The organism is Heyndrickxia shackletonii (assembly GCF_001420715.1).
GTDB classification, from domain to species: Bacteria; Bacillota; Bacilli; order Bacillales; family Bacillaceae_C; genus Margalitia; species Margalitia shackletonii.
This window is the reverse complement of record NZ_LJJC01000006.1, coordinates 515476-607478: the sequence shown is the minus strand read 5'-3', so window position 1 is coordinate 607478 and position 92003 is coordinate 515476. Positions and strand designations below refer to the sequence as shown.

The 92003-nt window shown below is 37.7% G+C and carries 81 protein-coding genes, 1 riboswitch and 1 other annotated feature; of the genes, 19 read left to right on the top strand and 62 right to left on the bottom strand.

What is annotated here, in order from left to right; all coding sequences use genetic code 11:
• Positions 1–299: 299 nt before the first annotated feature.
• Positions 300–1058, bottom strand: coding sequence for an SDR family NAD(P)-dependent oxidoreductase (locus AN964_RS21180; RefSeq protein WP_055741785.1), 759 nt, complete (start codon positions 1056–1058; stop codon positions 300–302).
• Between the two features lie 153 nt (positions 1059–1211).
• Between AN964_RS21180 and AN964_RS21175 the strand changes: the two genes are divergently transcribed.
• Positions 1212–2438, top strand: a complete 1227-nt coding sequence (locus tag AN964_RS21175; RefSeq protein ID WP_055741784.1) for a helix-turn-helix domain-containing protein — start codon at positions 1212–1214, stop codon at positions 2436–2438.
• Positions 2439–2518: 80 nt separating this feature from the next.
• Here the strand turns inward: AN964_RS21175 and AN964_RS21170 are convergent, their stop codons facing one another.
• The 3 genes from AN964_RS21170 to AN964_RS21160 form a co-directional block, all read right to left on the bottom strand.
• Positions 2519–3493 (bottom strand): quinone oxidoreductase family protein, encoded by a 975-nt coding sequence (locus AN964_RS21170; RefSeq protein ID WP_055741783.1) that lies wholly within the window; start codon positions 3491–3493, stop codon positions 2519–2521.
• A 230-nt stretch (positions 3494–3723) separates the two neighbouring features.
• Entirely contained in the window at positions 3724–7896 is a 4173-nt protein-coding gene (locus AN964_RS21165) for a S8 family serine peptidase (RefSeq protein ID WP_055741782.1), read from the bottom strand.
• 193 nt (positions 7897–8089) lie between these two features.
• Complete coding sequence (locus AN964_RS21160) at positions 8090–9370, bottom strand: hypothetical protein (protein ID WP_152982441.1); 1281 nt, start codon at positions 9368–9370, stop codon at positions 8090–8092.
• A 354-nt stretch (positions 9371–9724) separates the two neighbouring features.
• Between AN964_RS21160 and AN964_RS21155 the strand changes: the two genes are divergently transcribed.
• A complete protein-coding gene (locus AN964_RS21155) occupies positions 9725–10123 on the top strand; it encodes an acyl-CoA thioesterase (protein ID WP_055741780.1) in 399 nt (132 codons plus the stop codon).
• Between the two features lie 37 nt (positions 10124–10160).
• Here the strand turns inward: AN964_RS21155 and AN964_RS21150 are convergent, their stop codons facing one another.
• The gene (locus tag AN964_RS21150) at positions 10161–10481 is read right to left on the bottom strand and encodes a hypothetical protein (RefSeq protein WP_055741779.1); all 321 of its coding nucleotides are present in this window, start codon (positions 10479–10481) and stop codon (positions 10161–10163) included.
• An 86-nt stretch (positions 10482–10567) separates the two neighbouring features.
• Here AN964_RS21150 and AN964_RS21145 point away from each other — a divergent pair, with 86 nt between their 5' ends.
• The gene (locus AN964_RS21145) at positions 10568–10924 is read left to right on the top strand and encodes a MerR family transcriptional regulator (protein WP_055741778.1); all 357 of its coding nucleotides are present in this window, start codon (positions 10568–10570) and stop codon (positions 10922–10924) included.
• Positions 10925–11052: 128 nt separating this feature from the next.
• Positions 11053–11910: a Cof-type HAD-IIB family hydrolase gene (locus AN964_RS21140; RefSeq protein WP_055741777.1), complete on the top strand. Its 858-nt coding sequence runs from the start codon at positions 11053–11055 to the stop codon at positions 11908–11910.
• Positions 11911–12658: 748 nt separating this feature from the next.
• Here AN964_RS21140 and lacD read toward each other — a convergent pair.
• The 3 genes from lacD to pfkB are packed head-to-tail and all read right to left on the bottom strand — an operon-like array spanning position 12659 to position 16456.
• Positions 12659–13630 carry a tagatose-bisphosphate aldolase gene (lacD, locus tag AN964_RS21135; RefSeq protein ID WP_055741776.1) on the bottom strand — a complete coding sequence of 324 codons (972 nt, stop codon included), beginning with the start codon at positions 13628–13630 and terminating at the stop codon, positions 12659–12661.
• Positions 13631–13645: 15 nt separating this feature from the next.
• The gene (locus AN964_RS21130; protein ID WP_055741775.1) at positions 13646–15532 is read right to left on the bottom strand and encodes a fructose-specific PTS transporter subunit EIIC; all 1887 of its coding nucleotides are present in this window, start codon (positions 15530–15532) and stop codon (positions 13646–13648) included.
• Positions 15533–16456, bottom strand: coding sequence for a 1-phosphofructokinase (pfkB, locus tag AN964_RS21125; RefSeq protein ID WP_055741774.1), 924 nt, complete (start codon positions 16454–16456; stop codon positions 15533–15535). It lies immediately after the preceding gene.
• A gap of 130 nt (positions 16457–16586) precedes the next feature.
• On the opposite strand from pfkB, the gene AN964_RS21120 reads away from it, so the two are divergent.
• Complete coding sequence (locus tag AN964_RS21120) at positions 16587–17375, top strand: MurR/RpiR family transcriptional regulator (protein WP_244885897.1); 789 nt, start codon at positions 16587–16589, stop codon at positions 17373–17375.
• Between the two features lie 84 nt (positions 17376–17459).
• Here the strand turns inward: AN964_RS21120 and proP are convergent, their stop codons facing one another.
• Complete coding sequence (gene proP / locus AN964_RS21115; RefSeq protein ID WP_055741773.1) at positions 17460–18947, bottom strand: glycine betaine/L-proline transporter ProP; 1488 nt, start codon at positions 18945–18947, stop codon at positions 17460–17462.
• 238 nt (positions 18948–19185) lie between these two features.
• Between proP and AN964_RS21110 the strand changes: the two genes are divergently transcribed.
• Genes AN964_RS21110 through AN964_RS21100 form a run of 3 tightly spaced genes read left to right on the top strand, consistent with a single transcriptional unit; the run spans position 19186 to position 20431 of the window.
• Entirely contained in the window at positions 19186–19734 is a 549-nt protein-coding gene (locus AN964_RS21110) for a TetR/AcrR family transcriptional regulator (protein ID WP_055741772.1), read from the top strand.
• On the top strand, positions 19734–20060 hold the full coding sequence (locus AN964_RS21105; RefSeq protein WP_055741771.1) for a DMT family transporter: 327 nt from the start codon (positions 19734–19736) through the stop codon (positions 20058–20060). Before AN964_RS21110 ends, AN964_RS21105 begins: the two co-directional genes overlap by 1 nt.
• A 23-nt stretch (positions 20061–20083) precedes the next feature.
• The gene (locus AN964_RS21100; protein WP_055741770.1) at positions 20084–20431 is read left to right on the top strand and encodes a DMT family transporter; all 348 of its coding nucleotides are present in this window, start codon (positions 20084–20086) and stop codon (positions 20429–20431) included.
• 52 nt (positions 20432–20483) lie between these two features.
• Here AN964_RS21100 and AN964_RS21095 read toward each other — a convergent pair whose 3' ends face one another.
• The 6 genes from AN964_RS21095 to rlmD all read right to left on the bottom strand — a co-directional run bounded on the left by AN964_RS21095 (position 20484) and on the right by rlmD (position 26459).
• Complete coding sequence (locus tag AN964_RS21095; RefSeq protein WP_055741769.1) at positions 20484–20816, bottom strand: hypothetical protein; 333 nt, start codon at positions 20814–20816, stop codon at positions 20484–20486.
• A 237-nt stretch (positions 20817–21053) separates the two neighbouring features.
• On the bottom strand, positions 21054–21557 hold the full coding sequence (locus AN964_RS21090; RefSeq protein ID WP_055741768.1) for a universal stress protein: 504 nt from the start codon (positions 21555–21557) through the stop codon (positions 21054–21056).
• 233 nt (positions 21558–21790) lie between these two features.
• Positions 21791–22549 carry a MerR family transcriptional regulator gene (locus AN964_RS21085; protein WP_055741891.1) on the bottom strand — a complete coding sequence of 253 codons (759 nt, stop codon included), beginning with the start codon at positions 22547–22549 and terminating at the stop codon, positions 21791–21793.
• A 116-nt stretch (positions 22550–22665) separates the two neighbouring features.
• Complete coding sequence (locus AN964_RS21080; protein ID WP_055741767.1) at positions 22666–23922, bottom strand: MFS transporter; 1257 nt, start codon at positions 23920–23922, stop codon at positions 22666–22668.
• A 291-nt stretch (positions 23923–24213) separates the two neighbouring features.
• Positions 24214–25065, bottom strand: a complete 852-nt coding sequence (locus tag AN964_RS21075) for an MBL fold metallo-hydrolase (RefSeq protein WP_055741766.1) — start codon at positions 25063–25065, stop codon at positions 24214–24216.
• 11 nt (positions 25066–25076) lie between these two features.
• Positions 25077–26459: a 23S rRNA (uracil(1939)-C(5))-methyltransferase RlmD gene (rlmD, locus tag AN964_RS21070; protein ID WP_055741765.1), complete on the bottom strand. Its 1383-nt coding sequence runs from the start codon at positions 26457–26459 to the stop codon at positions 25077–25079.
• Between the two features lie 263 nt (positions 26460–26722).
• Here rlmD and nagZ point away from each other — a divergent pair, with 263 nt between their 5' ends.
• Entirely contained in the window at positions 26723–28351 is a 1629-nt protein-coding gene (gene nagZ, locus AN964_RS21065; protein WP_083489492.1) for a beta-N-acetylhexosaminidase, read from the top strand.
• An 87-nt stretch (positions 28352–28438) separates the two neighbouring features.
• Here the strand turns inward: nagZ and thrS are convergent, their stop codons facing one another.
• Together thrS and AN964_RS21055 are read right to left on the bottom strand one after the other, a co-directional pair.
• On the bottom strand, positions 28439–29647 hold the full coding sequence (gene thrS, locus AN964_RS21060) for a threonine--tRNA ligase (RefSeq protein WP_055741764.1): 1209 nt from the start codon (positions 29645–29647) through the stop codon (positions 28439–28441).
• 686 nt (positions 29648–30333) lie between these two features.
• Positions 30334–31341: a DUF3231 family protein gene (locus tag AN964_RS21055; protein ID WP_055741763.1), complete on the bottom strand. Its 1008-nt coding sequence runs from the start codon at positions 31339–31341 to the stop codon at positions 30334–30336.
• A 274-nt stretch (positions 31342–31615) separates the two neighbouring features.
• On the opposite strand from AN964_RS21055, the gene putP reads away from it, so the two are divergent.
• Positions 31616–33094 (top strand): sodium/proline symporter PutP, encoded by a 1479-nt coding sequence (putP, locus tag AN964_RS21050; RefSeq protein WP_055741762.1) that lies wholly within the window; start codon positions 31616–31618, stop codon positions 33092–33094.
• A gap of 204 nt (positions 33095–33298) precedes the next feature.
• On the opposite strand, the gene AN964_RS21045 is transcribed toward putP, so the two are convergent.
• From AN964_RS21045 to AN964_RS21025, 5 genes are all read right to left on the bottom strand, one after another.
• Positions 33299–34216 carry a diacylglycerol kinase gene (locus AN964_RS21045; RefSeq protein WP_055741761.1) on the bottom strand — a complete coding sequence of 306 codons (918 nt, stop codon included), beginning with the start codon at positions 34214–34216 and terminating at the stop codon, positions 33299–33301.
• Positions 34217–34482: 266 nt separating this feature from the next.
• The gene (locus tag AN964_RS21040) at positions 34483–35394 is read right to left on the bottom strand and encodes a LiaF transmembrane domain-containing protein (protein ID WP_055741760.1); all 912 of its coding nucleotides are present in this window, start codon (positions 35392–35394) and stop codon (positions 34483–34485) included.
• A complete protein-coding gene (locus AN964_RS21035; RefSeq protein ID WP_055741759.1) occupies positions 35391–36467 on the bottom strand; it encodes a hypothetical protein in 1077 nt (358 codons plus the stop codon). Before AN964_RS21035 ends, AN964_RS21040 begins: the two co-directional genes overlap by 4 nt.
• Positions 36467–36922: an anti-sigma factor family protein gene (locus AN964_RS21030; protein ID WP_055741758.1), complete on the bottom strand. Its 456-nt coding sequence runs from the start codon at positions 36920–36922 to the stop codon at positions 36467–36469. The genes AN964_RS21035 and AN964_RS21030 overlap by 1 nt, the downstream gene beginning before the upstream one ends.
• On the bottom strand, positions 36919–37464 hold the full coding sequence (locus AN964_RS21025; RefSeq protein ID WP_055741757.1) for a sigma-70 family RNA polymerase sigma factor: 546 nt from the start codon (positions 37462–37464) through the stop codon (positions 36919–36921). The genes AN964_RS21030 and AN964_RS21025 overlap by 4 nt, the downstream gene beginning before the upstream one ends.
• A 190-nt stretch (positions 37465–37654) precedes the next feature.
• Between AN964_RS21025 and AN964_RS21020 the strand changes: the two genes are divergently transcribed.
• Genes AN964_RS21020 through AN964_RS21010 form a run of 3 tightly spaced genes read left to right on the top strand, consistent with a single transcriptional unit; the run spans position 37655 to position 40785 of the window.
• Positions 37655–38212 carry a biotin transporter BioY gene (locus AN964_RS21020; protein ID WP_055741756.1) on the top strand — a complete coding sequence of 186 codons (558 nt, stop codon included), beginning with the start codon at positions 37655–37657 and terminating at the stop codon, positions 38210–38212.
• A 21-nt stretch (positions 38213–38233) separates the two neighbouring features.
• Entirely contained in the window at positions 38234–39694 is a 1461-nt protein-coding gene (locus AN964_RS21015) for an AMP-binding protein (RefSeq protein WP_055741755.1), read from the top strand.
• Positions 39691–40785, top strand: a complete 1095-nt coding sequence (locus AN964_RS21010) for an acetyl-CoA C-acyltransferase (protein ID WP_055741754.1) — start codon at positions 39691–39693, stop codon at positions 40783–40785. The genes AN964_RS21015 and AN964_RS21010 overlap by 4 nt, the downstream gene beginning before the upstream one ends.
• On the opposite strand, the gene AN964_RS21005 is transcribed toward AN964_RS21010, so the two are convergent.
• The 8 genes from AN964_RS21005 to AN964_RS20965 all read right to left on the bottom strand — a co-directional run bounded on the left by AN964_RS21005 (position 40782) and on the right by AN964_RS20965 (position 48627).
• The gene (locus tag AN964_RS21005; protein ID WP_055741753.1) at positions 40782–41300 is read right to left on the bottom strand and encodes a GrpB family protein; all 519 of its coding nucleotides are present in this window, start codon (positions 41298–41300) and stop codon (positions 40782–40784) included. The two genes, AN964_RS21010 and AN964_RS21005, sit on opposite strands and share 4 nt — an antisense overlap.
• Positions 41288–41812 (bottom strand): DUF402 domain-containing protein, encoded by a 525-nt coding sequence (locus AN964_RS21000; RefSeq protein ID WP_055741752.1) that lies wholly within the window; start codon positions 41810–41812, stop codon positions 41288–41290. Before AN964_RS21000 ends, AN964_RS21005 begins: the two co-directional genes overlap by 13 nt.
• Complete coding sequence (locus AN964_RS20995; RefSeq protein ID WP_235950744.1) at positions 41812–42615, bottom strand: arylamine N-acetyltransferase; 804 nt, start codon at positions 42613–42615, stop codon at positions 41812–41814. The genes AN964_RS21000 and AN964_RS20995 overlap by 1 nt, the downstream gene beginning before the upstream one ends.
• Positions 42616–42901: 286 nt before the next feature.
• A complete protein-coding gene (locus AN964_RS20990) occupies positions 42902–43465 on the bottom strand; it encodes a thioredoxin family protein (protein ID WP_055741750.1) in 564 nt (187 codons plus the stop codon).
• A gap of 450 nt (positions 43466–43915) precedes the next feature.
• Complete coding sequence (gene gatB / locus AN964_RS20980; protein WP_055741748.1) at positions 43916–45346, bottom strand: Asp-tRNA(Asn)/Glu-tRNA(Gln) amidotransferase subunit GatB; 1431 nt, start codon at positions 45344–45346, stop codon at positions 43916–43918.
• Positions 45347–45358: 12 nt separating this feature from the next.
• Positions 45359–46816, bottom strand: coding sequence for an Asp-tRNA(Asn)/Glu-tRNA(Gln) amidotransferase subunit GatA (gene gatA, locus AN964_RS20975; RefSeq protein WP_055741747.1), 1458 nt, complete (start codon positions 46814–46816; stop codon positions 45359–45361).
• Between the two features lie 13 nt (positions 46817–46829).
• Positions 46830–47120: an Asp-tRNA(Asn)/Glu-tRNA(Gln) amidotransferase subunit GatC gene (gatC, locus tag AN964_RS20970; RefSeq protein WP_055741746.1), complete on the bottom strand. Its 291-nt coding sequence runs from the start codon at positions 47118–47120 to the stop codon at positions 46830–46832.
• A gap of 301 nt (positions 47121–47421) precedes the next feature.
• The gene (locus tag AN964_RS20965; RefSeq protein WP_055741745.1) at positions 47422–48627 is read right to left on the bottom strand and encodes an MFS transporter; all 1206 of its coding nucleotides are present in this window, start codon (positions 48625–48627) and stop codon (positions 47422–47424) included.
• A 336-nt stretch (positions 48628–48963) separates the two neighbouring features.
• Positions 48964–49306, top strand: a binding site (T-box leader).
• 107 nt (positions 49307–49413) lie between these two features.
• Here AN964_RS20965 and brnQ point away from each other — a divergent pair.
• Positions 49414–50751: a branched-chain amino acid transport system II carrier protein gene (gene brnQ, locus AN964_RS20960; RefSeq protein ID WP_055741744.1), complete on the top strand. Its 1338-nt coding sequence runs from the start codon at positions 49414–49416 to the stop codon at positions 50749–50751.
• Positions 50752–51028: 277 nt separating this feature from the next.
• Here brnQ and AN964_RS20955 read toward each other — a convergent pair whose 3' ends face one another.
• The 7 genes from AN964_RS20955 to pcrB form a co-directional block, all read right to left on the bottom strand.
• Entirely contained in the window at positions 51029–51655 is a 627-nt protein-coding gene (locus tag AN964_RS20955) for a Rok-like winged helix domain-containing protein (protein WP_055741743.1), read from the bottom strand.
• Between the two features lie 161 nt (positions 51656–51816).
• On the bottom strand, positions 51817–53094 hold the full coding sequence (gene aceA, locus AN964_RS20950) for an isocitrate lyase (RefSeq protein ID WP_055741742.1): 1278 nt from the start codon (positions 53092–53094) through the stop codon (positions 51817–51819).
• Between the two features lie 15 nt (positions 53095–53109).
• Positions 53110–54702, bottom strand: a complete 1593-nt coding sequence (gene aceB, locus AN964_RS20945) for a malate synthase A (RefSeq protein WP_055741741.1) — start codon at positions 54700–54702, stop codon at positions 53110–53112.
• A 303-nt stretch (positions 54703–55005) separates the two neighbouring features.
• On the bottom strand, positions 55006–56154 hold the full coding sequence (locus AN964_RS20940; protein ID WP_055741740.1) for a CamS family sex pheromone protein: 1149 nt from the start codon (positions 56152–56154) through the stop codon (positions 55006–55008).
• A 233-nt stretch (positions 56155–56387) separates the two neighbouring features.
• The gene (gene ligA, locus AN964_RS20935; protein ID WP_055741739.1) at positions 56388–58394 is read right to left on the bottom strand and encodes an NAD-dependent DNA ligase LigA; all 2007 of its coding nucleotides are present in this window, start codon (positions 58392–58394) and stop codon (positions 56388–56390) included.
• A 29-nt stretch (positions 58395–58423) separates the two neighbouring features.
• A complete protein-coding gene (gene pcrA, locus AN964_RS20930) occupies positions 58424–60637 on the bottom strand; it encodes a DNA helicase PcrA (RefSeq protein ID WP_055741738.1) in 2214 nt (737 codons plus the stop codon).
• 57 nt (positions 60638–60694) lie between these two features.
• On the bottom strand, positions 60695–61384 hold the full coding sequence (gene pcrB, locus AN964_RS20925) for a heptaprenylglyceryl phosphate synthase (RefSeq protein WP_055741737.1): 690 nt from the start codon (positions 61382–61384) through the stop codon (positions 60695–60697).
• Positions 61385–61731: 347 nt separating this feature from the next.
• Between pcrB and AN964_RS27355 the strand changes: the two genes are divergently transcribed.
• From AN964_RS27355 to AN964_RS20915, 3 genes are all read left to right on the top strand, one after another.
• Positions 61732–61857 carry a hypothetical protein gene (locus AN964_RS27355; protein WP_268888408.1) on the top strand — a complete coding sequence of 42 codons (126 nt, stop codon included), beginning with the start codon at positions 61732–61734 and terminating at the stop codon, positions 61855–61857.
• 177 nt (positions 61858–62034) lie between these two features.
• The gene (locus AN964_RS20920) at positions 62035–63300 is read left to right on the top strand and encodes a helix-turn-helix domain-containing protein (RefSeq protein ID WP_055741736.1); all 1266 of its coding nucleotides are present in this window, start codon (positions 62035–62037) and stop codon (positions 63298–63300) included.
• A gap of 11 nt (positions 63301–63311) precedes the next feature.
• The gene (locus AN964_RS20915; RefSeq protein WP_055741735.1) at positions 63312–63494 is read left to right on the top strand and encodes a hypothetical protein; all 183 of its coding nucleotides are present in this window, start codon (positions 63312–63314) and stop codon (positions 63492–63494) included.
• 25 nt (positions 63495–63519) lie between these two features.
• On the opposite strand, the gene AN964_RS20910 is transcribed toward AN964_RS20915, so the two are convergent.
• Genes AN964_RS20910 through AN964_RS20895 form a run of 4 tightly spaced genes read right to left on the bottom strand, consistent with a single transcriptional unit; the run spans position 63520 to position 65963 of the window.
• Positions 63520–63924, bottom strand: a complete 405-nt coding sequence (locus AN964_RS20910) for a hypothetical protein (protein WP_055741734.1) — start codon at positions 63922–63924, stop codon at positions 63520–63522.
• Positions 63925–63935: 11 nt separating this feature from the next.
• Complete coding sequence (locus AN964_RS20905) at positions 63936–64541, bottom strand: GNAT family N-acetyltransferase (protein WP_055741733.1); 606 nt, start codon at positions 64539–64541, stop codon at positions 63936–63938.
• Positions 64541–65398 carry an aminoglycoside phosphotransferase family protein gene (locus tag AN964_RS20900; RefSeq protein WP_055741732.1) on the bottom strand — a complete coding sequence of 286 codons (858 nt, stop codon included), beginning with the start codon at positions 65396–65398 and terminating at the stop codon, positions 64541–64543. Before AN964_RS20900 ends, AN964_RS20905 begins: the two co-directional genes overlap by 1 nt.
• 1 nt (position 65399) lies before the next feature.
• Positions 65400–65963, bottom strand: coding sequence for a 2-phosphosulfolactate phosphatase (locus tag AN964_RS20895; RefSeq protein WP_055741731.1), 564 nt, complete (start codon positions 65961–65963; stop codon positions 65400–65402).
• Between the two features lie 362 nt (positions 65964–66325).
• Here AN964_RS20895 and katA point away from each other — a divergent pair, with 362 nt between their 5' ends.
• Positions 66326–67777, top strand: coding sequence for a catalase KatA (gene katA / locus AN964_RS20890; protein WP_055741730.1), 1452 nt, complete (start codon positions 66326–66328; stop codon positions 67775–67777).
• A gap of 660 nt (positions 67778–68437) precedes the next feature.
• Here the strand turns inward: katA and AN964_RS20885 are convergent.
• From AN964_RS20885 to AN964_RS20855, 7 genes are all read right to left on the bottom strand, one after another.
• Positions 68438–69385 (bottom strand): siderophore ABC transporter substrate-binding protein, encoded by a 948-nt coding sequence (locus tag AN964_RS20885; protein WP_055741729.1) that lies wholly within the window; start codon positions 69383–69385, stop codon positions 68438–68440.
• Between the two features lie 177 nt (positions 69386–69562).
• Complete coding sequence (locus AN964_RS20880) at positions 69563–70321, bottom strand: iron ABC transporter ATP-binding protein (protein WP_055741728.1); 759 nt, start codon at positions 70319–70321, stop codon at positions 69563–69565.
• Positions 70318–71265, bottom strand: coding sequence for an iron chelate uptake ABC transporter family permease subunit (locus AN964_RS20875; protein ID WP_055741727.1), 948 nt, complete (start codon positions 71263–71265; stop codon positions 70318–70320). The genes AN964_RS20880 and AN964_RS20875 overlap by 4 nt, the downstream gene beginning before the upstream one ends.
• Entirely contained in the window at positions 71258–72208 is a 951-nt protein-coding gene (locus tag AN964_RS20870; RefSeq protein WP_055741726.1) for an ABC transporter permease, read from the bottom strand. The genes AN964_RS20875 and AN964_RS20870 overlap by 8 nt, the downstream gene beginning before the upstream one ends.
• 326 nt (positions 72209–72534) lie before the next feature.
• The gene (locus AN964_RS20865; protein ID WP_055741725.1) at positions 72535–72846 is read right to left on the bottom strand and encodes a YerC/YecD family TrpR-related protein; all 312 of its coding nucleotides are present in this window, start codon (positions 72844–72846) and stop codon (positions 72535–72537) included.
• Between the two features lie 21 nt (positions 72847–72867).
• Positions 72868–73905, bottom strand: a complete 1038-nt coding sequence (locus AN964_RS20860) for a DUF3048 domain-containing protein (RefSeq protein WP_055741724.1) — start codon at positions 73903–73905, stop codon at positions 72868–72870.
• Positions 73906–74094: 189 nt separating this feature from the next.
• The gene (locus AN964_RS20855) at positions 74095–75837 is read right to left on the bottom strand and encodes an adenine deaminase C-terminal domain-containing protein (RefSeq protein ID WP_055741723.1); all 1743 of its coding nucleotides are present in this window, start codon (positions 75835–75837) and stop codon (positions 74095–74097) included.
• A gap of 115 nt (positions 75838–75952) precedes the next feature.
• Here AN964_RS20855 and AN964_RS27560 point away from each other — a divergent pair, with 115 nt between their 5' ends.
• Complete coding sequence (locus AN964_RS27560) at positions 75953–76291, top strand: YgaP family membrane protein (RefSeq protein WP_437177122.1); 339 nt, start codon at positions 75953–75955, stop codon at positions 76289–76291.
• Between the two features lie 56 nt (positions 76292–76347).
• Here the strand turns inward: AN964_RS27560 and AN964_RS20845 are convergent, their stop codons facing one another.
• The 14 genes from AN964_RS20845 to AN964_RS20780 all read right to left on the bottom strand — a co-directional run bounded on the left by AN964_RS20845 (position 76348) and on the right by AN964_RS20780 (position 91659).
• A complete protein-coding gene (locus AN964_RS20845; protein ID WP_055741721.1) occupies positions 76348–77595 on the bottom strand; it encodes an ATP-binding protein in 1248 nt (415 codons plus the stop codon).
• A 390-nt stretch (positions 77596–77985) separates the two neighbouring features.
• Positions 77986–79242, bottom strand: a complete 1257-nt coding sequence (gene purD / locus AN964_RS20840) for a phosphoribosylamine--glycine ligase (protein ID WP_055741720.1) — start codon at positions 79240–79242, stop codon at positions 77986–77988.
• Between the two features lie 280 nt (positions 79243–79522).
• Entirely contained in the window at positions 79523–81052 is a 1530-nt protein-coding gene (gene purH, locus AN964_RS20835) for a bifunctional phosphoribosylaminoimidazolecarboxamide formyltransferase/IMP cyclohydrolase (protein WP_055741719.1), read from the bottom strand.
• A complete protein-coding gene (gene purN, locus AN964_RS20830; protein ID WP_055741718.1) occupies positions 81033–81632 on the bottom strand; it encodes a phosphoribosylglycinamide formyltransferase in 600 nt (199 codons plus the stop codon). The genes purH and purN overlap by 20 nt, the downstream gene beginning before the upstream one ends.
• On the bottom strand, positions 81632–82672 hold the full coding sequence (gene purM, locus AN964_RS20825) for a phosphoribosylformylglycinamidine cyclo-ligase (RefSeq protein WP_055741717.1): 1041 nt from the start codon (positions 82670–82672) through the stop codon (positions 81632–81634). The genes purN and purM overlap by 1 nt, the downstream gene beginning before the upstream one ends.
• A 12-nt stretch (positions 82673–82684) precedes the next feature.
• Positions 82685–84106, bottom strand: coding sequence for an amidophosphoribosyltransferase (purF, locus tag AN964_RS20820; RefSeq protein WP_055741716.1), 1422 nt, complete (start codon positions 84104–84106; stop codon positions 82685–82687).
• Complete coding sequence (gene purL, locus AN964_RS20815) at positions 84091–86313, bottom strand: phosphoribosylformylglycinamidine synthase subunit PurL (protein WP_055741715.1); 2223 nt, start codon at positions 86311–86313, stop codon at positions 84091–84093. The genes purF and purL overlap by 16 nt, the downstream gene beginning before the upstream one ends.
• Positions 86297–86980, bottom strand: coding sequence for a phosphoribosylformylglycinamidine synthase subunit PurQ (purQ, locus tag AN964_RS20810; RefSeq protein ID WP_055741714.1), 684 nt, complete (start codon positions 86978–86980; stop codon positions 86297–86299). The genes purL and purQ overlap by 17 nt, the downstream gene beginning before the upstream one ends.
• Positions 86977–87231, bottom strand: a complete 255-nt coding sequence (purS, locus tag AN964_RS20805) for a phosphoribosylformylglycinamidine synthase subunit PurS (protein ID WP_055741713.1) — start codon at positions 87229–87231, stop codon at positions 86977–86979. The genes purQ and purS overlap by 4 nt, the downstream gene beginning before the upstream one ends.
• Positions 87224–87946, bottom strand: coding sequence for a phosphoribosylaminoimidazolesuccinocarboxamide synthase (purC, locus tag AN964_RS20800; RefSeq protein WP_055741712.1), 723 nt, complete (start codon positions 87944–87946; stop codon positions 87224–87226). Before purC ends, purS begins: the two co-directional genes overlap by 8 nt.
• A 278-nt stretch (positions 87947–88224) precedes the next feature.
• Complete coding sequence (gene purB / locus AN964_RS20795; protein ID WP_055741711.1) at positions 88225–89520, bottom strand: adenylosuccinate lyase; 1296 nt, start codon at positions 89518–89520, stop codon at positions 88225–88227.
• Positions 89521–89538: 18 nt separating this feature from the next.
• Positions 89539–90663: a 5-(carboxyamino)imidazole ribonucleotide synthase gene (gene purK / locus AN964_RS20790; protein ID WP_055741710.1), complete on the bottom strand. Its 1125-nt coding sequence runs from the start codon at positions 90661–90663 to the stop codon at positions 89539–89541.
• On the bottom strand, positions 90656–91144 hold the full coding sequence (gene purE / locus AN964_RS20785) for a 5-(carboxyamino)imidazole ribonucleotide mutase (protein WP_055741709.1): 489 nt from the start codon (positions 91142–91144) through the stop codon (positions 90656–90658). Before purE ends, purK begins: the two co-directional genes overlap by 8 nt.
• A 130-nt stretch (positions 91145–91274) precedes the next feature.
• A riboswitch (purine riboswitch) is annotated at positions 91275–91375 on the bottom strand.
• An 86-nt stretch (positions 91376–91461) separates the two neighbouring features.
• Complete coding sequence (locus tag AN964_RS20780; protein ID WP_055741708.1) at positions 91462–91659, bottom strand: NETI motif-containing protein; 198 nt, start codon at positions 91657–91659, stop codon at positions 91462–91464.
• Between the last annotated feature and the right edge of the window lie 344 nt (positions 91660–92003).

The window sequence follows — 92003 nt, the reverse complement described above, 5'->3', positions numbered from 1 at the left end:
TCCATCTATCTGCTTCATTTACTTTGTATCACCTTCGGCAGAAAGGACTTTGTTTTGTATTGCAAACTCATCCAATGATACCTAGCCTTGTATGAAGTTCGTGTTCCTCAGACCGGAAGTTTGCCGCTCGCTTCCTTCAGATTCCGCGTCACCACGGACACCCTTGCGTTAAGCTAACTGCTACTTCTGCCTTCACAGTTCGGGACTTTCACCCTAGAGACTACACCCATGCCGGGCGCACAATAAAGAAAGGATGGAATTCGAAAATTCCATCCTTTTATTTTTTATAAAGTTGATGATTATAAAGTTAATCCGCCGTCTACAACGACAACAGAACCAGTCATATAGCTAGCTTTATCGGAAGCCAAAAATGCAACCATTTCTGCAAGCTCTTCTGGCTGTGCATAACGTCCCATTCTCATGTTTGGTATTTCTTCTGGTACATAACCAGATTGAACAAACATTTGTTCAACGCTATTTGTTAAAGCGGTCTTCACTCCACCAGGGCAGATCGCATTCACACGAATGCCTTTTTTCACATATTCTAGAGAAGCGGATTTTGTAAGCCCTATTACTGCATGTTTGCTTGCAGAGTATACAGAAGTACTATGTTCACTTCGAACGCCTGCTGTAGAAGCTGTATTAATAATCGAACCGCATCCTTGATTTTCCATAACCTTTAATACATATTTCAAGCCTAGGAATACACCTTTAACGTTTACAGACATGATCCGATCGAATTCCGTTTCCTCAACCTCTGTAAGCGGAGCAAACTTCTGAATAATTCCTGCATTATTAAAGAACACATCAATGCGTCCAAATGTATCTACCGCTGTTTGAACATATCTTTGAACATCCTCGTCTTTCGATACATCCGCTTGTACGAAGACACCTTCTCCGCCTTGTTCTTTCACCATTTTTAATGTTTCTTCGCCTGTTTCTTGATTAAAATCCACCAGTACAACTTTTGCACCTTGTTTTGCCATCAGCAAGCTGCTTGCTCGACCAATTCCGCTTCCAGCACCAGTTATTAAGGCAATTTTATCTTTTAAATCCATCGTTCATTCCTCCTTGAACTTTGAGTTTCCATCCTTATTTTATTGCTTGTTCAAGTGTATTTATTGTACTATTCTACGGTAAATAGTACTTTTTTATCTTATTAAAATAAAAGTTGAATACGCTCTCAATTTTCTTTTAAGGGAGGCCATGGCATGAATGGTAGGATAGAAAATATTCATTACATATGTCAATTAATTTTTGAAGCTCACCATCTATCCGTTTTTTACATCAATCAATACGGAGAATTTGAATTCGAATGTTCTCCAAGTCAATTTCAAACAAGTCCCTATTACGATTCTTTGAAATTCCGTATGATGGAATATACAGCTCAACAGGAAACAATAGAAATACCCATTTTCTTTTCTTATTCCAATTTGCAATTCTTCTCTATTCATTTGAACCAAACATCTGGAGTAATCATTGTAGGTCCTTGCATTCATACAGAAATAACCGAAGAAAAAATGAATGCAATCATGGATTCATATAAAGAATTGCCTCATAAAAGAGCGCTTTTCGATTTTTATCAAGCACTCCCTGTAATAACTAGTGAACAATTTCTTACGATTGGATTGTTAACATTCTCTTTGTTCTATGAGCAGTTATTAGATAAATCGTATGTATTGAAAAAAAACAAAGAACTGGATTCCACCTTAAAATTGTCGGATCACCCTGATTTGGAGCTATCCAAGGGAAGACGGAATTTTTCCTTCTATTCGAATCTTTCCCATGAGCGTGTCTTACTTCATTATGTAAAAAACGGACAAATAGAAAAATTATCGGATATCGTCAATTATTCCATCTTTTCCGAAGACGAACTTGGTGTTTTATCTAAACGAAGTCGTATTAGAAGTGAGAAAAATTTGATGATAACAGGAGTTGCCCTTATTTGCAGGGCCGCCGTAGAAGGTGGATTAAATGAAGAAACAGCATTTACGTTAAGTGATTTCTATATTCAGCAGCTGGAGGAGCAAGATAATCTCAAAGCAATCCAAGCCATTATGTCGGAAGTTCTTTATGATTTCACCAATCGGGTACATCAAGCAAAAGAAAATAAATACTCTAGAACCATTACATCGTGTCTGCACTATATTTATAATCATCTTTACGAAGACATTACATTAGAGATGTTGGCAGAGCTTACACATTTAAGTCCTAATTACCTATCCAGCCTCTTTAAAAAAGAAATGGGGACATCTATAAGTCATTACATTCAAAGCCAGCGCATTGAAGAAGCGAAAAAATTACTATCCTTAACGAAATATCCAATCTCAGATATCGGCTCTTGGCTTAATTTTAACGATCAAAGTTATTTCATTAGAGTATTTAAAAAGCATACGGGAATGACTCCGAAAAAATATCGGGATAGTTTTCAAGAATAGGTCAAAGATATATATTTATTCAAAAAGCTTTATCTTAGGGCAACTCAAATATGAAAGTTGCCCCATTACATTGAAGAAAGTTACTGAACATTTAATACTATTTTCCCCTTATTTAATCTTTTTTCCATTAGATCATGGGCCTTTGCAGCATCACAAAGAGAATATTCATGTCCGATTTTTATTTCCAACTGCTTATTAACTAGATACGGAAAGACTTGTTGAGCTGTTTCCTTTAATAATTCCGGTCTCAATTTCCGCGTCGTTCCAAGGCTAAAACCTAAAACAGCTCTGCAGCTTGAATGTAAATCGACCGTTTTTATGTTTCCGTCCGCACCGCTTGAATTACCAAAGTGCACTAGCCTCCCATAAGGTGCTAAGCAATTTAAACTATTCTCTGTGACGGAGCCGGAAACGGAATCCAGAATAATGTCTACACCATTACCATTTGTTATTTCATTTACTTGTTCTGCAAAGTTTTCCTCTTCATAACAAATGACGTAATCGGCTCCACTTTCTTTAGCTGTTTTCATTTTTTCTTTACTGCCAACTGTTCCGATTACTTTACCAGCCCCCATAATTTTCGCTAATTGGATAGCCGTAGTCCCTACTCCTCCGGCTGCTGCATGAACTAATACTGATTCACCTTCCTGAATCCTTGCAACATTTTGGAGTAATCGATGGGATAGGAAGGAAACAACGGGACAAGCTGCAGCTGTTTGAAAGTCTAGTTCATCCGGTATCGGAAACACTAATTTTTCTGATGCAACAACGTATTGCGCGTATGATCCGTTTTTAGGAAATGCGATGACTCTTTGTCCTTCTTTTAAACTGGTAACTTGCGAACCTATTTTTTCAATATATCCTGCAGCATCTAAACCAGGTATAAACGGTATCTTTCCGCCTTTTTTTCCATATCTCGATTTAATATCTGCAAAATTCACACTCGTTTTAACGACTCTTATTAACACCTCATCCATTTCAATAGTTGGGATCTCAACATCCTCATATTGTAAAAACTCGGTGCCGCCAAATTGAGTAACCAATACTGCTTTCATTGTTCTACCACCCCTTTTACTTAATACTATGATAGAGCGTAGGAAAAGAATAGATTTAAAAATTTATATAATGCAATAAGAAATACTTATATGAATAAAAGTAATAGAGGGTGAATTTGGACACCCTCTATTTCTTCATTTCTTCTTATAAGTACCTTAACAGTGAATGGTTCCAGCTTTTTATCCGAAAAAAAGAGCAACAGCCCTATTTGGCGTTGCTCTCTTTGTTATTATTGCATCCCCACCTCGTGAAGAATGTCATTTAATGCTTTCCCTTTGTATTTCGTTTCTGGTTTTGGAGCTTTATCCAACATCCATGGATTTTGCATTAAAAAGTTGTTTACTACATATTGCATGTCTTTTTCATCTACCACTCCATCAAAATTGATATCCGCTTCACGTTTGTTTGTTTTCCAATTGGATTGAATATAAAGCGCATCTTTAATATCGATAACATTATCCTTGTTCACATCTCCTGCAGGTGAATGTTCGTAATAAAGTGCTTTCGAGTAAGGTTTAACCTCTCCATTTTCTTTCAACCCGATCGTAAAGGTTTTCTTTACAATGAAATGTCCCGGCATATCTACTTCTAATGTAAATGGTTTATCCGTCAGCGGTAGGTAAGATGATAGATGCCAAGAAAACGATGAATCACCGCCCAACGTGGTTGAATATTCTTTTCCTGTATCATCTGTCACTTTGACTTTTGCGCCTGCCTTTACATAATCCAAATCCGAAGATGGTTCATCAAGATATGGCAGCATAAATGCCTCTGCATAGACATACGATTTCATAAAAGAGTATGTTCGTTCTACTTGAAATGGAATACTAATACCAAATGCGGATTTCGCCATGCCATCCGTACTTGTATATGATACATTGAATTGTGGTAAAGATAGGGTTCCACTATTAGAATCACTTTTCACTTTATATGTGATATCTACCATTGGAACTTTTCCAGATACTCCGTTTTTTGCTGTATCACCAGTCAATGTTGCAGTAATTTTCGTTACCAAGCTTGGCTCGGTTCCTTCTTTCTGTATTTTAAGATCCTCTTTGCCGTCCAATGTCGCATGAGGCTTAATACTCACCACATCAACATTCTTCGCTTCTATATAGGAAAACTGAGCTTCTTTCATGCTTGTCATATTATTCATGGAAAGAGTAACCGTCACTGTATCGCCTGCTTTTACTGTCTGTTTATCGGCAATAGCTGCTCCATACGGAGTTCCTTGTTTCACATAGTAGAGAAATTTATTACTATAATAGTTCCTTACTGTCGCCTTATTTTCTGCATATATTTGCACTTTGAACGGTTGTATATTCGGATTCAACGGGATTTGTGCAGTGAATTTACCGTTAGAGTCTACTGGAACCGATACGCTCTTTGTTCCTCCACCAAGTCCGCCGCCGCTTCCCGGTACTGTATAGACAACTTTATTATCAGCTTGAGAGACATTCATGCCGCCAGCCTTCATCTCAGCGACACCAGGATCATAGACAGAACCTGTTAACGATACGTTTTGTTGATCCGGGCTATATTCATATACTCCAGATTCCGCACTGAGATTGAGTGTTGGCTGCGTAACGCTATAGTACACCGGAGCATCTGCACTAAAGGTTTTGCCCTGATCATTTGTCCCTACTAGCCTGATTTTGTACAACCCTGGTTTGGTTTGTTCATGATCATAGGCAATCGGGTGATCCGAATTTCCTGTTAAAGGATAATAATACCCTTCGTTCATCAAGCCTCTTAGATAGTATTCAATATTTTCATCTGCACCAGTGCCGTCCAATGTACCAAGGAATCCTATTTCTTGGTTCGTTTTCGGGTCTACAAGGAACAGATCCATCGTGCGCATATGAGATTTCAATTGGAAAAGAAGACCAACTGACCATCTTATGCCATTATATCCTGCCTCAACCGCCGTCGTAAATGCAGGTGGATCTACTGCGATATGATCGATTCCTTCTTTCACTGTATGAATCGCAAACGGAACTTGGTATGTTTCTTCTTGGTTATCCTTGTTTGTGTACGTGATATACCCTTCATACGTGCCTAATGCAGCCGTTTTCGGAACATCAATAAAAACATTGGTATTCTGTTTCGAATTTGCTTTTACTGTAATTTCCTTATCCTCTGAGATTTGAACACCATTTACAGTTGCATCCTTAGAACCTCTTCGGTCGGTCTGGAACTGAACGTCCACTTTAAATGTTTTTTCCTGCTCACTATTGTTATAGATAACTAGAGTGCGCTTATCTTTCACATTTTTGCCGTTAGGCGCAATAGTACCAAAGCTAAGTGCACCGGTATTGTTTTTAATCGTTTTAATTCCTTTACTAGCCAGAGTAGTAATGTCATCTGTATTTCCTGAGGTTTTGCCCAGTGTTTCCGTCCTATCTTCCACTTGGATCTCGGTTTGGGTGTGAACTGCCTCGTATGGGTTGACACGCCCTGCCCCTACCTCGAATACGCTATAATCACCATTTAATGGATCTGCCGTGTTCATGAGTGTTGTTTTGATATCAGCAGGTGTCATCTTTGGATGAGCTTGCTTTAAAAGTGCTGCTACTCCCGAAACATTTGGAGTCGCCATAGATGTGCCTGATAAGCGTTCATATGCATATTGATATTTCCCGACTTGGTCCTGGCCATGCATATAGGAAGGCACTGTTGAGAAGATTGAAACCCCTGGTGCGGTTACTTCCGGTTTAATATCATAAAGGACACGAGATGGGCCGCGAGAACTGAAATCTGCCAGCTTATCTCCTTGGGTTACCTCTTGGCTCATATCATCAAAAGAGAAGGTTGCGTTTCCAGAAGCTAGCTTTTCCTTCATCACATTCCCTTGTTCATTACTTAAAGAAAATATCGGAATATAGTTAAACCCTTCTCCTAAATATACATCCTGTAATGGCGGGTTTGTATTGTATAAAAGAACTGCCTTTGCTCCATTTTGTTTTGCTGTATTCATAATATTGTTAATGTCGAGAGTTCCTCGAGCCACAAGGACAAGTTTTCCCTTTACATCTTTGTTTTTATAAAAAGTTGCACCACCAGGTCCCACATCTATGATTGGCAAGTTTTGTCCCTTAAAATCCTCTATTTTATCACTAAACCCACTGGATACCAGTTTCAAATCAGTTGATACATCCGAGTCTGCATGCAAAGTCCCTTTATATGTCGGAACCGTGACAGGTGTATCGCTTGCTCCGACAGTGATTGCTAACGGAGAAGTGCCTGGAGCACCTAGTGTATACATGTTATTACCTGAGTTTCCTGCAGCAACAACCGTTGTAACTCCTGCTAGTACGGCATTATTAACGGCAATGCTTGTCACATACAACGGATCGTTATAATTAGCGCCAAGAGACATACTAATTATGTCCATACCGTCCGTAACTGCTTTATCAATCCCTGCTAAAATAGCGGATGATGAACCGGAGCCATATGGACCTAACACCCGATAGGAATAGATATCGGCATCCGGTGCAATTCCTTCTACTGCATAATCGGTATTATTTTTTCCTTGACCGGCAATAATTCCAGCCACATGTGTCCCATGCTCGGTATAGTAAGTTTCACCGTTAGCTATTTCCAGCTGCCCAGACTTCAACCAATCATCATATGTCGTTTCCATCGGATCATTATCATTATCAACGAAATCATATCCCCCTTTATAAGCTCCTTGTAAATCTGGATGATTGTAGTCGATTCCTGTATCAAGAATACCAATCTTTACACCTTTTCCGGTGAATCCCTCTTGATGAAGTTTTTCGATGCCAGGAAAGGTTACCATCGTATGAGTCTCTGCCTGGTTCTTTGATTCCTGCTCCGTAACTGGCGGTTCTATCTGTACTTGCATGTCACTCCATACAGTCTTTACTACTTTGGATTGAAGCAATGCCTTTGCCTTGTTAGCGGGAAGTGTCATAGCAACACCATTAAATGCATGCTTGTATTCTCGCCTAATCGTGTAAGGGTTCTTCTTTACTTTCAACTCATTTTTGAAAATCGTTTTTAAATTGTTTTGAAATGTTTCATGTGCTGTATCTACTCTCTGCTTTGCCTTAGCAGAAGAAAGAGTTTTGCCTTCTGCTTGGGCTTCTAACACTGCGGTTATTTCGGGCTTGTCCTTAAATTCTACAATGACGGAAACGGGAGCATCACTTTTTAGATTAATCTCAGGAGATAATTGAAGGCCTCCTTGGTCGCTCGTTTTAAGTTGTTTAATAGCTTCTCTTTGAGCAGGCGTTAAGTTTGATAATACTTGTTCAATTGATGGTGATGATTTTGCTAGTACTGAAGAATGGATGCTGATATTTGGTAAAGTGCCACCAAACAGAACTCCTGTGCTAAGCGCAAATATAGCCGTACTCTTTAAAAACTTCCTCCTCATATCTATTTCCCCTCTTCCTGTGTTAGTTACATCCTCATTTTATATAAGGTTGATGGAATTTTATTTTTTGAAAAATTCTATCAACACTATTTTTTTAAGTAAACAGGAATTTTAAATGGAGTTAATCTATGACACATATAATTCTTGCCTTCTTTAATAGAACCTATTTATAAGCGCAGCAAAATACACCGTGTCACTTTGTAAGTTTATTTGGAAGTATTTCATTAAACTCATCTATACTTAATAATTTTTTATATCTTTCCGCATGTTCAACTGTCGCAAAAAATCTGTATTCCCAATAGATAAGAAGACATTGTTTAAATCTTTCTGTAATACCGATTTCCTTTGCGGCATAAGCTACATCCAACACCTCGTCCAACCCTTCCGAATACCTTTTGCAGGCAAAATAGTACATGGCATAGGCATAACGAAAACGTAGGTACATTTGCTTCTGATGGGGATGATTATTTGCGGCCCAGTCTTTGATAATCTCTTGAAATCTATCCAACAATTGCTCAACATCCTCTAATCTATGCAGATGGACATATGCCTCCAACACTCGCGGTAAACCGGCAAACATATCATCCCTGCCTTCTAACCAGCTTAAATACTTATCAGCATAGTCGAAATGACCAAAATCTAAAAAAGCACAAAATCGATTTCCTATAGCGGCATCTGCATAATATTCACTAACTTTCTCATATCGTTTTATTAGATTTAATACTTCTTCTAATGTTCCTCCAAGGCGTGGCAATGCAAGGCTCTGATACACAAGGGCTCTTCCATAATGTTCTCCTTCTTTAGCCATTTTTTCTAATTTACGAGCATAGTAGAAAGTCTTTTTCCATTCCTGCTGCAGATAAAACGTAGCAGTAATCCAAACATAGGATAATATCTGAAATTCCTCTGGCATATAAGCTATATGCTCTAACAAATGCCCTAGGGCGTATTGTCCTTCTTCGGTTAAACGAACTATATAAAACCTTCTAAAATAACAAATTGCTACTTCTTGCGAAAAGTGATCAGGCATGTTCTCTATGATAAATTCATACAGTGACAATGCCTGTTCTTCCATTCCTTCTACAAAAAGCTGCTCTGCCACAGAAAAAATGCGAACGAAGTTTTTGTTTCGGATCGTTTTTGATCTCTCCTCCAATACTGCATCCAAAATAAAGTGAAGTTGTTCTCTATACCCCATAACAGCACATTTATATAAGAATTGCTCACTTTTTCGTTTATCCAAATTTCTGCTTTCATTAAAGCATTCCTCAACATAATAAGGATATAAAGCACCTTCATTAAGTCTTAATGCAAGAGTGATTTTGTCCAAATTGTGCAAGGAAAGTGACTGTTTATGATGGAAAATACGACTTAATTCACTTATATGGATATTCGATTCTTTTGCTAGTTGAGTCATATTCCTGTTTTGCTCCTGCATATGGTGCAAAATATTATGTAACAAAGTTATATTCAATTTACATACCTTCTTTTTTCTTAGATTAAATAGAGGGAAAATCCTATCAATACATAGGAGAATGCTAGAAAGAAAAGATTGATCCGTATTTATTATCTACTTTTCTTTTGAATATAATTTTTAAATATTCTGCCATCAAGAGTACATTGTAGTATATCTGACTTACGCGCTTAATTTTAGGAAATTCTTTATATAGAGAAAATAAACAATGTAATTGCGATCGCAAAAGAAATTTATTACATGTGCTATAATTCTCGGCACTTAATAACCAGATTACTAACGCTTTAAGAGAAGCACTGGTCAATCAAATTATGCTATGATAGGAATAAAAGACAAGAATAGGTGAACACGACAATGGAAGATGTACTGGAAATCATCGTCCGCTCTACTGAAATCGATGTGAACGGACATGTGAACAATGCTAAGTATTTAGAATATCTTGAATGGGGCCGTGAAAATTGGTATGAGAATGCCGGTCTTCCGTATGATCGGTTTCTTGAAATGGGAATCCAAACGGTAACGGTGAACATTAACATCAATTACCGGAAAGAATGCAGACAAAATGATAGGCTTTCGATTCATACGAAGCCTGAAAAGATCGGCGGAAGCAGTTATGTATTACGTCAGGAAATTTACAATCAACATGGTGAAAAGTGTGCCGATGCACTTGTAACAAGCGTAGCTATGGATGCAGCAACACGAAAAAGCAGGGAAGTTCCGGATGAATTACGGTCATTATTTGTAAAGCCATAAAAGAATTTGGCACCCTTTCTATAAGGGTGTCAAACTTTTAAACGATATATAATAGGACAATAACAAGTGAAAACAGTAATCTGATTATATGATGTTTTATATTTATTTTTCCGTAAAGATGATTTCCATTTGCGATAGATAATATATGCAGCAGGACAAAACAAAAGATTAGTATAATAATTGAATTTGGAATAATATTTACAAATATTGAACTAACCATAACGATTATACCTACGATTGTCATTCCAATCGCCGACCATGTTGGAATATTTCTTTTTCGACATTGCAAGGAGCCGGCTAATGTGGATAATGCACCATATCCAAAAGTTAACACCTTTGCTATCCATAACAAAATCATACTCACATACCCCCTATCTTTTTACATTTTCATTAAAATATGCGGGGTTAACCCCATGTCAACAACCTTTTTAGGATGTGATAAAAATGAGAATTGGAGAATTTATTGCTTATTTAAATACAACAAAAGATACTGTGAGACATTATGAAGATTTGCAGTTACTGACCCCAAAATGGAAAGGCAGCATGAAAGATTATGGAGAAAAAGAAATTCAAGATTATCAGGTTATTAAGGAGTTTAAAAGCTTGGGGTTGAGTCTTAAAGAAATTCAATTGTTATTCAAGTTGAAACATTCATTTGGATGTGGAGATTCCCAGTTTATTAACGAAGTTGTCATACAGTTAACGAACCATTTAGAAGTACTTCGTCAGGAAGAAGAAGAAATTAAAAACAGAAGAATTCAGCTAGAAAAACAGTTGGATGAAATAAAGGAATTATTATAAATATTAAAGTATAATGTGCAAATTGAATTTGTTTAATAAAAATTCATACCAATGCTGAAATTTATAAACACTAACAAAATATATCAATCATTGCAGATACTGTTTGCTTCAAGTTAGGAGGATTTAAAATGAAATTAATCGCTATTGATTTGGACGGAACTTTGTTATCAGAGGACGGGACTATTAGCTCTACAAATGCCGAGGCCATTCGTGATGTTCAAAAACAGGGGGACATCATAACCATTTGTTCAGGAAGGTCTCTTCATGATACGCAAGCGATTCTTGAAAATGCTGGTATTGATTGCCCTGTTATTACCGGAAATGGCGCGATTGCTTATCATGGAAATGAGATTATCCGAAAACTGATTATACCTGATAATGTTATATTAGAGCTTATTCCTTTTTTAGAATCAGAAGGCTTTTACTTTGAGTTATATACAAACCAAGGAATTCATCTTTTAACAAAAGGAAAAGAACAGTTGGATGAAGAAATTCGCTCACTACTCGAAAAAGATGCGAATTTTCCTTTCGAGTGGGCAAACAAAGAAAGAGATATTCAATTTCAGCAATTCGGTTTACACTACATAAATGATTACAAGGATATCAATATTCCCGAATTAGAAGTATATAAAATTTTTGTGTTGTCTTTTAATCGAGAAAAACTAGTACAACTTGAAAATAATTTAAGAAACCGCCAAGATATATCCCTTACTTCTTCTGGTAGCACTAAGTTAGAAATTGCTCACGCAGAGGTAAGCAAAGGAAATGCATTAACCTATATGGCAAACTTTTTAAACATCCCTCTAAAAGATACAGTGGCAATAGGTGACAATTTAAACGATATTTCTATGTTCAAGGTTGCAGGAATGAGCATTGCCATGGGAAATGCCGTTGAAGAGGCGAAAAAGATTAGCACCTATACTACTAAGAAATTTAATGAAGACGGAGTAGCCTACGCTTTGCGGAATTATGTAATGGAAACTTAAGTAGGAAAAGTAACGGAGATTTTACTAAGGTTTTTTTTCTGGAGGACAAAAAACTAAAATAACATTTGAAATCACAATAAATTTGCAAAGAAAAAAACTGCAGTTTTTATAAAAATCGCAGTTTTTTTCTTTATTTATCAACTGTTTACCGTGTGATTATTAAACACCAACTATTCGGAAAAGCTGAATAGTTCAACCCTAAATAGGTTGAATATCTGGTAGAAATATCTTTTAATATGGTTCTGTTATAACTAAAATATAGATTTTACCTTGTTTGAAAAATAAACGGAAAAATTCCGTTTAAATTTGGAAATACTCCTATTTCCTTAAAAATAAGAGGAGGTTTTCCGTTTATCTTATCGAAATCCTTAGATTTTGTCCTATTTAGAGCAGTTAATCGGAATATTTCCGCTTATATCTACTTCTTTAGCCTCCCTTATATACAATAGCCGGAAAATCTCCGCCTATCAATTCTCATACCTTAACGAAAATCAACAATGAAAAATAATAGAGACTCTGATATAAAAAATGAACATAAAATCAGTAATCAAAATCGCAGAAAAATAGCATTGTACAACAGTTAATGTACAAGGTGTAATTCAATGCTAAATCGGGTACGATTTTAATAATAAATGGCTTAGCATTAACAAAAAAACACCTACTCAAACAATACGAGTAAGTGTACGATTTACTTATTTTGTTCCCTTCAAGAGAACCCGTTATGATTTTACCGTTGCCTTATTCATCTTTATTTTATTTTTTCAAAACAGGAAGATGCGCTTGCTTGAATAACTTTATTTAATGCATCAATATTTGCTTTCCCTTGTGTTTGCAACCATTCTCTAGCTTTTTCTACACCCTCATTGGCGTAAACCTGCACTCCATCCTTCCAGGTAGCTCTGCCACATAGAACTCCATTAAAATCGGAACCTGCTTCATTAGCAAAACGTAATGTTTCTTGGAACATTTCCGCACTTACTCCGGCACTTAGGAAGATAAATGGTAAATCCGTTGATTCACTTTGCTTTTTGAAATATTGCTGTGCTTCTTCCTTTGTGTATACTGCTTCTGTTCCGTAACCTTCCACATAGTCCATATTGACAGGCACTTCTACCTTTAATACATCTACATTATATTTTGGTTTAGAGAATTCTACCATCATATCATTTACTTTATGAGGTTTCACTTTTGCATACTCTTTGATTTTTACATCCTCGATTTTACTGTCATAGGACACTAATTCCAAAAAGAATGGGATGTCTTCCGCTGCACATTCAGAACCAATCCTTTCAACAAATGCATGCTTTTGGTCATTAATTTCCGCTGGTTCGTCGATATCGTAGTAAAGTAAGAATTTCACAGCGTCTGCTCCCTCTTCTTTGATTCTTCGAGCAGACCAAATTGGTAAAAGATCAGGGAATCTTCCCGGTTTTGTTGCATCGTAGCCAGTTTTTTCATATGCGATGAGCAATCCTGCATTCGCATCCCGCTTTTTCGCTGCAGGTAAACCATATTCCGGATCTAATAGAATGGAAGATGCATAGGGTGTTAAAATTTCCGATACAAGCTCTTTAAATTCTTCCATTGCTGCTTGTGTTCCTTTTTCCCCCATCATTTTCTTTAACGCACCTCGTTGATCAATAGCAAGAGCACTGATGATTCCTTGATCGTTCATTAAATTTTGCAAAGCTTTTCTTTTATTCTCGCTAACTATTCTCATTTTCTAGCTCTCCTTTTATTGCAATTTTTCTGTAAACATTTGATAGATTTCTTCAGAACTGTTAGCCTGATGTAATTGATCGATAAATTCTTGATGAATTAATAGCTTTGAAACCTCTGATAAATAGCGTAAGTGATCATTGCCTTTGCCCTTAGGAATAAACATGGCAATGACGATATTCGTTGGATGACCATCAAGAGCATTCCAATCAACGCCTTCATTTAATTTCAAAATCACAATGCTCGCTTTCCGAATACTATCAAGCTCGGTATGCGGAATAGCAATACCTTGCTCCATCCCGGTTGTGCTTAATTTTTCTCTTGCCATGAATCCTTCTACAACTGCTTTTGAATCACTGCTGATATGATTTGCCACAGAGATTTCTGCTAATTTTTCAAACACTTCATGTTGAGATACTGCTTGAACATTACAATGAATATTTCGAATTTCTAGTACAGAATCTAAGCTCTTCGATTCATTTACTTCTTGTGTTACTTGATCAGATTGCTTATCTTTTGCCACTGTTCTTTTTTGATCCCAAGCCATTAAGAGTCCACTTACGAGAGAACCAATTAAAATAGCTAGAACCCATAGGAACGCATGAGTAACGATTGGTAATACGATAAATCCGCCATGCGGTGCAGGAACTTGCACTTTAAAAAGATAAGTTAAGATAGCTGCAATCGAAGAACCTAGCATAAGGATTGGGATTACTTTAATAGGTTTCTTTGCCGCAAATGGAATGGCTCCTTCTGTAATATGAGTAGAACCAAGAAGGAAATTCACATATCCTGCACTGCGGTCACTTGCTGAATAGGCTTTTCCGCCAAATAGGACTGCAAAACCAGTAGCTAATGGTGGTGCAATACATGCTGCTGAAACACCAGCCATAAAGAAGTAATTTCCTTGCGCTAACAAAGCTGTACCTGTAACATATGCTGCTTTATTAACAGGACCACCCATATCAAATGCACTCATACAGCCAACAATTAATCCTAATAGGATTGGGCTTGAATTTTGAAAACCACTTAAGAAGGACATCATTCCTTTATTTATTGCTTCCATTGGAGAGGATAGGAACCACATGGCAAAGCCGGCAATAAAGATTCCCAACACCGGGAAAAGGAAAATGGCTTTTAAACCATCCAGTTGCTTAGGCAATCCTTTGAGGACATGCGCTAACCCAAGCATGATATACCCAGTTAGAAAACCTCCGACAATACCGCCCAAAAATCCAGTACCATTCATATAGGCAATCATTCCGACAATAAAACCGATAATAAGACCCGGTCTTTTCGCAATAGATTCCGCAATATACGCACATAGAATAGGTACCATTAAATTCATGGAAACCCCGCCGATTGTTTTTAAGTAATAGGCGAATTGGTTATATTCAGGACTTTTCGGGTCTGCAGAATTAATTCCGAACATAAAAGATATAGCTACCATAACACCTCCGGCTACTACAAGAGGAAGCATATGGGATACACCGTTCATAAGAGAAACATAGAGGCTATGCCAAAGTGATGTTTTTTGGCTGCCTTGCCCCGATTGATTCTGAGTTCTAGCTTGACCATCTTTATATTTTGGAACATTACCAGATAAAATTTCGTCAATTAATTTATCAGGCTCTTTAATTCCTTTACTTACAGAAACATTGATTACAGGCTTGCCAATAAATCGATCTGCATGGACATCTTTATCGGCTGCAATAATGACTCCATCAGCATCCTCTATCTCCGCATCTGTTAACGCATTTTTTATTCCTTCTTGACCATGTGTTTCTACTTTAATCGTTATGCCTCTTTTTTTCGCAGCTTCTTCTAATGCCTCTTGTGCCATATAAGTGTGAGCAATTCCTGTAGGACATCCCGTAGCGGCGATAATCTTATATGTTTTCATTTATACAACCTCCTTTTTTAATTGAATTTGCTCTTTTAGCAGTGGTATATCTTCCAAATTGCTTAAACCTGCTGTAAAAGCGGTAGAGGATCCGGCAGCTGTGGCGCTAATTAATGCATCCTCTAAATCACCGGTTTGTAACATCTTCCCTACAAATACGGCAAGCATTGTATCCCCGGCACAAGCGGTATTCACCACTTTTCCACGTGGTGCCGTAGTAAATAAAACATTCTCTTTATCAACATACAAAGCACCTTTTTCACCGCGAGAAACCAATACTCTCATAGCTCCTTTATCTAAGAGTTTTTGTGCGGCATTCACAAGCTCCTGTTCTGTTTCTAGCTTTGGAACTCCTAATAAATGAGCTAATTCTTCATCATTCGGTTTGATTAAATATGGATGGTACGGTAAACAATCTATTAATCTATCGGAACTGATATCCAGAATTAAGGAAAAACCCTGTTCCTGAGAGAGTTTTGCGATCGTTACAAAAATTTCATCCTTTATTCCTTTAGGCAGGCTTCCAGAAACGAATAGCATGTCTTCACTCGTGAAAGTTTTTATATATTGAAGCAGCTCTTCCTGTGCTTTTAGGCTAATTTCAGGGCCCTTATTGACTGCTTTATATTCCAATTCCCCTGACCTAATAAAGGTGTTTATTCTCGTGATTCCATCTACTTTAATAAAATTTACATCAATAGAATGTTTGATTAGTTCCTGTTCGATATATTTTCCGGTGAACCCGCCTAAAAATCCAGTGGCAGTACTATCAATATTCAACTTTTTTAACATAAAAGAAATATTAATTGCCTTCCCATTCGCTTGATAATCTTCGAATTTACTGCGATTTACTACAAAGGGAGAAAACTGTTCAAACTCTGTAAATAAATCAATGGCTGGGTTCATCGTACAAGTATAAATCATGTCTGTTCCCTTCTTTCCTTGCTGCCCTAATGATTCACTTTATACTCTAATTGTGGCACAATAAGTTATGTAAATGTTTACAATATTAAACGTTTTCATTGTAAAACTTTTCATTATGGAGATGGTAGCTGTGTCACAGACATTTTTAAATAGAGCGAAGAACCAATACAACACTCTAAGTGAAACCGAACGATATTTAGTCGATTATATTAAGCAGCATTTAGATACCATTCCACAAATCTCCATTGTAAAACTAAGCGAACAGGCAAATGTGTCAACCGCTACGATTGTTCGTACGATGCAAAAATTAGGGTATAGCGGTTTTACTGCCTTTAAAATACATTTAAAGGATGATTTTGATTCTAGTACGGAGTTTTCCATTGTGGAAAAGATCGATAAAAAGATTCAAGAAGCTATATTAAAAAATGAACAAGAAGTTGTAAAAACGATTCAGTTACTGGATAGCGGAACCATTGAGGATGCTCTTCAAAAGATCATTCATTCTAGGAAAATAATCCTTTTTGCCCGCGGCTTCTCGGAGTTGATTGCAAAGGAAATGATGGTGAAATTTCAGCTCCTGGGTAAAAGCTGTGAGCTGCATGATGATCCGAATATTATAAGAACAATCAGCAAGAAAATCGATAAAAAAGATATTGTTATTTTTGTTTCACTAAATGGAAAAACAGAGGAATTGGTAGAGGCTGCCCGTAACTGTCAAGAAAATGGTGTAAGCACCCTTCTTCTAACATGTAATCAAAACAGTCCTTTATATGAGCTTTGTGAAATCTCTCTCGTTGGCTTTAAGTCGGAGATCTCCTACTTTCCGGAATATGAGGTGCGATCACGTTTACCTATTCAAGTAATGGCCCGTATCATTTTAGATGCTTATGCGATTCGGACAGAGGGAAAGATTAGCTAAAGGAATGATGTTTCCACTCAAAAAAGCAACTTCCAACATAATGGTTAGTTGCTTTTTTTCAGAAAGTTTAACGTCCAAACTAAGCTATTTTTCATTTTCGTTTTCCGACTCAGCCATTTTCTCTTCAATATTTACCTTTTCTTCTTTCCACCAAATTGCCTCATGAGGATTCTCTAAAATCTCTGCAATTTCATGTTTTTCCTCGACTGCCGGTGCCGAGCCCCGCAGCGCTTTTCCGGTAGTTTCCTTCACAAAAAACATGGTGACTAAACCAATTAGGCAAGCAGCCATAATATAATATGCTGGAACCATCTTGTTATCTGTCACTTTAATAAGCCACGCCAAAACCAATGGGGTTGTTCCACCAAATAAAGAAACGGAAATATTAAACGTAATGGCCAGTGCAACATATCTTACTTGTGTAAAAAACAAAGAAGGCAGCATGGACGGCATTGTTGCTTCAAAGGTAGCTAATAGAATAGCCAAAATCATCAGGCCCAAAAAAACTGTCAAATTACTTCCACTTTCAATCATCTTAAACGATGGAATGGACAGAAGAATTACCCCTATCAAACCTCCTAAAATAATGCGCTTATTTCCAATCCGATCACTAAAATAACCCATAAGTAAAACAATCGGAATCATAATAAACATAACAATTAGAATCAACAAAAGACCCTTTGTTTCTTCATAACCGAGGACTACATTTAAATAAGATGGCATATACGATAACAACATATAGTCCACAACATTAAAAAATAAAACTAATACCATTCCTTTAAGCAGCTGCGGCCAATGAAAAACAAACACTTTTTTTATTAACCCTTTTTCATTTTCTTTGTTTTTTTCTTCATTCATTGCTTCGAAGACAGGAGTCTCCTCCAAGTTATTTCTCAAATATAGACCAATAAGACCTATCGGTGCCGCAATGAAAAACGGAATACGCCATCCCCAATCCAGCATTTTATCCGGTCCAAGCAAAAAACTCAGAAGCGTCACCACGGCGGAACCCGCAATATATCCAACTAATGTTCCCACTTCTAACCCGCTCGATAAAAAACCTCTTTTCTTGTCGGGTGAAGATTCCGCGATAAACGTCATGGCACCAGAATATTCACCGCCTGCGGAAAATCCCTGAACTAATCTGGCTAAAAGCAAGAGGATAGGAGCCAGATTTCCAATCTTTGCATAGCTCGGAATCAATCCTATACATAATGTAGCTAAAGACATTAACACTAATGTGATGGTTAATATTTTTTTCCGACCTAATTTATCACCCAACATACCAAAAAACATTCCGCCTAGAGGACGAACGATAAACGCCACGGCAAAAGTAGCAAACGAATAAACTATTTGGAGTGGCCCAGTCACACCTGAAAAGAACACCTTTCCTATCGTTACAGCCAAATAAGAGTAAATTCCAAAATCAAACCACTCCATTGTATTTCCAAGTGCTGTTGCTATTACTGCCTTTTTTGCTGCATCTGTATCTACAATGGTAATATCATCTTTTTTTAATCTTCTTTTTGACTTTTTTCTAGATCCCGGCCATTTTTCCACATTATCAACCAATTGTCTCACCTAAATTCCTTTTGAAAATCAAATCATAATGTTATTTTGAGCTGGCTTCACCATTGCTATTCAGAAAAGAAATCTTCATCATGTTTTTTAATTTAAGCTAATACTTCTTTACCTTTTCCTATATTGATTAAGTCAGGAACTGTTATACCCTGATTAAATCTATTGATTTAAAAACCGTCCAGACGGTACAATAAAATAAAAAGTGTTCATTTTATCTGGAGGGTTTCAGGTGGATTCCAAAGCAGAATTGAAGCGTCAACTTATTTTAGACACTGCCAAACAAATTATTCTTGATCACGACTTTCACGCTTTAACATTAGATGCTGTTGCAAAACAAGCTGGTATTAGCAAAGGCGGATTGCTATATCATTTTCCCAATAAAGATGCCTTAATAAAGGGGTTGGCTGCATATATTTTTGAGGAGGTTTGCGTGAACTTCCATAAATATGCTGAGAACGATTCAAATAAAAAGGGAAAATGGACTCGTGCATTTATCGAAGCCTCAAAACATGACTTAGAGCATAATGCTGCATTAAATATCGGCGTTTTTGCTGCTTCATTATTAGACCCTGAAGTATCTAAAAATATATCCGACGGCTACCAATCCATCCTTGCTAGACTGGAACAAGATGGCATCAATCCTTTAACTGCGACTATTATTCGCTTGGCATTAGATGGACTTTATTACTCACAAATGTTACATATAGCTCCTTTGGATAAAGAGCGGCAAAATGAAGTAATTCAGCAATTAGTTCGTATGACAAGGGAGGATTCATGATGTATGCTTATGGACTTTTGCTCCTGGCGATTCTAAGTGAAGTATTCGGAAGCTCTATGCTGAAAGCAACAAATGGTTTTAAAAAACTTTTACCTTCTATAGGAGTTGTATTAGGATATGGAATTGCATTTTTCACTTTATCTTTAAGTCTAAAATCATTGCCGCTTGGAACGGCTTATGCTATTTGGGCTGGAGTAGGAACAGCATTAACGGCAATAGTAGGTACAGTCGTGTATAAAGAAAGATTTAATCTAAAAAAAGTATTTGGGCTGCTATTCATTATCTCTGGAGTTGTTTTATTAAATTTCAGCGGTGCCCATTCATAATAAATGAAAAGGAGAAATCTCAGATGAATGGTTATATTACTTTGGCTATTTCTATTATCAGTGAAGTATTTGCCACCACCATGCTCAAAATGTCTGATGGATTTACCATATTATTACCCTCAATAGGAGTAATTGTCGGGTATGCACTTTCATTTTATTCGATAAGTATTTCCCTTAAAACGATTCCACTAAGTTTGGCTTATGCCATTTGGTCAGGAGTAGGAACAGCACTAACTGCATTAATTGGGGTATTAATATGGGGTGAACTTTTTAACACGCTTATGCTATCTGGAATTATCTTAATTATTGGTGGCGTTATACTATTGAATACCTCTAACAAAACGGAAACAGCAAAAGAAACTTCTAAGTAATGGGTTCCTTGCTGTTTCCCTTTTCTAAATAAACATTGTATATAGTATCGTCCTACCCTATGAAAACAACTGCATCCTTTCGCTGAAATGCCTGTGGGAGTTTTTCTTGTATTCCCTGTATTCTTTCTAACATTTTTTCTCTTGCTTCCTTGTCTACTAAATTTATTTCCGCCCATCTTTTTATTTGCATAAGTTCCTCCACGATAGTAGAGACATCCTCCTCTTCAACCTCAACACCTACTACAAAGAGGTCTGTCCATTGTAAGCCTAGTGATTCTATAGCAGGTATCCAAAATTCTTTAAAAAAGGACTCTGTTGCAACTGGAATGTAAAAATACTTTTCAACATCATTTTGTGGCTCAAGTATAAATGCACCAATCGTCATAATCTAATTTCCTCCGAATCATATAACAGATTCATTTTACATACATGTATTACTTTTTTTCCTGAGCAACCTTCCAGCCATTCAATCGAATCCAATCTAAACGGTACGTTGGCTCATTCAGTTCAGTCATATTGTACATAAATTTTACCATAAGAATTTTTTATTAAGAAAAATATCCCTTAATAATAGACAGATTACTCGCTTACTATTAGGGATATTTCGAATAAACCACGGCAATTATTTTACGACGAGAACATCCATCTCCGCATTTTTCATGATCGTTTCACTTACACTGCCTACCAAAAGTTTTTTCAAAAGACCTTTTCCACTGTTCCCAACAATAATTAAGTCAACATGCTGCTCTAAGGCAAAATCACATATATCTGTACTAGGCTTGCCATCTAGTGTTTTAAATTCCGCTGGAACACCCTGATGATTTAAAAAAGACCTCGCGTGATTCATAATTTCCTCAGTGGAATCATATATAATCTCCTCTGTATTTTGGGAAAGCTCATCCTCCCGGAACATAATTCGAGCAGGATAAACACCTCCGTCTGGTCTAGGACCAATCGGATAATTTAAATGATAATGATCAAAACTTAGTTCATTTGTATATTCTTGAATGACATGCGCTACCGTAATCTTACAGTCAGAATCCATGGAATAAATTTGTGCAGCTCTTTCTAATGCTTTCATACTGTCCTTAGAATCATCAAAACCAATAAGGATATGCTTATACATTTTTATCTCCCTTTCATTTTCTGACTTTCTAACTTTATACCCGTATTTCTTGTATAAAAACATAATAGAATCGAACTAGTATTTGTAAGTATCATTCGACCGGAATACATTACTGGAGCAGGAAATTAGGTAAGTTCCCAAAAATAAAAAGAGATCGAATCCCAAAAATAGGACCCGATCATCACGAGCTTAGCAATTCTTTTATTCATCCAAAATGGATGTTCTTTTCTTTTTTATTTGTTTCGATTTTCTGTTGCAAGTGCCTCAGCAGCAATGCAAAGATAATAGGATAACCCCTTTTGCTGTTGCTCGAGCATAGTCCGATGAAAGTCATCCGCTAGAAAAAAGCGGGCTTGCTCCGCAAAAATGGAGGTATCCATTTTATGACCATGATGATTTAAAAAATCTAGATGCTGCAAAATAAGCTGTTGCACCTTCTTATCATCAAACCTTAACCCTTCCCTGAGTGCGCTCGCCATGTTATCCATAAAATACTTTGCTTCAATTGCTGATTCATTCATATCATTCACATCTATTGAATTTCCCTCAAGGACATCATAGTTGTATTTTTCCTTAAGATACTCCCTTTGTTCTAATAAAGCATTTTCCCATTCTTTTTCAGTGTTAAACCCTTTAAACATTTCTTGCTGGTCCATTGCTTCTCCTTTCCTGGCATGTGCAATCGATTGATCAAGTGTTTGCATGAGCTCTTCTAATCTTTCTTTGCGAGCAGCAATTAATTGTCTTTGCTCAAACAAGATCGATAATCGATCAGGCTCATCGTCCAATATTTGCTTTATTTTTTTGAGAGGAAAATCCAGTTCACGATAAAATAGAATTTGCTGCAATCTTTCCAGTTCTTTCATCCCATAAAGGCGATAGCCGGCTTCACTCACCTCACATGGTAATAAAAGTCCTATCTTGTGATAATAGTGCAGTGTTTTGATTGTCACTTTTGCCAAATCTGATAATTCTTTTACCGTGTACATTATATCCACCTCACTTATAACTTTAAGGGCTCCTCTTTGAGGAGGGTCAATAGTATTTTGTAACTTTTTACGTTATTTTCGAGAAACTGAAAGAAGTAGATCCCTGTCTATTTTTTTCCTTAATTAAAAGTCCTAATTCCTTTATTAAAAAGTACTAATATCGCAATGAAAACAATGGCGGAACTAAAGGCAATTAATGTTGTAATTTCCCCAATGCCTTCCGCTACCCAGCCTGTTAACAGATAACCAGCCGGCAACAATGCAACGGTACCTAACATATCCAAACTTGCGACTCTACCAAATTTCTCTTCCGGAACAAGTTCCTGAAGACTTGTTTCCCAAATGAGACCGCCAAGCATATTGCAGGCTCCAATTAAAAACATCAGCAGCATGAGAAAAGGAACACTTGCAAAAACAGGTAAAAGCAGAAGAGATAGACCGCTTATCGCGACACTGGAATAGGTAAGAACCCCTCTTTTATTCCACTTTTTGCGCAATCCAAACATGATCCCACAGACAATCGCCCCAGCCCCAGATGCTGAAATCACCAGCCCAAACACAGTAGGCTCAAATTTGTAATGGACATTGATCAACCATGGAAGTAAAACCTTCATAATGCCACCCCAAAAAATGTTAATCAAAGAAAAAACAAGAATAGAGATCCACAGCCATGTCTGTTGCTTTACCACTTCAATTCCTTCAAAAAAGTCTTTTTTTAATGAACTTTTAGCAGTCGGTTGAATCACATCACTTTGAAAACTTAACCTTCTCAGCGTTAATAAAAAAAGGAATGAAATAATGTAAGTAACTGCATCTATTCCAAATCCCCAGGCTGCAGAGAATGCAGAAACGATAATTCCTCCGAGGATGGGACCAAATATTTTCAATCCTTGCATCATTACTTGAGTCAGGGAATTTGCCGCATTGCGGATTTCTTTTGTAAAAACCTTTGCCCTTACCCCTGAATAGGAAGGCTGAAAAAAACTCTCCATGACTCCCATAAAAAACATGATGATAAATAAAGACATCATATTTAATTGATTCAAAAACGTAATAATGGAAAGAGTCAGCATTAAAGCGAATCTTACAAAGTCTACAATAAGCATCACTTTCACTTTATTCATTTTATCAACCAATACACCCGAAATTGGCAAGAGCAAAATAATTGGCACCATATAAATGGCCATGACCGTTCCCATCATGGCCGCAGATTTTGATTCCCGTAAGACCACAATTGGCAATATTACATTCGTAATGGAACTCCCTAACAATGAAAAAATTTGTCCAAATAACAAGGCGGTAAACTGTGGCGACTGTTGAAAAAGTTGAAAAAATGTTACTTTTCTATTCCTTTGCTGCACTTTAACAAACCCCATCCTACCCTCTCCTTCCGCTTTAAAATGACAATGTACCGGCCGGTTACTAAAATATAGAATATTTTTTAAATTAAATATAGACTTATAATATTTTTTCATTTATACTATTAATATGAAAAATAAGGTATTTACCTTTTTTATTTACAGAACGCATAAAGAGAACATATGTTCTATATAAAAAAGACGCTCTAAAAAAAGAGCGTCTTTTTTGATAAAAGTACAACTTCGGATTTTTCTCAGGTTTAACATACTGTCATTTATACACTTTAAATAACCAATCTTACATGAAACTTACTTATATCCATTAACGAAGTATCCAATCGTTTCGAGCTCTTCCTCGTTTAAACATCTTTGCAACTGTACAGACATGTCATCAGCAATCGCTTCCCCGTCACCCTTATACTTTCCTGTAAGAAGAGCCGTGTTTTTGAGAAATTGGAGGTGTAATTGAAATTCTTCTTTCGTTAATGGGGCATTATGATGGGATAAGAAAATAAACTCCGCGTCGTCATATTTTTCAATGCTATCAACAAGCTGAAGGGTTTTCTCCATGGTATAATTCCATTCATCCGCATATAAATTTGCATACAAACAATCCCCTAAAAATAGAACCTTTTCTTCGGGAATATAGATAATGCTAGAATCATCGGCATGGTCTCCGCCTACATGTTCGATGGTACAAGTCACTCCGCCTAAATGGATTGTCATTCGATGATGGAATGTAAGATCAGGAAGAGGAAGAACGATATCCCGCTGATTCCCAAGCTCTTTCTTCATCGCATTGGCACAAAATGGAATTTCTGTTCCTTCTTTTACACGTTTATCAAGATCTCTATCCTCCCAAGATAGAGTTTGTAATTCTTTAATTTTGTTATATGTTTCTTCATGGCAAATCTTCGGCATATGCATTTCGCGCATTCCAAATACATGATCCCAGTGCCAATGTGTGAGGACAAGCCAGTCTCCCCTCATCTGATATTCCTCTAGTTGTTCAAGAAACAACCTGGCATGAGTGGAGGAGTTTCCTGCATCAATAAGAAGTGTTTTCTCATCTCCCTTTACAGCAAGTAGAATGGGACGATCTGTTTCCTGGTAAGGTGGTAGATATACAAGGCGATTTGAAATTCGTATTAATTTCTGCAAATCTTTGTCTCCTAACTCGAGTGTTTTTCTCTAACTAAAAGCGCAACTGCCTCACAGTGCATCGTCTGCGGAAACATGTCCACTGGCTGCACTTCAACTGTTGTATATCCTCCATCCTCCAATATCCTTAAATCCCTTGCCAATGTAGCAGGATTACAAGATACATAAACGACCTTTTCCGGCTTCATTTCCATGATGGTTTGGAGCAATGTTTCGTCACAGCCTTTTCGTGGCGGGTCGACCACAAGAACGTCTGCTATTACTCCATCCTCGTACCATTTTGGAATGACTTTTTCAGCTTCCCCAACTGCAAATTCCACATTTTCAATTCCGTTTAGTTTGGCATTTCGCTTTGCATCTTCAATTGCCTCTGGTACGATTTCAACTCCGTATACTTTCTTGGCTTTTTGAGCTAAGAAAAGGGATATAGTACCGATTCCGCAATACGCATCAATGACGGTTTCTTCCCCATTTAATCCTGCATATTTTAGTGCTTGATCGTAAAGGACCTTTGTTTGCTCAGGATTAACCTGGTAAAAAGAGCGGGCTGAGATGGCAAACTTTATGTTACCAATATAATCGTAGATGAATTCGTCTCCCCAAAGGACTTTTGTTTCATCTCCAAAAATTACATTTGTTCTCTTTGGATTGATATTTTGAACAATTGATTTTATATCGGGATTAGAATCGATTATTTCTTGTATTAATTGGTTTTGATTTGGGAGATTAGGGGTACGAGTAATCAGTACAACCATGATTTCACCTGTTTTGATCCCGTAACGTGCCATGATATGACGTAAAGTCCCTTTGTGAGTTTGTTCATTGTATGCTTGAACCCCATACTTTTCACAAATACGTTTGACACTTTGAATGACTTTATCATTTTTTTCCTGCTGAATGAGGCAGGCTTCCATATCAATAATATCGTGGCTTCGTTTTTGATAAAATCCTGCGATTAATCCGCCCTCTCGTTCACCGACTGGAACTTGTGCTTTATTCCGATATTTCCAAGGATCTTCCATTCCCAGGACAGGATGAACAACGACATTTTCCAGTTTTCCGATACGAGTCAGCACTTCCTTGACTTGTTTATGCTTTGCTTTTAGCTGGCCGGGATAGCTTAAATGTTGAAGCTGGCAGCCACCGCATTCCTTATAGATTGGACAATCAGGTTCTACACGATCCGGACTTTTTTCATATAGATCTATGAGGCGGCCAAAACCATAGCCTTTATTTACTTTCACTACTTTAATTTTTGCTTTTTCACCGGGTAAGCAATTGGGAACAAAGAGCGGATATCCGTCTACCTTTGCTACTCCATTTCCTTCGTGGGTTAAATCTTCAAACTTTACATCTATATATTCGTTTTTTTGAACTGGAACTTGATTGGTCATAGATTGTCTTCCTTTAATTTTTGATGAAATGATTGTACCATAACAAAGAGTTCATTGCTAAATTGAGAAGTTTTTGGTATCTTTTCTACCTATCTCATCGTTTCACTTAAAATAAATTATATAGACAGTTTGCAAAACTTTAGATTCTACATATACTAATGGATTGCAACAGGAATAATGTATAACCTAATCCCAAACTAGAAAATATAAGTATTTTAAATCAAATTCCTTTAAATCAACTATTCAATGAAAGGGAATATAACATGAAAACTTATTTAACGAAAATTTTAGTAATAGTAAGCACTCTTTTTCTAATAACAGGGTGTGGAATGAAAAACGAAAAACCAATAAAAAATAATGCAGATCCCGTTCAAGAAGAACTTAATAGATTGTCTTTATCTGAAAAGATTGGACAGATGATTATTGGCGGATTTGAGGGGACTAGCGTAACGACTGATGCTGCCGATCTCATAAAAGAATACAAATTAGGTGGGCTAATCCTTTTTGGTACAAATATAAAAAGCGAGACCCAATTGGTGAACTTAACAAATGCGCTGAAAACAGCTAATTCCAATAATAAGGTACCTCTTTTTATCTCCACTGACCAGGAAGGCGGGAGAGTTAACCGTATGCCTGCATCAATAATAAACACCCCACGCGCAAGATCAATCGGAGAAACAAATAATGAAAAATATGCGTATAATATCGGAAACGTAATTGCAAATGAGTTAACATCTTTTGGGTTCAACGTCGATTTTGCTCCTGTGCTAGACATACAGAGTAATCCTAAAAACACCGTAATTGGCGATCGTTCATTTGGTTCCAATTCAAATATTGTCTCTAAACAGGGAGCAGCTATGATGAAGGGAATTCGTTCTGGAAACATCATTCCGGTAGTCAAGCATTTTCCCGGACACGGAGATACTTCTATTGACTCTCATTTAGCGCTTCCAGTAGTGAATAAAGATTTAGCTAGTTTAAATAAATTGGAACTAATACCGTTCCGAAATGCCTTTAAAAACAATGCAGATATGGTAATGGTTGCCCATATATTGATGAAAAAATTAGATTCTAAGTATCCAGCTTCTATGTCTAAAACGGTTATTACAGGGCTTTTACGAAAGCAACTAGGTTTCGATGGAGTTGTTATAACAGACGACATGACAATGGGAGCGATTGCTAAACACTATAATCTAAAAGATGCAGCTGTGAAGGCAGTAAATGCCGGAAGTGATATGATTCTAGTTGGACACGGAAAAGAAAATGTTAGTACTGTATACAACAGTCTATACAAAGCGGCCAAAAATCACACCATTTCCGAAAGCACCATTAATAAGAGTGTCTACAGGATTTTATCCCTTAAGCGAAAATATAAACTTACGAATAATAAAGTTCCATCTGTCAATATAACGAAGCTGAATGCACAAATTAAGAAAGCTATTTCAACTGGTTCCTCTACAACTGGTTCAACAAAAAATATTCTTCTCCATGATATTGCTTCGAAAGCGAAAAAGAGAGAAATCATAAATGCTGAGTTTCACCTTGGAAGCACAATAGATACCGTTAGAAAAGAATGGGGAGAAGAGGAAAAACGCGATTATGTAGCAGCAGCTAAAGGGACGTACAGCACTTACAGCAAAAAACATGTAGTCGTTGCATATAATAAAGAGCGACTATTATTTGAAATCCGGTCCTTTGATCCCAAGTTGAAAAATTTAACCCTTATTGATATAAAAAATTACTTTGGTTCACCAATCTCAGATGTTACAACTGAAAATAGCGAAGAAATACTCAGCTATTCGCATGGTGCTTATGCGTTGAAATTTGTCTTTTCTATTAACAGTCAAAACGCAGTATTAGATCACTACTCTGTTTACAGTCCGCCTAAATAGCGTAAAACATCGAATGACTTACAGCCATAAAATAGAGACGAATTCATCTGGAATTTGTCTCTATTTGTACTGTTTTTTAATCAATTGTTATTGCTTCATAATCTCCTGTTTCAAATAATAAAATGCCTCCTCTGCACTCATAGAGCTTTGGCTCTTGTCTATTCGATTTCTGATGGCGACTGATTGATTTTCAACCTCTTTGTCTCCTACCACAAGCATATAAGGGATTTTTTGTTTTTCGGCTTCCCTTATTTTTAAGCCTATTTTTTCATCCCTTTCGTCAACGTCTACTCGTACACCCGCTAATTCCAGCATTGATTTAATGGAATAAGCGTAGTCCTTATGAGGTTCAGCGATTGGAAGTACTTTCACTTGAACTGGTGCAAGCCAGAGCGGGAAATCACCTGCAAAGTGTTCTATCAAAATGGCCATAAACCGCTCAATGGAGCCATAGATCGCTCGATGGATCAATACAGGACGATGCAGTTTGCCATCTTCCCCGACATAGGAACAATTAAATTTTTCCGGCATTTGAAAATCTAGCTGTACTGTTCCGCATTGCCAGCTTCGTCCAAGTGAATCTAATATATGGAAGTCAATTTTCGGGCCATAAAAGGCACCATCCCCTGGATTAACTTGATAGTTTAGTTCTTTTTCTTTTAAAACAGACTCCAATGCCAGTTCTGCTTGATCCCACATCTCTATAGAGCCCATAAACTCATCCGGACGAGTAGAAAGCTCTATTTTATACTCAAAACCAAAATGGGAGTATATCTCATCAATTAAATCTAAAACCTTTCCAATTTCCGCTTCGATTTGATTGTTTCTAACAAAGATATGGGCGTCATCCTGAGTAAAGGACCGAACTCTTAGCAAACCATTTAATGAACCAGATAATTCATGACGGTGAACCAAACCTAATTCTGCGTAACGGATAGGCAGTTCACGGTAGCTTCTTTTTTTATGATTAAAAATTAAAATAGCCCCCGGACAGTTCATCGGTTTTATAGCATAGCGCTGCTGGTCTACATCGGAAAAATACATATTTTCATGATAATGATCCCAATGACCTGACTGCTCCCAGAGCTCCTGCTTCATCATAATCGGTGTTTTGATTTCTTGATAGCCAGCTTTTTGATGCTTTTTCCTCCAATAATTTTCTAACTCGTTGCGAAGTACCATCCCGTTTGGTAAAAGAAATGGCATTCCCGGAGCCTCTTCCATGGATGCAAACAGTTCTAACTCTTGACCTAATTTGCGATGATTTCTCTTTTCCACTTCAATCTGCATTGACATTTTCATTCCTCCTAAAAGTTTATATAAAAAAAAACACACTTCATCCTCTAAAGGGACGAGTGTGTCGTGGTTCCACCCTAATTCCATAAAACACATTAAATATGCTTTATGCTTAAGTAAAAATAACGGTTCTCCCGATGATGGTTATTCTGCTCCCCGCATTTCCCCATCATTGCTCCAAGGTGGTAAATCATCCTCTTTTCTTCGGGGCTTTCAGCCGGTGACCCCGTTCTCTTGTAAAGAAACATTAAGAATGATTCATGTCCTCTTCTTCGCATAAACTATATTAAATAAAAAACGCACCCATCCCCTACAAGGGACGAGTGCGGTCGTGATTCCACCCTAATTCCATATGCCCAAAATTGTACATATGCTCAAATAAATAACGGTTTCTCCGATGATGGATATTCTGCTTTTCACATTTCCCCATCATTGCTCCAAGGTGGTAAACCATTCTCTTTCTTACAGGGCTTTCAGCCGGTGGCCCTGTTCTCTTGTAAAGAAATTTTATGAATGATTCATGTCCTCTTCATTGCGTAAAATTATGTTATTGTTAATTGAAATGTATCTTAGCACAAGGATCCATAATATGCAAGAGTCAATTCTCAAAAAATTTATTCTTTTATATTTTTTATTGACGAAATTATATTTTAATCAAACGTTTGAATAAAAAATTTTTCTATCTGCTAATGTTTCGCCAGTCGGTTCCGATCATCGGAAAGCGGAGGTTCTTCCAGCCACCCGTTTTTAATCATTAATTTTGCCCCGTCTTCGGCATAGGTCCCGATTTCTGCAGAAAGCCTTACATAATGCAGCGACAAATCCTTCCTGAAGGATGTTGCCATACTAGTCGCATAAAATCCTATGCTTAATCCTATTAATGCCGTCGTAATAAACATCATCATTTTGTCTGAAAAAGGAGCAATTTGTGAAGAGGTGATACCGGTTTCCCACCCCATTGGAACTGGAAGATCACTTTCTTTTAAAGCCTCTCCGAATACATTAATATGTTTTTCCGCAATTTGCTTGCCTCTTAACATAAACTCGCGTACCTCTTTGGAATTTGCAACTTGACTGAATCCAATCATCGTTGCTTTCCCTAATGCATTTCTTTGCATATTCACCACTAAATTTGAAATTTCCATTACGGTTAATGTTTTTCTTCTTCCAAACCATCCTCCTAAAAAGTGCTCATTTTTTACAAAATGCACTTTTTCGGAAGGGTTAATGTGTGGGGATCGTATATATAATCCTTTAGATAACAGCAAGTTAGTAGCCAACGTATCGTATTCATCCAGTTCATGCAAGCATGTGGAGAAATATTCCTGGGTATCTGCACGGGAACAAATAGTTTTTCCTATTGGGTAAAATCCTAAGGCCATTTCACCCATGTGATGAATGAAATAAAGGATAAAAGGGTCTGAAAATAATCTCGGCGCTTGAAGATTCACATCTTCTTTAACATTAAACCCACATGGAACTGGATACCCTTCATTCGTAAAAATGGTATTCAATTTCTGAAGATGCTCTCGGGAAAGAAGCATACCTTTTTCAACAAGGGCTTTAATCTGTGTATCCTCTACAATTTCAATAAAATACGTAAACAGACAATTACATAAGCTGCTATTCATATAGCCTGACCACAACTGGGCAACTTCACTGGAAGTTAACTTAATATTATGTTCCGTCTGCATAACCCTTTGTCCCCTTTCTTATACATAACGTTATTCTGTCACCAATTAGGGGGAATATACATGATGCAATTGGTGGCTGAGATACTTAAATACTGACTTAATTAACCATGAAATGAAAACAAATTATATTTTGAAAATATTATTTTCAAAAATTAATTCAGGACTATTTAATCAGCATCAATATGACATTTTTCCTATTAAAAAAATATTACTATAATTTTGCGCCAGTAAATGATAGACTATTCCCAATAATGCAACATGAGGAGATGATCATATGACACAGGAAACTTACAAGTTGATTGCCATCGGGCTATATATGCTGATGATGCTTTTAGTTGGATGGTACGCATTTCGTAAAACAAGTAATTTAACGGACTATATGTTAGGCGGCAGATCATTAGGTCCCGCCGTAACGGCATTAAGCGCTGGTGCTGCTGATATGAGTGGTTGGCTTTTAATGGGATTGCCAGGGGGGATTTATCTGTCAGGCCTCGCTGATGCCTGGATTGCGATTGGGCTTACCATTGGTGCTTATTTAAACTGGGTTCTCATTGCGCCAAGACTACGTTCCTATACACAGGTTGCTAATGATTCTATAACCATTCCATCCTTTTTCGAAAACCGCTTCAAAGATAAAACGAAGCTTTTGCGAATTGTTTCATCTCTTGTTATTTTAGTTTTTTTCACCTTTTATGTATCATCCGGAATGGTCTCAGGAGCAGTCTTTTTTGAGAGCTCCTTCCATCTAAATTACCGTACAGGTCTGTTCATTGTGGCAGGGGTTGTAGTTGCCTATACATTATTTGGCGGATTTCTTGCCGTTAGTTGGACTGATTTTATTCAAGGTCTTATCATGGTTATTGCTTTATTGCTTGTTCCTGCGATGGGCTTTTTCAAAACAGGAGGACCAATTGAAACATTCCATACTATAAAATCAATTGACCCAACACTTTTAGACTTTTTTAAAGGAACAACAATTTTGGGATTAATCTCTTCGTTGGCTTGGGGACTTGGTTATGTAGGTCAGCCGCATATTATCGTGCGCTTTATGGCGATTAAAACCATCAAGGAGACAAAGAGTGCCAGACGGATTGGGATGAGTTGGATGATTCTATCCCTTCTTGGAACATCCTTAACTGCTTTAATTGGAATTGCCTACTTCCATAATCATACAAATGTTAAGTTAAGTGATTCTGAGGCGGTATTTATTCAGTTGGGGCAAATCTTGTTCCACCCACTTGTAGCTGGTTTTGTACTAGCAGCTGTACTTGCTGCCATTATGAGTACTATTTCATCACAATTAATTGTCACATCCAGTGCTTTAACAGAGGATCTTTATAAATTAGTTTTCCGTAAAGAAGCATCAGATAAAGAGCTAGTTTTCTTTGGAAGAATGGCTGTCTTAGCCGTGGCGGTAATTGCGGCGATCCTTGCATTTGATAAAAATGCAACGATTTTGGAGTTGGTTGCGTACGCATGGGCAGGATTTGGCGCATCGTTCGGACCGGTTGTATTCCTAAGTCTATATTGGAAAAAGATGAACCACTGGGGAGCGCTTTTTGGAATGATTGTCGGTGCCATTACCGTCATCGTCTGGAAAAATACAGGGCTTGGCAATACCCTTTACGAAATTGTTCCCGGCTTTGTTGCCAACCTAATTGTCAGTGTTATTGTAAGCCTAGCTACCCATAAACATAATGAGGAGATTGAGAAAGAGTTTCAGGAGAGTGTTTCCCTGTTGAAACATGGGTAAGTTGAGCCAATCGTATTTCGGCGGAATTATTGTTAAGTTCCGCTGAATTAACTTTAAAATGTTGAAATTAAGGCACCGTTTCAAAAGCTAATCTCCAAAACTTCTGGAGTTACCCTTTGAAATACCAGATGTCATTAATTGATCTTTCAAAAACTAACAACTTTGCAACCAAAAAACGTTTACCCCAATGGTAAACGTTTTTTCTTATGATTCCACCATATCCTGCGGACGAATTTTATCAATCGGTACAAAAACTTCTAAATGGCGATATAAATTTTCAAATTCTGTTGGAACCAGTCCGCCAAATTCGCCATCAATATTGAGCTGCATTTTCTCACTAGAGCTCACCTTTATTCTGTTTGCGGAAGCATAAATTACGTTCGGATCATTTACATGCTCTCCGCGAATCGCCAAGGTAACCACCCGAATAAATTCAGCAAGATTTGTTTTCTTTAAAATCATCAGCGTAAACAAGCCATCATTGATAGAGGAATCAGGTGCTAGTTTTTCAAAACCGCCAATAGAGTTCGTTAATCCGACCAAAAATAACATGGCCTCTCCTTCAAAAAGCTTTCCGTCATACTCAATGCGCATATCGGTGGCACGAATCGAAGGCAACATTTCAATACCTTTTAAATAATATGCCAACTGGCCAATCATTGTTTTTAACTTGCTGGGTACCTCATAGGTTAGCTCGGTAATTCTTCCTCCACCGGCAATATTGACAAAATATCCGTCATTATATTTTCCGATATCGACGGGAATTGTATCCCCTTTGACAATAATATCCGCTGCAACCTCTATGTCACGAGGTATATGCAATGCCCTAGCAAAGTCATTCGTAGTTCCAACTGGAATGACTCCAAGTTTTGGACGATAATCTTGCTCCGCGAGTCCATTCACAACCTCATTGATGGTACCGTCCCCGCCAGCCGCAACAACTAAATCATATTGGCGTGCAACCGCTATTTTTGCTGCTTCAACAGCGTCCCCTGCACCAGTTGTCGCATGGCAGGATGTTTCATATCCAGCCATTTCAAGCTTTTGCAATACAGTTGCAAGATGCTTTTTAAAAAGCTCACGACCGGAAGTTGGATTATATATAATTCTTGCTCTTTTCATGTTCATCATCCTAATCTAAAATCTTTTACGATGAATTTTTGTATGTATTTTTTCATGGGGAGGGTAATATTGATCCGTAAATTTAAGCTTCGTTTCCCTAATGAAGTATCTCTCTAGCGCAAGCTGCCTATCGGTTATCAGATAAGCAAGGCGCATTCGCTTTTCTAAATTGCAAAGAAAAACTGGCCATAAGCCAGATTCAAAATTGTCTCTCGAATATCATAACTCTTTTTAATGTAAAAATCTAGTGAACAGATGTCCATCTCTTATGGCAAGTGTGTGACTGAAATGGCGGACGATTTCGTTATTACGATATGATGTGTTCCATCCCCAAATGTCATTTTTCCACTTTTCTTCTCAATATCACCATTATGGCCTTTTTCCTTCATTTCTATCCAGCTATCCCCTGACAGCTGATCAGCTTGATTTGCATCTACCAAAAGATCCGGCTTACCCATTACTTGAATAGTAACATCTGATAAACTGTTCAAATACCAATTATTTGATAGATTTCTTACTTTTAATGTAATAGGATTAAAACTCCCCTCGACTTCCAGCCTTACATTTTCAGGGATCAGAACTGTTGCAGAAACTTGAGTCCCATTAGAAAAAGGATCATGCTGATTTGGTCCATCTTTCAATTTTAAATAGACGGTATCTCCCTTTTCCTCCAACATTAAATAATCATCCACCGTCTTAATGGCAGAATGGTTCTCTACCGTTTCCGCTGTATACGTTCCAAAGGCTGAGATAGATTTTTCCTTCGTGGACTCAATTGTTACCGGCTGATTTTGCGTTTCCACCACAATTCTTTTAATATGATTATCCATCGTTTTATTATATTTCGGTAAATCTAGCGTTTTTGTTTCAGCAGCCATTGCATAGGTAACCTTATTTAAAATTCCTGTAGAACTGAATATGGTAAAAGCAATCCCGCACATGCCAATGATGCCGATGAAAAAGATGCTGAGGATATCATATTTTACAATAGGCTTATCATGCTTCGAAAAATACAAGGAAAGTAAAATTTCTATTCCTAATATTATCAACAGAAGCGGCCACCAAGCTATTAATACATTAGCTATATTCCAATGAAGCACTTGCGACAATAACAGGAACATCCCTAGAAAAACTAGAGCTGCTCCCATTGATATACTCCCGACTCTCCATGATTTCATATATTTTTTTCTTCTCCTTTCTTCTTTGTGCCAAACATAAGTTTTATCCCTCCGCCAATTAGGAGAATACAAACAAATACTGTTTGGAAGTAATTACTGAACCAGTAGCTTATATCAATATGAATAGCGCTGTATATCATCGGAGAAACAACTGGTAGAACAATATTAGAAATCAAATAATAGAGACCAAGAATGACTAGTCCAATCCCTACCCATTTTTGATGGTTGATTAAATAAGAAATCACCGGTTTATCCTCCATTTCTTCCTTTCCGTACTTTGATGCCTTTTGCAGGCCATCAAAAAAGCTGTAAAACCAAATAATCGGAACTAAGAATAGGAATATTCCCAATCTCAAAATATCCAATATATAGATAGAGAAAAGGAATGCTGCCATTAATTGAATACCGCGTTTTTGCATACCTAAATATAGATGTCCCGCTCCTGGAAAGATGGATAGGAAGGTTGCAATTGACTTGCTCTTTTTCCCATCTTCTCGTCTCATCTCAAACTCCTCGAAAATCGAGCGATCTACTAATTCCTCGCCGTTTTGTTTTTTTGACAGCTGACGGGTCGCATCGAAAAAACCATAAACCCAAATAATCGGCAAGAAAGCAAGGAAAACCATAAATTCGGCACGATGCGTAAGAGCTGTAATAAAGACAACCATTACTCCCATTCCGAGAAAGGATGTCAGAATGGTAAGTCCACGGTTCATTAAGCCTAGCTGGAAATGGCCTAGTCCTGGAATGAAGGATAGTAGTATTGTGTAAAAACGTTCAGAATCGTGATTTTTTGTATACGCTGCACCTACTTCCTCCTTTGTTTGCTGAAGTTTTGATGCACTTACTAATGTAGCTATAATACTGATAACGTAAATGCCAAATCCAATAATCGTAGCAAAAAAAGCCGGGAAGCCTGCATGCCCTATAAACGCAGCAAACATAGCAAAAAAAGCAAGACCGCAAACAGATACCGTATAAAATAAGCCAAATGCCTTCCCTAAATAAATCAACCCGATACCCGGAAAAAACCCGAGCAAAAACGCTGTTATAGGATTCTTGTTGTTATTCATTATTTATTTCCCTCCTTAGATTCTTTTTCAACCTTATCAATTAATGAAACCGATTTATTCATAAGACCCATAACAAAGGATGGCTCTTTCTTTTTATTCGTTTCAAAATCATTGAACGCATTTGTCAGATGGGAAAATACACCCGAAGTCATTAAAATAACAGTCATGGCCGCAGCCACGAAATAATGAAAGATGGCTTTTTGATAAAAGCTTTGTTTTGGTGATTTCGTGATCGTTTTCTTCTTTTGTCCTTCCAATCGCTGCATTACCATATCCGTGAATATGTCCTCGTTGCTCATGATTGGCAGCGCCTGCTCCATTGCTTCGACCGCCTCCAAGTAAATGGACAAGCATTGGTCACAGCCATATAAATGATCATCATACTGCTTTTCGGTAGCGGAATCTAATTCACCTCTCACATACTGAAGCCATTTTTCATAAGAAATATGATTCACCTGAAATCGTCCTCCTTCCAATGCTTTTTCATCCACTGTCTTGCACGATAAAGCTTTGTTTCAATAGTTTTCACTTGAACCTGCTGCTCTTCTGCCAATTCATGATAAGACTTTTCTTTTATATAAAATCCTTCAATGACATCGCGATAATTGTCTGGTATTTCTCCTAAACGTTTTTCAAAAAATATCTTTTGTTCCTTTTTTAAAACAATGACCTCTGCTGTTTCTGCTTTTCCTGCATGATGGAATTCAGGCTGAAACTCTATCACTGCTTCTTCTTGTCTTCTAGTCTTCTTCCTTTTCATATCAATCGCATGATTGACTGAAATTCTTGTTATCCATGTTTTAAAACCTTGATTCTCGTATTGGGGGAGAGAAGCATAGATTTTCAAAAACACTTCTTGGGCTGCATCTTCAGCGTCTTGCTGATTGCGAAGAATCGCGAATACGGTGTGGAAGACATGCATACGATATTTTTCAACCAACAGTCGAAACGCATGTTCATTTCCGGTTTTCGCTTTTTCAATTAATGCTGCATCCAAGTGCGCTCTCCCCCCTTTCTATTCCATTCACCCTTTATAAACGATATTAGGATGAAATACCCCTACAGTAATTTTATAAAAAATATATTGTTAACCAATTTTTAATCTTAGTTGACAATAAGAACAAAAGATTTATAGAATGTTTATGTTCTAATCTATTTTACTATAAAATAAAAAAGGAGAATCGATGATGAAAATCAGAGATATGGTTTTTGTAGCACTTTTTACAGCAATTATGGCTGCTTTAGGCTTTGTTCCACCTATCTTTTTATCGTTTACACCAGTCCCAATTACTCTGCAGACATTGGGAGTTATGCTGTCTGGAAGTATATTAGGAGCTAGACTGGGAGGATTAAGTCAGTTAGTATTTTTACTCCTTGTAGCAGCAGGTGCACCAATCCTTTCTGGAGGCAGAGGCGGATTAAGTGTTTTAGTAGGACCAAGTGCAGGGTTTATTTTTAGTTATACAATCGCGGCTTTTATCATTGGCTGGGGGATTATGAAGTTCAGAAAACCGACATTCGCAAAGATTTTAACAGTAAACATTATTGGTGGAATAATCCTTGTTTATTGCGTCGGTATTCCGGTTCAAGCTCTTGTAATGAAAATCAAACTTATACAGGCGGCAAAGCTTGGACTTGTCTACATTCCAGGCGACATTGTAAAAGCAGTTCTTGCTTCCCTGTTGACGCTTAGTATAAGAAGGCGGCTGCCAAGAAGATTGCTTCCATATTCCATTGAAAAATAAATTGATAGGACGGGGAAAATCATGACCATTACAGATACATATTATTTACATGCTAAGCATTCACCAAATCGCATTGCCATCAAGACAAAGAATGAACTAATAACTTACGAGCAGTGGTTTCGGCTTGTTTCACTCACTTGCAGCTGGCTCCAAGCACAGCCTGCTAAAACAAAACGAATAGGCATTTTGTTGCCAAATGGTTTATCCTTTCTTCAAGTTTTTACTGGAGCTGCACATGCGGGATGGACTGCAGTTCCTCTCGATGTTAAATGGAGTCTATCAGAATTACAGGATAGAATTGAAATATGTAAGCCGGATATTATTATCATTTCCGATCAACGCTTTGAAAGTTTAGCCCAAACAAATCACCATGTTCTTCATATTGACGAGTTTCATGAGGCGCTTCATGAAGTCGTGCCCAATTTTACTCAGCCTGTGGTCAGCGAGGAAGAGCCTTTTTATATGGGCTTTACGTCCGGCTCAACAGGAAAACCGAAGGCATTTATTCGATCTCATCGTTCATGGGTTAAGAGCTTTGATTGCAACATAGTGGATTTTCATATGAAGGAAGAGGAACATGTTCTGGTGCCGGGAGCTCTTATTCACTCTCATTTTTTATACGGAGCTATCAGTACCCTATTTTTAGGAGGAACTGTACATCTTTTAGAAAGCTTTAATCCCTCGATGACGCTAAATATTTTAGAAAGCGAACCAATTTCGGTCTTGTATTCGGTTCCTACTATGGTAGAGGCTATATTAAAAGAGGAGAAAAGGATCACAAGACCATTCAAAATTTTTTCCTCCGGTGCAAAATGGGAAAAGGAATCAAAAGCAAAATTACAATTACTCTTTCCATCAGCAATGCTTTACGAATTTTACGGGGCGTCTGAATTAAGCTTTGTATCGGTTTTAACACAAAAAGACTTTAGCAGGAAATCAACTTCCGTTGGAAAACCGTGCCATAATGTAGAGATTAAGGTCGTAATAAATGAAGAAGAAGTTGCAGCGCCAAATGAGATCGGAAAAATATTCGTCAAAAGCGAGATGATTTTTATCGGTTATTTAACAAGTCCAGATGAAATGCCCCCACAAAGGACGGAGGAATGGATGTCAGTCGGGGATATGGGATATCTTGATGAAGATGGATTTTTATACATTATGGGAAGGGAAAATTCGATGATTCTTTATGGCGGGATTAATATTTTTCCCGAAGAAGTAGAATCCGTCCTCCATTCCCACTCTAAGGTTGAAGAAGTTGCAGTAATTGGGACACCGGATCCATATTGGGGAGAAATCGTAACAGCAGTAATTAAGGGAACAAGTGAACAACGCGAATTAAGGAGATATTGCAAGGGGAAATTAGCCAATTATAAAATTCCTCGTAAGTGGATCTTCGTCGATGAGTTGCCGCATACAACCGGCGGAAAAATTGCACGCGTAGAAGTAAGGAAAATGCTTGCCGATGGAGTCGTGAAGAAATGAGCAAAGCAGTCATCGTGAGAGCGAAACGAAGTGCGATTGGGAAAGAGAACGGCTATTTCAAAAACGTAGAGGTCCAACATTTATTAGCCCCCCTTCTAAAGCATTTGAGCGAAGGATTAGAAGAGCATTTGAACGATGTCATTATAGGCAATATTGTCGGTCCGGGCGGAAACATTGCTAGATTGTCCAGCTTACAAGCAGGTCTTCCAATCCAAGTACCCGGATTAACCATCGACAGACAATGCAGTGCGGGGTTGGAGGCGATTAGACTTGCTTGCTACCTTGTAGAGGCAGGGGCAGGTGATTGTTATATTGCGGGTGGAGTTGAAAGCGTTAGTACATCTCCTTTTGAAAAAAGAGCACGATTTTCCCCTGATGAAATCGGCGATCCCGATATGGGCGTGGCAGCGGAACATGTAGCAAATAAATACCAAATTACCCGTGAAGAGCAAGATGCATATGCAAGCCTAAGCTTTGAACGAACTTGGGAAGCATTTGAAAAAGGAATGTATAAACCAGAAATCCTTCCGATTGAAGGACATTTTATCGATGAAGTATTCATCCGAAAAAGAGATATGACACGTCTCTTATCTCGATCCGCTCCTATATTTGTAAAAAACGGTACTGTAACTGCAGCAAATAGCTGCAGCATCAATGATGGTGCATGTGCTGTGGTAGTGATGAGTGAGGATAAGGCGAGAAGTCTCACTTTACAACCTATATTGCGCTTTGTTGATAGTGAAGTAACTGGAGTGCATCCTTTTTATCCAGGAATTGCCCCTGTATTTGCAATTAGAAGTCTATTAGAAAAGAGAAATTTAGATATTCGTGATGTCGATTTATTTGAAATTAACGAGGCTTTCGCTTCAAAGGTCGTCGCTTGCGCAAAAGAACTTGATATACCCTATGAAAAATTGAATACAAGAGGAGGGAGTATTATAATAGGGCATCCCTATAGCGCCTCGGGGAGCATATTGATCACTCGTTTATTTTATGAAGTCCAGCGCAGGAAAGATTGCAGGTATGTAATAGCCGCCATTGGAAGTGGTGGAGGAATCGGCTTAGCTATGATGTTTGAGGTGATTTCTTAGCCCATCCTTAGCCTCCACAGCTTCGCTTTCTCATCTAGTTCTTTTACTAAAGCATCTTTTCCCAAAATATATTGGTCTATGTCTGCTGGAAATTGCTTAGCAAGTGACTGTTTGAGCTCACTATATAATATTGCATCCTCGGGATGTGCCGTTAAGTAATCCCGAAATTGTAAATGCCGTGCGATTTCCGGATTTCCCGTTTGATAAATATGGACATGATGCGTTCGGTTATCTCCTCCCTTGGAGAAATACCGTCTATTTGGAATACCGTTTTCTCCTTTAGGGTCATAGCCCAATTCGATCATTTCGACATTATACAAATCTACCTTTTCAATGGAATTAACTTCAACTAAAATATCAATCACCGGCTTAGCGGACATGCCGGGTATGGATGTACTGCCCATATGTTCAATTTCCACCACAATTTCATTCATGATCGTTTTTATTTTTCCAGCTTCTTGTTCAAATATTTGCGGCCATTGATGATTGTATGGGACCACCTCTACTTTGCGCATACAGTACTCCTTGATTTTTCATATATTTTCATTAAAGGCTCATTCCTTGATTTTAAGCTATTAATTATTTGATTTGTAACATCCTGTACCTTTAACACTTGTTCCTGTGTAATTCTTTCTTTAAGAAGAGCTTCCTGAAGCTCATCCTCATCCAAAATAAATATTTCGCCACTTGGTAAATAAACGACATCAAGATACGCATCCAAAAACCACGGACTATTGCGTTCCTTATCAAATCCTTGATCTAAACATAAATCATAATAATATTGAACAATTTCTTCACTGTTATTTTCAACAATGGTAAGGGTATATGAAAGATCTTCCTGAAAAACTTGAAACCACTTATACTCATTATCCGCTATGCAGTGCAGTTTTTCATATGTAACTAATAACGGCTCACGTACTTTATGAATACTTAAGCATGTGACAGTGCCTTGTTGCACTCTTTGTATCTGAAAATTTCTTTCCGTTACTCTTTTCCAATGAAGGCGATCCGCATATTTTTTCTCCATCATGCTCCTCCAAATAAATGAACCCCACGTGTTTCCAAAAAACCAATCGATTCTATTAAGGAGGTTTCATCAATTTGATAGACTTCCTGAACAAGCTTTAACCATTTGTTCCTATCTTTTAGTTGAATTTCTCTTATATTTCGATAGGTCATCACTTTAATGGTACGATCACGAAGAAAATAGCATTCATGCCCATTAAAACGGACCGCCGTGATGCGCCTCATCGTTGTATTGTGGTCATGGTCAAAATAAGAGGAATCAATATCTTCTGTAATATCTTCCTCTGTTAGAGGAATCCATTCAATTTCCTTACGAACAAATGATTTTCCATTAGAACGACGATCGATTTCGAAGCGATCCGATGTTCTCTTTTCGAAAATAATCTCTTCACCGAATCCATGGAGAACATGCCTCCTTTTCGAATCCAGCTCAACAGGCTTCATAATCGGCGAACCGTAGCCAACATCCACATAAAATTTTCGACCATCAATAGTCACCATAATAGCCACGTGCCCGGGTATTACCCTTACTAATGAGCATTCAAAGCCCAAAGAAGATAGAAGTCTCGAAAAATTGATATTCAATGTGTAGCACGTTCCGCCCCATCCTCTTTCCACCAGGTTTTCTACAAATGTCTCTAATGATGGAACAAAGTTCATTTTTTCTTGAAAGTAATGAAATTTACTAAAGGTTTCATAAGGAATCATGGATAAGTGATGATGAATTAATCGCTGTAAATAGTTTAACGACGGTGTTTCTCTTTCTATTTTTAAATATTTTAAGTATGTCAGAATTGTTTCCAAAGTTGATCCATCCTTCCTCATTAAAGGACCATTCTTGCTTTATTATTAAAAATTATATCATTTTGGTAATATTTTGTTATAAGAAATATAGCAATTAAACTAGATTTAATTATTTTGTATTAAAAATGAAAAGTAGAACTCTGAATGCGATCGTTCCTCTGCTTTTCTTGCTTCAACGGGCACGTTATGACTATTTAGTAACCATTTTTTTGCTGAGCCAACGAGAATAACCACCTCTGCGAAAAAATAAAAAGGGTTCACGTCATAGACGCAAACCTCGTTTGGATTACAACACCGTATTCAATGTTGATTTTAAGCTGCTATATATTGTTTCCCAGACAGAAGTATCTTGTGTAAATGCAGCTTGCAGCTTTGCGTATACTTCTTTTTGTTTTTCATCGAAGCTTGGATCTTCTTTTGGCGGTAACCCAGAGCGCATTTCTGTCACCATCTCTTGAACTTTCGGTGCGCGAGGGCCCCATTTTGCTACTTCTACACCCTTTTTATCAATAAAAATAAAAATTGGAATCGAACGAGCTGTTCCATTAGTTAAATATTGATCCATCAGTTCTAAATTTTGATCTCTTAATACCATATGTACATCAATATTTGTTGCTTCCGCAAGTCTTAAAAGAATTGGTGTATTTACCATTGCATCTCCGCACCAATCCTCTGTAATAACAATGGCTCTTAAACCTTTTTCACTGAGTGCTTTGAAAAAAGGCTCATCTTCCTTAGGCAGACGGAAGCCCTCATAAATAGATAATAAATTTTCTTTGTGCACCTTCATAGATTCGATATATTCCTTGGAGGTCATTCCTTTTTCAAACCATTCATTTAAACTAGTCATGTCGATCACTCCTTTTTTTCATTATAATAGACAATTGCAGAAATTTCACTTTTCATTTATAGACGAATTTAATTTGCTTTATTATATTGAATCATGTTTTGACTTTTCACTTTTAAATAATGCTCTTTACAGAAGTAACCAAGTAGCTTGTCACTTTTCCAGTCATAAACAGGTAATACAAAATCAATTCCCTCACCTGTTTTTCTCAAACAATATGCGCATGTTTGGGTAAAATTAAATTGACCTTTACACATTGTTTGTACTCACACCCTTAAATTTATTTACATCTTCTTTTTACCACTTGAAGATTAAAATTAACTTAGAAGTGCATGACTAATTTTCGACAAAATTCTGTTACTATTGGGATATTGTCGAAGTTCAGCGGTTTCCTTATCAACTTTTCTATACGTTAAACGAGGTAGATTCCTTGGAATCTACCTCGCATTATACCTATCGTTTATTCAATTCCTGCACCAATAATTTATTTACCATTGGCGGGTTCGCTTGACCTTTAGTTGCTTTCATTACTTGACCAACCAGGTAACCAACTGCTTTCGCTTTACCGTTCTTATAATCATCAATAGATTGCTGATTCGAATCTAAAATTTCCGTAATGATTTTCAAAAGGGCACCTTCGTCAGAGATTTGAACAAGTCCCTTTTCCTTTACGATTTGTGCTGGATCTCCACCGTTTTCCACCAGTTCCTTGAATACGGTCTTCGCAATTTTCGAAGAGATCGTTCCATTTTCAATAAGCTTAATCATACCTGCAAGACTTTCCGGTGTCAGTGGTATTTCATGAAGCTCTTTTTGCTCTGCGTTCAAATAAGCAGATAGTTCACCCATCATCCAGTTTGATGCTTGTTTTGCTTCACTTCCTGCTGCAACGGTCGCTTCGAAGAAATCAGCCATTTCCTTTGTCACCGTTAAAACACCCGCATCATAAGCAGGCAAACCAAGCTCTTCTACATAGCGCTTTTTGCGCTCGTCCGGAAGCTCTGGTATTTCTGCACGAACTCTATTTTTCCACTCTTCATCGATAAAAATTGGGACTAAGTCCGGCTCTGGGAAATAGCGATAATCGTCAGAACCCTCTTTAACTCGCATCAATAGAGTATGGCCCGTTGCTTCGTCAAAACGGCGTGTTTCTTGTTCAATCACACCGCCGGAACGAAGAACTTCCTCTTGGCGTTGTTGTTCAAACTCTAATCCTTTCCGAACAAAGTTGAAGGAGTTTAAGTTTTTCAATTCTGTTTTTGTTCCAAACTCCGCCTGTCCCTCTGGTCGTAAGGAAATATTCGCATCACAACGTAAAGAGCCTTCTTCCATCTTACAATCTGAAACACCAGTATATTGTATGATAGATTTCAACTTTTCCAGGTAGGCATATGCTTCATTCGGTGTGCGGATATCTGGTTCAGATACAATCTCAATTAATGGTGTTCCTTGTCGGTTATAATCTACAAGGGAATATCCATCACCAGTATGCATTAGCTTTCCTGCATCCTCTTCTAAATGAATGCGGGTAATACCAATTTTCTTTTTATACCCATCGACTTCAATTTCAATCCAACCATGCTCCCCGATTGGATGATCAAATTGGGAAATTTGGTATGCCTTTGGATTATCCGGATAAAAATAGTTTTTGCGATCAAATTTTGTTTCCGTTGCAATTTGGCAGTTTAACGCCATCGCAGCTTTCATACCAAATTCAATTGCACGTTTATTCAATACCGGTAAAACACCTGGATAACCAAGGTCAACAACCGTCGTATTTGTATTTGGCTCCGCACCAAAATGAGCTGGTGCTGAAGAAAAGATCTTTGAATTTGTTTTCAATTCCACATGGACTTCGAGTCCGATTACCGTTTCATAGTTCATTTTTTTCACCCCTTACAGCTGCGGTTTTTGTGTATGATAAGTCGTTGCTTGCTCAAAAGCATGGGCAACACGATAGACAGTGCTTTCATCAAAATGTTTTCCAATGATTTGCAAGCCCATTGGCAAGCCGTTCGCAAATCCGCATGGAATAGAAATTCCCGGAACACCGGCAAGATTCACAGGGATGGTTAATAAATCCTCTGCGTACATCGTTAAAGGATCATCAATTTTTTCCCCAATTTTAAAGGCAGGAGTTGGAGCTGTTGGTCCTATGATGACATCGTATTTTGCAAAAACATCATCAAAATCCTTTTTAATCAATGTACGAACCTGTTGTGCTTTTTTATAGTAAGCATCATAGTAGCCAGAGCTTAAAGCAAAGGTTCCAAGCATAATCCGGCGTTTTACTTCCTCCCCAAAGCCTTCAGAACGCGTCTTTTTATAAAGCTCCATTAAGTTCTCGGCATTTGGAGTTCGGTATCCGTAACGCACCCCGTCAAAACGAGACAAGTTAGAAGATGCTTCGGATGAAGATAAAAGGTAATATGCTGCTACTCCATATTTAGAATGAGGCAGGGATACTTCTTCCCATGTTGCCCCAAGGCCTTCAAGAACCTTTAAAGAAGCCAGCACAGATTCCCGAACCTCTGGGCTTACTCCCTCATTTAAATACTCCTTCGGTACCGCGATTTTCAACCCTTTTACATCACCAGTAAGAGCTTGAAGGTAATTTGGCACCTCTACATTTGCAGATGTAGCATCATGCGGATCAACACCAGAAATGGCTTGTAAAAGATATGCATTGTCTTCCACTGTTCTCGTAATAGGTCCAATTTGATCAAATGATGATGCAAAGGCAACAAGACCAAAACGTGAAACACGTCCGTATGTAGGCTTTAATCCTACTACCCCACAAAAAGCTGCCGGCTGGCGAATGGATCCCCCAGTATCAGACCCTAATGAAAATGGAACCTCACCCGCAGCAACCGCCGCCGCCGAACCACCGGAGGAGCCACCTGGTACTGCATCTAAATTCCATGGATTAAATGTTTTATGGAAGCCCGAGTTTTCTGTTGACGACCCCATTGCAAACTCGTCCATATTCAATTTTCCAATCGTAATAGTTCCGCTTTTATGTAACTTACCTATAACAGTCGCATCATAAATAGGATCGAAGTTTTCAAGAATTTTACTCGCACAGGTTGTGCGCAATCCCTTCGTGACAATATTGTCTTTAATACCAATCGGCAATCCAAATAGTGGATGGTTGGATTCTTCTGTACCAATTTTGTCATCTAATTGTTTCGCTTTTTCTCGTGCATTTTCCTCATCTAATGTTAAAAATGCTTGGACCTTTTCTTCTACTTCCCCAATTCGTTTAAACGATTCATCTACCAATTCGGAGATTTTGACTTCTTTTTTATGTATAAATTCATGCAGCTCAGAAATCTTATGTTCAAAAAGAGACACACTATTCCCCTCCTTATTCAATTATAGATGGCACTCGTATTTGACCATCCTTATGATCCGGTGCATTCTTCAATACTTCCTCGCGCGGCAAACCTTCTTCTGCCACATCTTCGCGCATTACGTTTTGAATATTTAATACGTGAGAGGTTGGTTTGATATTCGATGTATCCACTTCATTCAGCAATTCTGCCAGATTAATAATATCATCTAATTGCTTTGTGAATTTTTCTGCTTCCTGATCATTTATCTCCAGTCGCGCTAAATTTGCAACATGATAAACCTGTTCCTTTGAAATCCTTGACATCGTGGCGTCACCTCGCGATAATAATTTAATTTGCTTTAAAAAGATAAAATTTCACAATATGGATAACCTTTTATAAAAGCTGTCTATGTCTAGCTACAGCGCCTATCGGCTAGCGGATTTCTACGTCTCCTCCCTACGGTAAGTCAACATCTACTCTTCCCTCGCCGTGTTTCCTAAATCTTGCGTCGAAGACTACGAAATCCGTACGCTAGAACTACGGCGCTTCCGCTTTTGTACTGATAATAGCAGAATCGTGCGCAAATAGGCAAGGACAAGTCTTTTCGACTTGTCCCTTCTACCCTTAACTATTTTCTAATTTTACCTTCGTCTTAATTGTTTTTATCGGGAGCAATGTCCCTATTAAAGCAAGTGTTGCACAGCCAATGAAAATACCGATTAACCCTTTTATCGCAATGGCGGAAATAATTCCAAAAACAATCAAATCACAAACTGAATCTAAGATTGAAAGCAAAGATATCGTTGTTGCCCTTACCTCGGACGGAATAATATCGTTACTTAACTGTGAATAAATAGGGTATCTGACCGCGCGAACCAATTTTAAAATAAAGAATGCTCCCAAAACAATCCAAAGTGTTTGACCGTATATTGCAGATAATAATAGACCAACTACTGCTAACGCTCCAGTAATATTCAGCAATAGGATTCTGGAAAATCGCTCACAAAGCCAACCAACAGAATTAGAGGCAAAATAGCCAACAATCGCAGCAATCGCGTACACAATTCCGATTAGATATACCGGTAAGCCAGCGTGCGTAAACAATGGCTGATTGAAATTCTCATACACTGCACTTGCTGGAATAAACACCAACGTCACATTTAAAAACATGCTTAACAGCTGGGGGGCTTCTTTAATTACTTTTAAACCTTCCGTTACTTGTTGAAAAGGGTTTTCTCTGTATGCCGTAAAAGAGCTCGGATTCTTAATCCAAAATAGTAAAAACAGCTGAATGGTATAGAAGACAATGCCTAAAGCTATTAAAAGCTGGAACTGGGCTTCTTTTAAATCCTTGGCAATATATGCTCCGAAAAGGACAGCCATCATTGCGGAAATAAATCCTGCAGACTGAATTTTCCCCATTGCACGATCCATTAAATGCTGTTCATCACTTTCCTTTAAGGATTCATAAATCAACGCCTCATCTGCTCCCGAAAAGAAAGTAACAGAAAAGCCATTTAACGCACTATATAAAAAGAAAACCCATGGCTCATGTGCAAAAAACAATAAACTATAGCTTGCAATGTTAATTAGCGCACCAGTTAAAAAGGACTTCTTTGCCCCGAAGCGATCCGCAAAAACACCGGAAGGCACTTCACCGAGCATAACAGCCCCGCTCCAGCACATTAACACAATCAAAATCTCTTTTTCACTAAGCCCTCTTTCCATATAAAAAAGCGTCAATACAGGCTGTAAAAAACTCATTGTTGAAAAGAACTGAGCCCAAAATAAAACCTTTATATTATGCTTTGCAATTGTATTCTTTTTCATTATTTTCTCCCACTTCAATCAAAATTTGTTTGTTTTTGATGAAGAAGAAGCAGGAGTGTTTATTATTCAATTAAAAATGATTCACTCCCGCTTCTTGATTTAGTAATCTTGTTTGATTTTTTGACATTTACTTTTCCTCCTCGAATATTGTTAGAAATATTATAACAAATTAAAATACGTCGGCAATTAAATATTTTCTATTAAATAGTTTTATAATTTTTTCTTATTGTAATATCATACTTGTAAACGATTTCTATAGGTTCTATGCAAAATTTAGGGGTTGAAAAACTATTAGAAAATAATATAATGACTATATTACAATTAATTCTGATTTTTATAACATCAATGACGAGAAGAGTAGTACGTATGTCTTGCACTAAAGAGAGTCGGCGGGTGGTGAAAGCCGATGTCAGGATACGGGTGAAAATCATCTCTGAGATGCAAAGCTGAAAAATACAAATGCGCAAGCCGATAGGCGCTGCTGCTAGATGTGGACAATATTTTTTAAAGGGTTACCCCTCGGTCTAAATTCTATTGTTCACCAAACACCAAAGTAAGCTTTTGCCGGAAAAGTCCACCGTTAACATGGACCGCGTATGATAGTACGTTGATCGAGAGCCGTATAGGTTTTTGCCTATTTCGGAAGTAGGGTGGTAACGCGAGCTAGCTCGTCCCTTCATTGGGGGCGGGCTTTTTTATTTTCCACTCTGGGAAGTATGCTATTTGCAATAACATATTGAAATCAGAGCAATTCTTGTAAACATCATAGAGAACAGGAGAGATATTATGAACAAGAAGGATACTTTTTTCGTAGGACTAATGCTTTTTTCGATGTTTTTCGGAGCTGGTAATCTTATCTTCCCACCGTATTTAGGAATGGGGGCAGGAACATCCTTTTGGCCCGCTATTATTGGCTTCATTCTAACTGGAGTAGGATTGCCGCTTATTGTTCTGATTGCAATCGCAAGAGTCAAGGATGGTGTGAATACGCTAGGCAGTCGCGTCCATCCGTGGTTCGGGGTCATTTTTACCATTGTAGTTTATTTATCCATCGGGCCTTTCTTCGGCATCCCCCGAAATGCCAATGTGGCATTTGAAATGGGTATTAAACCCTTTATTGGAAGTGTATCTTTAAACCAATCTATTCTTTTATTCGGATTTACCTTTGTATTCTTTTTATTAGTCTATTTACTAAGCTTAAATCCAACCAAAGTGGTAGATTACATGGGACGTATTATTACCCCTGTTCTTTTAGTATCCATCGTTGTCCTTTGTGTAACTGGATTCGTAAAACTTAATCAGCCATTAAAGGCACCGACTGAAAATTATCAATCTGCTTCGTTATTTAAAGGATTTATAGATGGCTATTCTACGATGGATGCACTGGCAGCACTTGCGTTTGGAATTGTTATTTTAACCACTTTAAAACAAAAAGGAGTACAGGATAAAAGGAAATTAACCCAATATACGATTAAAGCCGGTTTTGTTGCTGGAATAGCTCTCGCCCTAGTCTATGTTACGATTGGCTTTCTGGGGGCAAAAATGGCAGGCTACGGAACGTTTGATAATGGTACTGCTATTTTATCAAAGGCTTCTACCATTCTATTAGGCAATGCCGGTAAAGTTCTACTTGGCGGTATTTTCACCCTTGCCTGCTTTACCACTTGTGTAGGATTAACCATTGCATGCGGACAGTATTTTTCCAAAATTGTATCTAAAGTCAGTTACCGAGTTGTCGTTACCCTTACTACACTAGTAAGCTTCCTGATAGCAAATCTAGGATTAAACGAAATCATTTCTGTGTCCGTTCCATTTCTTGTCATGGCTTACCCGTTAACGATCGTACTTGTTACTTTGGCATTCTTCCATCGTTTCTTTGGAGGGTCTCGTAAAGTTTATGCAGGCGCCATGCTTCTAACTGGGATTGTAAGCGTGAATGATGGACTACAAATGTTTGGCCTAAAATGGAGCCTTATTGAATCATTTTTTGGGCATTTTCCTTTAGCATCTGTGGGACTAGGCTGGGTTATTCCCGCGATTGCAGGAGGAGTGGCAGGATTTATAGTGGAAAAAGTAAGTCGACCATCATCTACACCGGAAAAAGTTAAGACCAATGAAATGTGAGTACTAAGTAATAATAAGATGGACGCCTCTTTTTTAAGAGGCTGTTTTTGTACACATTGTTGCTTTTCGTTCATTGTGCAAAATACTAAAACGGTATAGTTTCCGACATCCTTACTTAATATTGCATCCATTAAAAATTAATTGGGATTTTCATAAAAAACACACCAATGTTTAAGAAAAGGGCCTTTTAAAAAGAAGGTTCTTTCCTTAATTACCCCTTAAATAAAATAAAAGAAAAGAAACAGCTCCTAAAAATCAGTAAGCTGTTTAAAAATGATTATTGTTCTCTCCATTGATAGATTCCATGTCCGGCTTTTGTGATTTCGGAATATTTGTCCATTAAATTTTTTAATAAAACGGTTGTGTTTTTAACATTTAAGGAATGTTCACTTAAGAGCTCTTTAATTTCCGAGCTTCTTAGCTTTCTTTTTAATTTTAAATGAGACAAAATAAGGTAATCCTTATAATTCGACTTTTCTTTACTTGGCGGTTTATTTAAAATTTCCGCTGCAGTTACCCTTTTCTTAAGCACTTTTGAGGAGAAGTTGATTTTCGTTGCTGCAACCTCCTCTTGAACCATAGAGGCATCTTGTTTTTGTCCATTTATATTAGATAACGAACCTTGACCGCTTATACTTCTTTTTATTTCTTCAATTCTAGAGAAGATGTCGTCGTCATTCTTGTTCATCTTTAATTCCAATTGAGGTTCCTTGTCTTTTGAAAAAATATTATTCATTTTTTCGTTTTCCTGAAAATTTGAGACTGTTTTTTCCTGAGAATCTAATTCTCGCAACCGATTAAATAATCTTTCATATTCCGCACGAATAGCCTGTGAATCCTCTTGCAACTGGAGCATTCGTAATTGAATCGCCTTTCTCTCATTCCAGTCATTCTCTAAATTCAAATAGTCCACCTCTTTTCAATTTCTGTATTTTATCTCCTATTTTACAAGGATTAGTTTCCTATTGCTAGAAAATATTAAAAAATTATGTATATTTACTCTCTTAACTATTTTGCATGTTTAAAAGAAAAAATTCATCCTGCTAAAGGATGAATTTTTTAAGATTATAGACTTGAAAACTGTTCTTCCTCGGTTGACCCTTTTAGTGCCGTTGTGGAAGACTCTCCTCCAGAAATTATGATGGACACTTCATCGAAATATCCGGTACCCACTTCTCTTTGATGACGCGTCGCAGTGTACCCGAATCGTTCATTAGAGAATTCCGCTTGTTGAAGCTCCGAATATGCCGACATCCCTCTTTCTTTATATCCTTTCGCAAGTTCGAACATGCTATTGTTCAAGGCATGGAATCCTGCTAAAGTGACAAATTGGAATTTGTAGCCCATTTTTCCGAGTTCTGTTTGGAAAGATGCAATCGTTTCTTCGCTTAATTTCTTTTTCCAGTTGAAAGACGGTGAACAATTATAGGCTAATAGTTTTTCTGGAAACTTTTCATGAATTGCCTCCGCAAATCGCTTCGCTTCTGCAAGGTTCGGCTCCGATGTTTCACACCAAATAAGATCCGCATAAGGGGCGTAAGCTAATCCCCTGGAAATCGCTTGGTCAATCCCTGCCCTTGTACGGTAAAAACCTTCAGGTGTTCTTTCACCAGTAATAAAGCGTGCGTCATATGGGTCCACATCACTCGTAATTAAGTCGGCGGCATTTGCATCTGTCCGTGCAATTAATACCGTTGGAACACCCATCACATCTGCAGCAAGGCGAGCAGAAATTAGGTTTCGAATGGCTGTTTGTGTCGGAAGTAAAACCTTTCCGCCTAGATGACCGCATTTCTTCTCAGAGGAAAGTTGGTCCTCAAAATGAACCCCTGCTGCACCCGCTTCAATCATCGCTTTCATTAATTCAAACACATTTAACTGACCGCCAAATCCTGCTTCCGCATCGGCAACAATCGGGACAAACCAATCCATTTTCGTGTTGCCCTCTACGTGCTCAATTTGATCTGCACGTTGCAGCGCCTGATTGATCCGCTTTACCACATGTGGGACGCTATTTGCTGGATATAGACTTTGATCCGGATACATATGACCTGCTAAGTTTGCATCAGCTGCCACCTGCCAGCCGCTAAGATAAATTGCTTTAAGCCCAGCCTTTACCTGCTGAACCGCCTGATTACCCGTTAAAGCGCCTAGTGCAGGAACATAATCCTCCGTATGCAGTATTTCCCACAGTTTTTCCGAACCGCGCCGTGCCAAAGTATACTCAATATCGATGGAGCCCCTTAACTTAATGACCTCTTCAGCACTATAAGTTCTAGTAACACCCTTCCATCTCTCTGCTAATTCCCATTCGTTTTGCAGCTTCATTACTCTCTCTTTCATTCTTAACCATCCTCCTCACAAAATCTCGTAACCTGGTAATGTTAAAAACTCTATAAAATTCCCATCCTGGATTAGCCTATCAAATAAATGCACAGCTTCTTCATATCGTCTAGTTCTATACTCTTTTTCACCAACAACACAGTGAATTTTTTCTAACTCTTCTGCTTTTAATTCCTGATACATTTCCATCGTTATTTTCCGTCCATCCTCTAAAACACCTTTCGGATGACGTATCCATTGCCAAACTTGTGCTCGGGAAATTTCTGCTGTTGCCGCATCCTCCATTAAATGGTCAAGAGGTGCCGCGCCCTTTCCACTCAACCATGATTCGATATATCGAATTCCGACACTTATGTTTTGCCTTACTCCCTCCTCTGTAATGACTCCACCAGGAATTTCTAATAAATCAGATTCTTTGATTTGAATATGCTGCTGTTTCGATGTATGGATCTGGTTTGGTGTCGGCATTTCGCGATTGAAGACTTCCATTGCAATAGGTACTAGCCCCGGATGTGCCACCCAAGTTCCGTCGTGACCGTCGCGTGCTTCTCTTTCTTTATCCGCTCTTACCTTTGCAAATGCTTCCTCATTTTTCCTCTGATCATTTTTCACCGGAATTTGCGCTGCCATTCCGCCAATAGCAGGTGCTTTCCTGCGATGACAGGTTTGAATGGTTAATAGTGAATACGACCTCATAAACGGAACGGTCATGGTTACAAAATATCGATCCGGTAAAATCACATTTTCATGATTCCGCAGTCTCTTGATAAAACTGAAAATATAGTCCCAACGCCCGCAATTTAAACCCGCTGAATGATCCTTCAATTCATATAAAATCTCATCCATTTCAAATGCAGCCATAATGGTTTCAATTAATACAGTCGCTTTAATCGTTCCTTTTGGAATTCCAATATATTTTTGCGAAAAGGAGAAAATATCATTCCAAAGCCTTGCTTCGAGGTGACCTTCCAGTTTTGGTAAATAAAAATATGGCCCCGTTCCATTTTGTGTCAGACGGGCAGCATTATGAAAAAAATATAAACCAAAGTCAAAAAGACTTGCGGAAATCGGCTTTCCATCGATTAGCACATGTTTTTCCTCCAGATGCCATCCGCGCGGTCGAACTACTAATACAGCTATTTTCTTATTCAATTCATATTTTTTCCCATTTTGACCTTCATAGGATATCGTCTTATTTACAGCATCATTTAAATTAATTTGTCCTTCAACTACATTGTCCCAAGTAGGTGATGTTGCATCTTCAAAGCATGCCATGAATACATTCGCTCCGGAGTTTAGTGCATTAATAACCATTTTACGGTCAACAGGGCCGGTAATTTCCACGCGGCGATCTCGCAAATCATCTGGCAATGGCGAAATTGTCCATTCCCCCTCACGAATATGCTTTGTTTCCGGCAAAAAGTGAGGAAGGGTTCCTTGATCGATTTCCTTTTGTCTTTGTATTCTGTACTGTAACAGTCTCCTTCTTTTTTCACCAAAATGTCTTTCAAGCTGTTCAATAAAATGCAATGCTGCCGGAGTAAGTATTTGTTCAAACCCAGGCTTCATTTGCCCTATTACTGTTATTCCGCTTGTTTGTGTGCTCATTTCATCACCTCTTACATGTTATAATACAGACTATTAAACTTAAATGTATTATATAACAGAAAATCAAAAAAGGAACCTTTATTTCTATATTTTCGCTCGTGTTCTTTCGACATTTATCGAGATTACTAAACGGCCAAGTTCCTTTACAATTGATAAGCGAAACTGCTCGCTTAATTTAACATTCCATCACAGTAAATCCCCCCTGATTTAGGCACAAATCCCTCTTGATTCCCTTTCAACACACAATGTTTTCCCTAGACAATAATAAAAGCTGCCGACAATTTATTGTCAGCAGCTTTCTTACTAATCGTAAATATGAACAAATGGTTCTTTCTCACCCGGTTCTCGGACAATAAGTGCTTTTGGACCATTTACGGAAGTTACACTAATCTCTAAAGATATATGATCTGGAAAGTCACTTACTATTCCAGCAACATACTGGGTAAAGCCAACTACTTCAGATTGTCCGTAAAACTGCATCGGGATTTCGATGTTTAATTTCGTTAATTGCCCATCTTCATACAGTCCACGGCCAACTACACCATTATAATTTGGAAAGTATTTTTCCACATCGTCTTTAAAATTACTAAATGATTGAGAGTCATCACGATAATCCTTCGTCGCTTGATCTGATGGAAACAAGTAATACTTTTCATTTACCGTTTTCCAATTATCGATAGATGTGCTTCCATTAGATACCGTTGTATAGGCAAAAAAGTTCCCAGGAACGACAGAATCTGTTCCCTTTTGCTCATATAGAGCAATTGTAATTGGTACATTTTTCAATCCACTAATATTGCGAAGCCTTTTAATTACTTCCTGAGCAATACTTTTTCCATGACTCGCTACTTGCGCATGGCTAATCGTTTTATCATAAGTAGCACCATATTGCTGTTTTTGATAATAGTAGACAGAATTCAAGGCAAGTCCAATTACTACTCCACCAAGCTTAACTGTATTTTTATTACTCTTAATTAAATAATCCTGTTCTAAAATATGTGCTAAGTAAATTGGTGTACTTGCAGCATCCTTGCCGCTTGCAACTGGATTTAATCCAAGATTATCGGCCGGCTTTAATTTTTGCGCTTTTAATTGACTAGCTGTATATTTCCGATTAAGCCAAGAAACAACTGTATTCTTATCTAAATATTGGCCTTCCTGAAACAAATAATCATTTGGTGAATATTGTTTCTGAGCCACACGCATTAGACCTGTTTCAAACTCATCTATATCATAGCGAGTATTTAAATTGCTTACCGTTAGTCCTCTTGATTTACTTGGCTTAAATGGAAGAATAGTTCGGTAATATTGATTGGAAATTTGATAATTTGGAACTATCGCTGTTTCCTTTTTATCGTTTTTCTTTTGTACAATTTGATCCTGCTTACTAAAATGGGGCGCACAACCCGCCGTTAAAATGACAGTTAGGAGCACCGGTAACCACTTTTTCATGAAAATGCCACCTTTATTTCATAAATAAGTGCCCGTTCACACTTATTTTCTATTTTGCAAAGTAGTATAAAACTATTTAGAAATCCGCTAGCCATAGGCGCTATTGAAATGGAAGTGCAAATTTCACCTAGAGCTAGACATAGACTTAACTTGTTAAATATCTTATATGATTAAAAATTTTATACTTTCTTATCCTCTTATTAAGACTACTTTAGCATAAGAAATGTTTCAACTCACTGCCCAAATTCTTGCAGCATTTTTTCTTCGTCCCAAATTTCTATACCAAGTTCCTCTGCCTTCGCTAATTTTGACCCGGCATCAACGCCTGCGATAACAATATCCGTTTTCTTGCTGACACTTCCAGTAACACTGGCACCCAGGGCTTCAAGCTTTTCCTTCGCTTCATTACGGTTCATCTTTTCCAGTTTTCCGGTTAATACGACCGTTTTTCCCGCTAAACTGGAATCAATATTTTTAGCATCAACTGGTTTTGGCCCTAGATAGGTCATATTTAAACCAGCAGCCTTTAATTCATCTATTAATTCACGAGCATCCTCGTTTTCAAAATACGTGTAGATGGAGTCAGCCATTTTTTCTCCGATATCCTGAACACCTGTCAGTTCTTCCTTGGTTGCAGACATTAATTGATCCAACGTATCAAAACGCTGGGCCAGTGTTTTAGCAGCTTTTGCTCCAACATGGCGAATCCCCAATCCAAATAACAGTCTTTCCAATGAATTTTCTTTGGACTTTTCAATCGCATCAAGTAGGTTTGTAACGGATTTCTCTCCCATTCTTTCTAATGCAAGGAGCTGATCCTTTTGTAAACCATAAATATCTGCCACGTCCTGAATTAATTCATGGCTAAATAACTGACTAATAACCTTTTCCCCTAATCCATCTATGTTCATTGCATCTCGTGAAACAAAATGAATTAGGCCTTCCCGGATTTGAGCAGGACACTTCGGATTAATGCAGCGTAATGCCACTTCTCCTTCTAAACGCACTAACTCACTTTCACATTCCGGACAATGTGTTGGCATAGAAAACTGCCTTTCCTCACCTGTTCTGCGTTCTGCTAGAACATTCACTACTTCAGGGATGATATCGCCTGCTTTTTTGACCACAACATGATCGCCGAGCATGATATCTTTTTCACGAATTAAATCTTCATTATGAAGAGATGCGCGTTTTACCGTTGTTCCTGCTACTTTCACTGGCTCAAGAATCGCTGTTGGTGTAATAACACCGGTTCTTCCCACACTTAATTCTATATCGAGCAGCTTTGTTACTACTTCTTCAGCTGGGAATTTGTAGGCAATTGCCCATCTCGGACTTTTTGCAGTAGTTCCAAGCTCTTGCTGCTGTTCTAGAGAGTTTACTTTGATAACAATTCCATCAATTTCATACGGAAGATTAGGACGCCTTTCTGTCCACTTTTTCACATATTCGATGACCTCATCAATATTGGAACACTTTTCTCGTTCTTTATTCACTTTGAACCCAAGCTTCTCCAAAAGATCCAACCCATTGCTATGAGTTGTCACACCTGTTTCTGTGAAATCGCCAATTGCATATAAGAAAATATCTAAATTTCTTGATGCTGCTATTTTCGGATCAAGTTGCCTTAAAGAACCTGCTGCTGCATTTCTTGGGTTTGCAAATGGCTCTTCTCCGTTCTCTTCCTTTTGTCGATTTAAATTTTCAAAGGATTTCTTTGGCATATATGCCTCACCACGAACTTCAATCGACATTGGTTCATGAAGACGGAGAGGAATCGAGCGTATCGTTCTAAGATTGGAAGTAATATCCTCTCCTATCGTTCCATCGCCCCTTGTAGACCCTTGACGAAATAAGCCTTGTTCATACCTAAGAGAAATAGCCAGCCCATCGATTTTCAATTCACATACATACTCCACATCGTCCCCAACGGTTTGTTTTACACGGCGGTCAAAGTCACGGAGATCCCCCTCATTAAAGGCATTTCCAAGACTTAGCATCGGGATTTGATGTACTACCTTATCAAAGGCGGAAAGAATCTCACCACCTACCCGCTGTGAAGGCGAATCAGGAGTTACTAAATCAGGGAACGCTTTTTCAATTTCAAGCAGTTCTCTCATAAGACGATCATATTCCGCATCAGGAACTGATGGGTTGTCCAACACATGATACTCATAATTATATTGAGTTAAGAGACGATGAAGTTCCTTTACCTGCTGCTCCGCAGTTTGTTTATCCATAGCTACAGCCCCTTGTCATCATTCCAATATTATACTTTTTGAATTGGCGCAAATTCTGCGAGTAATCGTTTGATACCGACAGGACTCGGAAAAGCAATATCAAGCTCTATCGATTTATCTTTGCCTTTCACACTGACAACCGTTCCAATTCCCCATTTCTTATGCTCAGCCTTATCGCCAACCTTCCATTCCAAATCATTTGCACCAGTACTTGTTGGAATTGGTCGTGACACCGGACGACTGACAGGTCTTTTTTGCCCGGAGCCGAATGGGCTAGTTTGTGGTTTTACTTCTTTATTCAAGCCTTCAAGAAGATCTTCCGGAATTTCGTTAATAAATCGGGAAACAGGGTTCATATTTGTCCGGCCAAACAATGTTCGCATAGCGGCATTGGTTAAAAATAATTCTTGTTCTGCACGGGTAATTCCTACATAAGCAAGGCGTCTTTCCTCTTCCATCTCAGCCTCTTCCATTAAAGAACGGCTATGCGGAAAAACCCCTTCCTCGAGTCCAATTAAAAAGACAACTGGGAATTCCAATCCCTTTGCTGAATGTAATGTCATTAAAACAATCGCATCATTGTTGTTTTCTTCTTTTTCATCTAACCGATCAATATCTGCCACTAATGCAAGATCTGTTAAAAAAGCAACTAAGCTTTTATCCTCACTGCCTTCCTCAAAGCTTTTGGTAACGGATAAAAATTCATCGATATTTTCAAGTCTGCTTTGTGCTTCTAATGATTTTTCCGCTTTTAGCATTTCGCGGTAGCCAGATTTATCTAAAATTTCGTCTACAAGTTCCGTAACCGATAAATATTCCTGCATTTGAGTATAGTTTCTGATTAATTCATAGAACTCATATGCAGCTTTGGCAATTTTCGGGCTTACGCCTATAAAATCAATTTCCTTCAATGCTGCATAAATAGAAATATCATTATCTGCAGCATAACGAGCAATTTTATCTAGTGAGGTAGAACCAATTCCGCGCTTTGGTACATTGATGACCCGCTGTAAGCTAATATCATCATCTGGGTTAGCCACTAGACGCAAGTAAGCAAGAATATCCTTAATCTCTTTACGATCATAGAATTTAATTCCGCCAACAATGTGATAATCAATATTAGATTTCAGTAAAACCTCTTCCATTACACGTGATTGGGCGTTTGTACGGTAAAGAATCGCGATGTCGGAGAATTTACGATCTCCTGAATCCACCATTTCTTTAATTTTCCCCGCCACAAATTGTGCTTCGGATTGTTCACTGTCTGCTCGGTAATAGCTGATTTTTTGCCCTTCGGCGTTTTCCGTCCATAATTTTTTCGGTTTTCTGTTTGCATTATTTTTAATTACTTCATTTGCTGCATGAAGAATTCTCTTGGTAGAACGGTAATTTTGCTCAAGCATGATAACCTTTGCACGAGGATAATCTTTCTCAAAAGAGAGGATATTCGCGATGTCTGCACCGCGCCAGCGATAGATGGATTGGTCTGAATCCCCAACGACACAAATGTTTTGGAATCGGGATGCGAGCATTTTAACAAGCATATATTGAGCCCTATTTGTATCTTGATACTCATCTACATGAATGTATTGAAATTTTCTCTGATAAAATTCCAATGTTTCCGGCACACGCTGAAATAGATGAATCGTCATCATAATGAGATCATCAAAGTCAAGCGCTTGATTTTTGCGGAGACGTCTTTGATACTCTTCGTAAACGTCACTCACAACTTGTTCGTAAAAACCCCCAACAAGCTTCGAATACTCCTCAGGAGTTACTAATTCATTTTTTGCACTGCTTATGGTACCAAGAATAGCCCGAGGCTCGAATTTTTTCGGATCAATATTTTTATCCTTCAAAATCCCCTTAATAACTGATTGCTGATCGGTAGGATCTAAAATGGTAAAATTGCGATTTATCCCAATCCGATCAATATCTCGTCTCAGAATTCTTACACACATAGAGTGAAAAGTGGATATCCAAACTTCTTCTGCTGCACCACCCATAATTTTTTCAATCCGTTCCTTCATCTCACGTGCAGCCTTATTGGTGAAGGTAATAGCCAAGATATTATAAGGATTGACTCCCTTTTCCACCATTAAATAAGCGACACGATGAGTTAACACACGTGTTTTACCACTTCCCGCACCTGCCATAATTAAAAGGGGGCCGTCCGTTGTTTTCACCGCTTCTTGTTGCTCAGGATTTAATCCAGAAAGCAGGCGATCTTTTAGAAATTGCATTGCTTATTCACCACCAGAACATTTGTTCTTATTATATATTTTTTAAACCAATAAAGTCTATATTTCATTTACTACTTGCACTGTTCTTAAAGCTTGATTTAAATCCTCATAAATAATATTACCAACTACAATGACATCTGCATACTTGCTCATTTCTTTAGCTTGCTCCTCGGACACAATACCGCCGCCATAAAACAATTTAGTATTTGTTAAGTGGCCTTTTGCGGCTTTTACTACCTCTACATCTCCGTAAGAACCGCTATATTCTAAATAGAAGATAGGCATCTTAAATAAATTTTCTGCCATCATAGCATATCCTTCTACGTCTTCTACACTTAAATTTGTATTCGATTGCGTGAGCTTTGCAGCTTTACAGTCACTGTTTAAAATACAATAGCCTTCTACCAATATCTCGTCCCAGTTCATTAACTCTCCGTATTCCTTCACTGCTTCGTGATGCAAACCAGTTACCCATTTCACATTTTCACTATTTAGGACGGATGGGATAAAATATAGGTCAAAACCAGGTGTAATAGATTCAAAGTTAGAAATTTCCAACACACATGGAACTGTGTATCTCCGCACTCGCGCCATTAAATGTAGAACATTTTCCAATGTTACACCATCTGTTCCTCCAATAATAACGGCATTTGTACCGGATTCACATATTTTTTCTAAATCTTTATCGGAAATTTCCTTATTAGGATCCAACTTAAAGGCGTGTCGCCATTCGCGAACGTCGTACATCGAGCGTATCCTCCATTCCTATATTCCATACAACATTATAGCATTTGTTATATGCTACAAAAAAGATTTTCCGCAAGACATTTGGGCTACGCCATTTATTGAAAAATGCAAAAATATATACGACCGAAGTTACAGTTGCATTAATTTTTTTACACTTTCATTAAATCATAGGAAAAATGTCATCTATTTTCTTGATTTTTGTGTTTCATTTAGGAAAACTTGAAAGAAAATGAGTATTTTTTGCTCTATATTTCATGTTATTTTCCCAAGTTAATTGTCCTATAAAGTGTGTTATGATAACAATAAGAAGTTATACCCAGCAAAAAAATTTGTAAGGAGGAGTTATAATGCGTAAGAAAAAGACCCCAACGAAGATTACAAAAAGAGACATTGATTCCTTAATTTACAAAATTGATATTCTGCTGAATGATAAAAAAGATTCAAATCTTCAAAAAGTGAAAGTATCAGTATGACCTTTGACACAGACTAAATTACTTATCATTAATAGAAACAATCTTCTCATATGCAGGGAATAATATCATTCCCTGCATAGCATTTAAATGAAAAATAAATAATTTCTCTCGGGAATTTTCTTATTATTACCACTTTAAATAATATTTAAGCTATAATATATTCTAGGTGGTTAATATATGAACATTGGTGCAATTATTAAATTGAATCGAATCAAACAAAACTTGACGCAAGAAGAGCTAGCCGAAGGAATCATATCAATTTCATACCTATCAAAAATTGAAAACGGTAAAATCGAACCAAACGACGAAGTCATCAAACTCCTTTGCCTAAGGCTGGGCATAGAAATTAACAGACAAATCGATGACGAAACAAAAGCACTATGTCACGAATGGTTTCGATTGCTATTGTCATGTACTGATGTTGAGAAGTTAAAAGAGAAGTATAACATTATAAATGAATTAACTAATACTATAGAAGATGTTGAATTGCAAATTCTATTAAAAATTCATTTGATAAGATACTATTTAAAACTAGGAAAACTAGATCCTGCATTTGAACAAATTAATCATTTAAAAGATTTCAGCAATACTTTTACAACTGAGCAAAAGTATTTTTGGAATAAATTTAATGGGAACTACTATTATTTAAAAGAAGATTATAATGAGGCTCTTAAATTTTATACTTTATCTGAAGATTTTATAGCACATCTTGATGTTTCCGAAGAAGAAAATGCTGATTTGGAATACTCATTAGCACTAACATATAGTAAGTTAAGGATTACATCGTTAGCATTAAGAGCCGCATATAAAGCTTTGGACTTATATAGACAGATTTATCATTTTTCACGTTGTGCAGAATGCCATTTGATACTGGGTATTTCCTATAGACGCATTCACAATCATGAAAAGGCAATAAAAAATTACCAATTAGCTAAACAATTAGCTGAGCATACAAATAATAAAGATATTATTCAATTAACACACTTAAATCTTGGCTATTTGTATTCCGTACAAGGTGATACTAATTTAGCAATTGATCATTTAGATATGATTATCAATGAAGACGAATCATTATTAGAAGACCGTCTTTCGGCCCTAACTACTATAGTTAAAGAATATTACCAAAATGGTTATTTTAAAGAAGCTAAACAAAGAATTTCTGAAGGTCTCAAATGGATTGATTTAGATGGTAAAGATAAACATGTAATGTTTTATCACGAAATAAGAGCATTTTTATATATGATTGAAGAACAACACGAAAAATTTGAGAAAATGATGGTCGAAGAATTTATTCCCTATTTAGAGGAACAAAAGGATTATGCAAAGTTGACAGTATATGCAGAGTTTTTAGCAAGCCATTTTGAAAATTTACATAAATATAAAAATGCTACCAAATATTATAAGCTTGTCAACTTCTCATATAAACAAATCACGCATATTTAGGAGGGTAAATCATGAAAAAAATTATATTATCATTAGGGATAGGTGCATTACTTATGAGTGGAGCATTCGTTACATCTCAAACTTTGCAAAATAATAATGATAAGAGTTCAGATACTAAAAATGTAGCAATCGGTGAAAAAGAACCACGTCTTTTCTCTACTTATAGTGCCTCCGCTTTTTCAGTTGAACTATGATTAATAAAAAAAGATAACTTCATGGTTATCTTTTTTTATTATCCAAAATCTTTAAAATCTTATCCACAAACTCCCCCATCGACCCGCAAAATATCTGCACTTCCGGTAAATGATAAAACGTCGTTGCTAAACTGTCCTTTTTATTTTCAGAATGCGGAGCAAATATGTAGATACTCTTTACACCAGAGCCCAAGGCAATTCCCAACTCTGTATGACTTCCCTTCCCGCCCGGCAAAAGGAGAATAAAGAGTTCACATTCCATAACAGCTTCTTTCTCTTTTATCGCAATTTCCTTAAGTTCTTCTATTCCTACAGATTTTTCATTTTGGGTCCAATCATAAGTTTGCTGGAAACCATTTTCGACAAGTTTACTAGAAAGGGCATTTACCGTCTCTACATTTTGAAAACTTGAAGCTATATAAAATTTCATTTAAATTCTCCCTATAATCGTGTTTCGTAGTACTTCTCTTTCTCCAACAACCCCTTCTTCACACCTGGCCATTCCTCCGCAGTAATGGAATATACACATGCATTTCTAATATATCCATTTTCTAAAATTCTTTCGTTACGCAGAATCCCTTCCTTTTTGGCCCCTATTCTTTCAATAGCTTTTTGGGATCGTACATTTCGTTCATCGGTTTTGAGCTGTACCCGGATCATGTTAAGTTCTTCAAAGCAAAATTGGAACAGGGTTAGTTTACACGCTGTGTTAACAAAGCTTCTTTGAAATTCAGGTGCATACCAGGTTGATCCTATTTCACAGGAACGATTCTGAAAATCCAATCCATAAATTCGAGTCGTCCCTACGATTTTTCCAGTTTCCTTCAACTGTACAACATAAGGTAAAATTTGGTTATGTACTTTTCCCGTCAATGCAGCATGGACCCAATTTTGCATCTTTTCAAGAGTATCCACTTGCAGCAGCATATAATTCCATACACTCGGATCATTAATATCAAACAAATCCTTTACATGCACTTCCTCCATCGGTAATAACCTCAATTGTTTGTGGTCTAATACTGGTTGCTTTTCAAATAGGTTATTCATCAGCATGTTCCACCTTTTCGCTTTAATATTTCTTTCCATTCACTCCATGCTTTTAAGTACATAGGTAAATCATTCGGATGATAGGCTACGCATCTTGAAATACGAATATATAATCCAATCATCACTTCTTTAATCAAATTCTCTTCCATAATCGGAAATTTTAATTCCTCTGCTGCTTCTGTTATCGTTTCCCAAGATAAATCAATTGGTGAGGAGCAAAAAGCAAAAACTAAATCGTAAATAGGCATACCTATAATCGGAGTCGGGTCAATTACTCCAATTAAGTTACTATTTTTAAATAAAAAATTATGAACTCCACAATCACCATGAAGCAAATAAGGAGTGTCCAATTCATTTCGATTAGAATTCATAACGAAAGACTTAATAAGACGATAATCCTCTTTGCTTAATATAGCGGACAGTCGTTCATCCGCAACCTCTACCTCCGCTGAAAGAAAATCCTGCCACGAACTAACAGGCTCCTCCATCAATCCCCAAATATTATGGGTTTCTGCCGGTTTGTAATGGTTAATAACCTTATGAACTAAATCCTTTAATGCATCTTTTCTTTGAAAGTCTCCAGACATCTCTCCCTCAACATATGTGTACAAAATATATTTAAATGCTGGATCTGCATAAATAATTTTTGGGAAAAGAGAAACGTCTTGATAAAAATTCAAAAAGTAGATTTCTGCCTCTAAAACTTTCGGTACATTAGACTTCACCACAATTTTTTTGCCATCCTCCATCCGAAGGCAGCCTATTTGACTGGATGTTCCGCCATTAAAAAGCTTAAAATCTAAAACATTTTTATCAATAATTCCTTTTTTAATCAATTCTTTTATAATCGATTCCACCCTACACCTCTGCATTAATAAAATAGGAATCTGTTAAAATAGGAACATTCTTAAAAGCATCTATCTGAGCAGCATGGAGAACATCTTTTTCAAAGCCCTTTAATCTTAATTCCCTTCCACTTCCACAATCCCAAATGAGATCTTGCACTCTTTCTTCAACACTTTTAAAAGCACTTGCACAAAGCTCAGCCTCTGGAGATTTCTCTCCATTTAGTTTAGATAAAATAGCCCCTGCCCCTAAATAATCCTCCATAGCAGGCCGCAGCTTATTTTCCCTATCGAAAACATCTTCCCACTGCTCTCCACATGAGATTACTGTAATATCCGTATTAGTTTGTGATTGTAGCTTACTAGCGTAAGTCGCGACGGAGGAGGCATTCAATAGGCTGCCAATTAAGAGCGCAGGAACTTTCGCGGCAACCCATGAGCAAAGAGCACCATTCAAAGAACATAAAACATATTTTTTGTGTTTGTGAGTTTGATTGAAGGTAACAGGTGAAAGGGTTGGATTACCAAGCTTCACCGATTCCGTTCTGCCGCTTCTCTTGCACCTCGTGCGCCCCATTCCATCCTACATTGAAAAGGAGATTGATCAAACAAATGATTTCACCTCACTCAATATCTAAGTCTTTTAAAAATTATACCATTTCTATAAAATGCGGAATCGAAAAAAATAAAAAATGTTACGCACAAAAAAATTATGGGTATTATCAATAAATGAACTATTTTTTCAACTACAAATTTCATTTTCGAATCATATTTTGATTACAAGCTTAATAAATATATAGGAGGTCAACCCCTATCTTTATTAAGTCTTTATACTTACAATTAATATTTGTTTATAATTATTTTAAATAAATATTGATTTTTAATTTATTATAGTTATAATGATAGTAAGCTATAAAAATCTGAAGAGGTGATTTTAACATGAGTACAAATAAACTTACTACTAGTTGGGGAGCACCGGTTGGAGATAATCAAAATTCATTGACCGCTGGATCACGTGGGCCAACATTAATACAGGATGTTCATTTACTTGAGAAACTTGCCCATTTTAACAGAGAAAGGGTACCTGAGCGAGTTGTTCATGCAAAAGGTGCAGGGGCACACGGATATTTTGAAGTAACCAATGATGTAACGAAATACACAAAGGCAAAGTTTTTATCAAAAGTAGGGAAAAAGACTCCACTATTTATTCGCTTTTCTACTGTTGCGGGTGAAAATGGATCTGCCGATACTGTACGTGATCCTCGTGGATTTGCAGTGAAGTTTTATACTGAAGATGGAAACTATGACATTGTCGGAAACAATACACCTGTATTCTTCATTCGTGATGCAATTAAGTTTCCTGATTTCATTCATACACAAAAAAGACATCCTGCTACACACTTAAAGAACCCAGATGCTGTTTGGGACTTCTGGTCATTATCACCTGAGTCCTTGCATCAGGTTACGATTTTAATGAGTGACCGTGGTATTCCAGCAACTTTCCGTCATATGCACGGATATGGAAGTCATACATTTAAATGGGTAAATGCAGATGGTGATGGTGTTTGGATTAAATACCATTTCAAAACAGAACAAGGTGTGAAGAACTTGGCAGTAGACGTTGCCTCAAAACTTGCAGGAGAAAATCCTGACTATCATACAGAGGATCTCTATAATGCGATTGAAAAAGGCGATTTCCCTGCATGGAAGCTTTATGTTCAAATCATGCCTTTAGAAGATGTCAATACGTACCGTTTTGATCCATTTGATGTGACAAAGGTTTGGTCTCAAAAGGATTATCCATTAATTGAAGTAGGTCGGATGGTATTGAACAAAAATCCTGAAAACTACTTTGCTGAAGTGGAGCAAGCTACCTTCTCACCAGGAACATTAGTGCCGGGCATTGATGTCTCCCCTGACAAAATGCTGCAAGGACGTTTATTTGCTTATCACGATGCACATAGATATCGTGTTGGAGCTAATCATCAGTTACTACCGATTAACCGTGCCCGAAATGAGGTAAATAATTATCAACGTGATGGACAAATGCGTTTTGATAATAATGGCGGCGGTTCCGTTTACTATGAACCAAATAGTTTTGGCGGCCCTAAAGAATCTGCAGAAGATAAGCAAGCTGCCTACACTGTTTCAGGGGTTGCGGATAGTGTAGCGTATGACCATAATGATCATTATACACAAGCTGGCGATCTATACCGTTTATTAAGTAAGGACGAAAAAACAAGACTTGTTAAAAATATCGTGGAAGCAATGAAGCCAGTAACAAAAGATGAAATTAAACTTCGTCAAATAGCACATTTCTATAAAGCTGACCCTGAATATGGTACTCGTATCGCAGAGGGTCTCGGATTGTCAGTACCACAACTAGTTTGATATATTTTGAAAGGTATCCACATTTGAATGCGGATACCTTTTCATTTTGTCGAAAAATTATTTAATTCATTGGTCAATAAATTCCCTTTTTTGCAGGCATTATTGCTCGGGAAATGTTTTATATACAATGTTTTTTTAGTTTTAATCAAACGTTTGATAAAAACTTTCCATGTTGAAATTTGTAAATTGTTATATTTTTTTCGATGGGTTGCTTTATTTATCCGTCAATATTTAACATCTCTTGCGCTGCATAATTACTATAAATCTAGTGAGTTATTAGGTTTTCGGTAATTTAAACAAACGTTTGATTAAACTATTAATTGGTAAAATATTATCGAAATTTAAAGAGATTCGTCCGAATTCCTCCTTTCTCATTTATGGTTGCGAATTATCAATAATTATTACTGTTTTATTGTTCCGTTGATTCATTATCAGGCACTTTTATCCACTGTTTGTTACCGTTCCCGTGTTCCTTGCCCATTTTCGGGTACATTCAGCCCCTGATCGTTACCGTTCTCGCAATCCATTCTCATTTTCCGGCACGATTCACCTCAATGGCAACTGTACTACCTTCTTTCCCCTTGCTCTTGCATCAACCTTGCTACACGATACTACAAAACAAAATTAGGCACCCAACGAAGGATGCCTTAATTCGAATTTCTATTCTAACCCTTTCGCAGCTTCTTTCACCATTTCAGATACAGATTCTAATCCTCCGCCTGATAAATACCAGTAGCCTGGGTCAAGGTAAATGATTTTGCCATTTTTATATGCTTTTGTTTTCTTCACTAAACTATTTTCAATTACTTCTTTCGCATTATTTCCCTCACCAATGGCAGCGTCACGGTCAATAACGTAAAGAATGTCAGGGTTTTTCTCTAAAATGAACTCCATTGAAATATTTTGTCCGTGCACAGGGTCAGCTTTAAGGTCAGCTGTTGATGCTTTAATCCCAAATACATCGTGAATTAACCCGAATCTTGAGGCTGGTCCATATGCAGTAACCTTTCCACCAGTTGTTAACGTAATTAAAGCCTTCGCATCACTTGTATTTGCCTTTTCTTTTAAGCTAGCAATATCGTTATCAATATTTGTTAGTTCTTGTTTCACTTGATTTTCTTTCCCAAATATTTTACCAATAGTTGTTACGTTTTCTTTGAATGACTCCATATATTTTTTATTGTCGACTCCCAAGAAAATAGTTGGGGCAATTTCTTGGAACTTATCATATGAATCTTGCTGTCTTCCAGAAATAATAATTAAATCTGGCTTAATGGCATTCACTGCTTCAAAATCAGGTTCTTTCAAGGTTCCTACATTTTTATACTTGGAGCTTTTATATTTTTTTAGATAAGATGGGATACTGTCTTGTGGAACTCCTGCTACTCGATCCCCTAGACCTAGTTTATCCAATGTATCTAATGTTCCCATATCAAATACAACTACTTTTTTCGGATTTTTCGTTACTTTAGATTCTCCTAATTGATGTTTAATCACCATCACATCTTCTTTACTGACCGTTTTCTTTTCTGCATTATTAGAACCACATGCTGCCGCAAATATGGCAAACATAGAGATTATAAAAAGTAAGATTGATTTTCTTTTCATTATGATTACCCCTCTTTTATTAAAATTTATTTATTTAATTGTGACCGCTATTTAGATGATATTGAAATTCATTCTCAATACGAGGTGTGATAACAGAACACGGGCACCTTCCGCTCATTCTGTTATCTTTGATTAGCATCATCACAAAGTATATCCTAAAATTTCAAAACTACTTCTTTATGCATAGTAAACACAAATTTTATTTTCATTAATTTCTTGAATCGCAATATCAATTTCATAAATATCGCCTAAGACAGACGAATCAATTATATTCTCTGTTGGTCCATCTTGAACTACGGTTCCATCTTTAAGAGCAACGACATGATCGGAATAACAGGAAGCAAAATTGATATCATGGATAACAATAACAACTGTTTTTCCTAACTCATCCGTTAATCTTCTTAACACCTTCATAATTTGTACAGAATGCTTCATATCCAAATTATTTAGTGGTTCATCCAGTAAAATATATTCCGTGTTCTGTGCAATGACCATGGCAATATATGCCCTTTGCTGCTGTCCGCCGCTTAGCTGATCCAAAAATTTGTCTTGGATGGATTCAAGCTCCATATAGGTAATTGCCTCGTCTACATATTTCCAGTCTTCCTTTGTTAATTTCCCTTTTGAATAAGGAAAACGCCCAAAAGAAACGAGTTCTCTTACGGTCAAACGAATATTGATATGATTGGATTGCTTTAAGATAGAAAGTTTTTTGGCAAGCTCATTTGGCTTCCATTTACTAATTTCTTTGCCATCTACTATAATTTCACCCGAATCTTTTGGAATAAGACGACTCACCATGGACAAAAGAGTACTCTTTCCCGCTCCATTAGGTCCAATAAAAGAGGTAATTTTACCTTCTTCGATCGTTAAATTAACATCGTTTACTACACTTTTATTCCCGTACCTTTTAGAAACATTTTGGATTGTAATCACGCCTTACTCCCCCTTAACAGTAAATAGATAAAATAAACACCGCCGATAAAATTAATGATCACACTCAAAGTGGTTGAAAATGTAAATACTCTCTCTACAATCAACAAACCGCCTACCAGTGCAATAATACTAATAAAAACTGCACCCGTTATTAAGTAAGAATGACGATAAGTATTTAAAAATTGGTAGGATACATTCGCAACAAGCAACCCTAAAAAGGTAATTGGTCCAACTAATGCAGTGGAAATGGAAATTAGAATTGCAACAATGATTAAGAGTCTTTTCACAACATAATCATAGTCAACCCCGAGATTAATCGCTTCTTCTCTTCCTAGCGAGAGCACATCAAGATATTTAATAAATTTCACAAAGTAGATGGAAATGATTGCAATTAATACGATAGACAACGTTAATAAATCCGTATTAATATTATTGAAGCTTGCAAACATTCGATCCTGAATGACCATATAATCATTTGGGTCAATAATGACTTGCATAAAGGATGAGAAGCTTTGGAATAAAGTTCCCATTACCAATCCAACTAGCAGGAGAAAATAAATATTCTTACCTTCTTTTTTAAAAAGAAACTTATATAGAAGCCCTGCAAATAAGATCATTAATACTACACAAATAAGGAAGTTAAGATTTTTATTCATGACGATTCCGCTTGTTGCACCAAATACAAATATTAAAAAGGTTTGGATTAACATATAAAGAGAATCCAGCCCAATAATACTCGGCGTCAGAATTCTGTTATTCGTGATTGTTTGAAAAACAACTGTTGAAAACGCAATGGAAGCACCTGTTAAAATAATTGCCAGTATCTTAATTGCCCGCCTCGGCACCACATACTCCCAATAGTTTCCGATATCTGTAAACAAAAAGATCAAAATTAAAGCAATAGTAATTGCGGCTAATATAGTTAATTTAATTTTATTACGCATAAGCCCTTCTCCTTATTAATAAGTAAAGGAAAATAGCGCTTCCTATTACTCCTACTGTTAAGCCGATTGGAATTTCGTATGGATAAATAATGATACGGCCTAATATATCGCAAAACAGCAAGAAGTCCGCTCCAAGTAAGGCGGTTTGAAATAAGTTTTTTTTCAGGTTATCACCATTGTATAGGGAGACAATGTTTGGAACGATTAAACCAAGAAAAGGAATGGTTCCTACCGTAAGTAAAACAGCAGCTGTGGACAACGCAACGATGATTAATCCAATATTTACGACAAGTCGGTAATTTAAACCCAGATTAGTAGAGAAATCTTCTCCCATTCCTGCAAGGGTAAATTTGTTCGCAAAAAGATAGGCAATGATGACAAGCGGAACACTAATATAGATCATTTCATATCTTCCTGACATCACCATGGAAAAATCGCCTTGAAGCCAGGCTGAGATGCTTTGAATCAAATCATGTTTATAAGCGAAAAAGGTAGTGATGGAACTAATAATATTTCCGAACATCAAACCTACTAAAGGAATAAAAATCGCATCCTTGAACTTAATATTGTCTAATATCTTCATAAACAAGAAAGTTCCAACTAAAGCAAATATCGATGCAATGATGATTTTCGTAAGCATGGTTGCAGAGGAAAATAAAATTAGAGAAACAAGAATTCCTAATCTTGCCGAATCCATTGTCCCCGCAGTTGTCGGTGACACAAATTTATTGCGGGAAAGCTGCTGCATGATAAGCCCGCATATACTCATGCTTACACCTGCGATAATAATACTTATTAATCGAGGGAACCTGCTAATAAAAAATATATCTTGTTGTTCCTCATTTAGATGAAAGAGTTCAAAGGGTGTAATACCCTTTACTCCAACAAATAAGGAAACGATAGATAATACAACAAATAAGATAATTAAAACTATCTTTTTCATATAAAAAACCTACTTTTCTCTTTTTGAAGATGATTAGAGTTATGTAGACAAATTATGATAATGAGATTCATTATCAACTATAATTATTAAAAAAATGAATACCTCAAAATTGGATTCACTCTTCCAGTCTTATTGATATTGAGATTCATTTTCAATTATATTATTAACTATTTAAAGTATTTATGTCAACTTTTTTTTGATATGAAAGTCCCTTTCAAATATTTAAGGCTGTAAAAGCAAGATCCGGATGAAATAAGGGATAATATTAAATCCAAATAAAAAAGGAGTGACATAGCATCCACTCCTTCTCATAAGCTATTATTCATTTACTGTGAAACATCTGATTCCTTTTCTTTAATCCTATCTAACACCATTTGATAGGAATCATTTCCATAATTCAAGCATCTTTTTACACGTGAAATGGTTGCTGTACTGGCACCAGTTTCTTTTTCAATTACATGATACGTCTTTTTTTCCTGAAGCATTCTTGCAACTTCCAGGCGTTGTGCAAGTGCTTGAATTTCATTTATCGTACAAAGATCATCAAAAAATCGATAACATTCTTCGACATCTTTTAATGATAATATGGATTGAAATAATTGATCTAACGCTTTTCCCCTTAATTTTTCAATTTGCATATTGTAATCTCCTTCTATCTATTACTTGTCAATTCCAACTATATTTAAGTTCGGCACAATATTAATCCATGTTTTTCCTGGTACAAATTTCACTTTTTCACCATTCTCAAATGGAAGAATACGACCATCTATATTTCGCCATTCTACCTCACGATACTTTCCCTTTTGGAATAGATACGCTTTACCGCCAGATGTTAGGTTTATATCGCGGCGTCCTTTTCCATCAATAACCTTGTGTTTTGTTTCCACAATAAATAAATTATCTAAAAGTACGGGTCTTTTTGATTCGAGGTCAGCCGTTTGCTCGCCTCCGGAAAACCGCTTATATTTTTCTGAATCTGCATTGTACTCATATTCCACATTAAATAATGGTTCATGCGAATAGTGAATTCTAACGTTTTTGGCATCCTGTCCATGTACTTGCATTGTTTCAGCAGCATTCATAAAGTCCAAGCCACTCGGTGGAGTGTTCATCTGGTAATGCTTTAACTTAGCACCTTTTAAAATATTCTCATAAGAGATATAAGAATTATGCGGCGGTTTCCGGTCACTAGAACGTTTAAATAGTGTTCCATCATATTGCATCCCATTAATATTATCGATATATCCAGAGGAAAGCATTTTACGTGCCTCCGGACTATATCCATGAGCAATATAAAGACTGCTATACCCTTTTGCCAAATGGATAAAATAATCCCTGGCACTTCTGACTGGGCCGATTCTTTTCGGCTTTTCGCTTTGATAGATAGCCAAAAATCTTGTAATATCGCCTTCTGCCAATACTTCATACACAATATCCGCTTCTGCCAGTCCTGATTGTGGTCTTGCTGCCGGGTAATTATTAATCATGACCGCTACAGAACGATTTTCAGAAGGCTCTTTTGCTTCTGCTCCAGTTAACGGGTAGGAATACTTTGGCAATGATTCCTTTTCATTTTCGGAAACTTCCCCGCTTTCAGGAGGTTTATTGGGCTCATTATGGACCGTTTTTTCCTTATGAGCACATCCTGATAGAGCTAATAACAATATAACAGCAAACATATACAACTTTTTGTGCATTATTCTATGCCCAACCCCTTTGGTATATAAGACTGTTTTCGTTAAATAGTTGCTTTTCGTATTTTAAAACCGTATTAAAGTTACGTTTCGGGGCATCTTTGCTTAAAAAAGATATCGTGCTTGAATAAAATAAGAAAACCCTCAAGATTCTCAATAAGAAAATAGCCTTATGACAATCACTTTAATATTTTAACGCATTATAGTCGGAAAGAGTACTGTTTTATTCATCACGTCGTAAATGCCTTGTTGTGTAATTCGGATATACGGCAAATGCGTAGCTGAAAAAAACAGTAATGAATAGACTGGATCCCCAAAAGGATATCCGCGTTCCTTAAGCAGATTTTTTAATTGCTTTTCTTCTTCAATAAGTGTTTCCATATCCTTATCAGACATTACCCCTGCTAATGTCAATGGGATTTCGTGAATCACTTCTCCATTTTCAACTAACACAATTCCCCCGCCAATTTCCTTCATGCGATTAAAGGCAATAGCCATATCCTCTTTATTTTTCCCGATTAATATGATGTCGCCTGTATTAGAAAACGATGAGGCAAATCCCATAACTTTATCGGCAAAGCCTTTTACTATGGTGTTAGTTCTCCATTCTCCTTTACGATCAAGCAGGACGAGAAAACTTTCGTTATGGTCAGTGGGTAGCTCATCTACTGACACATCATATGTTACAGAATAAGGCTTTGTTATTACATCATTCACCATTTCAATACCAAAAGGCATCGAAAATTGTAAATCATCATGATCTAATTTCCAATTTAACTCTAACGGTGGAAAACCTGCCTCATCCCAATTAATATATTGATCCTGTACGGTGGCCGCCCCATCTTTTTTCAGCCATATTCCTTTTGAAAGAACATGAATCGGTGTAGGATTCATTTCACTTTCAAGAAAATTAATGCTAGCAACCCTACCCGTTGCAATCATGCCGTGTAAATGCTCAATATTATAATATCTGGCTACATTATAAGAAGCCATGTGATAAGCATCAATTGTCGGGATTCCATTCTCTAAAGCCATGCGAATCGTCATATCAAGGATGCCGTCTTCATAAAATGCCGGTGTTGACCCATCCGTATTAAAAAACATCGATTGATATTGGTTAATTCCAAGCTCATTCATTTCTTTTAAAAGCACTGGAAGATCCGGTCTGATAGAGGAATGTCTTAAAGAAACTGTAAAACCTTGTAATAAACGATCATACACTTCTTTACCCGTCATTGCTTCATGATCACAATCAGCACCAAATAACATCATTTTAGCAAGTGTTTTTTCTGAAGCACCAGGAAAATGACCTTCAATTCTTTTCCTCATTCTTTTCGCTTCTTGTATCCAGTGGAGGATTAAATCATCCCCATCTAAAAGCTTTGGCCATCCTGTCAATTCTCCCCCTTGAAGAACTGCATCATGTTCTAACCATGATTTCACTTCACTGTGGGAAAATACCGTTTCCTCTTCGCGCAATTCCGTTTGAGAATCAAAACGACTCCACCAATACATGGAAACTGGTGAATGTCTCAATTGTTTCAATAAAGAAAACGCTTTCTTTTTTCCTGATAATAAAACTAACATAATATTATCATTAATAATTGTGGTTGTCCCTGTTTGAGATGCATACCTCGCAAATGTTTGGGGATTATATAATTGAAACGGATGAACATGTGGTTCTATATATCCTGGAACTAGTGTAAGTCCTTTGCAGTCCATTACTTCACAATCATGAATATTATCAGGCATTTTATCTCCTGCATATACAATACGGTCATCGTGAATCCATATGTTTCCTACTATCCATTTACGAAGAATGGAATGAAGAAAACGAGCATTTTTTAAAAGCAATGTCGGTGATTTGTGTCCGCTTACAATTGCAACATGGTCACGAATCTGCTTGTTTTTCCATCGATAACGTTGATCTAACATCAAGTATTCCTCCCTAGGGAGATCGTCTCTCTATTTGTTAATATGTTAACATATTAAACCGTTTAACGCATTAAAGTTTTGAAAAAAAATGTAAAAAATTTGTGAAGGTGTGTGAATGATGAAAACTTCTCCTAATATTGGAATCATTAACGCTCTAATTCGTATAACCTGCGGGCTTACGATGGTTGCCTTTTTTACAGCAAAATTATCCAGAAAACCTTGGTGTAACTCCTATTTAATTATGATTATTATAGGAGCTATGAAGGTTGCAGAAGGAATTGTACGCTATTGCCCTGTTACCGAACTGTTTCAGAAGGGGCAAGGGATGATGGGACAGGCTAACGGCCAGCAACAAAATGTGCAGCCTTCACAAAATAAACAGGAAAATAAAAAGCAGGATCAGCCAAATATTCCACCGGAACTTGCTGATTCATTAAAGAATGCATTAGAGTAAAAACTTTCTCTAAAATATAGTTAGAAATAAACCGGGTGACTTATTTTACCCGGTTTTTATAGGATTGGCAACTTTAGTAAAACCTTTGTTCCTACGCCTTGCCTGCTGTCTATTTTTATTTCGCCCTTCATACTATCGACAATCCTATAGACAACCATAAGTCCAAGCCCAGTACCCCTACTTGTTGTTGTGAAGTAAGGTTCTCCAAGCCTTTTCTGCAACGCTTTATCCATTCCGATTCCATTATCTATTATGTAAATATAGCATTCTTTATTTTTTACCTTCACCTTTAATTCGATATTGCCCCCTTTTTTTACTGCGTTAATGCTATTTTTTAATAGGTTTACAAGTGCTTGAACTAATTGCTTCGGATCCCCCATTAAGCAGCAGGCTGGAGTATCACCCATTACTATCAATGCATCTTCCATCTCCGCTAAAGGCCTTACAATATTAATGGAATTATGCAGTACTTCGTCCAGTTGAAATACCTCATTTGTTGTGGGATACGGCCTCGCATAAGTCAAATAATCTTTTATTATATGGTTCACTTTATCCACTTCCTCTAATGCCAACTGTAAAAAGGTTTGCTCCTTTTCTACTGTAAGGCCGGGGTCCTCTTTAACAAGTTGAATCAGTCCCCGAATAGTCGTTAAAGGGTTGTTGATTTCATGATTAACCGCAGCTGCTAGGTGACCTACCACATCTAATTTATCAGCATAGATCACCTTCATTCGCCATTCATAATTGCTTTGAATCATTTCAACTGATAGGCTGACCAGTATGATTCCAATTGCATTGATGATTAAAAATTCGAACCAATAATCTATTTTAAATGAATCATGATGAAGAAAAGTGAACGCTATTAAAACAAGGAATGAAAAGAAAATATTCATAAATGTACTTAAAACTATTTTCTTATAGGTTCCTAAACGAAAATATAATGGAGTAATCATAACAGTCGAAAAAAACATCAGTGCGGTGTTCATAATCGATGAATATACATCTGTTCCACCTTGTATGAATCGAATAACACTAGTAAGTACTAAAAGAACAAATCCAACAATTGGTCCCCCATAAATAGTACCGAACCATAATGGTATCCGTCGCAAATCATAGCGCACACCTTCATATTCGTAAAAAGAAAACACCATACAAATAAAAATTGCTAATCCGGATGTGACTAAAATGGAATATTTTATGACAAGCTTACAATTTGGTTTACTTTCAATCCAAAATTGGTGCACAATCATCGTGATAAGAATCACCAGTAAGTTAAATAGTAAATCACTTGCTACAGCTAACAATGTAATCTACCCCTTTAGTCACAGTAGTTTGAATATTACAAAAGTATGATTGTTATAATTGTAATGTTTTAATAACCTATTGTCTATTAGTGGAGAATGGGAGAATAAAAATTAATTATCAATACAAAAAACCCCCACAAGGAAAGGGGAAAGCACGTCCAGTTTTAAAATTTATATCATTACCTCTAACCATTTCTTTTCTAACAAGTATTTTTTATCTCCTATGAAAAAATTAAAACACTCCAAACGATAGGAAGTTTACTTGAATAGAAGAAAAACACCGGACAACAACCTTGTCCGGCATTTTTGTGTAAGTCCTTCAATGAACCGCGTGAATTCATACTTAAACAGTTCGAAAGTTCACTTAAATAGTGTAAAACAGGACTTTACCTATAAAATTGCTTTATTGCCAATATCTTTTCGATAGAAAAATTCGCTAGATTGCAGTTTATCCATTTCAGCATAAACTGTTCTTATTGCTTCTCTCAACGAATTACCTTTACATGCTACTAATAGAACACGTCCGCCATTAGAAACAAATTGATTCCCAGCTTTATCCGTTCCCGCATGAAATACAGAGGTTCCTTCAGAAAGCATCTCTAATTCGGGAAGCACAACTCCTTTTTTGTACTGCTCTGGATAGCCATTTGATGCAAGCACTACTCCCACAATCGAATCGTTATTCCATACTATTTCTGGTTCTTTTTTATCTAACAGATCTAAAATAATACTTACAAAATCTGATTGTAAACGAGATAATACAACCTGCGTTTCAGGGTCGCCAAAACGCGCATTAAATTCAATTACTTTCGGACCTTTATCTGTTAAAATTAGCCCCGCATATAATACACCGCAAAAGCTTCTGTTTTCTTCCACTAGCGCCTTTGCAGTAGGAAGTAAAATCTCCTGGACAGCACGTTCCACTTCTTGTTCAGGAATATGCGGAACCGGAGAATAAGCACCCATACCGCCTGTATTAGGTCCTTTATCTCCATCAAATGCTCTCTTATGATCCTGTGCAATGACCATTGGGTAAACATCTGTGCCATTCACAAATGCCATTAAAGAAAATTCTTCCCCTTGCAGGAATTCTTCAATCACTACACTAGCAGATGCCTCCCCGAATTTTTCATCTAACATCATTTCTTTCAAGGCTGCTAATGCTTCCTGTTCCGTCATTGCAACAACAACACCTTTACCAGCGGCAAGTCCATCTGCTTTTATTACAATTGGCGCACCAGTATTTTCGATGTATGCTTTTGCAGCTCCATAGTCTTGGAAGGTTTGATAGACGGCAGTTGGAATATTGTATTTTTGCATTAAATCCTTCGCAAATGCTTTACTTCCTTCTATAATGGCCGCTTCTTTTTTTGGCCCAAAAATCTTCAGACCAGCTTCTTGAAACTCATTTACGATTCCTGCTGTTAATGGATCTTCCGGACCTACAATTGTTAAGTCAATTTGATTTTCTTTGGCAAAAGAAATTAAATCAGAAAATTGATGTTCTGAAATTGGAACAATCTCTGCATCCTCGCTGATTCCCCCATTACCGGGAGCGCAGTATACTTTTGTGACTTGTCTGCTTTCCTTTACTTTTTTACAAATGGCATGCTCCCTGCCGCCTCTTCCGATTACTAATACCTTCATATGCTCCGCCTTTCCGGTTCAAATCTTAGTGTTGAACAACAATGCAAGGGGTATCATTAACTATATTTAATAAATTTGCCGGACACTAGTTCCGTTATCTGTGACAAATCGGGCTATTTACCTATGTTTGCGGACACAGATTCCGTTATTTTGCAAAAAGCAGTGAATTCTTCATGTTTTTTCTCAAATAACGGAATCTGTGTCCCCTAAACCTTTAAATGATGGTCATTTTATTAAAATAACGGATTCTCTGTCCGCTTATTTGTATTCACGCAACTGCTTAATGTTTAAAATGTCGAATCCCTGTAAAGACCATTGCTATACCGTATTCGTCCGCCTTTTTGATAGAATCGGCATCTTTAATAGAACCACCCGGTTGAATGATTGCCGTGATTCCCGCTTTGGCCGCTGCCTCAACCGTATCATCCATTGGGAAGAAAGCATCTGAAGCAAGTGCAGCACCTTCTGCTCTAGCTCCCGCTTGTTCAAGTGCAATTTTCGCCGCTCCCACGCGGTTCATTTGACCTGCACCAATCCCTAAAGTCATATCGGAATTCGTTACAACAATCGCATTGGATTTCACATGTTTCACAACTTTCCAGCCAAGCTTCAATGCTTCCCATTCAGCATCTGTAGGTTTTCGTTTCGTTGGAATGGTGATGTCGGCATACTCTAATGTATAAGTATCTAAATCTTGCGTTAGTAATCCGCCTTCTACGGAGGTCATTACTTTTTCCTGTTTGTTCTTTTCACTTGTTTCCACTGCTAATAAACGAATATTTTTCTTAGAAGTCAAAATAGATAATGCTTCTTCAGAAAAGGAAGGAGCAATGATAATTTCAAGGAATATTTCATGTAATAGCTTTGCGGTTTCTGCATCAACCTCGCGATTAAAAGCGACAATGCCGCCAAAAATGGAAGTAGAATCCGCTTCATATGCCTTTTTATATGCTTCTAAAATAGTGTTTCCTGTTCCCACACCACAAGGGTTCATATGCTTAACCGCTACCGCCACTGGTTCTGAAAAATCTTTCACGATTTGCAATGCTGCGTCTGCATCGCGAATATTATTGTAGGAAAGCTCTTTACCATGTAATTGCTTACCATGTGCAATGGAGAAAGTAGAGCCAAGTGGATTGACATAAAAAGTTGCTTGTTGATGTGGATTTTCACCATAACGAAGCGATTGCTTACGTTCATAAGTAAACGTCACTCGCTCAGGATTTTCTTCACCAACCAAAGTTGTCATGTAATCCGCAATAATTGCATCGTAAGAAGCAGTATGGCGATATACTTTCGCAGCTAGTTTTTTCTTTGTTAGTGTTGTAACATCTCCAAACTCCGTTAACTCTGAAAGCACCGTATCATAATCATTCGCATCTACTACCACGGTAACATACGCATGATTTTTCGCTGCAGAACGCAGCATGGATGGTCCGCCGATATCAATATTTTCAATCGCTTCCGCTTCCGTAACATCCGGCTTGGAAATGGTCTGCTGAAACGGATATAAATTAACACAAACTAAATCAATTGGATGAATGCCTTGATCTGCGATTTGTTTCAGATGATCCGGAGTTCTCTTTGCAAGTAAACCGCCATGAACATTAGGATGCAGAGTTTTCACTCGACCCTCCAGCATTTCGGGAAATCCGGTAATATCATCAATTCCAATGACAGCTAAACCTGCTTCCTCCAATGCTTTTTTTGTACCGCCTGTCGAAATGATCTCAAATCCAACTTCTACTAACCCTTTTGCAAATTCCACTACACCTGTCTTATCTGAAACACTAATGAGCGCTCTTTTCATGGTGCCTGACACCTCCACGGTTAAATATAGTTTGTAATGTTATTGGATATAAGCGATGTTCTATTTCGTGAATTCTTTCCGCTAGCGTTTCTGCTGTATCATGCTCCGTAATAGTTAAAGACTCTTGGGCAATAATAGGTCCTGTATCCATGCCTTCGTCTACGTAATGAATCGTTACTCCCGTCAGACTTACACCTGCGGCAATAGCCTGACCAATTGCATCCTTTCCGGGAAACATCGGGAGCAAGGATGGATGTATATTAATGATTCGATTTTCAAATTCACGGAGAAGCGTTGGGCCAATCAGCCTCATATATCCTGCTAAGATCAGATATTCAATTCCTCTCTTTTGGAGCTCTAGTGCAATTTTCTTTTCATATTCCGTTTTTGATTGGTATTCCTTGGGGTTAAAAACAAATGCCTCAATCCCATTTTGTTCGGCTCTTTCAATCACATAAGCATTTGATTTATCACACACTAGGAGTTCCACTGACGCATCTAACTGACCAGATTGAACGGAATCCACGATAGATTGAAAGTTGCTGCCGCTCCCAGAAGCAAATACTGCTATTTTCACCATTACCATGACCCCTTACCTGTAAAACGTACTCCAGGCTCTTTTGTAACTTGGCCAATTCGATAAGCAGACTCGCCATTCTTATTAAAAAATTCAACAACAGTGTCGGCAATGGATTTATCCACTGCTACCACAAAGCCAATCCCCATGTTAAAAATATTAAACATTTCCGCGTGGGGAATTCCTCCATACTTCTCCAGTACCTCGAATATTGGCAAGATTGGCCAAGTACCTTGCTCTATCTCTACACCTAAATCTCCGTTAAGCATTCTCGGGATATTTTCAACGAACCCGCCGCCTGTAATATGTGCCATTCCCTTTATTTCGAACTCTCTAATCGCTTTTAAAACAGGCTTGACATAAATTTTAGTTGGTACCAGCAACTCTTCCCCAAGTGGACGGTTAAGTTCTGGTAGGCGTTCTTCTAATGAGAAAGTGTGATCTTCAAAGAAGATTTTCCTAACCAAAGAATAGCCATTACTATGAATTCCACTGGAGGAAAGTCCTATAAGGACATCTCCTTCTTGAATGGTTTCACCAGTTATTAGCTCGCTTTTTTCGCATGCACCAACAGAAAAGCCTGCCAAGTCATATTCCTCTTCTTGATACAATCCTGGCATTTCTGCTGTTTCTCCTCCGATTAATGCACAGCCTGCTTGCTCACAGCCATCGGCAATCCCTTTCACAATTTGCTCTATTTTTACGGGGCTCGCTTTTCCGCATGCGATATAGTCAAGAAAATACAGCGGTTCAGCTCCTTGCACCACGATATCATTGACACACATCGCGACACAGTCAATCCCGATTGAGTCATGTTTATCCATTAAAAAAGCCAGCTTTAGCTTCGTTCCAACTCCATCCGTTCCAGAAACAAGAACAGGCTGCCTCATATTTAAAGCAGAAAGATCAAACACTCCTCCAAAGCTGCCAAGCTGACCTAAAACCCCAGGCCGCTTTGTCCTGTCTGCATGTTTTTTTATTCTTTCTACTGCTTCATATCCTGCCTCGATATCTACTCCCGCTTGTCGATATGCATTTGCCATTTGCTAAGCCCCCTAGCGCACAAGTTCTTTCTCATGAGGTAATACTGTATCCGGGTAAATTTCAGTAGGATATTTTCCCGTAAAGCAAGCCAAACATTGACCGCAGCTTTCATTCATCTTTGGTCTGCCAATCGCTTCTAACATTCCTTCGACACTTAAGAAGGTTAAGGAATCTGCACCAATTAACTCGCGAATCTCCTCAACACTATGCGTGGACGCAATCAGTTCTTCATGTGTGGAAGTGTCAATTCCATAAAAGCAAGGATTCTTCATAGGAGGTGAACTGATGCAAACATGAACTTCCGTTGCCCCGGCTTCCTTTAGCATGGAGACAATTCGTCTGCTTGTGGTTCCCCTGACGATCGAATCATCCACCATTACTACCCGTTTGCCTTCCACGACTTTTCTTACAGCCGAAAGCTTCATTTTTACGCCTTGTTCCCTTAACGATTGAGATGGTTGAATAAACGTTCTTCCTACATAACGATTTTTAATTAGTCCCATTTCATATGGAATACCTGCCGCCTCCGCATATCCAATCGCTGCGGAAATACTGGAGTCCGGTACACCTGTCACTACATCTGCTTCTATAAGCGCTTCCGCAGCAAGGCGTTTTCCCATATTTTTACGAGCCGTATGCACATTAATTCCGTGTATATTGCTATCCGGTCTTGAAAAATAAACATATTCCATCGTGCAAATAGCACTGTTGGTGGAAAGAGTAAATGGTTCCGAGTGAAGGCCATTATCATTAATGGTCAGTAATTCTCCCGGCATCACATCTCTTACAAACTTAGCCCCGATAATATCAAAGGCACAAGTCTCAGACGCCACACAATATGCGTCCCCAACACGACCAATCGATAGTGGGCGCAATCCGTTTGGATCCAGTGCCACCATTAATTCCGTTTCTGTCATTAAAAGAAATGCATATGCACCTTTTACCATCGTTAGTGCATTTTTCATTTTATCCGAAAGAGAAATGTACCCGCTTCTTTTTATAAGATGTGCGAACACCTCTGTATCTGAGCTAGTTTGAAAAATACTGCCTTGTGCTTCAAGCTGATGTTTAAGACCGTTCGCATTGACTAAATTTCCATTATGGGCAAGCGCCATGCTGCCTGTTTGCGAATGGAAGAGAAGCGGTTGAACATTTTCAATCCCGCCTCCGCCAGCTGTTGCATACCGAACATGACCAATCGCTGAATATCCTTGTAAATTTTCTAGTTTACCTTCATTAAATACTTCCGTGAGCAGCCCTTCTCCCCTTATACCGTACAAGCTCTCACCATTTGTAACGACAATTCCCGCACCTTCTTGACCACGATGTTGCAAACTGTGTAACCCATAATACGTGATTTTCGCTGCATCCGGATGTCCCCAAATTCCAAATACACCGCATTCCTCGTTCAATCCCCTTATTTCAGCAAGCATGAAATCGCTCCTCTCCAAGCTTCTTCACATTCTTGCACGTTCGTTTGAATGATTATTTCTCCTTGCTCATCCTTTATGAAAAGTTCTCCCGTGTTCGTAACCGTCCCTATGAATCTTGCATCCTCAACTATGTTTTCAAATTCCTCTCTAAACTCCGGACGAATTGAAACAATAAAACGTGATTGTGTTTCACTGAATAAAGCGACTGTTGCATCCCCTTGTAAAAGTACATCCGCCCCAAGATTGTCTGTACCAAATAGACCTTCTGCCAGCGCCACTGCTGTTCCGCCTTCCGCAATATCGTGTGCAGAAGAAACCAAGCCTTGTTTAATGACGGCTAATAATTGTTTCTGTCTTTTAAGTTCTTTATCTAAGTTCAATTCTGGTGCTCTACCAAAAATCTTGCCGTTTTGATATTTTTGGAGTTCGCTTCCCCCGAACTCAGGATTTGTTTCCCCTATGACATAAATCAAATCTCCTGCTTTCTTGAAGCTTTGAGTAGTAATATGATCAAGGTCCTCGATTAAACCAACCATCCCCACTACAGGTGTTGGATAAATAGCCGTACCTTTTGTCTCATTGTAAAGGGAAACGTTCCCTCCAATGACAGGACTGTTTAACACTCGGCATGCCTCGCTCATACCGTCTACTGCTTTTTCAATTTGCCAGAAGATTTCTGGCTTCTCAGGATTTCCGAAGTTCAAGCAATCCGTAATGGCTAATGGCTCGGCACCAGAGCAAACAATATTACGTGCTGCTTCTGCCACAGCAATTTTTCCGCCTGTTTCAGGATCTAGATATAAGTAACGTGAATTACAATCGGTTGTCATCGCTAATGCTTTACGTGTTCCACGGATTCTTACCACTGCTGCATCCGATCCCGGTGTTACAACCGTATTTGTTCGAACTTGGTAATCGTACTGGCCATACACCCATTCCTTACTTGCAATGGTTGGTTGCTGCAACAACTGAAGCAATGTTTCCTTAAAATCTGCCACACTTGGAATCTCATTTTCTATGGATTGAAATTCACGGAAATAAGCAGGCTCTACAGATGGTTTATGATAAACAGGTGCGTCCTCTGCAAGTGCATCCACCGGAACATCTGCCACTACTTCTCCATGATGTAAAAGACGCAATTGCTTATCGTCCGTAACCTTTCCTACCGCTACAGCTTCTAATCCATACTTTAAGAAGAGATCCATTATTTCTTGTTCTCTTCCCTTTTTCACTACAATTAACATTCTTTCCTGTGATTCAGAAAGCATCATTTCATATGCGGTCATCCCTAATTCACGCTGTGGAATTAGATCAAGGTTCATTTCGATTCCTGATCCCGCTTTACTTGCCATTTCAGCTGAAGAACTGGTTAATCCGGCCGCACCCATATCTTGAATACCAACAAGGGCATCATTTTGAACTAATTCCAAGCATGCTTCTAATAAAAGCTTCTCCATAAATGGATCGCCTACCTGAACAGCTGGACGCTTTTCATCAGATTTCTCACTTAGTTCCTCTGAAGCAAAGGTTGCACCGTGTATACCGTCACGACCCGTTTTCGCTCCAACATACATGACAGTATTCCCAATCCCTTTTGCTTGCCCTTTTTGAATATCTTTATGGTCAATCAAGCCAACACACATTGCGTTCACAAGTGGGTTTCCATCATAAGAAGGATCAAATTGGATTTCTCCGCCTACCGTTGGAATACCAATACAATTTCCATATCCGGCAATTCCCGCTACGACTTCTTTAAACAAATACTTCACTCTTGGAGAATCAAGCTCCCCAAATCGTAACGAATTTAGAAGAGCAATTGGTCTCGCTCCCATTGAAAATACATCACGAATAATTCCGCCTACACCTGTTGCGGCACCTTGATAAGGCTCAATTGCAGATGGATGGTTATGGCTTTCAATTTTAAATACGACCGCCTGCTCATCACCGATATCTACAATACCCGCACCTTCACCCGGCCCTTGTAGTACTTTCTCACCTGATGTCGGAAATCTCTTTAGGACTGGCTTAGAATTTTTATAACTGCAGTGCTCAGACCACATAACAGAGAATAACCCTGTTTCTGTATAGTTAGGAATTCTTCCTAATATGTTTTCAATCATGGAAAATTCTTGATCGGTTAAACCTAATTCACGGTAAAGCTTTTCTTCTTTAATTTGGATTGGATTTGGTTCAAGCATTAACGACATGTGCTTCCCTCCAGTTTCTTACGATCGCTTGGAAAAGTTTTAATCCGTCAGCACTACCTAAAAGTTCATCCACTGCACGTTCAGGGTGCGGCATCATACCAAGGACATTTCCTTTTTCATTGATAATCCCTGCAATATCTGACACGCTTCCGTTAGGATTATTTTTATATGTGAAAACAATTTGATTATTATCCATTAATTGTTGAAGTGTAGCTTCATCACAATAATAATTTCCTTCACCATGTGCAATTGGGATACGAATAATATCACCTTGGTTTAAAGAAGAGGTAAACATGGTGTTGTTGTTTTCTACTTTTAGTTCAACCGTACGGCACATAAATTGCAGGCTTTCATTGCGGCGCATTGCCCCCGGCAGTAACCCGGATTCGAGTAAAATCTGAAATCCATTGCAAACACCAAGCACAGGTTTGCCAGCCTCGGCAGCTTTTACTACTTCCTGCATTACATTGGAGAAACGAGCAATGGCTCCTGATCGTAAGTAGTCACCGTAAGAGAAACCACCTGGCAGTAAAATCCCATCGAATTCATCAAGATTATCAGCATCATGCCATACATACTCTACTTCTTCGCCCAGTTCATCTTTTATTGCGTGGTACATATCAACATCACAATTAGATCCTGGAAAGACGATTACCGCGAATTTCACTGAGCAACACACTCCTCAATTTCATATCGATAATCCTCAATTACGGGATTTGCAAGGAGGCGAGTGCAAAGTTCATTTACAACCTCTTCAATATTACGATCTGCTTTTTCAATCGTTAATTCCATATACTTGCCGATTCGAACATCTTGAACTTCTTGATAATTCATTGTGTGTAGTGATTGCTTAACAGCCGTTCCTTGAGGATCCAAAACGCTTTCCCTTAGTGTTACGTAAACTTTTACTTTATACATGTGCTGTTTCCCCTTTCAAGCGGTTTAAAATTTCTGTATAAACAGTTGTCAGATCACCTAAATCTCTGCGAAATACATCTTTATCAAGCTTCTCGTTGGTATTTACGTCCCATAAGCGACAAGTATCTGGAGAGATTTCATCCGCAAGTAAAATTTCGCCATTTGCATCTTTTCCAAACTCAAGCTTAAAGTCTACTAAGCGAATACCAAGCTGTAAAAACAAATCCGATAACACTTCATTAATTTTAAGAGCTTTATTTCTTAATAGATTTACTTCTTCTAAACTAGCAATTTCTAATATTCCAATATGATCCTCTGTAATGAGGGGATCGCCTAGATCATCATTTTTATAATAAAATTCTACAACTGGTTTTTTTAAAGGTGTGCCTTCTTCTATTCCAAGCCGTTTTGCTAAACTGCCTGCAATGACATTTCTAGTAACAACTTCTAAAGGTATAATGGAAACCTGCTTTACGAGTTGTTCCGTTTCCGAAATTTTACGGATAAAGTGACTTTCAATCCCCATTTCCTGAAGATTGGCAAAAATCAGGCTAGAAATCTCGTTATTTAAAATGCCTTTCCCTGTTATTTCGGATTTTTTCACCCCATTAAAAGCAGTGGCAGAATCTTTGTACTCTACCCATAAAACGCCTGTTTCATCTGTTGCATATATTCTTTTTGCTTTCCCTTCATACAGTAGCTCATTCTTTTCCATGTCTTCACACCTCACCAGTTGATTTAAGAAGTTTGTTCAGAAGAGCAGTCTCTTCTGAACAAACTTTCTTTAAGATAAGAAAGTATAAGTTTCTAATTTCAAACATTATTAGTAAGATATACTCTGTCTAGCTCCAGCACCTATCGGCTAGCGGATTTCTCCGTCTCCTCCCTACGATAAGTCAACATCAGTTCGTGAACTACCTCACTGTGTTTCCTTTATCTCGAGCCTGCGACTACGAAATCCGTGCGCCGATGGGCAAGGTGCTTCCGCCTTTCTTATTTCAAACCTAGTCTTTCAAATATGGTGTCTACATTTTTCAAATGATAATTATAGTCGAAGCAATCATCAATTTCTTCTTTCGTTAATTTGCTTTGGATAATTGGGTCAGCTTCGATTAATTGTCTGAATGGCACTTGTTTCTCCCATGCTTCCATTGCCTTTGGCTGAACAGTATCATATGCTGCTTCGCGGACCATTCCTTTATCAATTAGCGCTAATAATACTCGTTGTGAATAGATTAACCCTAAAGTACGATCCATATTTCGCTTCATGTTTTCTGGGAATACCGTTAAGTTTTTCACGATATTACCGAAGCGATTAAGCATATAGTTAATAGCAATCGTTGCATCCGGAAGTATGATTCGCTCTGCGGAAGAATGAGAAATATCTCTTTCATGCCATAGCGGAACATTTTCGTATGCCGTTAACATATAACCGCGAATAACTCTTGCCATTCCTGTCATGTTTTCCGAACCAATTGGATTCCTCTTATGCGGCATCGCTGATGAACCTTTTTGACCTTTTGCAAAAAATTCTTCTACTTCACGTGTTTCACTCTTTTGCAGCCCGCGAACCTCTACTGCAAATTTTTCAATAGAAGTAGCAATTAATGCAATGGTAGCCATGTATTGTGCATGGCGATCTCGCTGTAATGTTTGCGTTGAAATTGGAGCTGGCTGCAATCCTAATTTTTCACATACATATTTTTCAACGAATGGGTCGATATTAGCATAAGTACCGACCGCTCCGGAAATCTTTCCAAACTCCACTCCTGCTGCAGCTTGTTTAAAGCGTTCCAAATTGCGTTTCATTTCTTCATACCAAAGTGCCATTTTTAATCCGAATGTCGTTGGTTCTGCATGCACTCCATGGGTTCTCCCCATCATAACGGTATATTTATGTTCTTTCGCTTTTTCTTTTAATATGTCAATAAAATTTTCAAGGTCTCGTAAAATAATCTCATTTGCTTGCTTCAATATATAGGAAAGGGCTGTATCAACAACATCTGTCGACGTTAAACCATAATGCACCCATTTTCTTTCTTCCCCAAGAGATTCTGAAACTGCTCTTGTAAAAGCAACAACATCATGTCTCGTTTCTTCTTCAATTTCCTTAATACGCTCCACCTTGAAGGTTGCATTTTCGCGTATTTTTTGGACATCCTCTTTCGGAATATCGCCAAGCTCCGCCCATGCCTCACATGCTAAGATTTCAACCTCCAGCCATGCTTGAAAACGATTTTCCTCTGTCCAAATTGCGCCCATTTCTGGTCGTGTATAACGTTCGATCATGAATGTTTTCCTCCGATTCTATTTCCAAATATTACTTTGCTCTAATTCCAGCAATGTGCTTTCTACATCTTCTGTTAAAACAGTCACATGACCCATTTTTCTTTGATATTTAGGTTCTTCTTTCCCATATAGATGAATGGACCACTTCGGCTGTTGCGGAATTTGCTCCAACACCTTATCAACATGCTGCCCTAAAATATTTACCATAATCACTGGACTTAATAGGCGTGGCTCTCTTAATGGCCAGTTACATATCGCCCGAACATGCTGAGCAAATTGGGAAATTTCACAAGCCTCGATAGAATAGTGTCCCGAATTATGAGGTCTTGGCGCCAGTTCATTAACGAATAACTCACCATCGCGAGTTAAAAACATTTCAACAGCTAAAGTACCGACCAGATTCAGATGTTCTGCTATTTTTTTCGCTAATGTATAGGCATTTTTCATTACTTCATCTGTTGTTCTTGCAGGAACAATCGTTTCATGCAAAATATTGTTCACATGAATATTTTCACCAATTGGGAAACATTTCATTTCACCAGAAACATTTCTTGTGACAATAACAGAAACTTCTTTTTCAAATGGAACCCATGACTCTAATACACAGTTTCCGTGTTGAAGTAATGCCGATGCTTCCTCTATATCCTCTTCGTCTTTTAAAATAAATTGACCCTTTCCATCATAGCCTCCGCGAGCTGTTTTTAATACACATGGAAACCCAAGCTGTTCGGCACCATTTTGGAGATCTTCAACGGTTTCAATCACCCAGTATGGTGCGACTTTCACACCTGAATGATCTAAAGCGTTCTTTTCCAAAATCCGGTCCTGTGTAATTCTGATGATTTCTGCACCTTGTGGAACGTACGCTATTTCAGTTAACCACTGTAATGCATCATAATCAATATTTTCAAATTCAAAAGTGATCACATCACTATTTTCCGATAATTGAAGCAGTGCTTGTTTATCATCATAGTCGGCAGTTAATTGAATATCTGCTACCTGGCCACAAGGACAATTCTTCGTTGGATCAAGCACGGCAACTCTATATCCAGCCTCTTTAGCGGCTAGAGCCATCATTCTTCCAAGCTGGCCACCGCCAATAATTCCAATGGTTTTTCCTGGTTGTATGAATGTTTTATCCAAGTTGATCACTGCTTTCGATTACTTGTTTTTTTAGAGCTTCTCTTCTTTCTTCTAATCTAATAGCGATTGTTTCATTATTTGTAGATAATATTTGAGCTGCCAACAGTCCTGCATTTGTTGCTCCTGCTTTCCCTATGGCAACTGTTGCAACTGGTACACCGCCAGGCATCTGGACGATAGATAGTAAGGAGTCAAGGCCATTCAACGCTTTTGATTGTACTGGTACACCAATTACGGGAAGCGTGGTTTTGGCTGCTACCATTCCCGGCAAATGGGCTGCACCCCCAGCACCTGCGATGATGACCTTTATCCCTCTTTCTCTGGCATTCTCGGCATATTCAAACATCAAATCAGGTGTTCTATGTGCTGATACTACTTTTTTTTCAAAAGGAATCTTTAATTCTTTTAAAATATCACATGCGAATTTCATTGTATCCCAATCAGATGTACTTCCCATGATTACTCCGACTTCAATCGACATCATCTCAGTCCGCCTTTTTAACTTTTATAAAATAAAAACCCAGGTAAACTGCACCCTCAGTATGAGAGAAAGCAGTTTATCTGGGTGATAAAACCGGATCCATAAAAACAAAAATAAATAAAAAATCCCCAATATATCCACTTTCCCTCATAGTCCAAACATTTACGGTGTCTGGGTAGAGACGTATGGGCCATATTCCCATTATATATGAGGTACTATACTATTCATCTTTGACACTTACATCTTAACAGGTTATGTAATAAGAGTCAACACAATAATCGAACATTGATATTAAATATAATATTAACGTTCGGATTTTAGTCGATTTTCCGCCCCTCGAAGATTATTTTCCTTCCTGCTGGCTCGTAATCTACCTTTCCATTCCGGGAAACCTCTTTAAAAATTGGTTTTTCTAATCTTCTTACAGGACGATATCCTTCTTGCTCCATACGATTTAGACAGGTTTCTATTGATTCGTTTTCTTGGACTTCGAATTGTTTTTTAGTGTTAGGCATTGATGATATATTCCTTCCTTAATAAACTTTACCCTTGATTAACTTATTAAGCTGATCTTTACATCAATTTTTATTTTTATTATATAATCTTCCCATCATTTTAACATAAAAGGTTCAATTGTCATTAGTTCTTATGAATTTTCTTTAATCCCTTCTACTCAACTCATATTATTTCATTCAACTTTAAATAGAACCGCACGAAAAATAGCAAAAACTGAATAAATCCTAACGGGAACTGCACGAAAATTAAAGTAAATTGCACGAAGTCGGTTTAACCCCTTAATTTTGGACACTTACTTTGGAATTCTCTGTTTTTCTTAGTTTTCCATTTTATCTACCGCGCT

Bases quoted from the DNA above. Each gene is read 5' to 3' on its own strand.
- AN964_RS21180 (WP_055741785.1), bottom strand. From the start codon at position 1,058: ATGGATTTAAAAGATAAAATTGCCTTAATAACTGGTGCTGGAAGCGGA.
- AN964_RS21175 (WP_055741784.1), top strand. From the start codon at position 1,212: ATGAATGGTAGGATAGAAAATATTCATTACATATGTCAATTAATTTTT.
- AN964_RS21170 (WP_055741783.1), bottom strand. From the start codon at position 3,493: ATGAAAGCAGTATTGGTTACTCAATTTGGCGGCACCGAGTTTTTACAA.
- AN964_RS21165 (WP_055741782.1), bottom strand. From the start codon at position 7,896: ATGAGGAGGAAGTTTTTAAAGAGTACGGCTATATTTGCGCTTAGCACA.
- AN964_RS21155 (WP_055741780.1), top strand. From the start codon at position 9,725: ATGGAAGATGTACTGGAAATCATCGTCCGCTCTACTGAAATCGATGTG.
- AN964_RS21150 (WP_055741779.1), bottom strand. From the start codon at position 10,481: ATGATTTTGTTATGGATAGCAAAGGTGTTAACTTTTGGATATGGTGCA.
- AN964_RS21145 (WP_055741778.1), top strand. From the start codon at position 10,568: ATGAGAATTGGAGAATTTATTGCTTATTTAAATACAACAAAAGATACT.
- AN964_RS21140 (WP_055741777.1), top strand. From the start codon at position 11,053: ATGAAATTAATCGCTATTGATTTGGACGGAACTTTGTTATCAGAGGAC.
- lacD (WP_055741776.1), bottom strand. From the start codon at position 13,630: ATGAGAATAGTTAGCGAGAATAAAAGAAAAGCTTTGCAAAATTTAATG.
- AN964_RS21130 (WP_055741775.1), bottom strand. From the start codon at position 15,532: ATGAAAACATATAAGATTATCGCCGCTACGGGATGTCCTACAGGAATT.
- pfkB (WP_055741774.1), bottom strand. From the start codon at position 16,456: ATGATTTATACTTGTACGATGAACCCAGCCATTGATTTATTTACAGAG.
- AN964_RS21105 (WP_055741771.1), top strand. From the start codon at position 19,734: ATGTATGCTTATGGACTTTTGCTCCTGGCGATTCTAAGTGAAGTATTC.
- AN964_RS21100 (WP_055741770.1), top strand. From the start codon at position 20,084: ATGAATGGTTATATTACTTTGGCTATTTCTATTATCAGTGAAGTATTT.
- AN964_RS21095 (WP_055741769.1), bottom strand. From the start codon at position 20,816: ATGACGATTGGTGCATTTATACTTGAGCCACAAAATGATGTTGAAAAG.
- AN964_RS21090 (WP_055741768.1), bottom strand. From the start codon at position 21,557: ATGTATAAGCATATCCTTATTGGTTTTGATGATTCTAAGGACAGTATG.
- AN964_RS21080 (WP_055741767.1), bottom strand. From the start codon at position 23,922: ATGGGGTTTGTTAAAGTGCAGCAAAGGAATAGAAAAGTAACATTTTTT.
- rlmD (WP_055741765.1), bottom strand. From the start codon at position 26,459: ATGACCAATCAAGTTCCAGTTCAAAAAAACGAATATATAGATGTAAAG.
- nagZ (WP_083489492.1), top strand. From the start codon at position 26,723: ATGAAAACTTATTTAACGAAAATTTTAGTAATAGTAAGCACTCTTTTT.
- thrS (WP_055741764.1), bottom strand. From the start codon at position 29,647: ATGTCAATGCAGATTGAAGTGGAAAAGAGAAATCATCGCAAATTAGGT.
- AN964_RS21055 (WP_055741763.1), bottom strand. From the start codon at position 31,341: ATGCAGACGGAACATAATATTAAGTTAACTTCCAGTGAAGTTGCCCAG.
- putP (WP_055741762.1), top strand. From the start codon at position 31,616: ATGACACAGGAAACTTACAAGTTGATTGCCATCGGGCTATATATGCTG.
- AN964_RS21045 (WP_055741761.1), bottom strand. From the start codon at position 34,216: ATGAAAAGAGCAAGAATTATATATAATCCAACTTCCGGTCGTGAGCTT.
- AN964_RS21040 (WP_055741760.1), bottom strand. From the start codon at position 35,394: ATGAAATCATGGAGAGTCGGGAGTATATCAATGGGAGCAGCTCTAGTT.
- AN964_RS21035 (WP_055741759.1), bottom strand. From the start codon at position 36,467: ATGAATAACAACAAGAATCCTATAACAGCGTTTTTGCTCGGGTTTTTT.
- AN964_RS21020 (WP_055741756.1), top strand. From the start codon at position 37,655: ATGAAAATCAGAGATATGGTTTTTGTAGCACTTTTTACAGCAATTATG.
- AN964_RS21015 (WP_055741755.1), top strand. From the start codon at position 38,234: ATGACCATTACAGATACATATTATTTACATGCTAAGCATTCACCAAAT.
- AN964_RS21010 (WP_055741754.1), top strand. From the start codon at position 39,691: ATGAGCAAAGCAGTCATCGTGAGAGCGAAACGAAGTGCGATTGGGAAA.
- AN964_RS21005 (WP_055741753.1), bottom strand. From the start codon at position 41,300: ATGCGCAAAGTAGAGGTGGTCCCATACAATCATCAATGGCCGCAAATA.
- AN964_RS21000 (WP_055741752.1), bottom strand. From the start codon at position 41,812: ATGGAGAAAAAATATGCGGATCGCCTTCATTGGAAAAGAGTAACGGAA.
- AN964_RS20990 (WP_055741750.1), bottom strand. From the start codon at position 43,465: ATGACTAGTTTAAATGAATGGTTTGAAAAAGGAATGACCTCCAAGGAA.
- gatB (WP_055741748.1), bottom strand. From the start codon at position 45,346: ATGAACTATGAAACGGTAATCGGACTCGAAGTCCATGTGGAATTGAAA.
- gatC (WP_055741746.1), bottom strand. From the start codon at position 47,120: ATGTCAAGGATTTCAAAGGAACAGGTTTATCATGTTGCAAATTTAGCG.
- AN964_RS20965 (WP_055741745.1), bottom strand. From the start codon at position 48,627: ATGAAAAAGAATACAATTGCAAAGCATAATATAAAGGTTTTATTTTGG.
- brnQ (WP_055741744.1), top strand. From the start codon at position 49,414: ATGAACAAGAAGGATACTTTTTTCGTAGGACTAATGCTTTTTTCGATG.
- aceA (WP_055741742.1), bottom strand. From the start codon at position 53,094: ATGAAAGAGAGAGTAATGAAGCTGCAAAACGAATGGGAATTAGCAGAG.
- aceB (WP_055741741.1), bottom strand. From the start codon at position 54,702: ATGAGCACACAAACAAGCGGAATAACAGTAATAGGGCAAATGAAGCCT.
- AN964_RS20940 (WP_055741740.1), bottom strand. From the start codon at position 56,154: ATGAAAAAGTGGTTACCGGTGCTCCTAACTGTCATTTTAACGGCGGGT.
- ligA (WP_055741739.1), bottom strand. From the start codon at position 58,394: ATGGATAAACAAACTGCGGAGCAGCAGGTAAAGGAACTTCATCGTCTC.
- pcrA (WP_055741738.1), bottom strand. From the start codon at position 60,637: ATGCAATTTCTAAAAGATCGCCTGCTTTCTGGATTAAATCCTGAGCAA.
- pcrB (WP_055741737.1), bottom strand. From the start codon at position 61,384: ATGTACGACGTTCGCGAATGGCGACACGCCTTTAAGTTGGATCCTAAT.
- AN964_RS27355 (WP_268888408.1), top strand. From the start codon at position 61,732: ATGCGTAAGAAAAAGACCCCAACGAAGATTACAAAAAGAGACATTGAT.
- AN964_RS20920 (WP_055741736.1), top strand. From the start codon at position 62,035: ATGAACATTGGTGCAATTATTAAATTGAATCGAATCAAACAAAACTTG.
- AN964_RS20915 (WP_055741735.1), top strand. From the start codon at position 63,312: ATGAAAAAAATTATATTATCATTAGGGATAGGTGCATTACTTATGAGT.
- AN964_RS20910 (WP_055741734.1), bottom strand. From the start codon at position 63,924: ATGAAATTTTATATAGCTTCAAGTTTTCAAAATGTAGAGACGGTAAAT.
- AN964_RS20905 (WP_055741733.1), bottom strand. From the start codon at position 64,541: ATGAATAACCTATTTGAAAAGCAACCAGTATTAGACCACAAACAATTG.
- AN964_RS20895 (WP_055741731.1), bottom strand. From the start codon at position 65,963: ATGGGGCGCACGAGGTGCAAGAGAAGCGGCAGAACGGAATCGGTGAAG.
- katA (WP_055741730.1), top strand. From the start codon at position 66,326: ATGAGTACAAATAAACTTACTACTAGTTGGGGAGCACCGGTTGGAGAT.
- AN964_RS20885 (WP_055741729.1), bottom strand. From the start codon at position 69,385: ATGAAAAGAAAATCAATCTTACTTTTTATAATCTCTATGTTTGCCATA.
- AN964_RS20875 (WP_055741727.1), bottom strand. From the start codon at position 71,265: ATGCGTAATAAAATTAAATTAACTATATTAGCCGCAATTACTATTGCT.
- AN964_RS20870 (WP_055741726.1), bottom strand. From the start codon at position 72,208: ATGAAAAAGATAGTTTTAATTATCTTATTTGTTGTATTATCTATCGTT.
- AN964_RS20865 (WP_055741725.1), bottom strand. From the start codon at position 72,846: ATGCAAATTGAAAAATTAAGGGGAAAAGCGTTAGATCAATTATTTCAA.
- AN964_RS20860 (WP_055741724.1), bottom strand. From the start codon at position 73,905: ATGCACAAAAAGTTGTATATGTTTGCTGTTATATTGTTATTAGCTCTA.
- AN964_RS20855 (WP_055741723.1), bottom strand. From the start codon at position 75,837: ATGTTAGATCAACGTTATCGATGGAAAAACAAGCAGATTCGTGACCAT.
- AN964_RS27560 (WP_437177122.1), top strand. From the start codon at position 75,953: ATGATGAAAACTTCTCCTAATATTGGAATCATTAACGCTCTAATTCGT.
- purD (WP_055741720.1), bottom strand. From the start codon at position 79,242: ATGAAGGTATTAGTAATCGGAAGAGGCGGCAGGGAGCATGCCATTTGT.
- purH (WP_055741719.1), bottom strand. From the start codon at position 81,052: ATGAAAAGAGCGCTCATTAGTGTTTCAGATAAGACAGGTGTAGTGGAA.
- purN (WP_055741718.1), bottom strand. From the start codon at position 81,632: ATGGTGAAAATAGCAGTATTTGCTTCTGGGAGCGGCAGCAACTTTCAA.
- purM (WP_055741717.1), bottom strand. From the start codon at position 82,672: ATGGCAAATGCATATCGACAAGCGGGAGTAGATATCGAGGCAGGATAT.
- purF (WP_055741716.1), bottom strand. From the start codon at position 84,106: ATGCTTGCTGAAATAAGGGGATTGAACGAGGAATGCGGTGTATTTGGA.
- purL (WP_055741715.1), bottom strand. From the start codon at position 86,313: ATGTCGTTAATGCTTGAACCAAATCCAATCCAAATTAAAGAAGAAAAG.
- purS (WP_055741713.1), bottom strand. From the start codon at position 87,231: ATGTATAAAGTAAAAGTTTACGTAACACTAAGGGAAAGCGTTTTGGAT.
- purC (WP_055741712.1), bottom strand. From the start codon at position 87,946: ATGGAAAAGAATGAGCTACTGTATGAAGGGAAAGCAAAAAGAATATAT.
- purB (WP_055741711.1), bottom strand. From the start codon at position 89,520: ATGATCGAACGTTATACACGACCAGAAATGGGCGCAATTTGGACAGAG.
- purE (WP_055741709.1), bottom strand. From the start codon at position 91,144: ATGTCGATTGAAGTCGGAGTAATCATGGGAAGTACATCTGATTGGGAT.
- AN964_RS20780 (WP_055741708.1), bottom strand. From the start codon at position 91,659: ATGCCTAACACTAAAAAACAATTCGAAGTCCAAGAAAACGAATCAATA.